General features: G+C 68.6%; 99 protein-coding genes, 2 tRNA genes, 1 pseudogene and 1 other annotated feature (2 of these 103 running past the window's edge). Of the genes and pseudogenes, 52 read left to right on the top strand and 50 right to left on the bottom strand.

The annotated features are described in order from the left end of the window. Positions 1-944, top strand: partial view of a mechanosensitive ion channel domain-containing protein gene (locus tag AC3A5Z_RS07710; RefSeq protein WP_487518788.1) — the 3' portion only. It extends 1,450 nt beyond the left edge of the window; 944 of the gene's 2,394 nt are visible here — the last part of the coding sequence; the start codon falls outside the window, past its left edge; it ends in the stop codon at positions 942-944. Positions 945-985: 41 nt separating this feature from the next. Here the strand turns inward: AC3A5Z_RS07710 and AC3A5Z_RS07705 are convergent, their stop codons facing one another. Continuing rightward, entirely contained in the window at positions 986-1,687 is a 702-nt protein-coding gene (locus AC3A5Z_RS07705) for a glutathione S-transferase (RefSeq protein ID WP_487518787.1), read from the bottom strand. A 199-nt stretch (positions 1,688-1,886) separates the two neighbouring features. Between AC3A5Z_RS07705 and AC3A5Z_RS07700 the strand changes: the two genes are divergently transcribed. Continuing rightward, complete coding sequence (locus tag AC3A5Z_RS07700) at positions 1,887-3,653, top strand: SLC13 family permease (protein ID WP_487518786.1); 1,767 nt, start codon at positions 1,887-1,889, stop codon at positions 3,651-3,653. A gap of 7 nt (positions 3,654-3,660) precedes the next feature. Here AC3A5Z_RS07700 and pdxR read toward each other — a convergent pair whose 3' ends face one another. Beyond that, complete coding sequence (gene pdxR, locus AC3A5Z_RS07695) at positions 3,661-5,088, bottom strand: MocR-like pyridoxine biosynthesis transcription factor PdxR (RefSeq protein ID WP_487518785.1); 1,428 nt, start codon at positions 5,086-5,088, stop codon at positions 3,661-3,663. A 38-nt stretch (positions 5,089-5,126) separates the two neighbouring features. Between pdxR and AC3A5Z_RS07690 the strand changes: the two genes are divergently transcribed. Beyond that, complete coding sequence (locus AC3A5Z_RS07690) at positions 5,127-5,855, top strand: pyridoxamine 5'-phosphate oxidase family protein (protein ID WP_487518784.1); 729 nt, start codon at positions 5,127-5,129, stop codon at positions 5,853-5,855. Here the strand turns inward: AC3A5Z_RS07690 and AC3A5Z_RS07685 are convergent. The 4 genes from AC3A5Z_RS07685 to AC3A5Z_RS07670 form a co-directional block, all read right to left on the bottom strand. Beyond that, positions 5,852-6,889 (bottom strand): HlyD family secretion protein, encoded by a 1,038-nt coding sequence (locus AC3A5Z_RS07685; protein ID WP_487518783.1) that lies wholly within the window; start codon positions 6,887-6,889, stop codon positions 5,852-5,854. The two genes, AC3A5Z_RS07690 and AC3A5Z_RS07685, sit on opposite strands and share 4 nt — an antisense overlap. Further along, positions 6,886-8,538 carry an efflux MFS transporter permease gene (locus AC3A5Z_RS07680; RefSeq protein WP_487518782.1) on the bottom strand — a complete coding sequence of 551 codons (1,653 nt, stop codon included), beginning with the start codon at positions 8,536-8,538 and terminating at the stop codon, positions 6,886-6,888. Before AC3A5Z_RS07680 ends, AC3A5Z_RS07685 begins: the two co-directional genes overlap by 4 nt. Continuing rightward, complete coding sequence (locus AC3A5Z_RS07675; RefSeq protein ID WP_487518781.1) at positions 8,535-8,963, bottom strand: MarR family winged helix-turn-helix transcriptional regulator; 429 nt, start codon at positions 8,961-8,963, stop codon at positions 8,535-8,537. The genes AC3A5Z_RS07680 and AC3A5Z_RS07675 overlap by 4 nt, the downstream gene beginning before the upstream one ends. Positions 8,964-9,200: 237 nt before the next feature. Next, the gene (locus tag AC3A5Z_RS07670; protein WP_487518780.1) at positions 9,201-10,109 is read right to left on the bottom strand and encodes a LysR family transcriptional regulator; all 909 of its coding nucleotides are present in this window, start codon (positions 10,107-10,109) and stop codon (positions 9,201-9,203) included. A gap of 212 nt (positions 10,110-10,321) precedes the next feature. Between AC3A5Z_RS07670 and AC3A5Z_RS07665 the strand changes: the two genes are divergently transcribed. The 7 genes from AC3A5Z_RS07665 (at position 10,322) to AC3A5Z_RS07635 (ending at position 18,412) form a co-directional block, all read left to right on the top strand. Continuing rightward, a complete protein-coding gene (locus tag AC3A5Z_RS07665; protein WP_487518779.1) occupies positions 10,322-11,506 on the top strand; it encodes an MFS transporter in 1,185 nt (394 codons plus the stop codon). Positions 11,507-11,797: 291 nt separating this feature from the next. Next, positions 11,798-12,571 carry a DeoR/GlpR family DNA-binding transcription regulator gene (locus tag AC3A5Z_RS07660; RefSeq protein ID WP_487518778.1) on the top strand — a complete coding sequence of 258 codons (774 nt, stop codon included), beginning with the start codon at positions 11,798-11,800 and terminating at the stop codon, positions 12,569-12,571. Then, positions 12,568-14,118, top strand: a complete 1,551-nt coding sequence (locus AC3A5Z_RS07655) for a sugar ABC transporter ATP-binding protein (RefSeq protein WP_487518777.1) — start codon at positions 12,568-12,570, stop codon at positions 14,116-14,118. The genes AC3A5Z_RS07660 and AC3A5Z_RS07655 overlap by 4 nt, the downstream gene beginning before the upstream one ends. A gap of 19 nt (positions 14,119-14,137) precedes the next feature. Further along, positions 14,138-15,121 carry an ABC transporter permease subunit gene (locus AC3A5Z_RS07650; RefSeq protein ID WP_136791260.1) on the top strand — a complete coding sequence of 328 codons (984 nt, stop codon included), beginning with the start codon at positions 14,138-14,140 and terminating at the stop codon, positions 15,119-15,121. A gap of 29 nt (positions 15,122-15,150) precedes the next feature. Further along, the gene (locus AC3A5Z_RS07645) at positions 15,151-16,089 is read left to right on the top strand and encodes an ABC transporter substrate-binding protein (protein ID WP_487518776.1); all 939 of its coding nucleotides are present in this window, start codon (positions 15,151-15,153) and stop codon (positions 16,087-16,089) included. Positions 16,090-16,142: 53 nt separating this feature from the next. Then, entirely contained in the window at positions 16,143-16,838 is a 696-nt protein-coding gene (gene araD, locus AC3A5Z_RS07640; RefSeq protein ID WP_487518775.1) for an L-ribulose-5-phosphate 4-epimerase AraD, read from the top strand. Beyond that, positions 16,835-18,412 carry a ribulokinase gene (locus tag AC3A5Z_RS07635; RefSeq protein WP_487518774.1) on the top strand — a complete coding sequence of 526 codons (1,578 nt, stop codon included), beginning with the start codon at positions 16,835-16,837 and terminating at the stop codon, positions 18,410-18,412. Before araD ends, AC3A5Z_RS07635 begins: the two co-directional genes overlap by 4 nt. Before the next feature lie 158 nt (positions 18,413-18,570). Here AC3A5Z_RS07635 and AC3A5Z_RS07630 read toward each other — a convergent pair whose 3' ends face one another. After that, positions 18,571-19,584 (bottom strand): LacI family DNA-binding transcriptional regulator, encoded by a 1,014-nt coding sequence (locus AC3A5Z_RS07630; protein ID WP_487518773.1) that lies wholly within the window; start codon positions 19,582-19,584, stop codon positions 18,571-18,573. Positions 19,585-19,719: 135 nt separating this feature from the next. On the opposite strand from AC3A5Z_RS07630, the gene AC3A5Z_RS07625 reads away from it, so the two are divergent. The 4 genes from AC3A5Z_RS07625 to AC3A5Z_RS07610 are packed head-to-tail and all read left to right on the top strand — an operon-like array spanning position 19,720 to position 23,386. Next, positions 19,720-20,826 carry an aryl-sulfate sulfotransferase gene (locus AC3A5Z_RS07625; protein WP_487518772.1) on the top strand — a complete coding sequence of 369 codons (1,107 nt, stop codon included), beginning with the start codon at positions 19,720-19,722 and terminating at the stop codon, positions 20,824-20,826. 11 nt (positions 20,827-20,837) lie between these two features. Beyond that, complete coding sequence (locus tag AC3A5Z_RS07620; RefSeq protein WP_487518771.1) at positions 20,838-21,653, top strand: ABC transporter permease; 816 nt, start codon at positions 20,838-20,840, stop codon at positions 21,651-21,653. A gap of 4 nt (positions 21,654-21,657) precedes the next feature. Next, on the top strand, positions 21,658-22,428 hold the full coding sequence (locus tag AC3A5Z_RS07615; RefSeq protein WP_487518770.1) for an ABC transporter ATP-binding protein: 771 nt from the start codon (positions 21,658-21,660) through the stop codon (positions 22,426-22,428). A 7-nt stretch (positions 22,429-22,435) separates the two neighbouring features. Further along, positions 22,436-23,386: an ABC transporter substrate-binding protein gene (locus AC3A5Z_RS07610; RefSeq protein ID WP_487518769.1), complete on the top strand. Its 951-nt coding sequence runs from the start codon at positions 22,436-22,438 to the stop codon at positions 23,384-23,386. Positions 23,387-23,509: 123 nt separating this feature from the next. Here AC3A5Z_RS07610 and AC3A5Z_RS07605 read toward each other — a convergent pair whose 3' ends face one another. The 16 genes from AC3A5Z_RS07605 to AC3A5Z_RS07530 form a co-directional block, all read right to left on the bottom strand. Beyond that, entirely contained in the window at positions 23,510-24,829 is a 1,320-nt protein-coding gene (locus AC3A5Z_RS07605) for a cation:proton antiporter (RefSeq protein WP_487518768.1), read from the bottom strand. A gap of 280 nt (positions 24,830-25,109) precedes the next feature. Continuing rightward, the gene (locus AC3A5Z_RS07600; protein WP_487518767.1) at positions 25,110-25,619 is read right to left on the bottom strand and encodes an N-acetyltransferase family protein; all 510 of its coding nucleotides are present in this window, start codon (positions 25,617-25,619) and stop codon (positions 25,110-25,112) included. A 161-nt stretch (positions 25,620-25,780) separates the two neighbouring features. Beyond that, a tRNA-Phe gene (locus tag AC3A5Z_RS07595) sits at positions 25,781-25,856 on the bottom strand. Between the two features lie 99 nt (positions 25,857-25,955). Next, a complete protein-coding gene (locus AC3A5Z_RS07590; protein ID WP_487518766.1) occupies positions 25,956-26,141 on the bottom strand; it encodes a DNA gyrase inhibitor YacG in 186 nt (61 codons plus the stop codon). Beyond that, positions 26,138-27,178 carry a ribonuclease E/G gene (locus tag AC3A5Z_RS07585; RefSeq protein ID WP_487518765.1) on the bottom strand — a complete coding sequence of 347 codons (1,041 nt, stop codon included), beginning with the start codon at positions 27,176-27,178 and terminating at the stop codon, positions 26,138-26,140. The genes AC3A5Z_RS07590 and AC3A5Z_RS07585 overlap by 4 nt, the downstream gene beginning before the upstream one ends. After that, on the bottom strand, positions 27,175-27,753 hold the full coding sequence (locus tag AC3A5Z_RS07580; RefSeq protein ID WP_487518764.1) for a Maf family protein: 579 nt from the start codon (positions 27,751-27,753) through the stop codon (positions 27,175-27,177). The genes AC3A5Z_RS07585 and AC3A5Z_RS07580 overlap by 4 nt, the downstream gene beginning before the upstream one ends. Beyond that, positions 27,754-27,972 (bottom strand): translation initiation factor IF-1, encoded by a 219-nt coding sequence (infA, locus tag AC3A5Z_RS07575; protein ID WP_107662932.1) that lies wholly within the window; start codon positions 27,970-27,972, stop codon positions 27,754-27,756. 92 nt (positions 27,973-28,064) lie between these two features. After that, complete coding sequence (locus AC3A5Z_RS07570) at positions 28,065-28,940, bottom strand: carbon-nitrogen hydrolase family protein (RefSeq protein WP_487518763.1); 876 nt, start codon at positions 28,938-28,940, stop codon at positions 28,065-28,067. A gap of 23 nt (positions 28,941-28,963) precedes the next feature. Next, entirely contained in the window at positions 28,964-29,551 is a 588-nt protein-coding gene (locus AC3A5Z_RS07565; protein ID WP_487518762.1) for a GNAT family N-acetyltransferase, read from the bottom strand. Further along, positions 29,548-29,946: a ketosteroid isomerase-related protein gene (locus tag AC3A5Z_RS07560; protein WP_107662929.1), complete on the bottom strand. Its 399-nt coding sequence runs from the start codon at positions 29,944-29,946 to the stop codon at positions 29,548-29,550. The genes AC3A5Z_RS07565 and AC3A5Z_RS07560 overlap by 4 nt, the downstream gene beginning before the upstream one ends. Then, on the bottom strand, positions 29,936-30,418 hold the full coding sequence (locus tag AC3A5Z_RS07555; RefSeq protein WP_107662928.1) for an arsenate-mycothiol transferase ArsC: 483 nt from the start codon (positions 30,416-30,418) through the stop codon (positions 29,936-29,938). The genes AC3A5Z_RS07560 and AC3A5Z_RS07555 overlap by 11 nt, the downstream gene beginning before the upstream one ends. Beyond that, positions 30,415-30,891: a UPF0262 family protein gene (locus AC3A5Z_RS07550; RefSeq protein ID WP_487518761.1), complete on the bottom strand. Its 477-nt coding sequence runs from the start codon at positions 30,889-30,891 to the stop codon at positions 30,415-30,417. The genes AC3A5Z_RS07555 and AC3A5Z_RS07550 overlap by 4 nt, the downstream gene beginning before the upstream one ends. Positions 30,892-31,348: 457 nt before the next feature. Continuing rightward, positions 31,349-32,653, bottom strand: coding sequence for a histidinol dehydrogenase (gene hisD / locus AC3A5Z_RS07545; RefSeq protein WP_487518760.1), 1,305 nt, complete (start codon positions 32,651-32,653; stop codon positions 31,349-31,351). Positions 32,654-32,835: 182 nt separating this feature from the next. Beyond that, positions 32,836-33,309 (bottom strand): DUF2948 family protein, encoded by a 474-nt coding sequence (locus tag AC3A5Z_RS07540; RefSeq protein WP_487518759.1) that lies wholly within the window; start codon positions 33,307-33,309, stop codon positions 32,836-32,838. After that, positions 33,309-34,577 (bottom strand): UDP-N-acetylglucosamine 1-carboxyvinyltransferase, encoded by a 1,269-nt coding sequence (gene murA, locus AC3A5Z_RS07535; protein WP_444666653.1) that lies wholly within the window; start codon positions 34,575-34,577, stop codon positions 33,309-33,311. The genes AC3A5Z_RS07540 and murA overlap by 1 nt, the downstream gene beginning before the upstream one ends. 7 nt (positions 34,578-34,584) lie before the next feature. Further along, positions 34,585-34,830: a hypothetical protein gene (locus AC3A5Z_RS07530; RefSeq protein ID WP_487518758.1), complete on the bottom strand. Its 246-nt coding sequence runs from the start codon at positions 34,828-34,830 to the stop codon at positions 34,585-34,587. A gap of 111 nt (positions 34,831-34,941) precedes the next feature. On the opposite strand from AC3A5Z_RS07530, the gene AC3A5Z_RS07525 reads away from it, so the two are divergent. From AC3A5Z_RS07525 to AC3A5Z_RS07515, 3 genes are all read left to right on the top strand, one after another. Beyond that, positions 34,942-35,016, top strand: a tRNA-Thr gene (locus AC3A5Z_RS07525). A 127-nt stretch (positions 35,017-35,143) separates the two neighbouring features. Continuing rightward, on the top strand, positions 35,144-36,184 hold the full coding sequence (locus AC3A5Z_RS07520) for a GlxA family transcriptional regulator (RefSeq protein WP_487518757.1): 1,041 nt from the start codon (positions 35,144-35,146) through the stop codon (positions 36,182-36,184). A 110-nt stretch (positions 36,185-36,294) separates the two neighbouring features. After that, the gene (locus AC3A5Z_RS07515; protein WP_487518756.1) at positions 36,295-37,383 is read left to right on the top strand and encodes a siderophore-interacting protein; all 1,089 of its coding nucleotides are present in this window, start codon (positions 36,295-36,297) and stop codon (positions 37,381-37,383) included. 27 nt (positions 37,384-37,410) lie between these two features. On the opposite strand, the gene AC3A5Z_RS07510 is transcribed toward AC3A5Z_RS07515, so the two are convergent. Further along, positions 37,411-37,974 carry a CHAP domain-containing protein gene (locus AC3A5Z_RS07510; protein WP_487518755.1) on the bottom strand — a complete coding sequence of 188 codons (564 nt, stop codon included), beginning with the start codon at positions 37,972-37,974 and terminating at the stop codon, positions 37,411-37,413. A 413-nt stretch (positions 37,975-38,387) separates the two neighbouring features. On the opposite strand from AC3A5Z_RS07510, the gene AC3A5Z_RS07505 reads away from it, so the two are divergent. Continuing rightward, the gene (locus tag AC3A5Z_RS07505; protein WP_487518754.1) at positions 38,388-38,582 is read left to right on the top strand and encodes a YqaE/Pmp3 family membrane protein; all 195 of its coding nucleotides are present in this window, start codon (positions 38,388-38,390) and stop codon (positions 38,580-38,582) included. Between the two features lie 142 nt (positions 38,583-38,724). Here AC3A5Z_RS07505 and AC3A5Z_RS07500 read toward each other — a convergent pair whose 3' ends face one another. After that, positions 38,725-39,678, bottom strand: coding sequence for a substrate-binding domain-containing protein (locus AC3A5Z_RS07500; RefSeq protein ID WP_487518753.1), 954 nt, complete (start codon positions 39,676-39,678; stop codon positions 38,725-38,727). 500 nt (positions 39,679-40,178) lie between these two features. On the opposite strand from AC3A5Z_RS07500, the gene AC3A5Z_RS07495 reads away from it, so the two are divergent. Genes AC3A5Z_RS07495 through AC3A5Z_RS07475 form a run of 5 tightly spaced genes read left to right on the top strand, consistent with a single transcriptional unit; the run spans position 40,179 to position 46,392 of the window. Beyond that, positions 40,179-41,723 carry an ABC transporter substrate-binding protein gene (locus AC3A5Z_RS07495; RefSeq protein ID WP_487518752.1) on the top strand — a complete coding sequence of 515 codons (1,545 nt, stop codon included), beginning with the start codon at positions 40,179-40,181 and terminating at the stop codon, positions 41,721-41,723. 7 nt (positions 41,724-41,730) lie between these two features. Next, complete coding sequence (locus AC3A5Z_RS07490) at positions 41,731-42,684, top strand: ABC transporter permease (RefSeq protein ID WP_107662919.1); 954 nt, start codon at positions 41,731-41,733, stop codon at positions 42,682-42,684. Then, positions 42,681-44,606: a dipeptide/oligopeptide/nickel ABC transporter permease/ATP-binding protein gene (locus tag AC3A5Z_RS07485; RefSeq protein WP_487518751.1), complete on the top strand. Its 1,926-nt coding sequence runs from the start codon at positions 42,681-42,683 to the stop codon at positions 44,604-44,606. Before AC3A5Z_RS07490 ends, AC3A5Z_RS07485 begins: the two co-directional genes overlap by 4 nt. Next, positions 44,603-45,574 (top strand): ABC transporter ATP-binding protein, encoded by a 972-nt coding sequence (locus tag AC3A5Z_RS07480; protein WP_487518750.1) that lies wholly within the window; start codon positions 44,603-44,605, stop codon positions 45,572-45,574. The genes AC3A5Z_RS07485 and AC3A5Z_RS07480 overlap by 4 nt, the downstream gene beginning before the upstream one ends. Before the next feature lie 5 nt (positions 45,575-45,579). Next, positions 45,580-46,392, top strand: a complete 813-nt coding sequence (locus AC3A5Z_RS07475; protein WP_107662916.1) for a creatininase family protein — start codon at positions 45,580-45,582, stop codon at positions 46,390-46,392. A gap of 38 nt (positions 46,393-46,430) precedes the next feature. On the opposite strand, the gene AC3A5Z_RS07470 is transcribed toward AC3A5Z_RS07475, so the two are convergent. Continuing rightward, complete coding sequence (locus AC3A5Z_RS07470) at positions 46,431-47,348, bottom strand: LysR family transcriptional regulator (protein WP_487518749.1); 918 nt, start codon at positions 47,346-47,348, stop codon at positions 46,431-46,433. A 173-nt stretch (positions 47,349-47,521) separates the two neighbouring features. Between AC3A5Z_RS07470 and AC3A5Z_RS07465 the strand changes: the two genes are divergently transcribed. The 7 genes from AC3A5Z_RS07465 (at position 47,522) to ggt (ending at position 55,079) form a co-directional block, all read left to right on the top strand. Continuing rightward, a complete protein-coding gene (locus AC3A5Z_RS07465; RefSeq protein ID WP_487518748.1) occupies positions 47,522-48,454 on the top strand; it encodes a 2-hydroxyacid dehydrogenase in 933 nt (310 codons plus the stop codon). 366 nt (positions 48,455-48,820) lie between these two features. Continuing rightward, positions 48,821-49,861 (top strand): ABC transporter substrate-binding protein, encoded by a 1,041-nt coding sequence (locus tag AC3A5Z_RS07460; RefSeq protein WP_487518747.1) that lies wholly within the window; start codon positions 48,821-48,823, stop codon positions 49,859-49,861. A 17-nt stretch (positions 49,862-49,878) separates the two neighbouring features. Further along, complete coding sequence (locus tag AC3A5Z_RS07455; RefSeq protein WP_487518746.1) at positions 49,879-50,967, top strand: ABC transporter ATP-binding protein; 1,089 nt, start codon at positions 49,879-49,881, stop codon at positions 50,965-50,967. After that, complete coding sequence (locus tag AC3A5Z_RS07450) at positions 50,964-51,833, top strand: ABC transporter permease (RefSeq protein ID WP_487518745.1); 870 nt, start codon at positions 50,964-50,966, stop codon at positions 51,831-51,833. Before AC3A5Z_RS07455 ends, AC3A5Z_RS07450 begins: the two co-directional genes overlap by 4 nt. A 2-nt stretch (positions 51,834-51,835) precedes the next feature. After that, entirely contained in the window at positions 51,836-52,627 is a 792-nt protein-coding gene (locus AC3A5Z_RS07445; protein ID WP_136791093.1) for an ABC transporter permease, read from the top strand. 29 nt (positions 52,628-52,656) lie between these two features. Then, a complete protein-coding gene (locus AC3A5Z_RS07440; protein ID WP_107664652.1) occupies positions 52,657-53,325 on the top strand; it encodes an RraA family protein in 669 nt (222 codons plus the stop codon). 59 nt (positions 53,326-53,384) lie between these two features. Then, complete coding sequence (gene ggt / locus AC3A5Z_RS07435; RefSeq protein ID WP_487518744.1) at positions 53,385-55,079, top strand: gamma-glutamyltransferase; 1,695 nt, start codon at positions 53,385-53,387, stop codon at positions 55,077-55,079. An 84-nt stretch (positions 55,080-55,163) separates the two neighbouring features. On the opposite strand, the gene AC3A5Z_RS07430 is transcribed toward ggt, so the two are convergent. From AC3A5Z_RS07430 to AC3A5Z_RS07420, 3 genes are read right to left on the bottom strand one after another with little or no spacing between them, the layout of a single operon-like run. Next, a complete protein-coding gene (locus AC3A5Z_RS07430) occupies positions 55,164-56,567 on the bottom strand; it encodes an FGGY family carbohydrate kinase (protein WP_487518743.1) in 1,404 nt (467 codons plus the stop codon). Next, positions 56,564-57,772 (bottom strand): NAD(P)/FAD-dependent oxidoreductase, encoded by a 1,209-nt coding sequence (locus tag AC3A5Z_RS07425; RefSeq protein ID WP_487518742.1) that lies wholly within the window; start codon positions 57,770-57,772, stop codon positions 56,564-56,566. The genes AC3A5Z_RS07430 and AC3A5Z_RS07425 overlap by 4 nt, the downstream gene beginning before the upstream one ends. Beyond that, entirely contained in the window at positions 57,765-59,159 is a 1,395-nt protein-coding gene (locus AC3A5Z_RS07420) for an NAD(P)/FAD-dependent oxidoreductase (protein WP_487518741.1), read from the bottom strand. The genes AC3A5Z_RS07425 and AC3A5Z_RS07420 overlap by 8 nt, the downstream gene beginning before the upstream one ends. A 171-nt stretch (positions 59,160-59,330) precedes the next feature. On the opposite strand from AC3A5Z_RS07420, the gene AC3A5Z_RS07415 reads away from it, so the two are divergent. Genes AC3A5Z_RS07415 through dctP form a run of 4 tightly spaced genes read left to right on the top strand, consistent with a single transcriptional unit; the run spans position 59,331 to position 63,091 of the window. Continuing rightward, entirely contained in the window at positions 59,331-60,086 is a 756-nt protein-coding gene (locus AC3A5Z_RS07415; RefSeq protein ID WP_136793821.1) for a DeoR/GlpR family DNA-binding transcription regulator, read from the top strand. Between the two features lie 39 nt (positions 60,087-60,125). Continuing rightward, positions 60,126-60,638, top strand: coding sequence for a TRAP transporter small permease subunit (locus AC3A5Z_RS07410; RefSeq protein WP_107664658.1), 513 nt, complete (start codon positions 60,126-60,128; stop codon positions 60,636-60,638). After that, a complete protein-coding gene (locus AC3A5Z_RS07405) occupies positions 60,635-61,966 on the top strand; it encodes a TRAP transporter large permease (protein WP_487518740.1) in 1,332 nt (443 codons plus the stop codon). The genes AC3A5Z_RS07410 and AC3A5Z_RS07405 overlap by 4 nt, the downstream gene beginning before the upstream one ends. 48 nt (positions 61,967-62,014) lie before the next feature. Continuing rightward, positions 62,015-63,091: a TRAP transporter substrate-binding protein DctP gene (dctP, locus tag AC3A5Z_RS07400; RefSeq protein WP_487518739.1), complete on the top strand. Its 1,077-nt coding sequence runs from the start codon at positions 62,015-62,017 to the stop codon at positions 63,089-63,091. A gap of 39 nt (positions 63,092-63,130) precedes the next feature. Here dctP and AC3A5Z_RS07395 read toward each other — a convergent pair whose 3' ends face one another. Genes AC3A5Z_RS07395 through AC3A5Z_RS07365 form a run of 7 tightly spaced genes read right to left on the bottom strand, consistent with a single transcriptional unit; the run spans position 63,131 to position 71,036 of the window. Beyond that, on the bottom strand, positions 63,131-64,900 hold the full coding sequence (locus AC3A5Z_RS07395) for an ABC transporter ATP-binding protein (protein ID WP_487518738.1): 1,770 nt from the start codon (positions 64,898-64,900) through the stop codon (positions 63,131-63,133). Then, the gene (locus tag AC3A5Z_RS07390; RefSeq protein ID WP_487518737.1) at positions 64,897-65,856 is read right to left on the bottom strand and encodes an acetamidase/formamidase family protein; all 960 of its coding nucleotides are present in this window, start codon (positions 65,854-65,856) and stop codon (positions 64,897-64,899) included. The genes AC3A5Z_RS07395 and AC3A5Z_RS07390 overlap by 4 nt, the downstream gene beginning before the upstream one ends. A 4-nt stretch (positions 65,857-65,860) precedes the next feature. After that, positions 65,861-67,483 (bottom strand): ABC transporter substrate-binding protein, encoded by a 1,623-nt coding sequence (locus AC3A5Z_RS07385; RefSeq protein WP_487518736.1) that lies wholly within the window; start codon positions 67,481-67,483, stop codon positions 65,861-65,863. 52 nt (positions 67,484-67,535) lie between these two features. Then, positions 67,536-68,456, bottom strand: coding sequence for an ABC transporter permease (locus AC3A5Z_RS07380; protein WP_136793843.1), 921 nt, complete (start codon positions 68,454-68,456; stop codon positions 67,536-67,538). Next, positions 68,456-69,343, bottom strand: coding sequence for an ABC transporter permease (locus AC3A5Z_RS07375; RefSeq protein ID WP_111467444.1), 888 nt, complete (start codon positions 69,341-69,343; stop codon positions 68,456-68,458). Before AC3A5Z_RS07375 ends, AC3A5Z_RS07380 begins: the two co-directional genes overlap by 1 nt. Continuing rightward, a complete protein-coding gene (locus tag AC3A5Z_RS07370; RefSeq protein ID WP_107665985.1) occupies positions 69,340-69,945 on the bottom strand; it encodes an ANTAR domain-containing response regulator in 606 nt (201 codons plus the stop codon). The genes AC3A5Z_RS07375 and AC3A5Z_RS07370 overlap by 4 nt, the downstream gene beginning before the upstream one ends. Beyond that, positions 69,942-71,036, bottom strand: a complete 1,095-nt coding sequence (locus AC3A5Z_RS07365; RefSeq protein WP_487518735.1) for a transporter substrate-binding protein — start codon at positions 71,034-71,036, stop codon at positions 69,942-69,944. The genes AC3A5Z_RS07370 and AC3A5Z_RS07365 overlap by 4 nt, the downstream gene beginning before the upstream one ends. Before the next feature lie 562 nt (positions 71,037-71,598). Here AC3A5Z_RS07365 and AC3A5Z_RS07360 point away from each other — a divergent pair. Beyond that, positions 71,599-71,949, top strand: coding sequence for a hypothetical protein (locus AC3A5Z_RS07360; protein ID WP_487518734.1), 351 nt, complete (start codon positions 71,599-71,601; stop codon positions 71,947-71,949). Positions 71,950-71,974: 25 nt separating this feature from the next. Here AC3A5Z_RS07360 and AC3A5Z_RS07355 read toward each other — a convergent pair whose 3' ends face one another. Together AC3A5Z_RS07355 and AC3A5Z_RS07350 are read right to left on the bottom strand one after the other, a co-directional pair. Beyond that, the gene (locus AC3A5Z_RS07355; RefSeq protein ID WP_487518733.1) at positions 71,975-72,769 is read right to left on the bottom strand and encodes a COG3904 family protein; all 795 of its coding nucleotides are present in this window, start codon (positions 72,767-72,769) and stop codon (positions 71,975-71,977) included. Then, positions 72,766-74,091, bottom strand: coding sequence for a hypothetical protein (locus tag AC3A5Z_RS07350; protein WP_487518732.1), 1,326 nt, complete (start codon positions 74,089-74,091; stop codon positions 72,766-72,768). The genes AC3A5Z_RS07355 and AC3A5Z_RS07350 overlap by 4 nt, the downstream gene beginning before the upstream one ends. 186 nt (positions 74,092-74,277) lie before the next feature. Here AC3A5Z_RS07350 and AC3A5Z_RS07345 point away from each other — a divergent pair, with 186 nt between their 5' ends. The 3 genes from AC3A5Z_RS07345 to AC3A5Z_RS07335 all read left to right on the top strand — a co-directional run bounded on the left by AC3A5Z_RS07345 (position 74,278) and on the right by AC3A5Z_RS07335 (position 77,632). Beyond that, the gene (locus AC3A5Z_RS07345) at positions 74,278-74,448 is read left to right on the top strand and encodes a hypothetical protein (RefSeq protein WP_487518731.1); all 171 of its coding nucleotides are present in this window, start codon (positions 74,278-74,280) and stop codon (positions 74,446-74,448) included. A gap of 113 nt (positions 74,449-74,561) precedes the next feature. Next, the gene (locus tag AC3A5Z_RS07340) at positions 74,562-75,107 is read left to right on the top strand and encodes a biliverdin-producing heme oxygenase (RefSeq protein WP_487518730.1); all 546 of its coding nucleotides are present in this window, start codon (positions 74,562-74,564) and stop codon (positions 75,105-75,107) included. Further along, on the top strand, positions 75,104-77,632 hold the full coding sequence (locus tag AC3A5Z_RS07335) for an HWE histidine kinase domain-containing protein (RefSeq protein ID WP_487518729.1): 2,529 nt from the start codon (positions 75,104-75,106) through the stop codon (positions 77,630-77,632). Before AC3A5Z_RS07340 ends, AC3A5Z_RS07335 begins: the two co-directional genes overlap by 4 nt. Positions 77,633-77,637: 5 nt before the next feature. Here the strand turns inward: AC3A5Z_RS07335 and AC3A5Z_RS07330 are convergent, their stop codons facing one another. The 3 genes and pseudogenes from AC3A5Z_RS07330 to hisD (AC3A5Z_RS07320) form a co-directional block, all read right to left on the bottom strand. Next, positions 77,638-79,578 (bottom strand): acyltransferase family protein, encoded by a 1,941-nt coding sequence (locus AC3A5Z_RS07330; RefSeq protein WP_487518728.1) that lies wholly within the window; start codon positions 79,576-79,578, stop codon positions 77,638-77,640. Between the two features lie 251 nt (positions 79,579-79,829). Beyond that, positions 79,830-79,885 (bottom strand) — a sequence feature (sul1 is cis-regulatory element that is thought to sense ions involved in sulfur or methionine metabolism; They are found in Alphaproteobacteria). A gap of 172 nt (positions 79,886-80,057) precedes the next feature. Further along, positions 80,058-80,812 (bottom strand): annotated as a pseudogene (locus AC3A5Z_RS07325) (SDR family NAD(P)-dependent oxidoreductase). Further along, positions 80,809-82,119: a histidinol dehydrogenase gene (gene hisD, locus AC3A5Z_RS07320; RefSeq protein ID WP_487518727.1), complete on the bottom strand. Its 1,311-nt coding sequence runs from the start codon at positions 82,117-82,119 to the stop codon at positions 80,809-80,811. Before hisD (AC3A5Z_RS07320) ends, AC3A5Z_RS07325 begins: the two are co-directional and overlap by 4 nt. A 158-nt stretch (positions 82,120-82,277) precedes the next feature. Here hisD (AC3A5Z_RS07320) and AC3A5Z_RS07315 point away from each other — a divergent pair, with 158 nt between their 5' ends. Both AC3A5Z_RS07315 and AC3A5Z_RS07310 read left to right on the top strand, forming a co-directional pair. Beyond that, complete coding sequence (locus AC3A5Z_RS07315) at positions 82,278-83,261, top strand: LacI family DNA-binding transcriptional regulator (RefSeq protein ID WP_487518726.1); 984 nt, start codon at positions 82,278-82,280, stop codon at positions 83,259-83,261. Positions 83,262-83,373: 112 nt separating this feature from the next. Next, positions 83,374-83,625 (top strand): DUF6894 family protein, encoded by a 252-nt coding sequence (locus AC3A5Z_RS07310; RefSeq protein ID WP_487518725.1) that lies wholly within the window; start codon positions 83,374-83,376, stop codon positions 83,623-83,625. A gap of 40 nt (positions 83,626-83,665) precedes the next feature. On the opposite strand, the gene AC3A5Z_RS07305 is transcribed toward AC3A5Z_RS07310, so the two are convergent. Continuing rightward, positions 83,666-84,328 (bottom strand): LuxR C-terminal-related transcriptional regulator, encoded by a 663-nt coding sequence (locus tag AC3A5Z_RS07305; protein ID WP_487518724.1) that lies wholly within the window; start codon positions 84,326-84,328, stop codon positions 83,666-83,668. 1,023 nt (positions 84,329-85,351) lie between these two features. Continuing rightward, on the bottom strand, positions 85,352-86,569 hold the full coding sequence (locus AC3A5Z_RS07300; protein ID WP_487518723.1) for a glycosyltransferase: 1,218 nt from the start codon (positions 86,567-86,569) through the stop codon (positions 85,352-85,354). A gap of 241 nt (positions 86,570-86,810) precedes the next feature. On the opposite strand from AC3A5Z_RS07300, the gene AC3A5Z_RS07295 reads away from it, so the two are divergent. Beyond that, a complete protein-coding gene (locus AC3A5Z_RS07295) occupies positions 86,811-88,061 on the top strand; it encodes a polysaccharide biosynthesis/export family protein (protein ID WP_487518722.1) in 1,251 nt (416 codons plus the stop codon). 111 nt (positions 88,062-88,172) lie between these two features. Here the strand turns inward: AC3A5Z_RS07295 and AC3A5Z_RS07290 are convergent, their stop codons facing one another. The 3 genes from AC3A5Z_RS07290 to AC3A5Z_RS07280 all read right to left on the bottom strand — a co-directional run bounded on the left by AC3A5Z_RS07290 (position 88,173) and on the right by AC3A5Z_RS07280 (position 92,264). Next, entirely contained in the window at positions 88,173-88,907 is a 735-nt protein-coding gene (locus AC3A5Z_RS07290) for a sugar transferase (protein WP_487518721.1), read from the bottom strand. 106 nt (positions 88,908-89,013) lie between these two features. Beyond that, positions 89,014-90,891 carry a P-loop NTPase family protein gene (locus AC3A5Z_RS07285; RefSeq protein ID WP_487518720.1) on the bottom strand — a complete coding sequence of 626 codons (1,878 nt, stop codon included), beginning with the start codon at positions 90,889-90,891 and terminating at the stop codon, positions 89,014-89,016. Between the two features lie 167 nt (positions 90,892-91,058). Further along, positions 91,059-92,264, bottom strand: a complete 1,206-nt coding sequence (locus tag AC3A5Z_RS07280) for a class I SAM-dependent methyltransferase (RefSeq protein WP_487518719.1) — start codon at positions 92,262-92,264, stop codon at positions 91,059-91,061. A 306-nt stretch (positions 92,265-92,570) separates the two neighbouring features. On the opposite strand from AC3A5Z_RS07280, the gene rfbF reads away from it, so the two are divergent. From rfbF to AC3A5Z_RS07245, 7 genes are read left to right on the top strand one after another with little or no spacing between them, the layout of a single operon-like run. Next, positions 92,571-93,392, top strand: coding sequence for a glucose-1-phosphate cytidylyltransferase (gene rfbF / locus AC3A5Z_RS07275; protein WP_487518718.1), 822 nt, complete (start codon positions 92,571-92,573; stop codon positions 93,390-93,392). After that, on the top strand, positions 93,356-95,647 hold the full coding sequence (locus AC3A5Z_RS07270; RefSeq protein WP_487518717.1) for an NAD-dependent epimerase/dehydratase family protein: 2,292 nt from the start codon (positions 93,356-93,358) through the stop codon (positions 95,645-95,647). Before rfbF ends, AC3A5Z_RS07270 begins: the two co-directional genes overlap by 37 nt. Further along, positions 95,647-96,873: a class I SAM-dependent methyltransferase gene (locus AC3A5Z_RS07265; RefSeq protein WP_487518716.1), complete on the top strand. Its 1,227-nt coding sequence runs from the start codon at positions 95,647-95,649 to the stop codon at positions 96,871-96,873. Before AC3A5Z_RS07270 ends, AC3A5Z_RS07265 begins: the two co-directional genes overlap by 1 nt. A gap of 3 nt (positions 96,874-96,876) precedes the next feature. Then, positions 96,877-97,833: a glycosyltransferase family 2 protein gene (locus AC3A5Z_RS07260; protein WP_487518715.1), complete on the top strand. Its 957-nt coding sequence runs from the start codon at positions 96,877-96,879 to the stop codon at positions 97,831-97,833. Then, positions 97,826-98,770: a hypothetical protein gene (locus AC3A5Z_RS07255; protein WP_487518714.1), complete on the top strand. Its 945-nt coding sequence runs from the start codon at positions 97,826-97,828 to the stop codon at positions 98,768-98,770. The genes AC3A5Z_RS07260 and AC3A5Z_RS07255 overlap by 8 nt, the downstream gene beginning before the upstream one ends. After that, positions 98,767-100,215, top strand: a complete 1,449-nt coding sequence (locus tag AC3A5Z_RS07250; protein WP_487518713.1) for a lipopolysaccharide biosynthesis protein — start codon at positions 98,767-98,769, stop codon at positions 100,213-100,215. Before AC3A5Z_RS07255 ends, AC3A5Z_RS07250 begins: the two co-directional genes overlap by 4 nt. Positions 100,216-100,218: 3 nt before the next feature. Continuing rightward, positions 100,219-101,526: a glycosyltransferase family 4 protein gene (locus tag AC3A5Z_RS07245; protein WP_487518712.1), complete on the top strand. Its 1,308-nt coding sequence runs from the start codon at positions 100,219-100,221 to the stop codon at positions 101,524-101,526. Here the strand turns inward: AC3A5Z_RS07245 and AC3A5Z_RS07240 are convergent. From AC3A5Z_RS07240 to AC3A5Z_RS07230, 3 genes are read right to left on the bottom strand one after another with little or no spacing between them, the layout of a single operon-like run. Then, positions 101,508-102,146: a methyltransferase domain-containing protein gene (locus AC3A5Z_RS07240; RefSeq protein WP_487518711.1), complete on the bottom strand. Its 639-nt coding sequence runs from the start codon at positions 102,144-102,146 to the stop codon at positions 101,508-101,510. The genes AC3A5Z_RS07245 and AC3A5Z_RS07240 overlap by 19 nt on opposite strands. A gap of 3 nt (positions 102,147-102,149) precedes the next feature. After that, positions 102,150-102,899 (bottom strand): FkbM family methyltransferase, encoded by a 750-nt coding sequence (locus AC3A5Z_RS07235; protein ID WP_487518710.1) that lies wholly within the window; start codon positions 102,897-102,899, stop codon positions 102,150-102,152. A 51-nt stretch (positions 102,900-102,950) separates the two neighbouring features. Then, positions 102,951-103,772: a PIG-L deacetylase family protein gene (locus AC3A5Z_RS07230; RefSeq protein WP_487518709.1), complete on the bottom strand. Its 822-nt coding sequence runs from the start codon at positions 103,770-103,772 to the stop codon at positions 102,951-102,953. Positions 103,773-103,905: 133 nt separating this feature from the next. On the opposite strand from AC3A5Z_RS07230, the gene AC3A5Z_RS07225 reads away from it, so the two are divergent. Both AC3A5Z_RS07225 and AC3A5Z_RS07220 read left to right on the top strand, forming a co-directional pair. Next, complete coding sequence (locus tag AC3A5Z_RS07225; protein WP_487518708.1) at positions 103,906-105,969, top strand: hypothetical protein; 2,064 nt, start codon at positions 103,906-103,908, stop codon at positions 105,967-105,969. Positions 105,970-106,083: 114 nt separating this feature from the next. After that, positions 106,084-108,162, top strand: coding sequence for a lectin-like protein (locus AC3A5Z_RS07220; RefSeq protein ID WP_487518707.1), 2,079 nt, complete (start codon positions 106,084-106,086; stop codon positions 108,160-108,162). Positions 108,163-108,197: 35 nt separating this feature from the next. On the opposite strand, the gene AC3A5Z_RS07215 is transcribed toward AC3A5Z_RS07220, so the two are convergent. After that, entirely contained in the window at positions 108,198-109,490 is a 1,293-nt protein-coding gene (locus AC3A5Z_RS07215; RefSeq protein ID WP_487518706.1) for a glycosyltransferase family 4 protein, read from the bottom strand. Positions 109,491-109,683: 193 nt separating this feature from the next. On the opposite strand from AC3A5Z_RS07215, the gene AC3A5Z_RS07210 reads away from it, so the two are divergent. Next, on the top strand, positions 109,684-110,562 hold the full coding sequence (locus AC3A5Z_RS07210; protein WP_487518705.1) for a glycoside hydrolase family 16 protein: 879 nt from the start codon (positions 109,684-109,686) through the stop codon (positions 110,560-110,562). Continuing rightward, positions 110,559-111,652 carry the 5' portion of a glycosyltransferase family 4 protein gene (locus AC3A5Z_RS07205; protein WP_487518704.1) on the top strand. Its footprint extends 4 nt past the window's final position, so the window shows 1,094 of its 1,098 coding nt (coding positions 1-1,094); the start codon lies at positions 110,559-110,561; its stop codon lies beyond the right edge, outside the window. The genes AC3A5Z_RS07210 and AC3A5Z_RS07205 overlap by 4 nt, the downstream gene beginning before the upstream one ends.

Genomic DNA, 111,652 nt, shown 5'->3' with positions numbered 1-111,652 from the left:
TTCTTGTGCTGCGGCTCCTGATCGTCGTCGTGGTGCTCCTGTTCACGCTGCACACGCTCGGGCTGATCGAGGTGAACACCTGGCTGCAGAGCCAGTTCGGCCGCCAGCTGATCGGCACCGTCATTGCCGTCTCGGCCATCCTCGCCGTGGCCTTCGCCATCTGGATCGCCCTGACCTCGTGGATCGACTACCGGCTGAACCCGGCCTTCGGCCATGTCGCCACCTCGCGCGAGCAGACGCTGCTCACGCTCCTGCGCAACGCTGCCACCATCGCGCTGGTGGTGGTGACGATGATGTTCTGCCTCTCGGAGATCGGGCTCAACATCGGCCCGCTCCTCGCCTCGGCCGGGGTGCTGGGTCTGGCCATCGGCTTCGGCGCGCAGAAGATGGTGCAGGACATCATCACCGGCATCTTCATCCAGTTCGAGAACGCAATCAACGTGGGCGACGTGGTGACCGTGGCCGGCATGTCCGGCGTGGTGGAGCGGCTGACCGTGCGCTCGGTCAGCCTGCGCGACGTCGAAGGGGTGTTCCACATCATTCCCTTCTCCTCGGTCGACATGGTGTCGAACTTCATGCGCGATTTCTCGTTCTTCCTCTGCGACATGGGCGTGGCCTACCGCGAGAACATCAACGAGGTGAAGGCGGCGATGTTCGACGCCTTCGACGAGCTGCGCCGCAACAAGGATCACGCGCCCTACCTGCTGGCCGATCTGGAATGGCTGGGGCTGAATGCCTTCGGCGACAGCGCCATCATCCTGCGCGCCCGGATCAAGACGGCGCCGGGCAAGCAATGGGGCGTGGGCCGGGCCTACAACGAAATCCTCAAGCGCATCTTCGACGAGCGCAACATCGAGATCCCGTTCCCGCACCAGACGATCTACTTCGGCGAGGCCAAGGACGGCACCACCCAGCCTCTGCGCGTGGCCAACGCGCCCGAGTGACGGACCGGCCGGGCGCTCATGGCAGCGCCCGGCTTGCCGTTTCAGGCCTTCAACACCTGCCGCAGCGAGGCCTCGATCTCGCCGCCGCACCAGCTGTCGCCATAGTCGCGCCGCGCCGTCTCGGCCAGCCGTGCGAGCGGCGGCAGGGCCGAGACGCGCGCCGACAGCGCCGCGGTCATCGGCGCCGCGTCCTTCAGGATGCGCCCCACTTCCGGAAACCGCTCCCCGACCGTGCTCCACAGGGTCGCCGTGACCACATCCGCCAGCCCCGGCGCCTCGCCACCCAGCAGGAAACCCGCACCCTCGGTCAGCCCGTGACGGCGGCCGGTGTCCTCCCAGAGTGACATCCACTTGCGCAGCCGCGGCTCGAACTCGACCCAGCGCTCTTGGGTCCACATCTGCCGCCCGCCGTCGAGCGTCATCTCGTCGATCACGTCATTGGCGTCATTGACCACCTTAAGGCCCAGCGCCCGCCCCGCCGCCGTGGCGGGCAGAAGGTCGAGCGTCTCGCCCAGATAGAGAAGGATCGCCGGCATCTGCGAGATCGCCACGTCGGTCCCCGTCTCCACCAGCACGGGCGGCCCCATGAAGGGCACCGGCATCTTCGCCACCGGCCCCTGCATCAGCCGCGAGATCTCGGCATCGCCCGCCTCGTCCCAGCTCTTGCCGGCGAAGGCCAGGGTGGCACGGACAAACTGGCCCCGGAAGGGCGCGGACCAGTAGTAGAGCGTGTAATCGGACATGGGATTGCCTTTATGGTTAGATTGCGGCTGTAAACCAACGCGGGGGCTCCATCGGGGTTTCGCCCCCGCGCCCCCGTCGGCCCGAACCCGCCTCTGCCCTCCCGGCCACAGCGGCGCAGCTTTGTCGGCGGGGCTGGAACTGGCGATGCTGCCCCGAGTTACCCACCCATCGCGCCACCGCGCCAGCGACGGAACCAGAATGACACCCCCACAGATTGCCGCCTTCGCCATCATCGCCGGGATGATGGCTCTCTTCATCTGGGGGCGGCTGCGATACGATGTCGTCGCCATGCTGGCCCTCGCCGCCTCGCTGATGGCGGGCACCGTCTCGCCGGAGGAGGCCTTCACCGGCTTCAGCGATGACATCGTCATCATCGTGGCCAGCGCCCTCATCGTCAGCGCCGCCGTATCGCGCTCGGCGATGATCGAGGCCGTGCTGCGCTGGCTGGTGCGGCGGCTGAACAACTTCCAGGGGCAGATGCTGGTGCTGGTCGGCTCGGTCACACTGCTGTCGGCGCTGATCAAGAACATCGGCGCGCTGGCGATGATGATGCCCGCCGCGATCAAGATGGCGAAGAAATCCCACAACTCGCCTTCGCTCTACCTGATGCCCATGGCCTTCGGCTCGCTCCTGGGCGGGCTGATCACCATGGTCGGCACCTCGCCCAACATCATCGTCTCGCAGGTGCGCGAGGATCTGACCGGCCAGCCCTTCCGCATGTTCGACTATGCGCCGGTCGGGCTCGGGCTATCGCTGGTGGGGCTGGTGTTCCTTCTGTTCAGCTACCGGCTGCTGCCCGCCGACCGGCGTGCCACGGCGACGCTGGGCGAGGCGGTGAACATCAGCAACTACAGCACCGAGGCCACCGTCACCGAAGGCTCCGCCGTCGTCGGCAAGACCATCGGCGAGTTCCTCAGCCTGTCCAACAGCGAGATCGCCATGACCGGGCTGATCCGCGACGACCGCCGCCGCCCGGTGACCATGCCCGACAGCGTCATCCGGGTGGGCGACGTGCTGCAGATGCGCGGCCAGCCCGACGAGCTGGAACGCGCCGCCGCGGCAGGCGGGCTGACGCTGGCGCGGCAGGAGAACAGCGAAGGAGCAAAGACCAAGATGGGGGTGATCGAGGCGGTGGTGCGCACCGGCTCGCCGATCATCGGCCACAGCGCCATGCGGCTCAGGCTTTTCGACCAGCACGGTGTCAACATCGTCGCCCTCGCCCGCGCCGGCAACCGCATGACCGAGCGGCTGGCCGAGACCGCGCTGGAGCCGGGCGACGTGATCCTTCTTCAGGGCCCGCTCGACGTGCTGCCCGACAGCATCCGCACGCTGGGCCTGCTGCCGCTGGCCGAGCGAGAGTTGCGGCTGGGGTCGGTCCGGCGCGACATCCTTCCGGTGGTGATCCTCGCCGTGGCGATGGGGCTGACCGCCTTCGGTCTGCTGCCCGTTGCCGTCGCCTTCTTCGGCGCTGCGCTCGCGATGATCGTCACCGGCGGCATCAGCCCGGAGGCGGCTTACGAGGCGATCGAATGGCCGATCCTCGTCATGCTGGGGGCGCTGATCCCGGTCAGCGAAGCGCTGCAGACCACGGGCGGCACCGACCTGATCGGCGGGCTCTTGTCGAACCTCGCCATGGGTCTGCCGGCTTGGGGGGCGCTCGCGCTGATCATGGTGGTGGCGATGGCGGTGACGCCTTTCCTCAACAATGCCGCCACCGTGCTGGTGATGGCACCGATCGCCGCGACCTTCGCCGGCAGCCTCGGCTACACGCCGGATGCCTTCCTCATGGCGGTGGCGGTCGGGGCGGGCTGCGATTTCCTGACGCCGATCGGGCACCAGTGCAACACGCTGGTCATGGGGCCGGGCGGCTACCGCTTCGGCGATTACGCGAGGCTGGGGGCGCCGCTGTCGCTCCTGGTGGTGCTGGTCGGCACGCCGCTGATCCTGTCGATCTGGCCGATCTGAGCCCCGCTCAGAGGGAGCGGGCAAAGCGGCGGGCGGCGCTCTCCAGCACGTCGGGGGCGAAGCCCGAAAAGCCCACCACCAGCCCCTGCCGCGCCGGGCCGAGGCACATCGACGACAGCGCCCGCACGCCAAGCCCCGCCTCTGCCGCGCGCGGGACCAGCGCCGTGTCTTCCATGCCCTCGGGCACGGCGATCAGGTGCAGCCCCTGATCCGGCGGCTCGACGGTCAAGGGCCCTGCGCGCAGCCCCGCAACCAGCGCATCCCGCGCCCCCTTCACCCGCCGCCGGGCGCGGCGCAGGTGGGCGGCGAAATGACCCGCGCGGAGGAAATCGGCCAGCGCCCCCTCGGCCAGCGTCGGCGGCGAGCGGTCGGTGCGGCTGCGCAGGCGCAGCACCGGCCCCAGCAGCGCCTCGGGCAGAACCGAGTAGCCGATGCGCAGCCCGGGAAACAACGCCTTGGAGAAGGTGCCGATGTAGATCACCCGCCCCGCCGCATCCATGCCCTGCATCGCGGCAAGCGGCGGTCCGGCATGGCGGAATTCGCTGTCGTAATCGTCCTCCAATATCCACGCCCCGGCCCGCCGCGCCCAGTCGATCAGCGCCAGCCTGCGCCGCATCGACAGGGTGACGCCCAAAGGGAATTGGTGCGAGGGCGTGACATAGGCGGCGCGCGCCCCGGGGGCGCGCTGCTCGCCCAGGGCGACCTCCAGCCCCTCGGCATCGACGGGCACGCCGACGAGCTGGAGCCCGGCCCCTTCCATCACCGCGCGGGCGCCGGGATAGCCGGGGTCTTCGATCCAGACCGGATCACCGGGGGCGAGCGTGGCGCGGATCACCAGATCCAGCGCCTGCTGCGTGCCCGAGGTCAGCAGGATCTGCCCCGCCTCGCAGCGCACCCCGCGCGCGCTGCGCAGGTAGGCGGCGATCTCGGCGCGCAGCCCGGCGTTGCCCTGCGGATCGCCATAGGAGAAATGCGCGGCCTCGGGCCGGGCGAGATGGCGGTGCAGGAGGCTGCGGAACTGCAGCATGGTGCGGTCGTCGGCGGTGGCAACACCCAGCGTGCCGGGCAGGACCGAGGCGGCCTTCGGCTTAGGTGCCACGGTGACGGGCGCGGGCGGCGCGCCGAGCCGCGGCACCTCTGCCGCGACATAGGTCCCCGCCCCGGTGCGCCCCACAGCGAAACCGTCGGCAACCAGCATCTCGAAGGCCGCCACCGCCGCGCCGCGCGCGAGGCCGAGCCGCGCCGCCAGATCGCGGGTGGGGGGCAGCTTGCTTCCCGGCGGCAGCGCGCCGGTCTCGATCAGCCGCCGCAGCGCCGCGTAAAGCGCCACGCGCCGCGCGCCCTCGGCGGGCAGCACCGGGATCAGCGCCGACCAGTCCGGCAGATTGGTCTGCGGACTTGCGGCCTGATTGGATCTGTTTCGGACCAATGCCATCGCCTATCGCTGGACGATCCCGACCCGAAAGGCAAGCCATGACAGCGACCTCCCCCTCCTCCGCCTATCCCGTCAGCCCGCGCAACCGGGTGAAGCGCGTGCACGAGCGCGGCAGCTACTACCGCGCTTCGGTGCATGCCATCCTCGATGCCGCAATGCTCTGCCATGTGTCCTATGTGCTGGACGGCCAGCCCTATTGCACGCCGACGCTGCACTGGCGCGAGGGTGAGACGCTCTACTGGCACGGCTCTTCGGCCAGCCGGATGCTGCGGCATCTGACGCAGGGGGTGGCGGCCTGCCTGACGGTTTCGCATCTCGACGGGCTGGTGCTGGCGCGCTCGGGCTTCAACCATTCGGCCAATTACCGTTCGGCGATGTGCTTCGGCACGGCGCGGATCATCGAGGACCCGGCGGAGAAGGCCGAGGCGCTGCGGGCGGTGGTGGACCGCTTCTACCCCGAGCGTTCCGCCAGCCTGCGGCCGATCACCCCGCAGGAGGCCAAGGCGACAACGGTCATCGGCATGCGGATCGAGGAAGCCTCGGCCAAGGTGCGGGCGAAGGGGGTGGCGGACGATCCGGAAGACATCGGCCATCCGGTCTGGGCCGGAGTGCTGCCGGTGCGCACCCTGATCGGCGCCGCCCAGCCCTGCCCGCATGTGCCCGAAGGCCTTGCGCGGCCGGAAACGCTTGCGGCCTATGCCGAGGGCCGCGCGCTGGACGAGGCGCTGCTGGAGACGCAGCGGCGCTACGAGGAGGCCGTCAGCTAGTCTTCGCCGGTATCGACCGAGACCACCACCGACAGACCCGGGGCAAGACGGTCGGCCCGCTCCTGCCCCGGGTCTATCGAGATGCGCACCGGCACGCGCTGCGGGATCTTGGTGAAGTTGCCGGTGGCATTGGTCCCGGCGATCAGGCTGAACTCCGAGGCGGTGGCGGGCGAGAAAGCGGCGACGCGGCCGGTGAAGCGGCGCCCGCCCATCGCATCGACGGTGAAGCTGACCGGCTGATCCAGCGCCAGCCCATGCAGGTTGGTCTCCTTGAAATTGGCGATCACCCAGAGATCCTGCCCGACATGCGACACCAGCGCCGTGCCGGCGGTCACATACTGCCCGACCCGCGCGCCGATCTGGCCAAGCTTGCCCGGCCCCGGCGCATGGATCACCGTGTTCGAGAGGTCGATCTGTGCCAGCTCCACCGCGGCGCTTGCCGTGTCGATCTGCGCCTGTGCCGTGGCGATCTGGGTCCGGGCCGAATTCACCTGCTCGCGCTGCACCTCGAGCTGCGCCTGAGCCTGCGCCAGACCCGCCGTCGCGTTCTGCAGCGCCAGTTCCACCTGCTCGCTGGCGGTGGCCGAGGTCACGCCGCGGGCACGCAGTTCCCTGCTGCGCTCGCTCTCGGAGGCCGCCGTGGCCAGCGCAGAGCGCGCCGCCTCCAGTGCCGCCTCACCCGATTTCACGTTGGCCTCCGCCGAATGCACCCCCTGCTCGGCCACCAGCCGCGCCGCCCGCGCCGAGGCCAGCGTCGCCGCCGCCTGCGCCAGCTTCTGCCGGTAGATCCGGTCGTCGATCCGCGCGACCACGTCGCCGGCCTCGACCGTCTGGAAATCGGTCACCTCCACCGCGCTGAGATAGCCCGAGAGCTGCGGCGCCACCGTGGTGACATTGCCGCGCAGATAGGCGTTCTCGGTGGTGGGCATGGCCGGCGCGAAGGGCGGCAGGTGCCAGGCGAAGAGCAACAGCAGCACCCCGGCGAGTCCGATGATGCCGGTGATGACGGTGGGGAGGATGAGGGAACGGTTCATTTCGCGGCTTCTTGCACAGGAGGTTCGGGTTCGGCCCCGGCGGACGCTGCAGGCGCCAGCCAGCGCGCCAGACGGTCGCGGAAGACATGCAGCAGCAAGAGCGCCATCGCGCCGAGGGCAGTGAGGAAGATCAGGAAATAGGCGTCGTTGTAGGCCATGACATAGGCCTGCACCGAGGCCTCCTGCATCATCTGCGCCACGGCCTGCGACCTGAGCACCGCGGCATCGGTGATCTGGCTCGCCAGCCCCGCCGCCCGGCTTGCGATGCTGGCCACCACGACGGGATCGGTGGCGGCCATCTGCTCGGTCAGGGTCTGCAGATGGAAGGTCTGGCGATGGTTGACCAGCGTGGTGAAGATGGCCGAGCCGATGACGCCTCCGAGGCTCTGCGTCGTCAGGAAGACGATGATGAAGGAGAGGATGTAGTTCGGCCCCTTCTGCAGCGCCGCCATCAGCCCGAGGATCAGCGAGGGCGGCAGGAACAGGATCGCGGCAAAGCCGATCAGCGCCTGACTGACGAACATCTGCGCCGGGCGGGTGTCGACGGTCGACTGCGAGTCGAGGAAGGCGCCGGCGGCGATCAGGGCGAGGGCGACGAAGTGGAACTGCGGCGCGCGGTCGGGCTTGATCCAGGCGACGCAGGCCAGCCCCCCCATGATCCCGGCGAGCACGATCACCGCGAAGAGCCCGGTCATCTGCGACGGCGCCAGCCCCAGCGCCTGGAACATGCGTGGCGCGCCGGTGCTCTGCTCGGACAGGATCAGCCGGAACAGGAACAGCGTCACCGCAAGATGCAGCATCGCCGGGCTCGCCAGCCAGCGGAAGTCGACGAGCGGCGTCTCGCGCGCCAGCTCCACCACCAGCGCCGCGGCCAGCGCCGCGACAGAGCCCGCCATCAGCAGGCCGATCCAACCGGCATCGGTCCACCAGTGGATCGGCCCCATGATCGCCGCCACCGTCAGCCCGCCGAAGCCGAAGGCCATCAGCGCGAAGGAGACGAAGTCCGTCGGCACGATCACCTTCTGATGCGGCACCGGGCGCAGCGGCAGCAGATAGACCAGCGCGATCGACAGGAGCGCCAACCCCAGCGTCGCCATATGCACGCCCCAGAGCCCGCCATCGCCGATCAGCCCGGGGCTGATGACCCGGGCCAGATTGGGCGCGCCCATCAGCACCGCCATCACCATCGGCATGCCGATGCGCATCTTGTTCTCGGGGCTCAGGGGCTCCAGCATGTAGAGAAAGCCGAGGGTCGAGAGCGGCGCCGAGGCGACGCCCGAGAGGAACTGCACGACGACCGCCGAGCGCAGATCCGTGATCCAGAGGCTGGCGAAGGCCACCAGCGCATAGATCACGATCCCCACCTCGGCAAAGCGGCGCAGCCCGAACTGGGTGCGGATCTTCACCAGCATCAGCGGCAGCGAGGCGCGCGGGATCATGTAAGCCGCCATCAGCCAGCTGGCATCGGTAACGGAGACGCCCAGATCCCCGGCGAATTGCGGGATATTGGCCGAGACGAACCCCTGTCCGAGCCCTTGCGACAGGCCGATCACCACGGCGGCGACGAAATAGGGCCAGCCCTGCCGGAGCGGCAAGGGCGGCGGCGGCGCCGGAGGCGTGACGGGGGTGGTTGACGTGGTGTCGGTCATGGGCGGCTCAGCCTTGCCGCATTGGCGGCGATGCGTTCGAGCGCGGCATGGACCCGGGGCAGATCCTCCTCCGCGACGCCCTCGAAGAGCTCCGAGCGCAGGGCGCGGACGAATTTGGTGATCCCGGCGGATTGCGCCTTGGCGGTGAGGAACAGCGCCCGCTTGCGCGCATCGCCGTCGATGCCGCGCCGCTCGAGAAAACCGTCGCGCTCCAGCGCCTCGACCTGCCGCTTCAGCGTCGGCGGCTCGATCCCCAGCGCCGCGGCGAGCTCGGCCTGCGTCGCGCCCTCCATCCCGGCCAGCGTGGTCAGCACGCGCGCCCGGGACAGGGTCAGCCCGACATCGGCGGCGCTGCGGTCATAGCCGCGCCGCAATTCGCGGATGACCCGCAGGAGGGTTTCGAGGGTGGCGCTGTGGCTGGGCATGGGAAGCATGTTAATTGGTTAGCATGCTATGTATATGCCGAAGCGCGACCCTCCGCAAGCCGGACCCACGGGACGCGGGCATGCAGACGACGCATGGAACCGGAAGGCGGTGGTAGCCTGCAGCCTGCTGATCCCCCTCCACGGCGGAATTCATCGTGCCAATCAAGAAGAGCGTGACCGGCGCCGGCGTCCCTGCCTGCGCCCCACGGCGACCTGCCCCAAAACCAGACGACGCCCTCAGGCCGCGTCGCGCAAGAAGGCCCGCAGCCGCGGCGCCATGAAGTCGAGGAAGACCCGCACGCGGTGCGGCAGGCGCTCGCCGCCGAAGAACAGCGCGTGGATGTCCTCGGTATCCGGCGGCACCGCGTCCCCCAGCACCTCGACCAGCGCACCGCTGCGCAGGTCCTCGCGGACGTGGAACTCGCCGATCCGCGCCAGCCCCATCCCGGCCAGCGCCATGCGACGCACCGTTTCGCCGTTGTTGGCCAGCAAGGGCCCGCGCACCGCGTGATCGACGACCCGGCTGCCCTCCTGCAGTGGCCAGATCGGGGTGGAGCGACGGAAGTTGAAGCCGAGGCACTGGTGCCGCGCCAGATCGGCGCCCGTCTGCGGCACGCCGTGGCGGGCCAGATAGTCTGGCGCGGCAACGATGCGACGCTGCGCCGAGCCGAGTTTCAGCGCGGTCAGCGTCGAGCTCGACAGCGCACCGACCCGGAAGGCGACATCGGTGCGGTCGAGATAGAGATCGACGATCTCGTCCGACAGCGACAGGTCCACCACGATGTTGGGATACTCGGCCCAGAAGGCTGGCAGCAAGGGCTCGACCGCCACCACGCCGAAACCGACCGAGGCCGTCACCCGCAGCGTTCCGCCGACACTGGCCGCCCCCCGCGACAGCTCGCGTTCCAGATCCTCGATCCCCGCCAGCAGCGTCTGGCTGCGCTCGTAGTAGATCCAGCCCTCCGCCGTCAGGGACAGGCGCCGGGTGGAGCGTTCCAGAAGCCGTGCGCCCAGCCGGGTCTCGATCCGGTCGATCAGCTTCGACAGGGTGGAGGGCGTCATCCGCATCTGCCGTGCGGCCTCGGAAAAGCTGCCGGTCTCGACCACCCGCAGGAAGGCCTGCATCTCGCCCGCCCGATTGTCCATGCGCCCACCTGTGAATTGCATTCAAAGATGAAACGCAGCCATAGGGAATTATCAAGCCCGTTCGACGCGCGTATCTGTCGCCGCAGCAACAAGAGCCGGCGATCCCCTCCCGGCGCAGGAACAGGACTGATGATGCCGCACCCGATCCCCCATCCCGCCGAGGACGCCCCGCGTCCCTCCCGCCAAAGCCCAGAGCAGTGAGGGACAGGACCATGACCTCCTCGACAGACAAACCCGGTTTCAACTGGCCGCTGCTGGCGCTGGCCGTCGGTGCCTTCGGCATCGGCGTCACCGAGTTCTCTCCCATGGGCATGCTGCCGGTGATTGCCGAGGGGGTGGATGTCTCCATTCCCTCCGCCGGCCTGCTGGTCAGCGCCTATGCCATCGGCGTCATGGTCGGCGCGCCGGTGATGACGCTGCTCTTCAGCCGCTGGGGCAAGCGCACGGCGCTGATGGCCCTGATGGCGATCTTCACCGTGGGCAACATCCTCTCCGCGCTCTCGCCGGATTACTGGACGCTGCTCCTCTCGCGCGTCGTGACCAGCCTGAACCATGGCGCCTTCTTCGGTCTCGGCTCGGTCGTCGCCGCCAGCCTCGTGCCGAGGGAGAAGCAGGCAAGTGCCGTCGCCACCATGTTCATGGGTCTGACCATCGCCAATGTCGGCGGCGTGCCGCTGGCGACATGGGTCGGTCAGCAGATTGGCTGGCGCGAGGCCTTCGGCGGCACGGCGCTGCTCGGTCTCGTCACCATCGCCGCGCTCTGGCTCGCCCTGCCGCGCGGTGTCGCCGGCAAGCCGCCGGAGGTGATGCGCGAGATCCGGGTGCTGTTGCGGCCGCAGGTGGTACTCGCGCTGCTGACGACGGTGCTCGGCGCCAGCGCGATGTTCACGCTCTACACCTATGTCGCCCCGCTGCTGGAAACCCTCACCGGCGCCTCGGGCGGGTTCGTGACGCTGGCGCTGGTGTTGATCGGGCTGGGCTTCACGCTTGGCAACTGGCTCGGCGGGCGCGTGGCCGACTGGTCGCTCGACGGGGCCACGGCGATCTTCCTCGCGGCGCTGGCGCTGATCATGCTGGTGATTCCCTTCGTGATCGGCAGCCCGGCCGGAGCCGCGATCGTGCTGCTTCTCTGGGGCGGAGCCGCCTTCGGGGTGGTGCCGCCGGTGCAGATGCGGGTGATGCAGGCGGCCTCCGAGGCGCCGGGTCTGGCCTCGTCGATCAACATCGGCGCCTTCAACCTCGGCAACGCCATCGGCGCCGCCGTGGGGGGCGCGGTGATCAGCGCAGGCCTCGGCTATGCGGCGGTGCCTGTGGCGGGCGGCCTCCTCGCCGCCACCGGGCTCGGGATCGTCTGGCTCGGCCACCGCTCCGCCCGCCGGCTCGCCTGCCCGGTCTGAGCCTGAGCCCAGGTCTTGGCCCCCGCGTCGGGGCCAAGGCCGCGCCGGGGGATCTCAGGCCGCGACCAGCCGGATGCCTGGTCGCCTGCTCAGTAATGTCCGACCAACGCTAACTGCATGGACCGGTTTCACGAATCCCTCACCCAGAGGAGCTGCACCGTCATTCCAGATGCCCTCGCGCAGCGTTGGATGACGCATTTCGATCATTGTTGAACAAATTACCTCAATAACGCAAACTTCCCTTGCGCAAATGATCCGACTCGCTCATGCTTGCGTTGGGAGGAGCAACAGGTGAGCGATCAGCAGCGCCAGCGGACGATTGTCCAGATTCTCGAGGAACGGCCCTTCGTGTCGGTCAAGGATCTGACCGCGGCTGTTGGCGTGTCCGCGGCCACCATCCGGCGCGACATCGAGAAGCTGAGCGGCGCGGGTCTGGCGCAGAAGGTGCATGGCGGCATCGCCGCGCTGACCAACGGCACGGGGCGGACCCCGGTGGCCCTGCCCTTCATCCTGAACCGCGACCTCGCCGTGGAAGCCAAGCAGAGCATCGCCCGCAAGGCCGGCGAACTGGTGCGCGACGGCAGCCTGATCATCATCCACGGCGGCTCGACCTGCTTCCACTTCGGCACCCATATCGCCAACCGCAACGTGCGGGTCTTCACCAACTCCATGCCGCTGGCCGCCTATCTGGCCGAGCATGGCACCTGCCAGCTGAAGGTCGGCGGCGGCGACCTGCACCGCGAGCCGGGCATCCTCTACGAGCCGCGGCGGGGCGACGACCCCTTCTACGCCTCGCAGTTCTTCGTCAGCGCCCTCGGCGTCAGTTCCGAGGGGCTTCTTGAATCGCACCCGCTGCTGGTGCGTTTCATCAACGACATGGTCGATCTCGCCAATGAGATCATCGTGCTGGTCGACAGCCGCAAGTTTTCCGAACGTCCCCCCACCGTCGCCCTGCCGCTGCACCGGGTCACCCGGCTGATCACCGATGACGGGCTCAGCGACAAGGATGCCCGGATGCTGGCGGACCGCGGCGTCGAAGTTCTCATCGCAAGGAGCGCTGCATGACGAAGCCAATGCTGGAGATGCGGTCGATCTCGAAGACCTTCGGAGCGATCCGGGCGCTGCGGGATGTCTCGCTGACGGTGATGCCCGGCGAGGTCCATGCGCTGATGGGCGAGAACGGCGCCGGGAAATCGACGCTGATGAAGATCCTCTCGGGCGCCTATGTGCCCGACGCGGGCGGCGAGATCCTGGTGGATGACCAGCCGATGCAGACCGGCCGCCCCAAGGAGGCCCGCGCCCGCGGCATCGCCGTGATCTATCAGGAACTGTCGCTCGCCCCCAACCTGACCGTGGCCGAAAACCTGTTTCTCGGGGAAGAACGCGCCAGGGCCGGCATCGTCAACCGCCGCCAGATGTTGCGCGAGACCGAGCCGATCCTGCAGCGGCTCGGCGTGACCTTCAGCCCCAGCACCCTTGTCGGCTCGCTGTCGATGGGCGAGCGCCAACTGGTCGAAGTGGCCCGCGCCCTTGGCGCGAAGGCCCGGGTCATCGTGATGGACGAGCCCACCACCTCGCTCTCCAGCCGAGAGACGGAGAAGCTGTTCGACGTGATCGCCGACCTCAAGGCGCAGGGCATCGCCATCGTCTACATCAGCCACCGGATGGAAGAGATCTACCGCCTCTCCGACCGCTGCTCGGTGCTGCGCGACGGGGCCTATGTCGGCACGCTGGAACGCGACGAACTGTCGGCCGCCAAGCTGGTGTCGATGATGGTGGGTCGCGATCTCAGCACCTTCTACAAGAAGGAACACAAGGCCGCCGCCACCGGCGAAAGCGTGCTGCGCGTGGAGAACATGAGCGACGGCCGCCTCGTGCGGGCCTGCAGCTTCGAGGTGCGGCGCGGCGAGGTGCTGGGCATATCGGGCCTCGTCGGCTCGGGCCGCACCGAGCTCGCGCGGCTGATCTACGGAGCGGACAAGGCGACGTCCGGCCGGGTGCTGCTCCAGGGCCGCGAGGTGACGCCGAAATCGCCGCGTGACGCGCTGAGCCACGGGATCGTCTACCTGACCGAGGACCGCAAGGGGCTCGGCCTGTTCCTCGACATGACGATCTCGGAGAACATCAACATCTGCGTCATGGAGCGCGACGCCTCTGGCGGGCTGACCAACTTCCGCCGGGCGGCGCAGCGGGCGCGTGACGCGATGGCATCGCTGGCGGTGAAGGCCCCTTCGTCGCAGCTGACCGTGGGCGCGCTGTCGGGCGGCAACCAGCAGAAGGTGCTGCTCGCCCGCCTCTTGGAGCTGGAGCCCAAGGTGATCATCCTCGACGAGCCGACGCGCGGCGTCGACGTGGGCGCGAAATCCGAGATCTACCGCCTGATCGACGCGCTGGCCGAACGCGGCATGGCGATCGTCATGATCTCCAGCGAGCTGCCGGAGATCATCGGCGTGGCCGACCGCGTCATCGTGATGCGCGAAGGCCGCATCTCGGGCGAGGTCACCGCCACCCCTGAGAAACCCATCACGCAGGAGGCGGTCATGGTGCTTTCGACAGGCGCCGCCCCAGAAAGATCGCCCGAAACATCCCCGGCCGCGGCCCGCGCAGAATGAATGGTGAGGAGAACGCCAGATGACCGACACGACCGACCAGACCGCGCTTGAACGGCGCGCCCGGATGCGCACCATGATCCGCGCGCTCGGCATGCTGCCGGTGCTGATCCTGCTCGCCATCGGCTTCGAGCTGATCAGCGGGCGTTTCATGTCCGCCAACAACCTGTCGATCGTGATGCAGCAAGCCTCGATCAACATCGTGCTGGCGGCAGGCATGACCTATGTGATCCTCACCGGGGGCATCGACCTCTCGGTCGGCTCGATCCTGTCCGCGGCGGCGATGGCGGCGCTGATCGTATCGCTCTCGCCGGAATGGGGCATGGCGGGCATCCCCGCCGGCCTGCTGGTCGGGCTGCTGTTCGGCCTGTTCAACGGCGGGCTCATCGCCTTCGTCGGCTTGCCACCCTTCATCGTGACGCTCGGATCGCTGACGGCGGTCCGAGGGGTCGCGCGCCTGATGGGCGCCGACACCACCGTGTTCAACGCCGACCTGCCCTTCGCCGCCATGGGCAACGCCACGCTCTTCGGCATCCCGTGGCTGGCGATCATCGCGCTCATGGTCATCGTCGCCTCCTGGTTCATCCTGCGCCGCACCGTGCTCGGCACCTGGATCTACGCGGTGGGCGGCAACCACGAGGCGGCGCGCCTGACCGGCATCAAGGTCTGGCTGGTGCTGCTCTTCGTCTATGCCATGTCGGGCTTCCTCGCCGGTCTCGGCGGCGTCATGTCGGCCTCGCGGCTCTACGCCGCCAACGGGCTGCAGCTGGGTCAGGCTTACGAGCTCGACGCCATCGCTGCCGTGATCCTCGGTGGCACCAGCTTCGTCGGCGGCGTCGGCTCGATCTGGGGCACGCTGATCGGCGCGCTCATCATCGCCGTGCTGTCGAACGGGCTGATCCTCAGCGGCGTCTCCGACATCTGGCAGTTCATCATCAAGGGCCTCGTCATCATCGTCGCCGTGTCGCTCGACCGGCTGCGGCTGCAGGGCGGCGCCCGCACCTGATCACCATCGCATCAACCGGGAGGAATACCATGCGAACCACCTCGAAACTTCTCTGCACCGCCGCGGCCATGCTGGCCATGAGCGGCGCCGCCAGCGCCCAGGAGCTCCAGCGCATCGGCATCTCGGTCGGCCTTCTGGGCAACCCGTTCTTCGTCGCCACCATCAAGGGCATCGAGGACCGCGCCAAGGAGATCAACCCGAACGTCGAAGTGACCTCGGTCTCGGCCGACTACGATCTGAACAAGCAGTCGTCGCAGATCGACAGCTTCATCGCCGCCGGCATGGACATCATCATGCTGAACGCGGTTGACGCCGAAGCCATCGCCCCCGCCGTGGCCCGCGCCAAGGCCGCCGGCGTCACCGTCGCCGCCTTCGACGTGTCGGCCCCCGGCGCCGATGTCACCGTGATGACCGACAACGTCGACGCCGGCCGCAAGGCCTGCCAGTACATCGTCGACGCGCTCGACGGCACCGGCGACGTGATCATCATCAACGGCCCGCAATCCTCGTCGATCCGCGACCGCGTCCAGGGCTGCCAGGAAGTGTTCAGCGCCAACGAGGGCATCAACGTGCTCTCCGACGACCAGAACGGCCAGGGCTCGCGCGATGGCGGCCTGAACGTGATGCAGAGCCTCCTGACCCGCTTCGACAAGATCGACGGCGTCTTCGCGATCAACGATCCGACGGCGATCGGCGCCCAGCTCGCCGCGCGCCAGCTCGGCCGCAGCGAGTTCATCATCACCGGCGTCGACGGCGCCCCGGACATCGAGGAAGCGCTGAAGGACACGAACGCGCTGATCAAGGCCTCGGCCTCGCAGGATCCCTATGTCATGGCCGGTCAGGCGCTGCAGATGGGCTACGAGATGTTCCAGGGAAAGACGCCGGAAAATCCCACCGTCCTGCTCGAGCCGCAGCTGATCACCGCCGACACCCTGGGTGATTACCAGGGCTGGACCGCGGTCCGCTAAAGAAGCCGGGGTGGCGCGATACATCGCGCCGCCCCTTCCGCAAAGGGAATGACATGTCGCTGGATGACTTGAAACAGGCGGTGCTCGAGGCCAACCTCGCCACCGTGCGCAACGGGCTGGTGATCGCCACCTTCGGCAATGCGAGCGCCATCGACCGCGCCTCCGGCCAGGTCGTGATCAAGCCCAGCGGTGTGCCCTATGACCGGATGACCGCCGACTGCATGGTGGTGAGCGATCTCGACGGCCGCGTCCTCGACAACCGGATGCGTCCCTCCTCCGATCTCGACACCCATCTCGTGCTCTACCGCGCCTTTCCCGGCGTCGGTGCGGTGATCCACACCCATTCGACCTTTGCCACCATCCTCGCGCAATGCCTCTGCCCGATCCCGCCGATGGGCACGACCCATGCCGACTATTTCCACGGCACCATCCCGGTGACCCGCCACCTGACGCCGGAGGAGATCGCCTCCGACTACGTCCGCGCCACCGGCGAGGTGATCGTGGAGACCTTCCGCGATCTCGACCCCGACACGATTCCGGCGGTGCTGGTCGCGGGCCACGGCCCCTTCGTCTGGGGCCGGACCCCGGAAGAGGCGGTGATGAACGCCACTATCCTCGAAGAGGTCGCCAAATTCGCCTGGCACGGCATGATGCTGCGCCCCGGCGCGCCGCAGATCCCGTCGGCGCTGCTTGACCGGCATTTCCTGCGCAAGCACGGGGCGGGCGCTACCTACGGACAACCGACATGACCCTTGTTGCCGGCGCCGACTTCGGCACGCTCAGCGTGCGCGTCACCATCATGGACACCGAGGACGGCCGCACCCTCGGCTCCGCGGCGGCCCCCTACCCGCTGAAGCGCAGCGCTGAAGACCCGCTTCTGGGCCAGCAGGCCCATGCCGACCACATGCGCGCCCTCACCGAAGCGATGCGCGCGGCCATCGCGGCGGCAGGCATCGACGGGAAGGACATCGCGGCCTTCGCCGCCGACACCACCGGCTCCAGCGTCGTGGTGGTGGACGCGGCGCTGCAGCCGCTCGATGACTATTACCTCTGGTGCGACCATCGCGCCCATGGCGAGGCGGCGGAGATCACCGCCCTTGCCCGGTCCGAGGGGCTGGAGGCGATCGACTGGTGCGGCGGGGTCTATTCGCATGAATGGGGCTATGCCAAGCTGCTGCATTTCCTGCGCCACAACCCCGACAAGCGCGACCGCGTCGCCACGGCGCTCGAACATTGCGACATGGTGGCGGCGACGCTCTGCGGCATCACCGAGATCAAGGCCCTGCCGCGCAGCGTCTGCGCCATGGGCCACAAGTGGATGTGGTCGCCGCTCTGGGGCGGGCTGCCGCCGCAGGACTTCCTCAGCCGGGTCGATCCGCTGCTGGACGGCATCAACGACAAGCTCGCCGGGCGCTTCGGCGACTCGACCGAGATCGCCGGGCATCTGTCGGCGGATTGGGCCGAGCGCATGGGGCTGCGGGCCGGCATTCCGATCCCCTTCGGCGCCTTCGACGCCCATTGGGACGCCATCGGCAGCGGCTGCCGCATCGGCGACGTGGTGAACGTGGTCGGCACCTCGACCTGCATCATCGCCGTGGGCGACCCGGCGACAACCCCCGTCCCGGGCATCTGCGGCGCCGTGCCAAGCAGCGTCATCCCCGGCGCCATGGGGATCGAGGCGGGCCAATCCGCCACCGGCGACATCTTCGAGGCCATCGCACGCCGCGCCGGTTCCGACGTGGCCAGCCTCAGCCGCGAGATCGTGGGCCACGGCCCGGGCTCCACCGGGCTCTTGCGGCTGGTCTGGGACAATGGCGACCGCACCGTGCTGGTCCGCTCCGATCTCGGGGGCGTCACGCTGGGCTGGGATCTGGCGCATACCGCCGCCGACGAGCTGCACGCCGCCATCGAGGGCATGGCGATGCATGTCCGGCTGATCATCGAGCGGATGGGCGAAGGTGGGCTGTCCTTCCAGCGGGTCATCAATGCCGGCGGCATCCCGCAGAAGAACCGGGTGCTGAACCAGGTCTATGCCGACGTGATGGGGGTCGAGGTCCACGTGCCCGCCTCCTCCCCCGTCGGCGTCGGCGCCTGCATCTTCGCCGCCATCGCCGCCGGCGCCTTCCCGGACATCGCGAGCGCGCAGTCACGCCTCTGCCCACAGACCGAGGCGTTCCGCCCCGATCCGGCGGCCCATGCCCTCTACGAACGGCTCTACGGACTGTTCACCAAGGTCTACCACGGCCTCGGCGAGGGCGGCAGCTGCGAACTCGGCACGGTGCTGCCCGAACTGCGCCGCTTCCGGCTGGGGCGGATGCGCTGATCGGCCCGGTGGCTCGTCGGGCTTTCGTCCGACGGGCTGCAAGGGTCAGATGTTCATGTTGAAGAGCATGCCCCGCTGTCGCAACTGACCGATGTCTCGCAGTCAGCGAGGCCCGTGGCGGGACAGAGCGCGTCATCCATTCCCCCTATGCCGCGCCGTCAGGCGCTCGATCCGCGCGGCACCAGCACCGGCAGCGGCCCCTCCACCCGCAGCGGGGCCGGCCGGCCGGCGAGCAGGTCCATCAGCCGGTCGATGGCGAGACCGGCGACGGCATCAAGGTGCAGGTTGGTCGCGGTGAGGGCGGGCCGCTCCTCGCGCGCCCGCAGCCCGTCATAGCGCGTGGCCACCCGCACCTGCTGCGGGACCGCCCGCCCCGCGTCGCGCAGGGCGCACATGACGCCGGTGGCGAAGGCATCGACCGAGGCGAAGACCGCATCGAGGTCGGGCAGCTCGCGGATCAACGCGTGCATCGCCTGCCGGGCGCCCTCCTCGCCCGCCGCCTCGGGGATGCGGATGACGTGACACGGCAGGCCGGCCGCCGCCATCCGCACCCGATAGACCGCCTCGGCCTCGGCGTGGGAGGCGCGGGCCGAGGCGCCGATCAGCAGCGGCATGCAGCGCGTCGGCTGTTGCAACAGGTGCCCGATCAGCAGGTCGGCGGTCTGGCGGTAGTGCATGTCGATCCAAGGCAGGTCGTCGCGCGGCGGCTGGCCGATGACCACCACCGGCACCCCGCGCCGGGTCAAGAGGTCGAGGAAGGGGTCGGATTGCGCTGGCTCGATCAGGATCGCCCCGTCCATCACGACATTGCGCAGCGCCGTCTCGGGATCGGCGATCGGCGGCACCAGAACGAGGGTGGCGTTGTGCTCCAGCGCCGAAATTGCCGCCGAGGCCGCGACCTCCATCAGGAAGCCGAGCTTGGAAGAGCCCGCGGAGACGGCGGGCGGCATGGAGGTCATCACCGCGAGCGTGTTCGAGAGCCCGGTGCGGAAGTGCCGGGCGGCGAGATTGGGCACATAGCCCAGTTCCGCAACCGCCGCCTCGACCCGCTGCCTTGTCTCGCGATCCACCGCCCGCGCGCCGGACAGCGCGTTGGAGACCGTGCCGGGCGACACCCCGGCCAGCCGAGCCACATCCTTGACCGTCGCCCTGCGGGTCCGGAAATCGTTCATGTCCTGCCCATTTGCCAAGCACCCCGCCGAAACTTCGCCCAACTGACACCTGCCGACAAATCTCGCTCATTAAATCGTTTTACTCAACGCCGATTCGGGGGCATCAACCATTAAATCGTTTTACTGAGGCTCAAGATGACCAGCGTTGACCAGACCACGATCCGCCGCCGCCAGACCGGACTGACCGCGCTCGACCGCGCGGCGACGGCGGGCGGCTACACGCTCTACGCTCCGCAGACCGGCAATGGGCAGGTGCTGCTGGTGGATATCGAGGGCGAACGCGCGCATTCCTGGCAGATGCCGGTGCGGCCCGGGCGCGACGCGGTCATCCTCGCCAACGGCAATCTCGGCTACAACGGCAGCCACGCCACCTCGGCCGCGCTCTATCCCGCCTGGGATCTCTGGCATGGCGGCGATTTCTACGAGGCGACGCCGGAAGGCGAGATCGTCTGGCGCCACGAGGACATCTTCCAGCACCACGATGCGCAATGGCTCGAGAATGGCAACCTGCTCTACACCGTTGCCGCGCCGCTGCCGGCCGACAAGGCCGCACGGGTGACGGGGGGCGATCCGCGCAAGGATGGCGCCGACGGCATCATCCAGTCCGACATCATCCGCGAGGTGAACCGCGCCGGCGAGACGGTGTGGGAATGGCGGATCTGGGATCATCTCGACCCCGCCGATTTCCCGATCCACCCGAATTTCGACCGCCGCCACTGGCCGATGGTCAACGGCCTCTCGGTCACCCGTGACGGGCTGGTGCTGATGAGCCTGCGCACCACCTCCGGCGTCATCGCCGTCAAGCGCGACACCGGCGCGGTGGTCTGGCATGTCGGGCCCGATGTCGTGGCGCAGCAGCACACCCCGATCGAGACCGAGAGCGGCGCGATCCTCGTCTTCGACAATGGCAACCTGCGCACCGGCTCCACCTCGCCCTTCTCGCGCGCGCTGGAGTTCGACCCGTCCGGCAAGGTGGTCTGGTCCTACACCGACACGCTGCCGATGGCCTTCTTCTCGCCCTACATGGGCGGTTGCCAGCGGCTGTGGAACGGCAACACCCTGATCTGCGAGAGCGCCTTCGGCCGGCTCTTCGAGGTGACGCCCGAGGGCAAGGTCGTCTGGGAGTTCGTGATCCCGGAGTTCGGCGAATACCCCGCCCCGCTGAACAGCTTCATCACCGGCATGCACAACAGCTGCTTCCGCGCGCATCGCTACGCCAAGACCGCCCTGCCCTGGCTCTGAGGAGGCAAAGAATGTCGGACGCCCGCGAGACCGACCGCGCCGCGACGGGAGCCTCCGGCCTCGCCGCGGGCCTGACCGGCGCCGCCCATCTGGCCAAGCCGCTCTTGTCCTTCGGCTTCATCCTCGCGATCTGGGTCGGGGTGACCGCCGCGGGGCTGGTGCCCGAGCAGATCTTCCCGTCGCCGGTCTCGGTCTGGCAGGCGACGATGGAGATGGCGGCAAACGGCACGCTCGCCACCGATCTCGCCGTGTCGCTGCGCCGCGCCGCCACCGGCTTTGCCATCGGCACCACGCTGGGCATCGCGCTGGGGCTGCTGACAGGACGGGTCGCGCTGATCCGCACCCTGCTCAACCCGTTCCTGACGCTGCTGCGGCCGATCCCTGCCATCGCGCTTGTGCCGGTGGCGATCGTCTGGTTCGGGATCGGCGAGGGATCGAAGTATTTCGTCATCTCCTACACGGTCTTCCTCACCGTCTGGTTCAACACCCATCACGGCATGGAATACATCCCCGACATCTACCTGCGCGCCTCGCGCTCGCTCGGGGCCTCGCGGATGCGGGAGTTCGTGCAGGTCGTCATCCCCGCCGCGGCGCCGCACATCTTTGCCGGCATCCGGCTCGGGGTCGCCCTCGCCTTCCTGAGCCTCGTCGCGGCGGAACTGTCGGGGGCCTCCTCCGGGCTCGGCTACCGCCTGCAGGAGGCGCGGCAATACATCCGCACCGACCGGATGTTCGCCCTTCTCATCATCCTGGGCGCGCTCGGCGCCGTGGTCGATCTGGTCGTCCACTGGCTCGGCAAGAAGCTCGTCCACTGGCAGCAAGGATAGCGCCATGTCCCAGGGCCACGTCCGCGTCGACGACATCTCGATCCGCTTCAAGGGCAAGCAGGGGCCGGTCACCGCCCTCGCCCCCACCACGCTGCATCTCGCGCCAGGCAGTTTCACCGCCCTCATCGGCCCCTCCGGCTGCGGCAAGTCCACGCTGATGAACGCGATCGCCGGCTTCGTCCGGCCCGCCTCCGGCGCCATCATCCTCGACGGGCGCGAGATCACCGGCCCCAGCGCCGATGTCGGCGTCATCTTCCAGCAATATGCGCTGTTTCCGTGGTTCACCGCGGTCGGCAATGTCACCTTCGGTCTGAAGCGCCTCGGCCTGCCCAAGGCGGAGCTGCACGAGCGGGCAATGGCGGCGCTGGCCGAAGTCGGCCTCGCGCAGCACGCCAGGAAATATCCGCAGGAGCTGTCCGGCGGCATGAAGCAGCGCGTCGCCATCGCCCGCACCTTCGCCTTCGGCCCCAAGGTGATGATGATGGACGAGCCCTTCGGCGCGCTCGATGCCCAGACCCGGGTGGTGATGCACGACCTGCTGATCGACATCTGGCAAAAGCATCGCGCCACCGTGCTCTTCGTCACCCATGACGTGGACGAGGCGCTGCTGCTGGCCGACCGCATCTGCGTGATGAGCCAGGCGCCCGGCAGGATCATCCGCGACTACAGGCTCGACCTGCCCCGGCCGCGCTCGCTCCGCGCGCAGGCCGAGGTGCTGCTGCCGATCCGCGAGGAGATCATCTCCCTGCTTCATCCCTCCCACTCCAAGCCCTGAGGACATCATGAAACACACGCTCTTCGCCCTTGCCCTGCTGCCCTCCGCGGCCCTCGCCGACCCGATCAGCTTCGCCTGGACCCCGAACCCGCAGACGCCGCAGGTCGACGTGGCGCTGGCGAAAGGGTATTTCACCGAGGCCGGCCTCGACGTGCAGCTCGTCACCTTCGCCTCGGGCCGCGAGGCTTTCGAGGCGCTCCTGGGCGGGCAGGTCGACGTGGCCTTCATGGCAGAATTCCCGGCCGCCACCGGCGCCCTCACCAAGCAGGACTTCGCCATCGTCGCCGACCTGTCGCGCTACACCGGCAGCCGGATCATCGGCAACACCGAGCAGGGCGCCCTCGCCGCCCCCGCCGATCTGGCAGGCAAGCGCATCGGCACGACGCTGGGCACCAATGTCGATTACTTCCTGTCGGAAGTGCTCAGCACCGCCGGCGTCGAGGCCGAGGTCATCAATGCCGCGCCGGGCGATCTGGTGCCGGCGCTGCTGCGCGGCGATGTCGACGCCATCGTGCCCTTCCCGACCTTCTACGCAGGGGCCGCCGAGGCGCTCGGCGACAAGTATCAGGAACTGCGTCCCGGCGGCTATGCGCCGCATTACGTGCTCGCGGCGACCACCGCGATGACGGGCGAGCGGGGCGCGGATCTGACGGCCTTCCTCGGGGCGCTGGTCAAGGCCGACGCCGATGTTTCCGCCGACGCCGCCGCCGCGGCCGAGGCCGTCTCCGCCTCGATGGGCGGCGCCGTGGCCCCGGCCGAGTTGCAAAAGATGTGGGCCGACGTCGACCTCGGCACCACCCTTTCGACCGATCTCTTGGACCTCCTGCTCAGCGAGGCCAGCTGGATCGCCGCCAAGGGCGTGGTGAAGGCCGACGCGCCGACCGCCGCCACCATCGCACCCTATCTCGACGCCACCGCCCTCAGCGCCGTGGCCCCCGAGGCCGTGACCCTTGACTGACCCGCGCCCCCGCCGGCCCCGCACCGGGGCCGGCCCATCCTTCCGGCTCCGCAGGTGTCCCAGGTCCGGATCGGAGAGTTCCTCGCAGAACAAGCCGTCTCCTGCCCAGACCTCGGCGGCCCCTCAGGGGTTGCCGGACGCCGGCCCCTGGAAGCCGGGCGGTGGCACCGCGTCTTCGGCGTCGGGGTCCCGCCCCTGGGCGCGGTCGAGCTTGCGCATGATCGGCGTGACCGACAGCCCGTGCATGAAGATCGACAGGAGCACGACGAGCCCGACGATCGCCCAGAGCCGCGGCGCGAGCGTCGCGTCCTCGATATGGTTCAGCCCGTAGGCGAGATAGTAGAACGACCCGATGCCCCGGATGCCGAAGAACGAGATCGTCAGCCGTTCATGCCATGGCGCCCCGGTCCCTGCGAGGCCGATGAGGCCGGTGAGCGGGCGGATCACCAGAAGGATGACGCCAGCCGCGACGACATCGGCAAGCTGGAGCGGCGCGAGGAGACCGTGCATCAGCGCGCCACCGAAGAGGAGCAGGAGCACCATCATCGAGATCCGCTCGATCTGCTCGGTCAGGTCGTGCATCGACTTGTGGAAGTCGTGGCTGTGGCTGGCCCGGCGGAAAGTCAGCGCCGTGACGAAGACCGAGAGGAAGCCGTAGGAGTGGATCGTCTCGGTCACCCCGTAGGACACGAAGGTCGCCGACAGCGCGATGAGCCCGTCGCCGGTCTTGGCGAGCTTGGTCTCCGCCGGAATGCGGAAGGTGATCCATCCGAACAGCCGACCGACCAGGTATCCGCCGAGGATGCCCGCGCCGATCTCCCAGAAGACGTTGTAGGTCAGCCACTCGCCGAGCCAGGGCTCTCCCGTCATCGACGAGGCCGCCAGGGCGATGGCCAGGTGCACGAAGGGAAACGCCGCACCGTCGTTGACCCCGGCCTCGGAGGTCAGGGCGAAGCGCACCTCGTCTTCCTCGCCGGTCTTCGGCGGACCGACCTGCACATCCGAGGCGAGCACCGGGTCCGTGGGCGCCAGAACCGCCCCGAGCAGCAGCGCGAAGGCCCAGGGCAGCGCCAGCCAAGTCCCGGCGAGCAGCGCGATCAGGGCGATGCCCAGCGGCAGGGTCAGGAAAATCAGCCGCCACGTCGTCATCCAGGACCGGAGGCCGAAGGCCCTGTCGATCTTCAGCCCCGCCCCCATCAGGGCGATGATGACCACGAACTCGGCGAAACGCTCGGTGAACTCGGGATGGTCGAGCGGCGAGGGCGCGAAGTCGACCCAGGGGATGGCCCCCAGGGTCACCCCAAGCCCGATGCAGACGATCGGCAGCGACAGGGGAAGACGCCGCAGCGCCAGGGGCAGCCACGCGACCAGCGCGATCAGCACGCCGAGGCCAATGAGCACGAGGATATAGGGATCCGGCGCCTCGGTCAGATTGTCGAACATGGATAGGAACTTTCGGCGCCGCGCCGGGCGACTTCAAGGGAACGGATGGGATGGGAAGCACGGGACAGGCTGCCCGTTTCAACATCCATATTCCCCCTTGGTTCCTGCGCCCGGAGCCGCCTGCTAATCGGCCTCCCCCGCCGCAGCGCCATGTGTCGCGCCAAGCTGCAACAGATCGATGAGCACAAACCGCCTGCTGTCCACGAAGACCAGCAGCAAGCGCCAGATCCCGGCGCACAGCTCCGCAGGACGGAGCGGGTGCCTGCGGAATCGCTGTCCGTCAGGACAGGCGGCGAGAATAGACGTTGTTCAGGTACCTTTCCCCGCCGATGCGGAAGTGGGTCTCCCCGAAAGGCTCGAAACCTTTCCGCAGATAGAAAGCGATCGCGGGAGAGTTTTCCGCGTTGGTTGTCAGCCAGACCGACTCAGCACGCATCCTGCGACAGTGCCCGAGGGCTGCGTCGAGCAGGCGCGTCCCGATGCCGCTCCCCTGGTGACGCGGCTGAACGTAGAATGTCGCGATCTCAAGGTCGGAACATCCTTCCACCGGAGCCGTGCTCCCAGCGGAAACGCGTATGAATCCGTCGATCCCCTCAGCGTTCTGCGACACAAGGATATGCTGGGAGGGATCGGCTATGAGCTTCTCGGTGTTTGCTGCCGTAAAGGTGCTCAGGACATAGTCGGCAAAGAAGGCGCTGACGCCGCGCTTCATATAGGCGCCGAGCCACACCTCGATGGAAACGGCGGCGATACTCGAAGCATCTGAGGCTTGGGCCAATCTGAGGGTCATGGCCTTTTACATGCCCGTTGTCGCAGAAGAGGTAAACGCCGAGCATAGATGGAGGCGGGCACTCTTCTTCCGGATCCCGCCCCCGAGTCCCCGACGCAGAAGCGCAGGCTGCGGCCCAAGATAGCAACGGGATCAAAAGAATAAACTTTGTGGATTTGATATGGTGCCCAGAGACGGAATTGAACCGCCGACACGCGGATTTTCAATCCGCTGCTCTACCAACTGAGCTATCTGGGCCCCGACGAACGACGCTGCCGTTCGGAGTGGCGTGGTATTAGAACAGGGCGCGGGGGGTGTCCAGAGGGATTTGGCGATTTTTTTGCCCCGCGCGCCGCTTCAGTGCCGGGGCGGGTCGTCGCCCTCGCCCGCAGCCTCGGCGCCGCCGTCCGGCAGATCCTCATCCTCGACCGGAACCCGGTAGGAGCCGGTGAGCCAGCGCCCCAGATCGACGTCGGCGCAGCGACGCGAGCAGAAGGGGCGGTATTTCGGATCGGTCTCGCGGGCACAGATCGGGCAGGTCATCTCAGAAGCTCGGACAAGGGGGCGCGGTCGCGCTTTCTCACCAATTCGTAGAGCCCGAGCGGGGTCCAGCCGGCGAGGCTGGTTTCCGCCGACTCGCCGCGGAAGGCGGCGCGCAGCACCTGTTCCAGCGTCGCCCGGTCGCGCTTGGGCATCGGCGCGAAATCCACCACCACCTGCCCGCCCAAGCCGCGCAGCCGAAGCTGGCGCGGCAGGTCGCGGGCGGCGGCGACATTGGCCTTCATCCCGGCGGCGGGCGAGGTATCGGCGCCGGTGTTCACATCGACCGCCACCAGCGCGCGGGTCGGCTCGATCACCATATGGCCGCCGCCGGGCAGCGGCACCTCGAAATCCAGCACCCCGTCGATCATCTCTTCCACGCCATGCGCGGCAAAGCTGCCCTCGGCCTCGGCCACCTCGTCGGGCGCCGGGTCGGACCAGTCGCGCCAGGCCAGATCATGCGCGCCGGGCGCATCGACCAGAAGCTCCGGCCCGCCCTTGGTATCCACCAGCACCGCCTCGGCCAGATCGCGCATGGCGCGCAGGTCGGTGGCGATCTCCTCGGCCTCGGCGCTCTCGCAGGCCGAGCGCAGGATTGCGCCGAGATCGGGGGCCGCCCCCTGCATCGCCTCGGCGGCGAGCGCCGTCAGCTCCTCGCGCAAATCCTCGTCGCGGATGCGGCGCGAGATGTTCAGCCCCGGCGCGCCGGGGGTCAGGATGCAGAGCCGGCTCTTGAACAGGAGCCGCGTCGTCACCGGCACGGCCTTGCCCGGCTCGGCGGCGCCGGTCACCTGCACCAGCACCGACTGGCCCGGAGCAAGGCCAGAGACCTGCCGCAAAAATCCCGTGGCGCCGGGCAGCTTCACGAAGACGCCGCCCTGCCCCTTCATCTGCCGGTCCACCACGGCGCGGTAGATCGCCTCGGGAGCGGGGGCCTCCTCCTCGCCGTCGATCAGCAGGTCTTCCAGCTGACCGTCCACCACCAGCGCCGCCGCGGCACGGCCGCGCAGGCTGTCGAGCACGACGACACGACCCTTCATTGGTCTCTCCGATACAAAGGGTAGCCCGCGGTCGCCAGCATCGCCGCGGTCTCTGCCAGGGGCAGGCCGACGATGCCGGTGAAGGAGCCGGAAATCCAGGGGATGAAGGCCGAGGCGAGGCCCTGGATGCCGTAGCCCCCGGCCTTGCCCTGCCATTCGTTGCTGTCGAGATAGGCGTTCAGTTCAACGTCCGACAGCCGCTTCATCTTGACCGCCGAGACGACCTCGCGGGTCCAGAGCCGCTCGCCGCGCCGCACCGCCACGGCGGTGATCACCTGATGCCGGCGACCGCCAAGGGCCAGCAGGAAGGCCGCAGCCTCGCCCGCGTCGGCGGGCTTGCCCATGATCCGGCGGCCCAGCGCCACCGTGGTGTCGGCGCAGAGCACGATATCCTCGGGCCCCGCCTGCACCGCCGCCGCCTTCTCCGAGGCGATCCGGGCGCAATAGGGCCGAGGCAGTTCGCCGCGGCGCGGCTCCTCGTCGATGTCGGGGGGAAGGATGGCGTCGGGAAGGACGCCAAGCTGCGCCAGCAACTCGCGCCTGCGCGGGCTGGCCGAGCCGAGAATCAGCCGCACTTACTTGAAGCGGTAGTTGATGCGACCCTTGGACAGGTCGTAGGGGGTCATTTCCACCTGCACCTTGTCGCCTGCCAGAACACGGATGCGGTTCTTGCGCATCTTGCCTGCCATCACCGCGATCAATTCATGGCCATTGTCGAGCTCGACCTTGAATGTCGCGTTGGGCAGGAGTTCCTTCACGACACCGGGGAATTCGAGCGTATCTTCCTTGGCCATGGTCTCTCCAATGAGGTATTGCCCGCGTCGAACGCAGGCACGAGGCGTTAAATGCGCCCGGATCACGAGATTTTCAAGAGGTAAATTGCCGCTCAGGCCGAAGTGACGCCCTGCGCCAGACGCAAGGCTTGTTCGTCCCAGTGCAGATGGTTCAGCACCCCGCCATCCTTGCGCACTTCGGCGATGGCATCAAGACTGATCTCGGCCATGGCCCAGCCCGGCCGGTTCAGCGCGGTCTCGGCCAGAATCCCGGTCTCTGGCCAACCCCGGTCGGGGGGGCCGTAGATCGCGGCGCGACCCACGTTCTCGTCCACCGCCGGGCAGAAATCGCAAAGCCCGACCGTCGGCGCATGCACCACAACGCATTGATTTTCCAAGGCCCGCGCCATCGAGCCGACCCGGACGCGGGTGAAGCCCGCGAAGCTGTCGGTGCAGGAGGGCGCGAGCAGGATCTCCGCCCCTGCCTCCACCATCGCCCGCGCCAGCAGGGGAAACTCGCTGTCATAGCAGATGACGATGCCGATCTTCCCCAGCGCCGTATCGAACACCCGCGCCTCCGCCCCGGGCTCGACGAACCAGGTCTCGCGCTCGAAGCGGGTCATGATCAGCTTGTCCTGATGGCCGATGGTCCCCTCGGGCCCGTAGAGCGTCGCCCGGTTCACCGGGCGGTCACCGAGGAACACCGGCCCCGAGCCGCCGAGGATATGCACCCCATGCGCCGCGGCGAGTCGCAGATGCAGCGCGTCCATCGCCGGGCGGTGCCGCGCCACCTCGTGCAGCGCCGCCTCCAGATCGGCGGCGACCTCCCGCCCGCCCAGCGAGGCCAGCTCCATCGCGCCATATTCCGGGAAGACCAGCAGCTCCGCCCCCTGCCCCGCCGCCTCCGCGACCCAGGCCGTCAGCTTGGCCTCGACGGCGTCGAGACTGTCGAACCAGTCCAGCGGATAGGCGGCGGCGGCGATCTTCACGAAGGCGTCCTTTCGATGGCGAGTCAGAGCTCGCGTATCCAGAATTGCAGCGGCTTCTTCGACGGCTCCGCCTCCCCCACGTCGGTCCAGGTGAACTCCGCCACCACCCCCGGCATCGGCGCATAGCCGCGCTTGCGCCAGAAGTCCTCGTTGCTGCGGGCCCGCGCCGGGCGCAGCGGATGATCCTCGGGCCGCAGCACCGAGCAGAAGGCCGACCAGCCCCGCCCCAGCGACCGGGCATGCTCCTCGCGCAGATCGAAGAAGCGATGCCCCATCCCCCGCCCGCGCCAGGCGGGCAGCAGCACCGACTCGGCGCAATAGAAGATGTCGGTCAGCGCCATCCCCGTCCCGGCGAAGGCGCTGGCGAAATCGTCCGAATGCCCTTCCATCGGCGTGCCGGTGGCGGCGCCCACCAGCTGCTCGCCCTCGAAGGCGCCGACCAGCAGCGCTCCCGGAGCGTCGCGGTACCAGCTCAGGTAGCTGCGCTCGTAGTCCATCGTGCCTTCGTAGAGATAGGGCCACTCGCGGAACACCGCCATGCGCAGCGCCGCCACCTCGTCCAGCCGCGCCTCCAGCGCCGCGCCCTGCAGCGCGCGGGCCTCCAGCGTCATGCCGAGACCTGCCGCACCCAGTCGTTCAGGTTGTAGAAGGTCGTCACCCGGGCGATCCTGCCGTCGCGCAGGTCGAAGAATGCCCCGGCGGGCAGCACATAGCGTTGCCCCTTGGCCTCCGGCAGTCCCGGATCGGTCTGCAGATATTCGCCATGCACCACGAATTCCGCCGCCCCGCGCGTGCCCTCGTCATTGGCGAAGATCACCATGTCGCGCAGTTCCTCGCGGTAGCTCACCCCCATATGCGAGCAGAACTCGGCGAACTTCTCCTTGCCGTGGCGGATCTCGCCCTCGTTCACCCGGTGCTCGATGTCGTCGGTGACGCAGTCCAGCATCCCGGCCGCATCGCCCGCGTTGAAGGCCGCGTAATAGCGCCCGATCACCTCATGCCCCATCGGTCTTCTCCCTTGCTTCCGGCGGGCCGAAGCGCGCCACCATCCTGTCCCTGATCTGGTCGCGCACCTGACGATAGACCTGCAGCTTCGCCTCGCGCCCCTCTCCCAGACCCGTCGGGTCCATGATCGGCCAGTATTCCACATCAAGATGATAATAACGGGTGAGTTCAAGCGCCATCCGCTGACTGGCCGGAGACAGCGCCACGATCAGATCGAAGCCCGACAGATCGTCGCCCCAGTCCATCATCTCCTCGAAGCTGCGCGAGCGGTGCCGCTCCAGCTCGATCCCCAGCTCCTTGCAGACGGCCACGGTGAAGCCGTCCACCTCCATGTCGTTCTTCACCCCGGCCGATTGCACATAGGCCTGCTGGCCGTAGAGCTTCTTCATCAGCCCCTCCGCCATCGGCGAGCGCACCGCGTTGTGATCGCAGCAGAACAGCACCGAGGCCGGAGGTTTGCCCGCCACGCTCACCCCCAATGCAGCACGCAGATCAGGGTGAAGAGCCGCCGGGCCGTGTCGATATCCACCGCGGCCTTGCCCTCCAGCCGCTCCTGCAGCACCCGCGCGCCCTCGTTGTGAATGCCGCGCCGCGCCATGTCGATCGCCTCGATCTGGCTCGGCGGCAGGCGCTTGACCGCGTCGAAATAGCTCTCGCAGATCTGGAAGTAATCCTTCACCACCTGCCGGAACGGCCCGAGGCTCAGGTGGAACTCGCCCACCTTCTCGGTCGCCTCGGTCTGGATGTCGAAGACCAGTCGCCCCTCGCGGATCGCCAGCGCCAGCCGGAACGGCCCCTCCGGCGCCAGACGCCCGTCACGGGCCGGCAGGGCAAAGCTGTTGTCCTCCAGCAGGTCGAAGATAGCGACCTGCCGCTCCTGCTCGATTTCCGGCGTGGGCAGCGCCAGCCCCTGATGGTCGATCTCGATATGGCAGATGCGATTCATAGCTTCACCCTCTCGGCGGCACGATTGGGACAAGGCAATGCGGGGCCACCTCCACTCTTCCTCCCGCGGCCTTTCTGAGGCCAGCGGTTGGCAAGGGCGGATTAACATCCACAATGTTTTCTACCTCATAGAACATAGTCCAGGCGCCATCGGTATCGGTACTTTCGGGTCTCAACTCAGGGCGCAAGGGCCGGCCCCGCGGATCAGCCATGGCAGCACCCACGATCAGCCCTCTAAAGAGTACCTTCCCAATGTCGACGCCTCTCACCCCACCCGCTGGAACATAGCCAGTGGACGCAGCGATCCACACGGTCGCGGGATTCCTCTCACTCAAATTAAGCGCGCTCAAGAGATCAAACTGATTTGAACCCAGAGCGACACGACCATGGATGTCATAAGTTTTTTTGAGTGCAACAATATGTACCGCAGGAACTGGGGCGAGATAGTGCTTCAATTGTCAGCCCTCGTTCAGACGGTCGAGCCGGGCACGGACCGACAGGCCATGCGCCTCGAGGCTCTCGGAGATCGCCAGCCGCTCCGCCGCAGGGCCGATCGCCCGCAGCGCGGCGGGCGTCATCTTGGCGATCGTGGTGCGCTTCAGGAAATCCATCACCGACAGCCCGCTGGAGAACCGCGCCGAGCGTGCCGTGGGCAGCACATGGTTCGGCCCCCCCACATAATCGCCGATCGCCTCCGGCGTCCATGCCCCGAGGAAGATCGCCCCTGCATGGGTGATCCGTTCCGCCAGCGCCTCTGGATCGGCGACGCAAAGCTCCAGATGCTCCGGCGCCACCCGGTTCGAGAGCGCCGCCGCCTCCTCCAGATCGCGCACCACGATCACCGCGCCGAAGTCGCGCCAGCTCGCCCCGGCGATGCCGCGCCGCTCCAGCGTCTCGAGCCGCCTGTCAACCGCCGCCGCCACCGCCTGCCCAAAGGACGCATCCGGCGTCACGAGGATCGCCTGCGCGCTCTCGTCATGCTCGGCCTGGCTCAACAGGTCGAGCGCGATCCAGTCCGGATCGGTCTCGCCATCCGTGATCACCAGGATCTCCGACGGCCCGGCGATCATGTCGATCCCGACCTTGCCGAAGACCCGGCGCTTGGCCGCCGCGACAAAGGCATTGCCCGGCCCGGTGATCTTGTCGACCGCCGCGATGGTCTCGGTGCCATAGGCCAGCGCCGCCACCGCCTGCGCCCCGCCGATCCGGTAGACAAGATCCACCCCGGCGATGCGTGCCGCCAAGAGCACCAGCGGGTTCACCACCCCGCCCGGCGTCGGGCAGACGACGACCAGCCGCTCCACCCCCGCCACCTTGGCCGGGATCGCGTTCATCAGCACCGAGGACGGGTAGGAGGCAAGCCCCCCCGGCACATAGAGCCCCGCGCTCGAGATCGGCCCCCAGCGCCAGCCGAGCGTGGCGCCCGCCGCATCCTCCCAGCGCGCATCCTCCGGCATCTGCCGCGCGTGATAGGCGCGGATACGCTCTGCCGCCAGCTCCAGCGCCGCCCGGTCCTCGTCCGAGACCCTGGCGCATTCCGCCTCGATCTCGGCCTCGGAAAAGGCCAGCCCGTCGGCCGCCAGCTCCAGCCGGTCGAACTTCGCCGTCAGCTCGATCACCGCCGCATCGCCGCGCGCCCGCACATCGGCGATGATCCCTGCCACCACCGCATCCACATCGGGCGAATCCTCGCGCTTCATGCCGAGGAGGGCAGAGAAGGCGGCCTCGAAACCGGCATCGCGGGTGTTCAGGAAAAGCGGCATGGCGGACACTCCAAAGGACAGCCCCCCTTACCGCGCCCGCCCCCCCGCCTCAAGCGCCGCGCTGCCGCAACGGGCCGAGGAGGCGAAGTCCCTCCCCTCATTTTCTGTCCGAAAATATCCTCGGGGGGGCCGGGGGGGCAGACAGCCCCCCGGCGCTGGCCCCGGACGCAACCGAAGAAGCCTCAGCCGTGTCCCGGCACGCGCCCCGACGGCGCCATGTAGGACCGCGTCACATCCTTCAGCGTCACCTCCAGCGCCTCGACCTCCAGCGCCACCACGCCGTCGCCCGCCAGCACCAGCATGACCCGCCCCGCGCCATCCTCGCCCGGCTCGAAGTCCAGCGACAGGATCGACAGCACCAGATCCTTCTCGGCCCGGGTGATGCCCTGCGAGCGCACCGAAAGCACGCCGTCCACCGCCAGCACCGCCTGCACCCGCTCGTAGCCGCGCCCGGCGGCCTCGGCCGCGGCGCGGTCTTCCCAGCGGAAGCGGTTCAGGAGGATGGCGAAGCGGCGCTGGCGGCGCTGGAAGGCCATCTCGGTGATCGGGAACACCGCGTCCTGCACCAGCGCCGAGATCACCGCCAGATCCTCCGGCGTCTCCGCCCCCAGATAGAGCGGCGCCTCGTCGGCGTCCTCGAAGCGCGCGTCTGCCATCAGCCGGAAATCCTTTCGATCTGTGCGCCGCAAGCCCGCAGCTTTTCCTCGACCCGTTCATAGCCGCGGTCGAGGTGATAGACCCGGCTCACCACCGTCTCGCCCTCCGCCGCCAGTCCGGCGAGGATCAGGCTGACGCTGGCGCGCAGGTCGGTCGCCATCACCGGCGCGCCGCGCAGGCGGTCGACCCCGGTGACGGTGGCCGTGCCGCCATGCACATCGATACGCGCACCCATGCGGATCAGTTCCGGCGCATGCATGAATCGGTTCTCGAAAATCTTCTCTTCCAGCACCGAAGTGCCCTCGGCGGTGCACAGCAGCGCCATCATCTGCGCCTGCAGATCGGTCGGAAAGCCCGGGAAAGGCTCGGTCGTCACATCGACCGCCGTCACCCGCCCGTTCCTGCGCGAGACCTTCAGTCCGCGCTCCGTCTCGCTGACCGAGATCCCCGCCGCGTCCAGCTTCTCGCAGAAGGCGCCGACCAGCTCGATCCGCCCGCCCAAAAGCTCCACCTCGCCGCCGCAGATCGCCGGGGCCAGCATGTAGGTGCCGAGCTCGATCCGGTCGGTGACCACCGGATGCGTCGCCCCGCCCAGCCGGTCCACGCCCTGGATGGTGAGGATCGACGTGCCCTCGCCCTCTATCTGCGCCCCCATCCGCCGCAGGCAGCGCGCCAGATCGACGATCTCGGGCTCGCGCGCGGCGTTCTCCAGCACCGTGGTGCCCTTGGCCAGCGTCGCCGCCATCAGCGCGTTCTCGGTCGCCCCGACCGAGACGATGGGAAAGACGATCCGCGCGCCGCGCAGGCCGCCGCTCGGCGCCTTGGCATGGATATAGCCGTCGCGCAGGTCGAGTTCGGCGCCCATCGCCTCCAGCGCCTTAAGATGCAGGTCGACAGGACGCGCCCCGATGGCGCAGCCGCCGGGCAGCGAGACCACCGCATGGCCGTCGCGCGCCAGCATCGGCCCCAGCACGAGGATCGAGGCGCGCATCTTGCGCACGATGTCGTAATCGGCGGTGTGGTTCGAGATGGCATGCGACGACAGCGCCAGCACCTGCCCACCCTGCAGGCTCGCCACCTCGGCGCCGAGCGATTGCAGCAGCTGCGTCATGGTGCGGATATCCGACAGCCGCGGCGCATTGGTCAGCGTCAGCGGCTCGTCGCTGAGCAGCGTCGCCGGCATCAGCGTCAGGCAGGCGTTCTTGGCCCCCGCGATCGGGATCTGCCCGCGGAGCTCGCCATTGCCGCGCACCAGTATCGAATCCATGCTGCCCTCATTCCTCGGTCTGATTGTGGTCGGTGGGGTCTTCCCCATCCGTCTCTGGCCCATCCGCATCCGGCCCATCCGCCGCGGCGCCCTCGCGCCGCACCCGGGCCTGAGCCTTGCGCCGGGCCATATTGGCCTTCAGCGCCGCCTTCAACCGCTCTTCGCGCAAGGCCGCCTCCTGCGCCCTGCGCGACGGCGAACCTCCGCCGCCACCGTTTCCGGCCGGCCCCTCGTCGCGTCTGTCCCTGCTCATGCACCCTCTGTAGCCCAGCCGCAAAAAACCGTCCAGTTAGCCCTTGCACGGCCCGAAATTTGAGTCTAATCAGCCGCCACGATCCAAGGGCAACGCCCGAAGACGCAGGCGGCTGTGGTAGCTCAGTGGTAGAGCACACCCTTGGTAAGGGTGAGGTCGAGAGTTCAATCCTCTCTCACAGCACCATTTTTCCACGCGAAACACCATGGCTTGACCTTGCGCGGCCGCATCCGCAAAGTGATGTCTCCGGCGGTCCGGCCAGCCTTTCCGTCCCGGCCGTCGCCGTCCCTGAACCCACCTGCGGGAGGCCCGGATGTCCGGTGATTTCGTGCCGAAGGGCGTGGCCCATGTGCCGGTCGCGGCGGGCCAGCAGCCGGAGCGGATCACCTTCGTGCTCCTGCGGGATTTCTCGCTGATCGCCTTTTCCTCGGCCATCGAGCCCCTGCGCATCGCCAACCAGCTCGCGGGCCGCGCGCTCTTCGAATGGCAGGTGCTCTCCGAGACGGGCGAGCCGGTGCGCTGTTCCAACGGGCTGCCCGTCGTGCCCGATGCGGCGCTCAGCGGGGCGAATCCCCGGGCGATGATCTTCGTCTGCGCCGGGGTGCAGCCCGAACGCTCCACCTCGCCGCGCGTGGCCGACTGGCTGCGTCACCAGTGGCGCAGCGGGCGCACCGTGGGCGGGCTCTGCTCGGGCGCCTATGCGCTGGCCAAGGCCGGCATCCTCGAAGGCCGCAAATTCACCTTGCATTGGGAGAACCTGCCGCCCTTCGCCGAAACCTTCCCGCATCTGAAGCCGCTCGACCAGCTCTACTGCATCGACGGGCGGATCATGACCTGTGCCGGAGGCGCCGCCGCCACCGACCTCTTCATCGAGATCGTCGCCCGCAACCACGGCCCGCAACTGGCCGATGCCGTGCTGCGGATGTGCCTGCACGGGCCGCAGCGCCCCGCCGATCTGCGCCAGCGCATGTCGGTCTCCTCGACCCTCGGCGCGCGCAACCCGCTGCTGGTCTCGGTCATCGAGATCTTCGAGAAGAGCATCGACCAGCCCGTCGATCTCGCCGCCGTCGCCGCCGATCTCGGCGTCTCGCTGCGCCAGATCCAGCGGCTGTTCAAGCTGCATGTCGGCAAGTCACCCAAGAGCTACCTCCTCAGCCTCCGGCTCGAACGCGCGCGCGGGCTTCTGACCGAGACCGACATGACCCTCGCCGACATCAGCTTCAGCTGCGGCTTCGAGGCGACCAATACCTTCTCCAAGGCCTTCCGGCGGGTCTATGGCGTCTCGCCCAGCGGCCTGTCGAAAAGCGCGGGCCCCCGCGACCGCGGCGCCGCCGCACCCCGCCGCCCCGCCTGAGGCTTTCCGTCGGAAATCCGCCCCCGCCTCTGGACAGCCCCTCCCCCGCGCTTTAACCGAGGGAAAGCGTCGGGTATTTGCCCGGCCCGGCTGACGGAGGGACAGGCAAGATGACGATGCTGCAGGCGATAACCCGGCTCACCCACACGCGCGGCGCCCATGCCATGGGCCGCTTCGCCGCCGACCATCCCGAATATGTCACCGGCGGCGCCTCCGGCCCCTGGCGGATGGACCTTCAGGCCTGCGGTCTGGCGGTGAACCCCGAGGGCGACCGCCTGGAGGTCTCGGCCTATGGCGCGACCCAGACCGGGCTCAGCTACATGAAGCTCGTCTTCATCGACCACATCCGCGAATATCTCGACGAGCAGGTCGAGGTGGACTGGGCGGGCGACGGCCTGTCGCACGGCCTGCCGCCCTTCTTCCGCGAGGCCCGCGTCACCGAAAGCCGCCGCGTCACCCCGACCATGCAGCGCCTGCGCTTCGCCGTCCCCAACCTTGCCAGCCTGTCGGTCGACGAGATCCACGTGCGCCTGCTGCTGCCGCCCGAGGATCGCCCCGCCGATCTGCCGCCGGTCTGGCCGGTGCTGACCCCGAGCGGCGCGCTCAGCTGGCCGCAGGGGCCCGAGGCGCTGCTGGTGCGGATCTACACGCTCAGCAGCGTCGATCTGGCCCGCGGCGAGGTGGAGATCGACTTCGTCCTGCACAGCCACGCGCCCGCCAAGGGCCGCTCCGCCGCGCAGTGGGCCGAGACCTGCCGCCCCGGCGCGATCGTCGGCCTGCTCGGCCCCGGCGGCGGCCATCTGCCGCCGACGCGCCGCATGCTGCTGGTGGGTGACGAGACCGCCCTGCCCGCCATCGCCCGCATCCAGCAGAGCCTGCCCGAAGACACCGGCTGCGAGACGCTGATCGAGGTAGACGGCCCGGAGAGCGAACAGCCGATGCCGCGCCCGGTGCGCTGGCTGCACCGCAACGGCGCGCCCGCAGGCAGCACCCGGCTGCTGATCGACGCCATGGCCGAGCTCACGCCCTCGGAGGACCTCTATCTCTGGGCGGGCTGCGAATTCAACGCCTTCCGCGAGATCCGCCGTCAGGCGCGCGCGGTCTGGAAGCTGCCGCGCGAGCGCCACATGGTCACCGCCTACTGGCGGCGCGGCGTGGCCGGCGTGGTGGAGGAGGAACCGCACCACACCTCGGCCTGAGCGCCGAGGAGCGCGCCGGGCGTCGGGTCAGCTGGCTTCCAGCGGCCGGTAGATGAAGCCATAGGTCGGATAGACCTTGCCGAAGCTGTTGGACTGGTTGCCGACCCGCACCGCCGACCAGTCGTTCGCCTCGGAGATGTCGATCACCACCGTATCCACCGTGATCCGGTTGGTTACCCAGTTGGCCTGATCGACCCGGATCTGCCGCGGCGACAGCACTTCGGACACCACCGCCACATGGCCCCGCGGCATCCCGCCGGTGGAGCGGAAGGTGAGCACCGAGCCCGCCACCGGCACCTGCCCCTTGGGATAGGCGCTTCCGGCCTTCTTCCACCAGGTCGCCGCATCGCCGCGGATCTGGATGCCCGACACCGCCCGCGCGAAGGGCACGCACCAGATCCGACCCGGCTTGGCGGCGCGGATGCGCTCCGCCTCGGCCAGGACCGCCTTGCGCACCGCGTCGCGGCTGACCTCGGCCACCCGCACCACCTGCTGCTCCACCGTCCGCGGCGAGCCCGCCGCCAGCGTCGCACCGGGCAGGCCGGCGAGAGTTGCGGAAAGCAGCAAAGCGCAAAGACGGCTGGTGATCATGCCGGAGTATCCCTGTTCTGGTCGAAGCTCCGGGCGCTGACGGCTTTTGCCGCAGCTCCCCTCCCGGTCGCCCCGCGCGCCTGCCCCGTGCAGCCGCCCTCGCGCCAGCCCTTCCCCCAGCCCCGCCCCGAGCTCAACCCGAAGCCGAGCGCTGCGGCGAATTTTCGCCAAATAAAGCATTTTCCCCGGAACTTTTCGGCGCCTGCCCGCCGAGGCCCGGCGAAAGCCTCTGGCGCCGGGGAAAGGCACCCCGCCAAACGGGGCAAAACCGCGGCGAATCGTGCCTGCCTCCTGCGGTTTACGCGCGCGACCCCCGGCAACAGCGGAAAGCCGCAGATCGCGGCCCTCGCTCTCTTCCCGCCGCGCGCATCGCTTCCTACATAGACCGGGCCGACATCAAGGGATCACCGCTCATGCGCCTTCTGCTTGCCATCCTGCTGCCCTGGTTGCAGTTCTTCACCATCGGTCGTCCCTTCGCCGGGATCATCTGCCTGCTGCTGCAGCTGACGCTGATCGGCTGGCTCCCCGCCGCCGTCTGGTCGGTCTATGCGCTTAGCCAGTACAGCACCGACCGCAAGATCGAGAAGGCCCTCGGCGAGCGCCGCTGACCCGACGCCACCAGCCGGGAGAGCCACGCTTGGGGGCATCGAGCCCCCGCGCGCGGCGCTGCCGCGGAAGATCGCGTACCGTGGCTTCAGGCCCTGCCGCCAGATGCCGCCAGCGCGAGGGCGAGGAGACAAGGGCGTGGGGTCAGGCTTCCCCGGTCGGGAAAAGCTCCACCAGCTCCGGCCTGCGCGAGATGAGACCCTGCGCCTCGGCCAGACCGAGGAAATCCCGGATCATCGGCGCATTGGCCTCAATGCCGTTGGCCGCCCAGTCCTCGCCCAGGTCCCGGTCCATCGTCGCGATGTCCTGCAGGATCCAGGGCGTCGTCTCGGCGTATTTCCGGCGCTTGGCCAGCCACAGCGCCAGCGACCGGTCGAAGAGCGCGGTGAGTGCTGCGGCAAGCCAGGGATGCGCCGCGACCAGCTCAGGCTTCAGCGCGAGGATATGCATCCCCGGCACATAGCCCGTCCGCCGGAAATACCCGATCTCGGCGCTGCGGAAATCCTCCAGCACATGCCGGAAGGGCGAGCCCCTGCGGAAGAAGCCCTCCGGCATGAAGGGGGTGAAGACCGCGTCGAGCCGCCCCGCTTCCAGCGCCTGCATCATCGGCTCCTCCCCCGGCATCGCCTCGATCCGGCCCGGGCGGGCGAAACGCCCCAGCCGGTCCACCACCGGATGCGCCGCGGTCAGCCGCCCGGCGAACCATGTGGCATCCTCCACCCCCACCCCCGCCTCGGCCAGTACCGCCCGCGTCCAGGTGTTGCCGCTGTCCTGCCAGCCGGTGACGCCGATCCGTGCGCCCGCCAGATCTTTGAGCCGCGTCGGGCCGGAGCGGGTGGTGAGGATGCAGCGGTGCCGGAAGCCGCGCATGAGAAAGCAGGGCACCCCGACGACGCCCGGGGCGCCGCCCGCCACCGCCTGCACATGGCGGCTGAACGAGATCTCGGCCCCGTCATGCGCGGCATCCTTCGCCAGATCCTCCACCAGCGTGCCGACCCGGTCGATCCTGAGCTCGATCCGCGGGTCGGCGACATCGCCCAGAAGCAGCGGCGTCAGGTAATCCCAGTCGCGCAGGGCGAGGCGGACGGTGAGGCGCATGGCAGGTCTCCGGCAGGCGCCCGGCAGCGGCGCCGGGCGGTGGAGATCACCCCGGAGAGGCCGCCCGCGTCCAATCGAAAATCTTGAGCCGCGGCTTAGATTTTTTTGATGGGGCGGCGCGGGGCAATTTTTCGGCAGGCTGAAAACGGCACCGGCGGCGCTGCCTGCAGTGCGCAGAGTGCGCGACCAGCGCGCAAACCATCGCCGCCGTATTGCCGGCAGAGCTGCTGCACCCTCCTCATGATCTTCATGTTCCGCAACAACAGAGAGACGCACAGGCTTATTTTTCATGACAAAAAAAGCATAAACTGCCGTGCCCTCTCCCCACCATCCGCTCTTCAGCCCTTGCCCGCCCGTCACCCCCATCCAAAGAAATCTATCTCGCATAGAAACTTTTTTGATTGGACAGCTGCCGCCGCTGCCGCGTTCGATCGGGCGAGGATGCGGCTCAGCCCATCGCGCCTTCCGGCATGAAACCCAGCGAGAACTCCGAGGATCCCATGACAGACCATTTTCCGACGATGACCCCGACGCGCCGCACCGTTCTTCTGAGCCTTGGCGCAGGTCTCGCCGCGATGGCCCTGCCGCGCGGCGGCTGGGCGCAGGGCAGCGATCAGGTGCTGCGCTTCGGCCTCTCGACCTTTCCGCCGACCATCAAGCCCTTCGACAATACCGGCGGCGCCGCCAATACCGTGAAGCTGATGCTCTGGCGCGGGCTGATGGGCTATGACGCCTCGGCCAAGCTGCAGCCGGAACTGGCCGAAAGCGTGGACTGGACCGACCCGCAGACCGCCGTCTTCAAGCTGCGCGCCAATGCCGTCTTCCACAACGGCAAGCCGGTGACCGCCGCCGACGTGGTCTACTCGCTGAACGAGATCACCAAGGAAGGCTCGACCGCCTATCTGAAAAGCGACCTCAGCATCCTCACGGCCGTCGAGGCGATGGACGACAAGACGGTGAAGATCTCGCTTTCCGCCCCTTCCGCCGTCCTGCTCGACCTGCTGGCCAGCTACTGCTGCCCGATCATCTCGGCCGAAAGCAGCGAAGACGCGCCGATCGGCGCCGGCCCCTTCACCATGAAGGGCTCCGAAAAGGGCGTCTACATCGAGGTCGAACGCTTCCCCGACTTCTACATGGAGGGCGAGCCGAATGTCGGCGGCATCCGCTTCATCGCCTATGCCGACGAGAACCTGCGCTACGCCGCGCTCGAGGCGGGCGACGTCGACCTGATCGAATACCTGCCCTGGCAGCAGTTCGACGCAGTCGATGCCTCCGACACGCTGGAGATGAAGAGCACCCTCGGCCCCTACATGTTCCTCCTCTTCAACGTGACCGAAGGCCCCTTCGCCGACCCCAAGGTGCGGCAGGCAGTGGGCTATGCGATCGAGCGGCAGGATGTGGTCGATGCCGCCTTCGCCGGGCGCGGCACGCCGCTCTTCGGCCTGCCCAACCCGCAGGGCTCGCCCTTCGATCTGGCCGATCCGGCGGTGGAATGGACCTACGACCCCGAGAAGGCCAAGGCGCTGCTGGCCGAAGCGGGCTATCCGAACGGCTTCGACTGCCGCCTCCTGGCCACCGCGACCTACGGCATGCATCAGGACACGGCCTCGGTGGTGCAAGCCTATCTCGCGATGATCGGCATCAACGCCACGCTCGATCTGCCCGACTGGGGCAGCCGGGTGACTTCGGGCAAGGAGGGTCGCTACGACATCGCCGTGCACGGCACCTCCGGCACCTACAACGACCCGGATTCGCTCTGGCCGCTGCTCTACTCCGGCAACCCCTCCTACCTGCAGTCCTTCGGTTTCAAGTCCGAACGGATCGATGGGCTGCTGGAAAAGGGCCGCACCACCACCGATCAGGCCGAGCGCGAGGCGATCTACAGGGATCTGGCGAAAGCCTATTTCGAGGAAGTGCCGCAGGTGCCGCTCAACTGGCGCATCCAGGCCTATGCCATGCGCAGCAATGTGACGGGCTTCGAGTCGCTGCCGGGCTTCCTCAACGGCTCCTCGGCCTACGCGCTCGACGATACGAAACTGGGCTGAGGCGCGCATGCTGGCTTTCCTCCTCCGTCGCGTGGCGACAGCGCTCGCCATGCTGCTCGTCGTCGGCACGATCATCTTTTCCATGCTGGCCATCGTGCCCGGCGATCCTGCGGAACTGCTGCTCTCCACCGGCGGCGGCAGTGCCTCGGAGGAGGCGATCCGGAACCTGCGGCTGGAGATGGGGCTCGACCGGCCCCTGCTCCAGCAATACCTGACCTTCCTCGGCGACAGCCTGCGCTTCGATTTCGGCACCTCCATCGTCGACGGCTCCTCCATCGCCGAGGCCATCGCCCTCCGCCTGCCCCGCACGCTGGAGATCATCGCGGCGGGCGCGGTGCTGGCGCTGCTGCTGTCGATCCCGGCGGGCACGCTGGCGGGCTTGCGCGCCGGCGGGCGGTTCGACGGGATCACCTCGGGGCTCAACGCGCTCCTGACCTCGATCCCCGGCTTCGTGCTGGGCACGCTCTTCATCTATGTCTTCGCGCAGGTGCTGGGCGTGCTGCCCGCGGGCGGCTACGTCGCCTTCGCAGAAGACCCGGCACAGCATCTGCAGATGCTCATCCTGCCCGCCGTCACCGTGGCGCTGCATCTCTCGACCATCATCTTCCGCATGACCCGCGCCTCGGTGCTCGAGATGCGCGGCCATGACTGGGTGCGCACCGCCACCGCCAAGGGCCTCAGCCGCGGCCTCGTGGTGCGCCGCCACATCCTGCGCAACGCGCTCGGCCCGGTCATCACCGTGGTCGGCCTGCAGCTCGGCATCCTGCTCGGCTCCACAGTGCTCGTCGAGTTCGTCTACAACTGGCCCGGGCTCAGCGGCCTCCTGGTAACGGCGGTGGAGCAGCGCGACTATCCCACCGTGCGCGCCATCATCCTGACGGTCGCCGCCATCTTCATCGGCATCAATCTGGTGATCGATATCCTCTACTCCCTCCTCGACCCGAGGATCGCCCTGCAATGACCGCCCTTCCCCTCGCCGCCCGCCGCAGCCGTCGCCTGCCGAAGCTGCCGAAGCGGATGATCCTGCCCGCCGTGCTTCTGGCGCTGCTGATCTTCACCCCCTTCGCCGCCCCGCTCCTCACCCCCTACGACCCGGTGCAGATCTCGGTCCGCGACCGCCTCGCCGCCCCGAGCTGGGAGCATTGGCTGGGACAGGACGAGTTCGGCCGCGACCGCTTGGCCCGCGTGCTCTACGGCGGGCAGGTCTCGCTGACCGTGGCCTTCGTCGCCACCTCCATCGCCTGCGTCATCGGCACGCTCTTCGGCCTGATCGGCGCCTATTTCCGCGGACCCTTCGAGTTCGTCACCACCCGCCTTGCCGATGTGGTGCTCTGCTTCCCGCCGATCCTGCTGGCGCTGCTGGTGGTGACGCTGTTCGGCCCCGGAGCCGACACGCTGGTGGCGGTGCTGTCGATCCTCTACTTCCCCGCCTTCGCCCGCATCGCCTTCTCCGAAGCCCTGCGCGTCTCGGCGCTGGATTTCGTCGAGGCCTCCCGCGCCTTGGGCACCCCCTCGCACCGCATCGTGCTCAAGACCATCCTCCCGAACATCGCGGGCCCGGTCTCGGTGCAGTATTCCCTGACCGCCGCCGCCGCGATCACCATCGAAAGCGGGCTGTCCTTCCTCGGCCTCGGCGTCGTGCCGCCCGCGCCCTCCTGGGGCCAGATGATCCGCGGCGCCCGCGCCTTCATGAACCAGGACCCGCTCGGCATCCTCATCCCCTGCGTCGCCCTCACCCTGACGATCTATGCCATCAACTTCTTCTGCGACCGCCTGCGCGACACGCTCGACCCCAAGGGCAATGCGGGCGGCAAGGATGTGACCTCCGTCCCCGCGCCGGGCCGCGCCCCGGTGCAGGAGGAGGCCGATGTCATCGCCTCGGTCCGCGACCTGCGGCTGGAGCTGCGCCACCCGAAAGGCGCCGTGGACGTGATCGAGGATGTCTCGCTCACCCTGCGCGCCAATCAATGCACTGCCCTCGTGGGCGAGAGCGGCTCGGGCAAGTCCCTGACCTCGCTCGCCATCATGGGCCTGCTGCCCGGCGCGATCCGGCAGGCCGACGGCGCGCTGCGCCTGCGCCGCAAGCAGGGCGGCATGGTCGACCTCGGCGCGCTCGGGCCCAAGGCGCTGGAGGACGTGCGCGGCAACGATGTCGCCATGATCTTCCAGGAACCGATGACCTCGCTGAACCCGATCCACAAGGTCGGCGCCCAGATGGTCGAGGCGATCCTGTCGCACCGCAAGATGCCGCGCGCCGAGGCCCGCAGCCGCGCCATCGCCCTGCTGGAGCTGGTCGGCATCAACGAGGCCGCCCGTCGTTTCGACGGCTACCCGCACGAGATGTCGGGCGGCATGCGCCAGCGGGTGATGATCGCCATGGCGCTGACCTGCGAGCCGCGCCTGCTCATCGCTGACGAGCCCACCACCGCGCTCGACGTGACCATCCAGGCCGAGATCATCGAACTGCTGCAGAAGCTTCGCCAGGACTATGCCGACGGGTTGAGCCTCCTCTTCATCAGCCACAACCTCGGCATCGTCTCCGAAATCGCCGACCGCGTCGTGGTGATGTATTCCGGTCAGGTGGTCGAGGAAGGCCCGGCCCAGCAGGTGCTCACCGACCCGCACCACCCCTACACCCGCGCGCTGATGGAAAGCATGCCCTCGGCCCATGCCGATCTGCATTCCGCCCGCGGCGACCGGCTGCAGGCGATCAGCGGCACCCCGCCTCTGCCCGATGCCCGCCCCTCCGGCTGCAGCTTCCGCGACCGCTGCCCGCTGGCCCTGCCCGCCTGTGCCGAGGCCCGCCCGCCGCTCTTTGCCAGCGCCGACGGCAGCCGCGCCGCCCGCTGCATCCGCGCCCCCGAAGCACAGGAGGCCGCATGACCCCGCTCCTCGAAGCCCGTGGCCTGAACAAGAGCTATCCCGCCGGTCGCAAGGGCCTCTTCGGCAAGCGCATGATGCAGGTGCTGCGCGACGTGAGCCTCACCGTCCAGCCCGGCGAGGTGCTGGGGCTGGTGGGCGAAAGCGGCTCGGGCAAGAGCACCATCGGCAAGGCCATCCTGCGGCTGATCCCCTCCTCATCGCAGGCGATGCGCTTCGACGGGCAGGATCTGAACACCCTGCCGGCGTCCGAGCTGCGCCGCCTGCGCAAGGACATGCAGATCATCTTCCAGGACCCCTACGCCAGTCTCGACCCGCGCAAGACCGTGCGGGCCGTGCTGTCCGAGGCGCTCGACACCCACGACCTGCACAGGGGCGCGGCCCGCCAGCCCCGCCTCACCGCGCTGATGGAGATGGTCGGCCTCAACCCGATCTTCCTCGACCGCCGCCCGCATGAATTCTCCGGCGGCCAGCGCCAGCGCATCGGCATCGCCCGGGCGCTGGCCGTGGAGCCGAAGTTCATCGTCTGCGACGAGGCGGTCTCGGCGCTCGACGTCTCGATCCAGGCGCAGGTGCTGAACCTGCTGGCCGATCTGCGGGCGAAAACCGGCATCTCGCTCCTCTTCATCAGCCATGACCTCTCGGTGGTGCGCTACATCTCCGACCGGGTGATGGTGCTCTATCTCGGCCGGGTGATGGAGGTGGGCGGCGCCGATCAGGTGCATTTCGCCCCCCGCCATCCCTATACCGCCGCGCTGATCTCGGCCGAGCCGAGCCTCGGCCATGCGCCCGACCGCATCCGCCTGACGGGCGAGATCCCCTCGCCCCTCACCCCGCCCTCCGGCTGCGTCTTCCGCAGCCGCTGCCCCTATGCCCTGCCCGCCTGCGCCGAAACGGTGCCTGAGCTCCGCCCGGCAGGAGAAGGCCGCCTCAAGGCCTGCATCCGCGACGACATCCTGCAAGGAACCTGAAGAAGATGATGACCGAGAAACTGAAGATCGCCGAACTGACCAGCGAAGAGGCGCGGCAATACCTGACCGACGAGGCGGTGATCCTGCTGCCGATGGGCTCGCTCGAGGATCAGGGCACCCATGCGCCGATGGGCGACTATCTCGCCGCCGAGGCCGTGGCGCTCGACATCGCCCGCGCCGCCCGCGCCGAGGGCGTGCCGACCTTCATCGCCCCGGTGATCCCCTTCGGCGGCGCCGACTACTTCGGCTCCTCGCATGGCGGCATCGCCATCAGCCAGTCGACCCTCGTGGCCCTGCTGGACGACATGTTCGCCAGCCTCGCCCGCCACGGCCTGACCAAGGTGCTGGTCATCAACGGCCACGGCGGCAATGTCGGCCCGATCAACGAGGTCGCGCTGAAGTGGCGCCAGAAGAACGGCATGTTCGTCGCCTCGATGTATCTCTGGCAGATCAGCTACGAACTCCTGAAGGACATCCTCGGCCCGGAAGCGGCGGCGAAATCCTCCGGCCACGGCGGCGACCCGCTGACCTCCATCGGCCTGCACTACTACCCCGAGATCCTGCGCATGGATCTGAAGCAGGCCCCGCCCGTCGGGCAGAAGGCGCTCGGCGTCGATGTGGCGGGCTTTGCCGCGCTCAAATACGACGGCGCCCGGCTGCAGGCCCCGATCGAGGCGATCGAGACCGCGCCGCATGGTGTCTGGGGCGGCGACCCGAAACACTGCTCCGCCGAAACCGGCAAGGCGCTGAGCGAGCGTCTGGTGCGCATCGGCGCGGGCTTCATCCGCGACCACGTCGCCACCGGCTTCAAGGGCTGATGCGCCCGACGGCGGCGGCCCTCGGTCGCCGCCGCTGCTCAGGCGGGGCGGAAGGCCACGTAGCGCGGATGCGCCGTGGCCCATTCCTCCGCCGCCTGCCGCGCCAGCGCGAAGATCTCCTCGGTCTGCGCCTTGCGCGCCTTGTTCAGATGCACGCAGCGCACGTCGAGCGGCGCCAGCTGCACCGTCGTCGGCAGCTCCACCAGCATCCCCGTGGAAATCTCCTGCTCCAGCGCCGCCAGCGGCACCGCCGAGGCGCCATAGCCCAGCCGCACCAGATCGCAGATCGTGCCCAGCGAATTGCCGGTATGGCGCGCATTGGGTCGCCGCTTGGTCTCCTCCACCAGATCGGCCACCGGCCCGAACAGCGGCGAGCTGTGCGGATAGAGGATCAGCGGCAGCTCGCGCAGCTCATCCGGCGTCAGCGGGCGGGTGATCTCGCCCACCACATCGGGCCGCGCCACCCAGCCGATGCGGTAGAGCACCGAGAAACTGTTCTGGATCTGCGGCAACCCCGCCTCGCCGGTGACGAAGGCCATGTCGAGCGCCCCCGACCGCACCTGCTGGCGCAGATCGACGTTGGAGCCGGAATGGAAATCCACCAGCGGCCCCTCGGGCATCTGCGAGATCTTCCGCCGCAGCGTGACGCCCCATGTCTTCGTCACCATGCCCACGGCGCCGATGGTATAACGCTTCTTTTGTTCGGTCCTCAGGCGACTGGTCAGCGCCTCGCTCAGGTTGAGGAAGGTCTCGGCATATTCGGCAACCTCGTGCCCCTGTTCGGTCAGGGTGAACTCCGCCTGCGTCCGGTCCATCAGCGGCACGCCGAAGCTGGCCTCCAGCCCCGAAATCCGCGCCGATACCGCAGGTTGCGTCAGGCCGATGTGATCCGCGACGCGCTGGTAGCTCTTGAGACGGGTGAGCCAGTAGAAGGCTTCCAACTGCTTGAAGTTCATGGCGGCACTCTAGCTCAGCCGGGGCCCGGCGGCACATAAAAATCTTCTATGGCCCGCACCAGAATTATTGCTTTGACCCCACGCGCCCTCCTGCGGTGAATGGACCCAAAGCCACCCAGCGCCACAGCGGCCCCCAGCGCGGGCCCGACCGCAGAGTTTTGAGGATTTCCACCATGAGCATCGTCGTCTCCCTCCCCGCCGCCGACAAGACCGACTGGTGGTGCCAGATGCTGCGCGACCTCATGCCCGACTGGAACATCTATCCGCTCGGCAAGGAGCCCGACCCCGAGGCGATCCAGTATTCCGTCGTCTGGCGCCCCGCGACCGGCGCCATGACGCCCTACCGCAACCTCAAGGCCATCGTCTCGCTCGGCGCGGGCATCGACCATGTGCTCGCCGACGAGAAGCTGCCCGAGGACGTGCCGATCATCCGCACCGTCGGCACCGATCTCACGCAGCGCATGAAGGAATACATCGCGCTCCACGTCCTGCGCCACCACCGCCAGCTGCCGAAGATCCAGGCCAACCAGACCGCCCACAAATGGGAGCAGATCGTCGTCCCCCCCGCCACCGAGCGGCGCGTCGGCATCATGGGCCTCGGCAATCTCGGCGGCGCGGCGGCCGAGCTGCTGGCGTCCATCGGCTTCCAGGTCGTCGGCTGGTCCCGCTCTCCCAAGGAGCTCCCCGGCATCCGCACCTATGCCGGCGCCTCGGACTTCGGCGCCTTCCTCGAAGGCACCGAGATCCTCGTCTGCCTCCTTCCCCTCACCGAAAGCACCCGCGGCATCCTCAACGCCGACACCTTCAACCGGCTGAAGCGCGGCGCCGCCGTGATCAACGCCGCCCGCGGCCAGCACCTCGTCGACAGCGACCTGATCGACGCCCTCGCCTCCGGCCAGATCGAAGCCGCGACGCTCGACGTGTTCCACACCGAACCGCTGCCGAAGGACCATCCCTTCTGGGATCACCCGGCGATCACCGTCACCCCGCATGTCGCCTCGCTGATCGACGCGCCCACCGGCAGCAAGATCGTGGCGAAGAACATCCGCACCTTCCACGAGACTGGCACCGTCGCCGACATAGCCGACGCCAAACGCGGCTACTGACGCCTCCGACCCCCGTCCCGCCCGCCAGATCCGGCCGCCTCGCAGCGGCCGGTTTCCGCATTTCCGCGTCCTGCCAATGACTTTCTGAAACAGTGGCTTGTCAGACCTACTTCATCCACTGCCTCAACTCCCAGACCAAATTTTCTCGATGCAGAGATAAAGAAAATTCGATTGGACTTGCCGCCCCACAACCCGTTGCATCGGAAGGGCAGAACGGGCCGCACGAAGCCCGTCAGCCGACTTCCTCCCCGCCTCCGGGCCGGGCTGCAGCCCTCCTCCGATCCGTTCCTCCCACGGATGCCCGCGCAAGCGGCGGCGGTCGGCTGCGCTCCCCCGCCGCGCGCCCCGATCCAACAGGAGTTCCCGATGAAGACCCCCCTCAGCCTCGCCGCCTCGGCCCTCTTCCTCGCCACCGCCGCCCACGCCCAGTCCGAAATCTCGGGCGAGATCACGCTGGCCGCCTATTCCGGCATCTTTCAGGACAAATACACGCAGGCCGTCATCGCCCCCTTCGAGGCGAAATACCCCGGCGTGAAGGTGAACTACTTCTCCAACACCGCCTCTTCCGCCATCCTCGGCGCCCTGCGCTCGCAGGCCGGCGACCCGCAGACCGATGTGGCGATCTTTGATGTCTCCACCGCCCTGATCGGCAACAAGGAGGGCCTGCTCTCGCCGCTCAGCCTCGAGGAGATCCCCAACCTCGCCGATCTCGTGCCGCAGGCCACCGTGCAGGAGGGCTACGGCCCCGCCGTCACCTTCGACAACCTCGTGCTCATCTACAACACCGAGATGGTGCCCGAGAAACCGACCTCGCTCAACGTGCTCTGGGATGCCGCCTACGCCGGCAAGATCGCCGTCACCTCCATGCCCTCGATCCTCGGCTCGGGCCTCATGGTGATGACCTCGGCCATGCTGGGCGAAGACTACACCCAGTCCGTCGAGCAGGCCGCGGCCAAGCTGGCCGAACTCGCCCCCGCCGTGCAGACCTTCGACCCGAAGCCCGATTCCTACACGCTGGTCATCAACGGCACCGATGCGCTGGCCACCGGCTGGAACGCCCGCGCCCAGTATTACGCCGACGAATCCGGCGGCAAGCTCGGCGTGGCGCTGCCGGAGGAGGGCAGCATCCTGCAGATCAACACCATCAACCTGATCGAGGGCGCCAAGAACGAACCCGCCGCCAAGGCCTTCATCGATTACGCCCTCTCGCCCGAGGCGCAGGCCGCCTTCACCGAGGCCATGTTCTACGCCCCGGTGAACGCCAAGGCCGAGGTCAGCCCCGAGGCCACCGCCCGCACCGTCTCGGGCCAGCTCGACAAGATGCTGCCGCTCGACTGGGCATGGGCCGCGACCAAGACCGACCAGTGGAACCAGATCTGGAAACGCCAGATCATCTCGGCCAACTGAACAGGACGGGACCGAGCATGACCGACGCCCAAACCTCCGCCCCGCCGCCGCATATCAGCATCCGTGAGCTGACCTTCGACTATGGCGGCAAGCGCCCGGCGGTGGATGCGCTGTCCTTCGACATCGCCAAGGGCGAGTTCATCGGCCTGCTCGGTCCCTCCGGCTGCGGCAAGTCCACCACGCTCAGGCTCTTCGCCGGGCTGATGGCCCCCACCTCGGGCCAGATCACCATCGGCGGGCAGGACATCGTCTCCCGCCCGCCGTGGGAGCGCAATCTGGGGCTGGTGTTCCAGTCCTACGCGCTGTTTCCGCACATGACCGTGACGCAGAACGTGGCCTTCGGGCTGAAGCTGCGGAAGATCGGCAAGGAGGAAACCGCCGCCCGCGTGGCCGAGGCCCTGCGCGCGGTTCGGCTCGACGGCTTCGGCCACCGCCGCCCGTCGGAACTGTCCGGCGGCCAGCAGCAGCGCGTCGCCATCGCCCGCGCCATCGTCATCGAGCCCGAGATCCTGCTTCTCGACGAGCCGCTCTCCAACCTCGACGCGCGCCTCCGCGACGAGATGCGCTTCGAGATCCGCGACATCCAGAACCGCACCGGCATCACCACGCTGTTCGTGACGCATGACCAGCAGGAAGCCCTGACCATGTGCGACCGCATCGCGGTGATGAACGCAGGGCGGCTGGAGCAGATCGGCACCCCGACCGAGGTCTTCGACCGCGCCGCCACCCCCTTCGTTGCCAATTTCATCGGTCGCGCCAACACGCTGCGCTCCACGCTCGACCGCAACGGCCCCTCGCTCCTCTGCGACGGCCAGCCCCTGCCCGCGCCGCCCGCCAGCGAACTGCCCGCCAGCGGCAGCGACGTCTCGGTGATGGTGCGCCCGCACGCCATCCGCCTGCGGCCCGCGGGCAGCGGCGGCGTCGCCGCCACGGTCGCCCGCCGCGTCTTCGTCGGCAACATGATCGAGGTGGAGCTGACCCTGCAGGGCGGCCAGACCGTCGCCGTTGAGCTTCAGCCCAACGATCCCGCCGTGCCACTCGCCATCCCCGGCACCGCCGTCGATCTCGACTGGAACCGCGACGACATGCGGATCTTCGCCGCATGACCGGCTTCGCCCCGCCCGGCACGGGACACCGCCTGACCCCCTTCCTGCTGCTGGCCCCGGTGCTGGCGGTGCTGTCGATCTCCTTCGTCGCGCCGATCCTCTGGCTGTTCCGCATGTCGCTGAACGAGTCCGACTACGGCGCGATCATCGAGGCGCTCAGCCTCGGCACCTATATCCGCATCCTGAACGACGGCTATTACCTCGACCTCCTTGGCCGCACGCTGCAACTCTCCGTCACCTGCTCTCTGGTGGCGCTGGCGCTGGCCTATCCGATGGCGCTCTACCTCTCGCGCATGACCTCGCGCTGGCGCACGCCGCTCACCGTGCTCGCCGCCTCGCCGCTTCTGGTCTCGGCGGTGGTGCGCTCCTTCGGCTGGCTGGTGACGCTGGGCGACGCGGGGCTGGTGAACCACCTGCTGCAATCCTGGGGGCTGATCGAGCAGCCGCTGCGCATGGTGAACAACTACTTCGGCGTGGTGATCGGCCTGTCGGAAAGCATCATGCCCTTCATGTTCCTCACCATCTCCGCCGGTCTCGGCCGCCTCGACCGCCGGCTCGACGATGCCGCCATGTCGCTCGGCGCGCCGCCGCACACCGTCTTCTTCCGCGTCACCCTGCCGCTCAGCCTGCCCGCGATCATCGCCGGGCTGACCATCGGCTTCGTGCTCTCGGTCTCCTCCTTCATCACCCCCTCGCTGCTCGGTGGCGGCCGCGTCTTCCTGCTCGCAACCGAGGTCTACGACCTCGCCCTCGTCTCGCTCGACTGGCCCACCGCCGCGGCGCTGTCCTTCCTCATGCTGGCGCTCTTCCTCGCCGCCATGATCGTCACCACCCTCCTCCTCCGCCTGCTGACAAGGAGCCGCTGAGAATGGCCAGGCTCATCAGTCTCCTCGCCCGCGCCTATGTCATGGCGGTCTTCGCATTCATCTTCATCCCGCTGCTGATCATCGTGGTGATCTCCTTCAGCGCCGACAGCTACCTCTCCTTCCCGCCCTCGGGCTGGAGCCTGAAATGGTATGGCGAGGTGCTGTCGAACGAGGGCTTCATGCAGGGCCTGAAGAACAGCGCGATCATCGCCGCCATCGTCGCCCTCCTCAGCCTCGGCTTCGGCCTGCCCGCCGCCTATGCGCTGGAACGGCTCGACTTCCCCGGCCGCACCCTGATCCGCAACCTGATCCTCGCGCCGCTGATCCTGCCCGCGATGATGCTCGGTCTCGGCATCCTCATGGTCTTCACCCCCGCCGGTCTGGTCGCCACCTATCCTGGCCTCGTCCTCGCCCATCTGGTGATGACGCTGCCCTTCTCGGTGCGCATCCTGCAGACGACGCTCTCCAACCTCGGCACCGATGTCGAGGAGGCGGCGATGACCCTCGGCGCCCGCCCGCTGCAGACCTTCCTCAGGATCACCCTGCCGCGCCTCATGCCCGGCGTCGTAGCCTCCAGCGCCATCGCCGCCATCCTCTCCTTCGACGAGATCGTGCTCTCGCTCTTCATCGTCGGCCCCCGCCTCACCACCCTGCCCGTCGCCATCTACCGCTATGTCGACGAGCGCACCGACCCGATGGTCGCCGTCCTCGCCGTGCTGCTGATCGCCATCTCGCTCGCCATCGTCCTCGTCGTCGAGCGCAGCGTCGGCTTCGCCAAGGCCTTCGGCCGCTGATTTCCCCTTCCCAAGAACGGACCTGCCAGATGACCTACAAGATCAACCCGATGCCCGCCCAGATCGCCGCGGCCGACCTCAAGCTCCTGTCGCAGGTCGAGACCGCCACCCTGGGCCACTGGCGCCAGTTCGGCTTTCTCAGCCGCCAGATCCAGCCGCTGATCCCGCGCCGCCGCGTCGTCGGCACCGCCGTGACCATCGCCATCCCCGGCCCCGACTCCACCCTGCTGCACCACCTCCTCAGCCTGCTGCGCCCCGGGGACTTCGTCATCGTCGACCGGCTGCACGACGACCGCTACGCCTGCTGGGGCGGCGGCGTCACCGTGGGGGCCAAGGCGGCGGGCGCGGTGGGCGCCGTGGTCGACGGCCCCTGCACCGACCTCGAGGAGATTGAGCAATCCGATTTCCCGATGTGGTGCCGCGGCATCTCGCCGATCACCACCCGGCTCTACGATCTGGGCGGCGCGATCAACGTGCCCGTCTCCTGCGGCAATACGGTGGTCATGCCGGGCGACGCGGTGCTGGCCGATGAAAGCGGCGTCATCGTGCTGCCGCCCGAGGAGGTCGCCTCCGAGGCGCAGAAGGCCATCGACACCCAGACCCGCGGCAAGGCGCGCGAGGCCTCGGTCCGCACCGAGGGCGTGAAGCTCGGCGATCTTTCCGGCGCCACCGCCAAGGTTCTGGCCAAGCTCGCCTGACCGATACAGACTGCCGCGGGGCCAGCCGGCCCCGCCCTCCTTATGACCGAGAGTGCGCCATGACAGCCCCGACCCTGCCCTTCACCTGCGAAAAAGCCCCGGCCAGCGGCGCGGGCGGGGTTGTCGTCACCAACCATCCGCTCGGCTCGGCGGCGGGGGCCGAGATGCTCTCGGCGGGCGGCAATGCCGTCGATGCCGCCGTGGCCAGCCTTCTGGCGCTGACCGTGGTCGAGCCGATGATGGTCGGCATCGCCGGCGGCGGTCTCTCGCATCTGCGCATGGCGGGCGGCCCGCATCTGGTGATCGACGCGCTCTCCACCGCCGCCGCGACCATGCACCCCGAGATCTACGAGCCCGTCTCCGAAGACCCGGCGCTCTACATGGATGCGAAAGACCGCCGCAACCTCGTCGGCGCCTCCGCCGTCGCCGTGCCCGGCAACCTCGCCGGCTGGTGCGACATGCACGCCCGCTTCGGCAAGCTGCCCTTCGCCGATGTGATCGAGCCCGCGATCCGCCTCGCCGCGCGCGGCTTTGCCGTCACCCATTACCTCTCCGGCGCCATCGCCGAACATGCCGGGGATCTGCTGGCCGATCCCGCCATGGCCAAGGTGCTGCTGCCCGAAGGCCGCGCGCCCCGCCCGGGCGAGCGGCTGGTGATGGGCGATTACGCCGCCAGCCTGCGGCTGATCCAGACCAAAGGCGCCGCGGCCCTGCATGGCGGCGCGCTCGGCGCGGCCTTGGCCGAACGGATGCGCACCGACGGCCCGGACGCGGGCTATGTCACGCTCGACGATCTCCGGGCCTATCGCCCGATGGACCGCACGCCGATCACCGGCAGCTATCGCGGCTTCCGGATCGCCGGCCCGCCGCCTCCCGCCTCTTCCGGCGTGCATGTCACGCAGATGCTGAACCTGCTCGAAGGCTACGACCTGCGCGCCATGGGCTTCGGCTCCACCGACAGCCTGCACCTTCTGGCCGAGGTGATGCGTCTCGCCTTTGCCGACCGCCGCGCCCATTCCGGCGATCCGGCCTTCGTCGATGTCCCGGTGGAGCGGCTGACCTCCAAGGCCTATGCCGAGGCGACCCGCCCGCAGATCCGCCCCTTCGGCGCTTCCGGCCCAGCGCAGCCGGGGCACGAGAGCCGCGACACCACCCATATCACCGTGGCCGACCGCGACGGCAACATCGTCACCGCGACCCACACGATCAACGGCCTCTTCGGCGCGCGCTTCATCGTGCCGGGGACCGGGATCATCCCGAACAACTACATGAGCAACTTCGACCCGCATGCCGGTCGCGCCCTCTCGGTGGTGCCGGGCAAGCGGGTGCCGACCTCGATGGCGCCGATGCTGGTCTTGAAGGATGAAAAGCCGGCCTATGCCCTCGGCCTGCCCGGCGGGCTGCGCATCTTCCCCTCGACGCTGCAGGCCATCGTCAACCTGATCGACCACGACATGACGCTGCAACAGGCGGTCGAGGCCCCGCGCATCTGGACCCAGGGGCAGGAGGTGGAGCTGGAAGACGGCCTCGCCGCGCAAAAGCCCGGGCTGGAGGCGCTCGGCCATCAGGTCAAGCTCGTGCCGCATATCGGCGGCGGGATGAACGCGATCTCCTTCGGCGAGACGATGACCGGCGCCGCCTGCTGGCGCGCCGACGGCACGGTGCTGGCGCTCGGCGGCGGCCTCGCCCGCCCCGGCGTCCGCTTCTGGCCCGACAAGGCGCCCGAGGCGGAGGAGGAGCCAGCCCCCGACTGATCCCGCCGGACCCGCGGCCAAGGGGTTAACAAAACCCTAACGCGTTTCGGAAAATCTTGCCAAGTCAATCGCTTGGCAGGAGTTTCACGCGTGAAACGCCCCGAACCCCTGCACCGCCTGCCGCGCTGCCGCGAAGCGCGCCGCCCATTCCTCCGGCTGCGGCGCGGGCTGCAAGATCCGCCCCCGCACCGGCACGTCCAGCCTTCCCCCGGCCCCCGAGGCCGCCAGCTGCGCCACCCCCAGGGCCGTCAGTTCCGGCTCTTCCGAAACCCTGATCGGCCGCCCCAGAACATCGGCGAGAAACTGGCAGAACCAGGGGTTCGCGCTCATCCCCCCGTCGATGCTCACCACCCCCCGGACCGGCCCCATCTCCCGCACCACCTCCGCCGTCCGGAAGGCGACCCCCTCCAGCACCGCCTGAACCATGTCCCGGCCCGAGGTCTCCAACCCCAGCCCCAGCCAGGCCCCCCGCGCCCGCCGATCCCAATGCGGGCAGGCAAGCCCCGCCAGCGCCGGCACGAAGGCCAGCCCGCGCGAGATCGCCGGGGGGGCGTCGAAACCGTTGATCTCCTCCCACGCCCCGAACAGCCCCAGCCCCCGCGCCCAGTTCACCGCCGAGGAGGCGGCATAGACGCCCCCCTCCAGAGCCCGAACCGGCGCCTCGCCCGCTCGTTGCCAGGCAATGGTCGGCACCGCTCCCGTCCCCACCCCGCCCCCGCTCAGGGCCAGCGCGAAGGCCCCGGTCCCGAAGGTGATCTTGGCATCCCCCGGCGCGCGGCAGCCATGCCCGAAAAGCGCCGCCTGCTGGTCCACCACGCTCGCCGTCAGCGCCAGACCCGCCATCCACCCCAGATCGCCTGTACTGGCCGTGATCGCGGGCAGCGCCTCCCGTGGCACGCCGAAGAGGGCGCAGAGATCGTCGTCCCACTCGCAGGTCTCGAGGTTCATCAGCGAGGTCCGCGAGGCCGTGGTCACATCGGTCTCGAACCGCCCCGTCAGCCGGTCGCGGAAGAAGGCGTCGGTGGTCCCCAGCCGCAGCCGCCCCGCCGCCGCCAGCTCCCGCGCCCGGGGGATCTCTCGGAGGATCCACCCCAGCTTCGCCGCCGAGAAATACGGATCGAGCGGCAGCCCCGCCCGCGCCGTCACCAGAGCCTCGGCCCCCCCGGCCTTCAGCCGGTCGGTCGCGTCGCGGGTGCGGTCGTCCTGCCAGACGATCACCGGGCTCACCGGCTCGCCGGTCCGCGCATCCCAGCCGAGGCAGCTTTCGCCCTGATTGGCGAGGCCCACGGCCCCCACCCCCTCGGTCGTCGCCGCCGCCGCCAGACAGGTGCCGAGATTGGCGAGCAGTTCTTCGGCATCATGTTCCACCCAGCCAGGGCGCGGGTAGTGCTGGCGGTGGGCGAGGCTGAGGAGTGGGGTGATGCCCTCGGGCGTGACGAGCAGCGCCCGGGTGCTGGTGGTGCCTTGATCGATGGCAAGGATCTTCATCGCCCCTCCTCCAGAACGATCTCCACCGGACCCTGCGCAGCCGGCAGGTCCAGCGATATCCGCCGCTCCGGCAGCGCGGTCAGCCGGCGGCTTGCCACCTCGCGCCCGTCCACCCGGACCGAGAGCCGACCCGACACCGCGCGGCTGACCCGAAGCTGCAGCCCCAGCGCCGCCCCGCCCCGCCGCTGCGGCATGACCCAGGCGAGGCCCTCGCCGCCGAGGCTGATCCGGTCGGCTCCGGGCGGCGGAAGGGCGTCGGCCAGCGCCTCGGCCATCGCGGCGCCGATCCGGCAGCCCTCGGACCAGCTGACGCCCGCGGTCTCTACCGGGCGCAGCAGGTTTCCGGCCGCGAAATAGGTCGGATCGGAGCAGCGGCCATAGCCGTCCACCTCCGGCCCCCCGGTCCCCGGATCGAGAGCGAGGTGGCTCGAGCGGACCAGCGTCGCCTCGGGGCGGAAGCGGCCGGTGACCACCACCCCGTCGCAGGCCACCCGCCGCTCGCCCTTGGGGCCGCGCAGGACGGCGCCGGTGACGCGGTCGCGCCCCTCGATCGCCAGAAGCTCGGTCCCGAGCCAGAGCGGCACGCCCAGAAGCCGGGGCAGCAGCGCGCTGGGGAAGCGTGCGGTGGGGCGCGGCCCCGGCTCCACCATGCCGACGGGCCGGGCGCCGGCGTGGCGACAGGTGAGCAGGGCCGAGAAGGAGACGAGCTCGGTGCCGAGGATCAGGGGCGCGCGGAACGGGCGCAGCCCGTCGAGATAGACCAGCCCCTGCAGCGCGCCGGTGTTCATCACCCCGCCCGGCTTGCTGCCGCCGATCAGCCGCCCGGCGCGCGAGGTCTCGCGCACCCCGGTCGCCAGCAGCACCCGCCGCGCCGCGATGCGCCGAACCCCGGCGTTGGAGCTGATCTCGACGACCGGCCCGGGCAGGAGCGACATGACGCTGATGCCGCAGCGGATCTCCACCCCCGCCGCGACGGCCTCCTCGGCCAGTCGTTCGGCATAGGCGGGGCCCGTCATCGGGCGGCGGAACTCGCGCAGACCGTAGGGCGAGTGGCCGCAGTGGCGCGGGATGCCGCCGGGCGCGGGCTCGCGGTCGAGCACCAGAACCAGCCCGACGCCGCGGCGGCGCAGTTCGGTCGCCGCCGCCAGACCGGCGGGGCCGGCGCCGACGATCAGCACGTCGACCTCGCGCGGCATGTCAGTCATGGCCGAGCATCGGCTGCGCCAGCCGCCCCTCGGTCAGCCGCGCGAGCTCTGCCGAGCAGTAGAAGCCCTGACAGCGGCCCATCGTCACGCGCGTCCGCCGCTTCAGCCCGGCCAGCGTCTGCGCCTTGAGCGGGCCGTCGAGCGCCGCGAGGATCTCGCGCCGGGTCACGCTTTCGCAATGGCAGACGATCCCGCCATTGCCGGGCTGCTGCCAGTCGCGCCGGGCGAAGGCGCTGATGGCGGGAACCTCGGGCCAGACCGGATCGACGGGCGGTTGTGTGGCATGGTCCATCGCCTCGGCCAGCCGGAAGACATGCCGCGCCGTGCCGAGCGCCGAGCTGAGCCCGGTGGAGCGGATGCCACCGACGGTGATCATGCGCTGCGCGTCATGGGCGGTGATGCGGTAGTCCTTGGCCTCGGTCGCGGGCCGCAGCCCGGCATAGAGGGCGGTGACCTCCTCGGCCTTCAGCCCCGGCAGGATCTCCTCGCCGCGCCGCCGCAGCGCCTCCAGCGTCTCGGGCACGAGGGCGGCGGTCTCGCGTTCGTCCTGCTCCTCGGCGGTGGGACCGACAAGGAGGTTGCCGAAGGCGGTGCGGCAGACGACGATGCCTTTCGTCACCTTGTTCGGCACCGGCAGCAGGATATGGCTGGCGAGGCTGGCTGCGGGCTTGTCGTAGACGATGAACTGGCCCTTGCGCGGGCGGATGGTGAAATCCTTTTTCCCCAGAAGCCGTTCGTCCAGCACATCGCCGTAGAGCCCCGCCGCGTTGACAACGATCCGCCCCGTCACCGGGCCGCGCGTTGTCTGCAATGTCCAGTCGCCGTCGAGCTGCCCGCCCGTCACTTCCGCGCCGCGCAAGAGTTCTGCGCCATTGGCGATGGCCTGCGCGAGATAGGCGAGCGGAGCGGACCAGGGATCGACGAGATATTCGCGCGGCACCCGGAAGGCGGCCTGAAGACCGGCGCCGAGTCCCGGCTCCAGCTTGCGCGTCTCTGCCTCGGTCAGCGGCTCGACATCGGTCACGCCATTGGCCTCGGCCTGCGCGATCAGCTCAGGCAGCAGCGCGGCCTCGGCCTCGGTCCAGGCGATGACCAGCGCGCCGCAGCGGATCAGCGGCAGGTTCATCCGGGCGTGGATCTCCTCGTATTCGGCATAGCCCGCCGCGACGCAGGCCTGCTCCAGCGAGCCCACCGGCGCGTCGAAGCCGGTGTGCAGGATGGCGCTGTTGGCCTTGGAGGCGCCGTCGAGGATGTCGTCGGCCTTCTCGATCACCGCCACCCTTGCCCCCTCGAGGGCAAAGCGGCGCGCGATGGCGCAGCCGATGACGCCGGCGCCGATCACCACCACGTCGAAAGTTCCCGACAGATTGTGGGCCTCTGTGGGCATGGGCATCCTTTTGTGGCGGGTTTGCGGGAAATATGACCGATCCCTCTCACGCATCGCCCGTTCAGTCAATATTTGCCGGATCGGCGCCGAAGACCTCGGCAATCTCCCGCACAAAACCGTTGACTCGGTCATTGGTGGCACGCTTAACTTTTGTGTGAAGCCGGAGACAGCGTGAAACCGAAGCAGCGCCAGTCAAAGATCATCGACCTGATGGCCCGCGATGGCGAGGCCACGGTCGAGGCCTTGGCGGCGGCCTTCGACGTTTCCGCCGAGACCATCCGCCGCGATCTGGCGCAGCTGGCTGCCGATGGCGCGCTGCAGAAGGTGCATGGCGGGGCGCGGCGGCTGAGGCTGCATGCCGAGGGCAGCTTTCAGGAGCGGATGAACGAGGATGCCGAGGCCAAGGCCGCCATCGGCCGCAAGCTCGCGGCGGTGATCGAGCCGGGCGACACGCTGTTCATCGACACCGGCACCACCACGCTCGCCTGCGCGGCGGAGCTGGCGCGGGTCGGCGGGCTGACCGTCATCACCAATTCGCTGCGCATCGCGCGGGTGCTGGGCGAGGGCGAGGGCCGCGCGCGGGTCTTCCTGCTGGGGGGCAGCTTCAGCGCCGACAATGCGCAGACCGTGGGGCCGCTGGTGCTGGAGCAGATCGCCCGGTTTCAGGCCGATCATGCGGTGCTCGCGGTGGCGGCGCTGGATGCTGCCGCCGGAGCGCTCGACGCGGATTTCGACGAGGCGCAGGTCGCGCGGGCGATGAGCGACCGGGCGGGCAACACGATCGTGGTGGCGCAGGCGGCCAAGCTGGGGCGCAAGGCCGCGTTCCGGGTCTGCCAGCTCGAGGCTATCGACATGCTCATCTGCGAGTCCCTGCCGGACGCGGGCTTCCGCGCGGCGCTGGAGACCGCGAGGGTGGAGATCAGATAAACCGCCGGTCAACGGCGGGAACAACAGGGAAGGCGTTTCATGCCATATGGGATAAGGGTCTACGTCCGCCTCATGGACCGGCTGGCCGATTGGGTCGGGCTGGTCGCGATGTATCTGATCTTCGTGATGATTGGCGTCCTTCTGACCGATGTCGTCTCGGACAAGATCTTCAGCCTGCCGCTGCACTGGTGCGTCGAGGTCGCGCAGTTCACGCTGGCGGCCTATTATTTCATGGGCGGCGCCAAGACCCTGAAGGACAATGACCACGTCCGCATGGACCTGTTCTACGCCACGCTTTCGGAACGCAATCAGGCGCGGATGGATGCGGTGACGGTGTTTTGCCTGATCTTCTATCTCTGCGTCATGCTCTGGGGCTCGCTGTCGTCGCTGTCCTATTCCTGGGCCACCGACCAGCGGCTGCCCTCGATCTGGAATCCGTCGCTGGTGCCGATCAAGGTGCTGATGGTGGGCTGCCTGATCCTGATGCTGCTGCAGAGCTTTTCCCTCCTGTTCAAATATGTCGCGGCTTCCCGCGGGGAGCAGCTTGCATGAACTACGAAATGATCGCGCTGCTGATGTTCGGCAGCATGATGGGCCTCATGCTGACCGGACAGCGGGTCTTTGCCGCCGTGGGTTTCGTCGCGGCGGGCACGGCGCTTCTGCTCTACGGCACGGGCGGGATCGAGATGCCGTTCAACGCCACCTTCAAGCTGTTCAGCTGGAACGCCATCCTGACGCTGCCGCTGTTCATCTACATGGGCTACATGCTGTCGGAGTCGGGGATCGCGGAAGATCTCTACGAGATGCTGCATGTCTGGTTCGGGCGGATGGCGGGCGGGCTCGCCATCGGGACGATCCTCCTGATGGTCATCATCTCGGCGATGAACGGGCTGTCGGTGGCAGGCATGGCCATCGGCTCGGCCATCGCCCTGCCCGAAATGCTGCGGCGCGGCTATGACAAGGTGCTGATCTCGGGCGTGGTGCAGGGCGGCTCGTCACTGGGCATCCTGATCCCGCCCTCGGTGGTGATGGTGCTCTATTCGGTGATCGCGCGCGAGCCGGTCAGCCATCTGTGGCTGGCGGGCGTCGGGCCGGGGCTCTTGATGGCGACGATCTTCTGCATCTACATCTACATCCGGGTGAAGCTGAACCCGTCGCTGGCCCCTGCCCTGACCGAGGCCGAGCTCGCCATGCCGCTGCGCGAGAAGCTCCTGCTGCTGCGCGCGGGCATCATTCCCGTGGTGATCTTCGTGCTGATGCTGGGGCTCTTCATCCGCGGCGTCACCAGCCTGGTGGAAAGCGCCGCCGTGGGCGCGGTGGCGGCGACGGCGGCCGCGGCGCTGAAGGGGCGGCTCAGCCGCCGGCTGATCCACGAGACGGCGAGGAAGACGCTGGCGATCTCGTCGATGTTCCTCTGGCTGATCCTCGCGGCGCTGGCCTTCTCCGCCGTCTTCGACGGGATCGGCGCGGTGCGGGCGATCGAGAGCATCTTCATCACCAACTGGGAGCTGACGCCCTGGCAGGCGGTGATCCTGATGCAGGTCAGCTTCATCATCATGGGGATGTTTCTCGACGACACGGCGATGCTCGTCATCGTCGCCCCGCTCTACGTACCGCTGGTGGACCGGCTGGATCTGGGGATCGACGGGCAGATGGTCTGGTTCGGGGTGCTCTACACCATGACCTGCCAGATCGCCTACATCACCCCGCCCTTCGGCTACAACCTGTTCCTGATGCGCGGCCTCGCCCCCAAGGAGATCACGCTGATCGACATCTACAAGTCGATCTGGCCCTTCGTCATCATGATGGTCACGACCCTCGTGCTGGTGATGGTCTTCCCGCAGATCGCGATGTGGCTGCCGCAGTACGTCTACAGATAACCCCGTCGGCGGATCAACCGCCGCATTCCCTGCAACAAGGAGACCTAGATGACCACCCCCAAGACACCGCAATCGCCTTCCGAGAAAATTCTCGCCAGCCGGCGCAAGTTCATGATGGGCACCGCCGTGGGCTCGGCCTCGCTGCTGGCCGCGCCCTATGTCAATGCGCAGAGCGGGCCGATCCGCTGGCGGCTGCAGACCTATTCCGGCGCGCCGCTGGGGGCGCATGTGATCAAGCCGCAGATCGACGCCTTCAACGCCGCCGCCAATGGTGAGATGGAGATCGAGCTCTACTACGCCGACCAGCTGGTGCCGACCTCGGAGCTGTTCCGCGCGCTGCAGAGCGGCACGCTCGACGCGGTGCAGTCGGACGAGGCGACGATGGCGAGCCCGGTCGATATCTCGGTGTTCGGCGGCTACTTCCCCTTCGCCACCCGCTACAGCCTAGATGTGCCGGCGCTGTTCACCTATTACGGGCTGAAGGAGATCTGGGAAGAGGCCTATTCCGAGGTCGAGAACGTCACCTGGCTTTCCGCCGGCGCCTGGGATCCGCTGCACATCTTCACCAAGGATCCGATCCGGTCCCTGGCCGACATGAACGGCAAGCGGGTGTTCGGCGTGCCGACGGCGGGCAAGTTCCTGTCGAAATACGGCATGATCCCGGTGACGGTGCCGTGGGACGATGTGGAAGTGGCGCTGCAGACCGGCGATCTGGACGGCGTGGCCTGGTGCGGCTTCACCGAGGCCTATGAGGTGGGCTGGGCCGACGTCTGCAACTATGCGCTGTCGAACTCGATCACCGGGGCCTGGTTCGGATCGTATTTCGCCAATACCGCATCCTGGGACAAGGTGCCGCCGCATCTGCAGCAGCTGTTCCGCAGCACCATCGACCAGTCGCACTACTATCGCAACGTCTGGTACTGGGGCGGCGAGGCCAAGCTGCGCGTCGAGGGCGAGAAGATGGAGCTGACCTCGCTGCCCGCCGAGGAATGGGCGCAGGTGCTGCAGGACGCCAACGGCTTCTGGGACAGCGTGGCGGCCGAAAGCCCGCGCGCGGGCCGGGTGGTCGAGGCGTTCAAGACCTACGCCGCGACCATGGAGAAGGCGGGCTACCCCTACCGCTGAGACGAAGGGGGGAGCCCGTCGCGGCTCCCCCCTGCTGCGTCAGGCGGCGACCAGATGGCCGTCGCCGAGATCAAGGAAGGTGACCCGCTCCGGCCCCTGCCCTACGGCATGGATCGGGCTCGGCACCTCGCCCGAGAGCCGCAGGCCCGCGGGGCGGACGAAGGCGGGGTCGGGCACCGGCACCGCGTCGATCAGGCGGCGGGTGTAGGGGTGCTGCGGATTGCCGAAGACCTGCTCGCGCGTGCCGGTCTCGACGATCTGGCCCAGATACATCACCGCCACCCGGTCGGCGATATTCTCCACCACCGCCATGTCATGACTGATGAACAGATAGGCCACGCCGAACTCGCGTTTCAGCGAGGCCAGAAGCTCCAGCACCCGCGCCTGCACCGAGACGTCGAGCGCCGAGACGCTTTCGTCGCAGATGATCAGCTTGGGGTTCAGCGCCAGCGCCCGTGCGATGCAGATCCGCTGGCGCTGGCCGCCGGAGAATTCGTGCGGGTAGCGGTCGAGCGCCTCGCGCGGCAGGCCGACGCGGGCGAAGAGATCCTCGGCCCGGGCGCGGCGTTCGGCCGGGGTGCCGATGCCGTGGATCAAGAGCGGCTCGGCCACAAGATCGCCGACGGTCATGCGCGGATCGAGCGCCGCCATGGGGTCCTGGAACACCATCTGCACGTCGCGGCAGATCGCGCGGCGGCTGGCGCTGTCGAGGCCGGAGAGGCCGCGGCCCGCCACCTCCAGATGGCCTGCGTGCGGCACGAGGCCGACCAGCGCCTTGGCGATGGTGGATTTGCCGCAGCCGGATTCGCCCACCAGCGCGAAGGTCTCGCCGGGGCGAATCTCGAAGCTGACATGCTCGACGGCATGGACGCGGTGGGTGGTGCGACCCAGAAGTCCGCCGTGGATGTCGAAGCCGACCGAGACGTCGAGAAGCCGCGCCACCGGCGCCGCACGGACGGGAGCGGCGGTCTCGCGCGGCTCGCCCTTGCCCATGCGCGGCACGGCGGCGAGGAGCGCGCGGGTATAGTCGGCGGCGGGATCGGTGAAGATGCGGGCGACGGGGCCTTCCTCGACCATGCGGCCACCGTTCATCACGATGACCCGGTCGGCCATCTCGGCCACCACGCCCATGTCATGCGTGATGAGCACGATCGCCGTCCCCGTCTCGCGCTGCAGGTCGCGCAGGAGGTCCAGCACCTCGCGCTGCACGGTCACGTCGAGCGCGGTGGTCGGCTCGTCGGCGATCAGCACGTCGGGCTTCAGCGCCAGCGCCATGGCGATCATCACCCGCTGGCGCATGCCGCCGGAAAGCTCGTGCGGATATTGCGTCAGCCGCCGCTCTGGCTGCGAGATGCGCACCGAGGTCAGCGCGGCGAGCGCCTTGGCCTGCGCCGCGCGGCGCGACAGCGGCTCATGCGCGCGGAGCGCCTCGACGAGCTGGGCGCCGATGGTCATCACCGGGTTCAGCGAGGTCATCGGCTCCTGGAAGATCATGGCGATGCGGTCGCCGCGGATGGCGCGCATCCGGGCCTCGGGCAGCGCCAGCAAGTCGGTGCCATCGAGGAGAACCCGCCCCGCCGAGGCGCGCACGGCGGGCGGCGGCAGGAGGCCCATGATGGCGAGCGAGGTGATCGACTTGCCCGAGCCGCTCTCGCCGGCAATGGCCAGCGTCTCGCCGCGCCGCAGGGTGAAGGAGAGCCCCTCCACCAGCGGACGCTCCACCCCACCGGCGCGGACCGAGACCGTCAGCCCCTCGACAGAGAGCACGGGGGCGGCGGCCGCCCCCGTTTCTGGTGCGATCCCGCTCATTCGAAGACGCAGCGCGGGAAGTAGAAGCTGACGACCCAGTTCGGCATGTCGACGATCTCGGAGATCCGGAGGTCGCCGCAGGTCGAGACCAGCATGTAGGCCTCCACTGCCGCCATGCCGCGCGTGGCGCAGAGATGGTCGACCATATTGGCGACCGCCTCGCGCGAAGCCTGCATCAGGTCGGGACCGATGCCGGTGGTCACCTCGTAGCCCTTGGCGTCGAGATGCCGTGTCACCGGGCCGGAGGTCTGGAAGCGCGGCGTCTTGAGGTTCGCGCCCTTCACCAGATCCAGCGTCAGCACCACATCCATCGGGCTTTCGATCGCGGTGCCGCAGACCTCGCCATCGCCCTGCGCCGCATGGGTGTCGCCCACGCTGAACAGCGCCCCCGCCACCTCGACCGGCAGCCAGAGCGTGCTGCCCGCCGAAAGGTCACGGATGTCGAGATTGCCGCCGACCCGGCGCGGCGGCACGACCGAATGCAGCCCGGGCTCGGCCAGCGCGTTGCCGATGGTGCCGGTGAAGGGTTTCAGCGGCACCCGGCCTTCCTTGGACCAGAGCGCGGGCGCCATGCTGGAGGGATCGAAGCTCCAGTTGATCAGCGCCGCTTCGGTGAACTGGTCGGCGAGCAGGCCGAAGCCCGGGATGTTCGCCGTCCAGCCCCAGCCCTTGCCGCCCTGCGCCTGCGGCGCGAAGCTTTCCAGCGTCACCTTCACCGCATCGCCCGGCTCGGCGCCTTCAATGTAGATCGGACCCGAGACCGGGTTGATCTTGCCGAAGTCGAGGGCTGCCACATCGGCGACGGTCGACTGCGGGCCAAGCTGGCCCGCAGAGGAATCGTGGCAGTGGAACAGGATCGTCGATCCCGGCTCCACCCGCTCGGCAGGCGTCAGGCTGTTGTCCCAGCCGAAGTGGTGCTGCGCGCCGTGGATGGTGTAGTTGCAGGCCTTGCACATGGGATCACTCGGTCACGTAGACGTAGTCGTAGTTCACCGGGATCGACACCGGATCGACATAGAGCGCATCCGCCCCGCCCATTCGCGCCGATTTCATGGTGTAGCGCTGCTCGTTGAACACCGGCACCCAGGGCGCCTGCTCCATGACGCCCATGTATACATCGGACCAGAGCTTCATGCGGTCGGCGACCATAGCCGGATCGGCAATGCTGTCGGCCTCGACGGCCTTGGCATCGAGCGCCGCGTCGCAGAACTTCGACCAGTTCCAGCCGCCTTCCTCGGCGCCCGAGCAGCCGAGGATCGGGCCGTAGAAGTTGGAGGGATCGGGGAAGTCGGCGATCCAGGCCATGCCACCTGACCAGATCATCGGCGCGGTGCCCGCGCCGCCCGCCTCGATGACATTGGCCTGGGCGAGGCTCTGGATCGAGGCCTTAATGCCGATGGCCGCCAGATCCTGCTGGATCGCCTGGGCGATGCGCGGGTTCGGGTCGGTGTTCATCACGAAGAGCTCGGTCTCGAAGCCCTCTGCCACGCCCGCCTCGGCTAGGAGCGCCTTGGCACCTTCGACGTCATAGGCATAGCCCTCGTAGCCTTCGGTATAGCCCGGCATCGAGGGCGGCAGCGGCTGGGTCGCGGGCTTGGCGCGGCCATTGATGATCTGGGTGATCCGCTCCTTGTTGATCGCCATGTTGACGGCCTTGCGGACCTCGAGCTTGTCGAAGGGCGGCTGGGTCACGTTCAGCGTGATGTAGCCGGTGTGGAGCTGCCCGCCCTCGATCACCCGCGCGGACTGCTCGGGATCAGCCATCACCTCCTGGAACTTCGCCGGGGGGATGCCGTCGCCGGGCACGTCGACCTCGCCCTGCTGCAGGCGCAAGAGCGCCACGATCGGCTCCTGACCGACCTCGAAGACCACGCTGTCGAGATAGGGGACACCGTCGCGCCAGTAATCGGCGTTCTTCTCGAAGACCAGCCGCTGGCCGATGGTCCATTCCGCCAGCTTGTAGGCCCCGGTGCCGACCGGCAGCTTGCCGAAATCGGCGCCCGCTTCCTCGACGGCTTCCTTCGGCACGATGGAGGCGAAGTTCAGCGCCATGACATGCAGGAAAGTCGCGTCGGGCCGCGACAGGGTGATGTCCACCGTCAGCGGGCCGGTCACCTTCACGCCGGCAAGCTCGGTCGCGCCGCCGGTGGCCATGGCGTCATAGCCGGCGATCGAGCCGAAGAAGCCCGCGCCGGGCGATTGGGTCGCCGGGTTGGTCACGCGGTCGAGCGAGTATTTCACGTCTTCCGCGGTCATCTCGCGGCCGTTGTGGAACGTGACGCCGGGGCGCAGGGTGAAGCTGTAGGTCAGCCCGTCCTCGGAAAGCGTGTAGCTTTCCGCCAGACCCGGGCGCAGCTCGGTGGTGCCGGGGACATAGTCCATCAGCCCGTCGAACAGCGACTTGATCATCGACCAGTTCTGCCAGTCATAGCCGATCGCCGGATCGAGCGTCGCCACATCGTCCTTGTAGGTGACGGTGATCGAGCCCCCCGCCTTGGCGTTCGGATCGGGCTGATACTCCTGCGCCAGCGCCGGGGTTGCGAGGCAGAGGGCGAGGGCCGTGCTGGTGAGCCAGTGCTTCATGTAGTCCTCCTGTTGGATCGCCCTTTGCGGGCTTCTGGTTGAACGGGTGCGCTCAGCGAAGGCGGATGCGCGGGTCGATGAAGGGGGCCACCAGATCGGCGATCAGGTTGCCGATGACGATGGCGGTGGCGGAAACGAGGGTGACGCCCATGATGATCGGGATGTCGACGCGCTGGATCGCCTGCCAGGCCAGCTGGCCGATGCCGGGCCAGCCGAAGACGCTTTCCACAACGACGATGCCGCCCATGAACACGCCGATGTCGATGCCGATCATGGCGATGATCGGCAGGATGGCATTCGGCAAAGCGTGGCGCAGGATGACGCGGCCGCGGGTCAGGCCCTTGGCGCGGGCGGTGCGGATGTAATCGGCGCGCAGCACCTCGACCATGGAGGAGCGCATCATCCGGCTGTACCAGCCCGAGCCGAGGATGCCGAGCGTCATCGCCGGCAGCACCAGATGCGCCGCCGTGCCGTAGCCGCCGATCGGGAACCAGCCGAGCTTCACGGCGAAGACGTAGAGGAGCAGCAGCCCGACCACGAATTGCGGGGCGGAGACGGCGACGAAGCTGCCGACCATCAGCCCTTGATCCAGCGCCCGCCCCCGCCACAGCGCCGCGATGACGCCGAGCGTGAGGCCGATGACCAGCTCGCAGAGGATGCCGCCCGCCATGAGCAGCAGCGAGGCCGGCAGGCGCGACCAGATCAGCGTCGCGACCTCGGTCTTCTGCAGGTAGCTGCGGCCCATGTCGCCCTGCACCAGCCCGGCGAGGTAGCGGCCGTATTGCACGAGGAAGGGCTGGTCGAGCCCGAGCTGGGCGCGGATGTTGGCCACGGTCTGCGGCGTGGCCGAGCGTCCGGCGATCTGGCGCACCGGATCGGCGGGCAGGACGTAGAGCAGGAAGAAGGTGATCAGCGAGACCCCGAGCAGGATCAGCACCGACTGGATCAGCCTGCGGGCAAGATAGACCGGCATCACTCGCGTCCCCGCTGGGTCGGGTCGAGCACGTCGCGCAGCGCGTCTCCGACGAGGTTGAAGGCCAGCGCGAGCAGGAGGATCGCGGCGCCGGGGATGAAGACCAGCCAGGGCGCGGCCTGGAAATAGGTCTGGTTCTCGAAGATGATGTTGCCCCAGCTCGGCGTCGGCGGCTGCACGCCCACGCCGAGATAGCTCAGCGTCGCCTCGAGAAGCACGGTGGTCGAGATGCCGAGCGTGCCCCAGACGATGATCGTCGGCACCAGATGCGGCAGGATGTGGCGGAAGAGGATGCGCCCCGTCCCCGCCCCCAGCGTGCGCTCGGCGGCGATGAACTCGCGTTCGGCGAGGGCGGTGGTCTCGGTATAGATCACCCGCGCCGTCTGCACCCAGTTCACCAGCGCGATCACCATGGCGACGATCCAGAGCGAGGGGGTGAAAATCGCGGCGAGGCAGATCGCCAGCAGGAGCGCCGGGAAGGCCATCATCAGGTCGGTGAAGCGCATCAGGATGCTGCCGAGCCACCCGCGGAAGAAGCCCGCGGTGATCCCGACCAGCGTGCCGATCAAGAGCGCCGCGCCATTGGCCACCACGCCGATGATCAGCGAGGTCTGCGCGCCGTAGAGCAGGCGGCTGAAGAGGTCGCGGCCCAGAAGGTCGGTGCCCATCAGGAAGGCCCCGCCCGGCGGCATCGGCGCGCCCTCGATGGTGAGCCCGTCGAACATCTGTTCTTGCGGTGCGTAGGGGGCGATCCAGGGCGCGAAGACCGCGCCCGCGGTAACGATCAGGATCAGCGCGAGCCCGAGCATCGCCGCCTTGCGGCGGGCGAGGCGGCGCAGCGCGCCGGCGGGGGCCTGCGCGGCTGGGGTGGTGGTCAGGTCGGTCATCGCGCGCCTCCGGGCTTGGCGGGAGAGGGGCTGCGCTGGCCGGCGACGATGCGCTCGGCCGCCGCCTCGAAGCTGATGCGCCAGGCCATCGCCATGCCGCGCAGCTGGGCATAGGCCTCGTCCTCGGTCTTGCCGAGGCTCATCAACAACGTGACGGCGCGCACCACGGTCTGGCGCTGGTCGAGCCGCTGGCGCAGGTCGGCGACCTCGGCGGACAGCGACTGGCGTGCATCGAAGGCGGCCCGCGCGGTGAGCAGCGCCGAGAAGGCCCCGCCGTCGCCCACGGGCTTAAGAAGCTGCGCATCGGCGCCGGCGTTCAGCGCCCATTCGATGCGGCCCGGCGCCTCGGAGCCGATCAGCGCCACCATCGGCATCGGCGGCTCGCCCGGCTGCCAGGGGAATTGCGCGTCATGGCCGAGATCGGCGTCGAAGAAGATGAAATCCGCGGCCAGCGCCGAGGGCGGCAGGTCGGGCCAGCATTGCTCGACCTGCAGTCCGATGGCCGCGAGCTGCCGCGTCAGCGCCTGCACCGTGGGATGCGGGCGGTGCAGCACGATGGCGCGCGCCCCGCCGAGATTCTGCGCCCGGACCCGCCGCTTCATTGCACAACCCTCAGCCGCGGCGCGGGCAGCGCGAGATCGCGCCCGCGCGCAAGATAGGGGTCGCCCGCGACCAGACCGAAATCCTGCACCACCTCGAAGCGCCCGGCGCGGACCTGCGCAATCAGCGCGGGAAGCCGGGTGTGGTGGGTCTGGGCGTCGATGCCGCTGCGCGCCGCGGCGGGCGAGGCCAGAAGCGCCGAGAGCGGCGCGGCCTCGGCCCCGGGGCGGCCATTCAGCAGATCGGCCAGCATGCGGACGGCGGCATGGGCGGCGGCCTCGTGCGAGGAGCCGAAGTTGCCCGGCCGCGCCCAGCCCGTAGCGCCGCGGAAATAGGGGCCGGCGGCGATCAGCCCCTCGGCGGCGGCGCCGATGGCGGGAAGCTCGCATTCGGTCAGGTTGCAGGACAGGATCGGGCAGGTCTCGGGGCGGAAGTGCGGGTCTTGCCGGCCGAGCTCGGCATAGGCGGCGAGGAAGGCGTATTGCGACGGGCCGATCAGCGAGTTCAGCACGAAGTCGGGTCGGGTCACCCGGATCTCCTCGATGATCCGTGCCACCTCGACCGAGCCCATCGGCAGGTAGCGCTCGCCGAGCGTCTCGCCCCCTGCCCCCATGATGGTCTCGCGGGCCAGCCGGTTCATCTCCCAGCCCCAGATGTAGTTCGAGCCGGTCAGGTAGCCGCGCCGCCCGAAGCTGGCGAAGGTCCAAGCCATCAGCGGCAGGAGGTGCTGGTTCGGGCAGGCATGGGTGTAGACCACATGGTCGGAGGCCTCAAAACCCTCGTAGGGCACCGGATACCAGAGCGTGCCGCCGGCGCGTTCCAGCGTCGGGATGACCTCCTTGCGGCTCCAGGAGGTAACGCAGCCCACCACATGCCGCGCCGCGCTCTGGCGCAGGATCTCGTCGCAGAGCGGGCCGTAGAGGTCGATGTTGCCGCCGGGATCACGCTCCACCGGCACGAAGCTGAGATCGAAGGCGGGATCGGCATTGACCTCGGCGATGGCGCCAAGCGCCCCGGTCCGGCAGGCCTCGGAGATCAGCGAGTAGCTGCCCGAGCGCGAGTAGAGAAGGCCGAGATCGATGCGCCGCCGCATGGGGTTCCTTAATACAAAAAGCCCCGCCTCCACAGCACGCCGAAAGGGCGGGGCGCTGCGGAGGGCGGGGCTCGGATGCCGATATGTCGCAGTCAACCTGGGCCGACAGGGGCGCAGGCGTCAAGACGAATATGTGACAGCGAGGGGTGCAGGGACGGATGATGAGTACTTAGGCACTTGCGGGCGGGCTTGCTTGAAGGATGGGCGGCGAGGCGGCGGGGGATGGCATGTGGCGGCGGCGGGGGACGGGGCGTTGCTCTGCCGCATTCCGGGCGAGTCTGGGCGGGGCGCGAAGCGCCTGAGGCATGATGTCCCGGCTCCGCCGCCTCCTCTCCACCGGAGGACAACACGCACCTCGGCAGCAGGGCCGAAGCCGTGGATAAATCATCACATTCCGGCCATGCCTTTGCATGCCATGGCATGCCGTTGCCGGAGCGTCCCGCCCTGCGCATGGCGCTGCGGCAGTGTCGTGCGTGGACAATGCTGCGGCGCGGCAATATTTTCGGACCGAAGCGGGCCTCAGAAATTTCCGGCCTGATCCTCTACCGAATGGGACAAAGCCATGAACACCCTCCTGCTCTCCGCCGTAGCCTCGCTCACCCTCGCCTCTGCCGCGCTGGCCGAGGACGTGGCGCTGACCAAGCCGTTCCAGGCGGGCAGCCTGCACACCGGGCAGCTCGACATGGTGGCCTATCGCACCGACCTGTCGGACGGCGCCTATGAGGTGACCGCCACCTTCCGCGCCCGCACGCCCTCGGCCGAGCCGCAGCGCATCGTCATGCGTCTGGCCGATGCCGACAAGGTGCATTTCTCGATGCCCTCCGAGCCGCGCACGATCTATACCTTCGCCCGCGCCGAAGAGGCGGTCTCGATCTCGGCTCAGGCGCTGCCGATCGAGCTGGCGACCCAGTAAGCGACAGGCGGGCGAAGCTGCCCGCCTAGTCCACCACCTCGGTGGCCATGGCGTAATCGGTCAGTTCCTCCTCGACAAGGATGTAGATGTTGTCGGGCGGCGTGATCAAAGCCTTCGACATCAGCCTGAGGTCGATGCCCATCTCGTCGAGATAGTCCAAGACCTCGCCCTGCCCGCGCTGGATGCTTTCCACTGCAACGAAGGCAGGCAGCAGGGTGTTTTCGCCAAAATAGTGCTGATGCACCCCGACCATCGCCCGGCGGCTCACCTGCCGCGCGACGCCGGAGGCGAGGATGTAGGGGCAGGCCGAGAAGCAGGCCGCCCCCGGCTGCATCACGGTATCCCAGCCCGCCTCGCGGATCGTCCGCCCGATGGCCAGAGCATCCCCGACCGAGCCGCCGGGGCTGTGCAGCGCGATGAGCGCCGGTGCGCTGTCGCGGCTGGCGAGATAGTCGGCGAAGCGCTCGCCGTCGCCGGGGGCGATGGACCCCTCCAGAAGCACGGCATTCTCCACCTCGCCGATCTGCGTCGCGGTGAAGCTGAGCCGGGCCGGCACCTGATCGCTGCGCGGAAACTCGGGCCCGGCGGGCTGTTCCTGCGGCAGGTCGCGCGGGCTGAAGCGGCGGGTCTGGTCGCCCGGGCGCACCGGCACCTCGGCGGGCGGCGCGCGGTCGGGGCCGTTCCAGAGACCGGGGGCGATCCGCTGGAAATCGCCGAAGACGATCAGCCCGGCGAGGCCGATCTGCAGCGCCAACATCGCCTGCAGCACCCGCCCCGAACGCGAGACGCGGGGCCGCCTCTGCTGAGCCTCGTCGCTCACCGACGCGCGCCGAAGATCTGCGATGGCGGTTCCGCCTCGGGTTCGGGTTCGGCAGGCGGAGAAGTAGCGGGCGCGGCAGGGGCGGCCTGCGAGACGAGCGGCGTCTCGCCGTGACGGTCCATCTCGCGCAGCGCGGCGAGGGCGGCGCGGATCTCGCCCAGCGTCATCGTCTCTTCCGGCGCAGTGGTGCCCCGATCCTGCCGGATGGCGGCCTGCGCCACCATCATGATCAGCACCAGCACGGCGGGCAGAAGGTCGATGGCAATGGCCCCGGCCCAGGAGGGGATGAAATCGCGGGCGTAGCGCAGCACCGCATCGGCGGTGGAGATCGGCGTGTAGGTGATGTCGTCGGGCGTGGGCATCGCCAGCACATCCTCGGCGGCCTCCTCCAGCGTGCGGGCGCGCTGGCCGAGCAGCGTCAGGACAGAGTCGATGGTCGACTGCTGACCGCTGCGGATCAACGCGGTCGAGCCGTCGAGCTCCGGCAGCACGACCGAGGCCGACAGATCCTGCGCCGCCCGGGCCACCAGCGGCGCCACCGACAGTTGCCGCAGTCGGGCAATGAGACCGGCGAGCCGCACCGACTCCTCGGCGAATTCGACCGAGCGCTGCTCGACATCGCCGCTGGAGGCGGTCAGGGTGCGCATCCGGCTGAGGATCTCGTTGCCCTCGGAGAAGGCCTCCTCGACCAAGGGTCCCTGCCCCGCGATCTGCGCTTCGAGCACCGCAAGCTCGTCGGCCTTCTGGGTCAGCACCCGGAAGACAGCGCCGCGCCCCGCCGTGCCCGACAGATCGCCCGTGGCCTCCTGCGCCGAAAGGTCCTGAAAGCTCTGCCGTGCCCGCGCCACGTCAAGCCCGAGCCCCTGCGCGGCCACGGCGACGCGGTTGGCCTGCTCCAGCCCGTTCTGGTAATCCTGCACCGTCAGCGCCAGATGCTGCTCCACCGCCGCCGAGCCAGCCAGCGCCGCCGCGTTGAGCCAGCTCGACATTGCGACGATGGCGAGCGAGCCGAGCGCCATCGACAGGAACAGCCCGAGCCGCGCCGAGGCGGTGCGCATCGCGGGCAACAGCCGGATCAGGTAGCTCCAGAACACGAAGATCGCGACCGAGACCGCCAGCGAATAGGCGACGGCCGCGAAGAAGGACATGGCACCCTCGTCGCTCAGGAGCGAGGAAACCCCGAGATAGGTGTAGATCCCCGAGGCGACGGAAAGCACGCCGAGCGCCATGGGCGTGAAGATGTCGAGCGCCTTCAGATGGCCCTCGATCTCGCGCGCGGATTGCAGGCCCCGGGCTTCTGCCTGCGTCGGTCTGTTGGTCATGCGATGGATGCTCCCGGAGCGCTGCCGGACGTCGGCGGGGCTGATCCGGCGAAGATAAGGGCGCATCCGCAAGACACCAAATGCCAAACCCGTGAAGCGGAACCGAAAATGGACTGTCCCGCCGTTGGTTGGAGGAACCGGCGGCGTCTTTGGGGCGTTGCGGGAGACAAGACAGGGGAGGTCTCGATGGATGTTGCTCTGAACCTTATCCAACCTGCCGCGGTGTTCATCGTCTTCGGCATCCTGCTGCTCGTCTGCATCTACGGTTGGTTCACCTCGACCCTCCGCTACATGAGCCGCCCGACGACCTTCTGCTGGACGCCGGAGGCACCGACCGAGGGCGACCGCCCGTCCTGAATGCACGGGACGGGTTGGCTTTCGGGGGAAAATCCGCATTTTGGCGGAACCTTTTGCGTGCCTGCACGTTGGAACACGCTGCCGATCCCTCTGCGCGACGATGCGAGACCCTTTTGATACGAAAACACCTTCAGGCCGCCACGCGCGATCTGCATGACCTCCTCGACGACCATGTCGGAGATTTCCGCAACGAAGCCGCCTACCGCGCCTATCTGGTTGGCACCTACCGCTTTCGCGCCGCGCTCGACCCCGCCCTCCGCCGCCTGCGCGGGCAGAGCTGGCGCATCGTGCCGCTGGGCATCCATCTGCAGGCCGATCTGGCCGATCTGGAGATGGCCTGCCCCGCCCACGCCCGCTTTCCCAGCCTCGCCACGCCTTCCGCCGTCGCAGGGGCGCTCTACGTGATCGAAGGCTCAGGTCTCGGGGCGCGGGTGCTGGCGCGGCGGGCGGCGCTGCTCGGCTTCGACGGCGGCTTTGCGGCGCGGCATCTGGCGCGGCAGTCGGACGATGCCGAACGCTGGCGGCGCTTCCTGCTCTGGCTCGAGGCGGCGGAGCTGGATGCCGAAGCGTCCGAGGCCGCGGCGCGCGAGGTCTTCGCGCTGGCAGTCACCTCCTATGGCGCACGGGCCGTGGCGACGGCGGATGCGAGCTACGCATGACGCCGGCCACCCCAACCACCGACCTCACGAATTGCGATATCGAACCGATCCACATCCCCGGATCGATCCAGCCGCACGGCTGTCTTCTCGCCTGCGATGCCGCGGCGCGGCTGGTGCTGCGCCATTCGGCCAATGCCCCCGCCGTGCTCGGCCTGCAGGGCGATCCGAACGAACGCCCGCTGGCCGAGGTGCTGGATCACGAGGCGGCGCATCGGATCGCCAACGCGCTGTCGATGACGCCCGAAGGCCAGCGTCCCGGGCTCGTCTTCGGGCTGGAACTGCCGGGAGGGTGCTTCGATCTGACGGTGCACCGCTATCTTGGCCACACGATGCTGGAGTTCGAGCCGAGCACCAGCAACCCGGGCAGCACGCTCAGCACGGCACGCGCAATCATCGACCGGCTGCGGATGCTGCCCACCGCCGAGAAGCTGGTGCAGCGGGCGGCGGGGCTGATCCAGGCCCAGCTCGGCTACGACCGGGTGATGATCTACGAACTGGGATCGGACGGCGCGGGCAAGGTGGTGAGCGAGGCCAAGACCTCGATGCTGGAGAGCTTCCGCGGTCAGTATTTCCCGGCGAGCGACATTCCGAAACAGGCGCGCACACTCTATCTCAAGAACCCGATCCGGATGATCGGCGATGCGAGCTACAGGCCGATCCCGATCCTGCCGGTGCTCGACGGCTCGGGCGAGCCGCTCGATCTGTCGCATGCGCATCTGCGCAGCGTCTCGCCGATCCATTGCGAGTATCTGCGCAACATGGGGGTGGCCGCCTCGCTGTCGATCTCGATCATCATCGACGGCCAGCTCTGGGGGCTGATCGCCTGTCACCACTACACGCCCCGGGTGCTGCCGATGGCCGACCGGGCCGCCGCCGAGATGGTGGGCGAGTTCTTCTCGCTGCATCTCGACTCGCTGCGCCGCAGGCAGGCGCTGGAAGCGGCACAGGTGGCGCGGCGGTCGCTCGACGACCTGCTGGTCGATGCCAGCCGCAACGAGGATATAGGCACCGCCCTGCGCAACCGCCTGCCCCGGCTGGCCGAACTGGTGCCGTCGGATGGGGTGGCCCTGTCTTTCAACGGCGCATGGTCGGGCTACGGCCTGACCCCGCCCGAGGAACAGGCCGGGCCGCTTCTGCGGCTGGCGCTGACCTCGCCTGAAGGGCAGATCCGCGCGACGCATCACCTTTCGGCGCTGCTGCCGCAGGCCGAGGAGCTGACCGCCGAGATTGCCGGGGCTCTGATCATTCCGCTGTCGCAGCGGCCGCGCGACTTCCTCATCTACCTGCGCCGCGAGGCGGTGCAGACGCTGGACTGGGCGGGCGACCCGAACAAGACCTACGAGAGCGGCCCTCTGGGCGACCGGCTGACCCCGCGCAAGAGCTTCGCCATCTGGAAGGAGATGGTTCAGGGCAAATCGGCGCCCTGGTCCGAGAGCGACCGGCAGTTCGCCGAGGAGATCCGCCGCGCCGTGGTCGAGGTGCTGCTGACCAACAGCGAGCTTCTGGCCGACGAGCGCGAACGCGCCGCCGTGCGGCAGCGGGTGCTGAACGAGGAGCTGAACCACCGGGTCAAGAACATCCTCGCCATCATCCGCTCGCTGGTGAACCAGCAGCCGCAGCAGGGCGAGACGCTGGACAGCTATGCCGAGACCCTGCGCGGACGGATTCAGGCGCTGGCGCTGGCGCATGATCAGGTGGTGCGCAGCGATGGCGGCGGCAGTCTGGCCGATCTGATGATGGCCGAGCTCGGACCCTATGCCGGGCAGGACGGGCGGGTGCGGCTCGACGGGCCGGCGCTGACGCTGGATGCGCGGGCCTATTCGGTCATGGCGCTGGTGCTGCACGAGTTGGCGACGAATGCGGTGAAATACGGCGCGCTCTCGACCGAGGGCCGGCTCGACGTGCGCTGGGAACTGGCGCCGGGGGGCGCCTGCGTGATCCGCTGGCAGGAAAGCGGCGGGCCGCCAGTGCGGGTGCCGACCCGGCTCGGCTTCGGCACGGCGCTGATCGACCGCTCGATCCCCTTCGATCTGGGCGGGCAGGTGAAGGTTGACTACGCCATCTCGGGGCTGCGCGCGGAGCTGACCCTGCCGCCGCGCTTCATACAGCTCACCCGCGCGGCTGCGGCCGAACCCTCGCGCCCCGCGCTCGAGACGCAGCGGGGCGATCCGATCCTGGGCAAAAGGGTCTTGCTGGTCGAGGATCAGCTGCTGATCGCCATGTCGCTCGAGGCCGATCTGCAGGATCAGGGGCTCGAGGTGGTGGGCATCGCGCCGAATGCCACGGTGGCCCTCGCGCTGATCGAGCGGACGAAGCCCGACCTCGCGGTGCTCGACGTGAACCTCGGCGACGACGAGACCTCCTTCGTGGTGGCCGAGGCGCTCAACTCGCGGCAGATCCGCTTCGTCTTCGCCACCGGCTACGGCACCAGCTTCAGCCTGCCCGAGACGCTCTCGCATGTGCCGGTGGTCAGCAAGCCCTATGACGTGGCCGAGGTGATGGCCCGGCTGCGGCGCCAGACCTGACCCCTTCAGGAGCGGCCCTCTCCCGCCAGCGAGGCTGCGAACCACCGCTGCACCTCGGGCAGCGCCACCACGCGATGCGCGCCGTGGTGGGTGAAATGCTGGAAGTCCGACAGGATGAGCCGCCCGCCCTCGACGAAGTAGCAGCGCCCGTCGCGGCACATCGCCCGATGCGCCTCGACCTGCGTCAGCCCCGTCAGCCTGACACGGCGCAGCACGTCGAAGGCCACGGCATTGGCCTCGGCGAAGTCCGCGTGGCTGACGGAATAGTCGCGGATCGGCTGGCGGGTCTGGTTGTAGTAGCGCCCCGAAGCCTCGAGGATGCGCTTGCCGGCATGGGGATGCGGCATCAGCATCAGCACCGGCGCGCGCAGGCCGGCAAGCGTCGTCGCGATGTCGGTCGCGATGGCGTCGCGTTGCGCCTCGGTCAGTTCGGGGATCGGCGCACCGTCGTAATGCGTCTCGCGCCCGAAATCCGGCCAGGAGGCGGCGGTGACCACCAGATCGACGCCGATCTCGCGCAGGTGCTGCGTCGCCCGCTGCATGTAGTCGGCACAGGCGGCGGCGACATGGGTATCGGGGATGGTGCGGACCGCCGGAAGGCACATGCCGTGGGTCAGCTGGTGGATTTCGACATCCTGCCCGCCCAGGCTCTCGATGATGGCGGGCGCGAGGCTTGCCGCGATGGAGTCGCCGAGGATGGCCACCTTGGTGCTGCCCTTGCCGAAGACGCAGCCCTCGGTGGGAAAGCTGACCGGGCCGTCCGTGACCTGAAAGAGGCAGCGATGGCTCCAGCCGCCCTCGGCGAACTGGCGCTGCACCTCGCCCGGCAACCGCTGCGGCAAGCCGCCCGACCCGGTGAGCAGCACTCCTGTCCCGGCCAGCCCCAGCGAGCAGGCTACCGCCCCCGCCAACATCGCCTTCGGATGGCGAAAGGCGATGCCGCCCTTGCGGCGGAACGGCAGCTCCACGAAGCGCCAGCTCAGCCAACCCAGAAGCAGCGCCGCCAGCGAGAGGGCGAGGAAGACCGGCTGGCCCGGCTCCTCGAAGCTCTGCAGCCGGGCAAAGGCGAAGAGCGGCTGATGCCAGAGATAGGCGCTGTAGCTGATGAGGCCGATCCCGACCAACGGCCGCAGCGCCAGAAGCCGCCCGACCAGCGTCTCGCGCGTGGCGAAGAGCACGATCAGCACCGCGCCGCCCACCGGCAGCAGGGCATAGATGCTGGGCATCGGCGTCCATTGGTGGAACTTGGCCACCGCGACGCCGATCATCGCCAGCCCCAGAAGCGCCAGCGCCCCATTGCCGCGCGGCGTGCGACCGAGCAGCAGCAGGGCGCAGATCGATCCGGCCAGCAGCTCCCAGACCCGGGCCGGCGTCAGGTAGTAGCTGACCGGCGGCCCGAGCCAGCGCTGCCCCTCGGCGAGCGCGAGGCTCACAGCCGCCAGCGCCGTGACCAGCCAGAAAAGCCGCGGCATCCCGAGCCGCCAGGCGAAGATCATCAGCAGGGGGAAGACCAGATAGAACTGCTCCTCCACCGCAAGGCTCCATGTGTGCAGCAGCGGCTTCATCGATGAGTCGGTCTCGAAATAACCGCCCTCGATCCAGAGCTGGATATTCGAAACGAACAGCAGCACCGCGACGACGTTCTTGCCGAAATCGGCCAATTGCGCCGGCAGCATCAGGAGTGAGGCCACCGGAATGCAGAGGAGCAGGAGGGCAAAGAGCGCGGGCAATATGCGGCGGGCGCGGCGGATATAGAAATCGGCGAGGGAAAAGCGGCCTTGCGCCAATTCGGTCGCGATGATCGTGGTGATCAGATAGCCCGAAATGACGAAGAAGATGTCCACGCCGACATAGCCGCCGCTGAGCCAGGAGATATTGGCGTGATAGAGAATGACCGGCAGCACCGCCACGGCACGCAGGCCATCGATTTCCGGCCTGTAGAACATGGAAATACCTCAACAGAACGGGGGCTTGCGCCTCCCGGTCCGTAAAATGACGAGGAACGCGCCAGAATGGCGCGCAAATGGATTTCAGCGGCCGAAGGGCCGTCGCAAATGGAATGGCGGAAGCAACACTTGGCGCTTGTTGCGCCGTGTCGTCCTCAACAGACCTGTTTGAGCGTCATCATGCTTTGCCCATACTCTCTCCGATCCACGCGTTGCGATCATCGGAATGTTTTCGACCTGGGGCGTCGAAAAGTTGTCCGGCGGATCGGCGGCCGGAAGAGCCACCCGGAATTTCACCGGGTCCTGATGAATATAAAGATGGTATCAAGCGTGGGATATCTGGCAATCGAATTGACTTCAAGAAGACGTGACGGTCGCCATGCGTGTTTGAAAGCGGAAATTTCGCTTTTTGCGTGTGGAGCACACGACGGTTCGAGCGCTGAAGGGAGGAAGCTGCGGCCCCCTCCCCCGCGTGACCCTCAGTCCGCCGTCCAGCCGCCGTCCAGCATCAGCGCCGACCCGGTCATCAGGGCCGAGGCGTCGGAGGCGAGGAAGACCGCCGCGCCGGCCACGTCCTCGATCTGGCCGAGGCGTCCGAGCTTGATCTTGCCCAGCACCTCGGCGCGGAAGGCCTCGTTCTCGAAGAAGGGGCGGGTCATCGGCGTCTCGATGAAGGTGGGGCAGATCGTGTCACCCGGATGTTCTGCGGCCCGAGCTCGACCGCCAGCGCCTTGGTGAAGCCCTCCAGCGCCCATTTCGACGCGCAGTAGAGCGTGCGGTTGGCTGCCCCGACATGGCCCATCTGCGAGGACATGTTGATGATGGACCCGCCCTTGCCGGCGCGGCTCATGCCCCGGGCCACGCTCTGCGCGGTGAAGACCGCGGCGCGCAGGTTCAGGCCGATCACCGCGTCGAAATCCTCCTCGCTGACCTCGGCGAGCGGTTTGGGGCGGTTGGTGCCCGCGTTGTTGACGAGGATGTCGAAGGCGGGCTGCTCGTCCATGGCGGCGGCGAAGCCCGCGCGGTCGGTGACGTCGAGGGCGAGCCAGTCGGCCCGGCCCCCTGCCGCCTTGATCACCTCGGCCGCCTCAGCGAGCTCGGCGCCCGAGCGGGCGCAGAGCGTGACTGCGGCCCCGGCGGAGGCCAGCGCCTCCGCCACGCCGCGCCCGATCCCGCGCCCGGCGCCGGTGACGAGCGCGCGCTTGCCCGTGAGGTCGAAGCGCGCGGCGATCACGTCGCCGCCTCGCCGTAGGGCACGTTCACCCCGCCATAGCGCCGCACCCGGACATTGGCCTGTTCGGCATGGCCGACGAAGCCCTCGAGGATGCAAAGCCGCGAGCAGTAGCTGCCGATCTCGGCGGCGGCGGCATCGGTGGTGATGCGCTGGTAGCTGTGCGTCTTGAGGAACTTGCCGACCCAAAGCCCGCCGGTATAGCGCCCGGCCTTCTTGGTCGGCAGGGTGTGGTTGGTGCCGATCACCTTGTCGCCATTGGCGACGTTGGTGCGCGCCCCGAGGAACAGCGCGCCATAGCTGGTCATCTTCTCCAGAAACCAGTCGTCCCGGTCGGTCATCACCTGCACATGCTCCGAGGCGATGTCGTTGGCCACCGCCAGCATCTCGTCATAGCTGTCGCAGAGGATCACCTCGCCATAGTCGCGCCAGCTGACCGAGGCGGTGTCCGCGGTGGGCAGGATCTTCAGCAGGCGCTCGATCTCGGCCATGGTGCCTTCGGCCAGCTTGCGCGAATTGGTCACCAGCACGGCAGGGCTGTTGTAGCCATGCTCGGCCTGCCCGAGCAGGTCGGTGGCGCAGAGCTCGGCATCGACGGTCTCGTCGGCGATCACCATGGTCTCTGTCGGCCCGGCGAAGAGGTCGATGCCGACCCGGCCATAGAGCTGACGCTTGGCCTCGGCGACGAAGGCATTGCCCGGGCCCACCAGCATATGCACCGGCTCGATCGTGTCGGTGCCCAGAGCCATGGCGCCGATGGCCTGAATGCCGCCGAGAACGTAGATCTCATGCGCCCCGCCCAGATGCATGGCGGCGATCACCGCCGGATTGGGCTCGCCCTTGAAGGGCGGGGTGCAGGCCACGATGCGCGGCACGCCTGCCACCGCCGCCGTCGCCACCGACATATGCGCCGAGGCCACCATGGGGAACTTGCCGCCCGGGACGTAGCAGCCGACCGATTGGACCGGGATGTTCTTGTGGCCGAGGATGACGCCCGGCAGGGTCTCCACCTCGATGTCGAGCATGGAGTCTCGCTGCGCCTGCGCGAAGTTGCGCACCTGCTGCTGGGCGAACTTGATGTCCTCCAGCTCGCGCGGCGTGAGCTTGGCGATCAACGCGTCGATCTGATCCTGCGTCAGGCGGAACTGCTCGGGGGTATAGCCGTCGAACTTGGCGCTGAGCTCGCGGACGGCGGCATCGCCGCGCTCCTCGATCTCCTTCAGCGTCGCCTCGACGACGGCGCGAGTCTGGGCGTTGTCCTGGCTCTTCTCGGCCTCCGACTTGCCGCTCTTCAGATGGGTGATGGTCATGCAAGATCCTCCAAATCCTGCGGGTGACGATTTGCCAGGAGGGCCAGTTTGCGCAAGTCCCGCGACAGGCGTTGAAATATTTTCAAGATCTGCATCGCTCTCGGGTGCACTCGCCGCGAAAGCCCGTTAGCTTCGGCGGATGGCGCTGGGGAGGGGGCATGGCAAAGATCACCGCACGGCATCTCGCAGCCCATACCGGCGTCTCGCTGGCGGCGGTGTCGCGTGCCTTCCAGCCGGGCAGCTCGCTTTCCGACGAGAAGCGCAAGCGGGTGCTCGAGGCGGCGGCGAAGCTCGGCTACAAGACTCCCTCGGGCCGCACGCTGAGCCGGATCGCCACCGGCACGATCAGCCTCGTGGCCGGTGATCTGACCAACCCCTTCTACCCCGTGGTGCTGGAGGAGCTGTCGCAGCGCCTGCACGAACGCCGCCGGAAGCTGGTGCTGCATGCCATCCCGCCCGGAGGCTCCATCGATCTGGTGATGCAGCAGGTGATCGACTACCGCGCCGATGCCGCCATCGTCACCTCGGCGACCATGACCTCGCAACTGGCCAGCGCCTGCCGGCGGCAGAACCTGCCGGTGGTGCTGTTCAACCGGGTGCAGCCGGATGCGAGGATCACCGCCGTCACCTGCGACAACTACGGCGGCGGCCGGATGGTGGCGCAGCATTTCCTTGCCACGGGGCGGCAGCGGATCGGCTATGTCAGCGGGCTGCGCAATACCTCGACCCATCTGGAACGGGCGCGCGGCTTTCTTGACGTGCTGGAGCAGCATGGCCGGCAGCCGTTCTGCGCGGCCTCGGGCGAGTTCTCCTACATCCAGGCCCGCGATGCGGTCCGCCCGCTGCTGCAGGCGGAAATCCCGCCGGATGCGCTGTTCTGCGAGAATGACGTGATGGCGCTGGCGGTGATCGACACGGCACGCGAGATCGGGCTGCGCATTCCCGAGGATCTGGCGGTGATCGGGTTCGACGACATCCCGCAGGCCGACTGGGCGGGCTATCGGCTCACCACGGTGCAGCAACCGCTGCGCCGCATGGTGAACGAGACGCTGGACCTCATCGACCTCATCCTCTCCGGCCAGGGCAGCGACGGCACCATCCGCATCTTGCCCGTCAGCCTGATCGAACGCGGCAGCGCATAGCGTCGATCAGCCAGCGGCCATGGACGAGATGAGGCCGTCCTACCCATTTTTCCGGAGGCTGCCGCACAAAAGCCTGCTAGGGTCCGGGGCGGCAGTATCGGCAGTGATAGTCATGGTCACACGGTATTTCTTCCACCTCGTTGACAGCCAGAACGTCATTCGTGACGACCGTGGGGCCCTTGCGACGGATCTGGCCGATGCCCACCGTGTCGCGGCGGAAATCATCCGGGAATTCCGGATCGAGCAGGCAACACGCTTCGATGACTGGAAGGACTGGCGGCTGGTGGTGATGGATGAATCCGAGAACTTCGCCCTGATCATCCCGCTCGCGCCCAATGCACAGACCCCGTCCTCCTTTCATTGAGGCCGGGGTCCGGCGCCCCCTCGGGCGCGAGCAATGACCGTCAGTTGGGCAGCATGCAGTCGAGATCGGCAGTTTCGGAAGAGAAGAGATAGGCGACCTCGGTCCGGTTGCGGGCCTTGAGTTTCTTCATGATCGCCCGGACATGAACCTTCACCGTGCTCTCGCACATGTTCAGCTCATAGGCGATGATCTTGTTCGGCTTGCCCTGCCGGATCGCCTCGACCACCTGCAGCTGGCGCCCGGTCAGGAAGCCCTGCCCCTCCGAGGCCTTGTGCGCATTGTCGGGCAGCGAGGACAGGAAGCTCGCCGGAACGAAGGTGCCGCCTGCGCAGACGAGGTGCAGTGCCTGCACCGCGATTCCGGTCGAGACGCTGGTCGGGATGAAGCCCTGAATGCCGACCTTCAGCAGGTCGAGGATCTGATGCCCCGGCCGCTCGTTCGACTGCACGACGATGGGAACGGCGGCGAGCGGATCGCTGGCCGGGATCGCCAGCTCCGACAGGCTGCCCGGCAGCCGCGCGCCATCGGGCACCGAGAGCAGGATCACGTCAGGCAGCACCCCCTGCCCCGTCCGCAGCCAGTCCCTCAGGCTCGGAGTGGAGACCACCCGCATATGCGCACTCGTCTCGACGAAGCCTTCGAGCAGGTGACGCAGCATCGGGCGGGGATCGACCACCAGGACCAGCGGCGCCTCCGCATCCATCGCATTCTGCAATCCTTCAGTTTCAATTTCGGAAAACGGTGCAATTCGAGAAGATGTCATCGAAAAAATCCCCCAGATATAGGCCTTCCTGATAAAACCCTAGTCCCGTGCGGCTTGTCAGATCAAGCCCACAGGCGTAATGCTTACTGCGTAGGGGGGTAAGGTCGCACGCGCCCCCTTCGTGATACCGCACCACGCCAGACGGCAATCCTAACGGACATGCGTCTTTCGGCGGCGCGGCATCTGCGTGACGCAGCCGCCGAAATTGATCATTTTGATCGGATGCGGGGAATTGTCCGGTGGATCGGGCCAGCATCGCGTGGTCTTCGCAAGGTATGTCCGCGCGGCGGTGACGCTCGTCGGCAGCCGTTGCGGGGACAGGATCAGCTGGCCCCCATCTGGCACCATTTTGTTACTGCCATTGCAGGACGCTCTGCCGCGCGGGACGGTTTCATGTGCAGCGGCAGGAGCGCGGGAACAGCAATAAAAAAAGGCGCTATACTCACGGATTCCGTGCCCGTGCTTCGATGATCCCCGGGCGGGGACGGGGCACGAAATTTGTGTCCGACGGCAGCGCGGAGAGTTTTCTCCAAGGCAAAGCCTGGGGTCCATCTCCGCGATCTCGGGCCTGGAGAGGGGCATCAGGGTCTCCATCAAGACCTTGCGGAACAAGCAGATTGCCCAAGTCTTGCGCAGCCGCATCTGCGCTGCACTATCAACATGACCATCAGCGATATTAAACCTGTATACGATATGTTTAATTTTATCTTGATTTTAACCGCGGTTTTTTTGGCTCTAAAACTAGACGAGATGCAAAAATTCAAGCGCAGGTTTAATGGCAAGGAAACAATTCAATTCGCGCTCACAGCCTATTAAACTGGCAGAGGAAAATGTCAGCGACAATCCAGAGACAATCCACAGCGACCATCGCAGAACACTGGACAACGCGCGGCGGACTGAGTCTGCGCGCAGAGCGTCGCCCCGATGCACACCCGCACCATCACGCTCCGGGGGCACCAGACCTCAATGCACGAAGTCCGGCGCGTCGCAGGCGGTGATCGCACGGGAGATGGCGGCGAGGATCTCGCTGTCGAAGCGCTCTGCCGAGAACCGTTGGGCGTTGGCGCGGCAGGCCGCCGGGTCGATGGCATCGCCGCTCTGCTCGAAGGCTTCGACCGCCGCCTGCACCGAGGCGACAGACTGCTCGGAGAACAGCACCCCCGTCGGCCGCGCTGCCCCCAGAGGGCGCACGATGTCGCGCACCCCGCCCCGACCGAGCGCGATGACCGGCGTGCCGCAGGCCTGCGCCTCGGCCAGCGCGATGCCGAAATCCTCGCAGCCGGCGAAGATCATCGCCTTGGCGTTGCGCAGGGTGTCGATGTAGTCGCTGCGCTCCAGATAGCCGGTGAAGCGGATGTTCGGCGCCGCCAGCGCCCGCAGCGCCTCGGATTGCTGGCCGCCGCCCACCACCAGCAGCTTGCGCTCCGGCATCTCGCGGAAGGCACGCAGCACCAGATCGGTGCGCTTGTAGGGCGCGAGAAAACTCGCCGCGACGTAGTAGTCGGATTTCTTCGGCGTGAAGGGCATTTCCTCGATCTCCACCGGCGGGTGGATCACCGAGGCATCGCGGCCGTAGATATGGCGAATGCGCGCCCGGACAAATTCGGAATTGGCGACCATCAGATCGGGCCCATGCGCCGTGCGCGCATCCCAAATCCGCAGCCGGTGCAGCATGTGGCGGAACAGCAGCCCCTTCGGCCCGAAGCCGAGACCGGCCTGATCCATGTAGGTGAACTGCTCGTCCCAGGCATAACGCGGCGGGCTGTGGACATAGCACAGATGCGGCTGGTCCGGCCGGGTCAGCACCCCGCGGGCGAAGGCTGCCGAAGAGGACAGCACGAGATCGAAGCCCGTCACGTCGAACTGTTCGACGAACATCGGACAGAGCGGGAAGAGCGAGCGGTAGTAGCGCCGCACCCCGGGCCAGCGGTTCATCGGCGAGGTGTGGAACACCGTGCCGGGGAAATGGCGCGCCTTGATCTCGGGATCGAGGAAATCGAACAGAGTGAACACTTCTGCCCGCGGGAAGAGCCGGCAGAACCGGGCCAGCACCCGCTCGCCGCCGCGGAAATCCGGGCACCAGTCATGGACGATGGCGACCTTGAGATCCGGCAGGGTCGTCGTGGCCGGAATCGCAACGGGTTCCCCGTCGGCCCCCGGCGCCGTGAGCAGTTGCAGCATCCGCCTGTCCCCCTGTCTTCCTGTGCGGTGCACCCGTGGTCTCGGAGCATGGGCGCGCCTCCCTCCCGGTGGACCCGCGACTGCGGTCGCGTGCCATCCTCCCTTCGGCGGGCCTACCTCCCCCGATGACGGAGTCCTCCTCCCTCCGGCAGAGCGGCGGCACCAATGGACGGTCGCGCGCCTGCGTCCTCCGGCGCCAGACTGGCGGCGGGCGTGGGCGGGCAACGAGAAGAGGCGCGGGATGGCAGCTGCTGTGCGGAAACGAGCGAGGTCTCCCGCGGTTGGGCTTGCGGCTCTGGCGCTGGCTGCCCTGCTGCCCACGGGGCCCCTCGCGGCACAGGAGGCCTATCGGCTCGGGCCGGAGGACCGGATCCGGCTGAAGGTCTTCGAATGGCGTGCCTCGCGGGACGAGACCTTCAGCTGGGAGGCGCTCAACGACGAATACGCGCTCGGCAGCGCGGGCGAGTTGTCCCTGCCGCTGGTCGGTCAGATCGAGGCCGCCGGGGCCACCCGCGACGAGCTTGCCGCGCGGATCAGCGCCCAGCTGTCGGAGCGGCTCGGCCTCGGTCGTCAGCCGAGCGTCGCCGTCGAGATCGTCGAATACCGCCCCTTCTACATCCTGGGCCCAGTCGCCGAGCCCGGTGCCTACCCCTATCGCCCCGGGCTGACCGTGCTACGCGCCGTCAGCCTTGCCGGCGGCCTCGGCACCCGCTCTGAAGACCAGGAGCGCGAGGTCATCGCTGGCGAGGGCGAGCTGGAGATCCTGCAGCTCGACCGCGACGCGGCACAGGCCCGGATCGCGCGGCTGGCGGCGGAGCTTACTGCCGCCGAGACCTTCACGCCGCCGCCGGAGCTCGCCGTGCGGATCGGCGAGCCCGCGGTGAGCCAGCTGATCGCTCAGGAACAGGCGATCTTCGCCGCCCGGCGCGAGGCCTATCGCACCAAGCTTGCGGCGCTGGAACAGCTGCGGGTCGACCTGCAGACCGAGGTCCCGGCGCAGCGCGCCATGCTCGAGAATGTCGAGATGCAGGTGCGTTCGCTGCGCGAGGATCTCGACACGGTAAGCGAGGTGGTGGCCACGATGCAGGCCCGCAGCATGGAGCGCGAGATTGCCAAGCTCGACGGTGAGCGCCTGCGGGTGGAGACGAGCCTGTTGCGCGCCCAGCAGGAGGTCAGCCGGGCTCAGTTGTCGATCATCGACCTCCAGACCCAGCGCACGCTGGATCTCGCGGAGGAGTTGCGCGAGGCCCATGCGCTGCTCGAACAGACGGAGCGGCGGATCGGCACCACGGCGGAGCTGATCGATCAGGCCGAGATGAGCGATCCGACGTCTCTCGCGACATCGAACCCGCGGCTGACCACGGTCTATTCGATCGTGCGGGAGGAGGCGGAGGGCGCGCAGGAGCTCGCCGCCGATGCCACGACCCCGGTCGCACCGGGCGATGTGATCAAGGTGGAGCTGCAGCGGGTGAGCCCGGCGGGCGAAATGTAAGATCCAAGGCCGGGCTTTCTGCGAAAGCCCGGAAGGACGATCTTTCTGCGAAAGATCAGGCCCGGCGTTTTCGCAGAAAACGCGCCTTGAAGGATCTTGGCAGAAGATCCTTCAGGCCGCGTCGTCCAGCCTCGCGACGACCACCACCGTCCGCAGCAGGATCTTCAGATCGCGCCGCAGCGACCAGCCCCGCACGTAGTCCTCGTCCAGCGCCACGCGCCGGTCGTAGCCGACCGAGCTGCGGCCACTGACCTGCCAGAGCCCCGTCATCCCCGGACGCGCCGAGAGATAGCGCGGCGCCCGCTCGCCGTAGCGGTCGAGTTCCTCCGCCGTGACCGGCCGCGGCCCGACGCAGCTCATCTCGCCGCGCAGCACGTTCAGCAGCTGGGGCAATTCGTCCATGCTGGATTTCCGCAGCGCGCGACCGACGAAGGTGATGCGCGGATCGTCCCGCAGCTTGCGGGTTTCATTCCACTCCCGCTCGGCCTCGGGATCGGCGTCGAAATGGCGGCGCAGAGCCGCGTCGGGGTTGTTGATCATCGAGCGGAACTTCAGGCAACCGAAGCGCCGGTGACGAAAGCCGATCCGCTCATGCGCATAGAAGACCGGGCGGCCCATGGTGACGAGGATCAGGAGCGCGATCATCAGCATCAGCGGCGTCAGCGTCACCAGCGCGACAATGGCGATCAGCAGATCGGCGACGCGCTTGACGGCGCCGCCGACCGGCCGGACCCCGGCCTCATCGTGATCGGAGCCGTGCAGCCGCACCGCCTCGAGGAACTCGTCGAAGCCGCGCGCCGCCCCTTGCGACGCGCTCTCCGAGAGGGGGGAAGGGAAATCAGTCATGGAGGCTCCAGATCTGCTGTCGTTCCGGGCCGCGCCAAGCGGCCCACCCGCGCCCATCCTGTGACGGCGCCGGGGGACGCCGGGCGTCAAAAAAGATGTAGAGGGCTTATCGGATTGGGTGGTCCGCCGCCTTTTTATCGGCGGAGCGGCCCGGCCGCGCCCTCGACCGCGGCGTCCCGGTCAGCACGACCCCAAGCAGCGGCGCCCCAAGCGCGCCCGAGATCCGCACCGCCTCGCCCACGGCTTCCAGCGGGGTCTCGCCCCAGGCTGCGAGGATCATCACGAAGTCGAGGCCGGGAGCGCCGGGCAGAGCGTCGATGGCCCGCTCGATCGGCGGCAGATCGACGATCACCACATCATAGGGCTGCTCGAGGCTCTTCCAGCCGCGCTCCGTCATCCCCGCCTGCCCGGCCGGCATCAGGTCGAACCAGCCGTCATGCCGCAGTGGCTTGCCCGTCTCGCCCTCCTGCCCCGCCGAGAGATGCGGATAGGCGGCGCTGAGGCTTGCGGGATGCGGATCGCAATCGACGACCAGCGTCCGGTAGCCCGCCTGCACGCAGGCAAGCCCGAGCCCCAGCGCGGTGACACTCTTGCCCTCGCCACGCAGTGCCGAGGTCAGGCCCACCGCCACCGGCCCGCCTCCCCGGGCATTGACCCGCACGGCGGTCTTCAGCCGCGTCAGCGCCGCCACGAAGCGCGATCCGGGGTCGAGCTCGCCGGCGGCGAGCAGGCGGCGCTCCCGGCTCCAGCCCGACATGCGCGGGATCTCGGCGATGCAATCCACCCCCAGATCGGCGCGGATCTGCCGGGGCGAGCGGATCGAGCTGTCGAGGCTTTCGCGCGCGAAGGCCGCGCCGAGCCCGAGCAGCAGCCCCACCAGACCGCCGAAGGCGAGGCTGATCTTGGTATTGGGGCGGCTCTTCTCGAAGGGCTCCGCCGCCGGGGTGATCACCCGTATCGCGGAATAGGGGAAGGACTGATACTGCACCGAGGCGGTATAGGCCTCCAGCACGCTGCCATAGAGCTTGCGGTAGGTGTCGGCTGTCGCCTCCAGCTCCTCCAGCGTGGCTTCCTCCTTCACCTCGCCGCCCGCGGGATCGAGCGAGGTGATGGTGGCGACATCCGCCGGGGCCGCCTCGGGGATGCCGAAGTCGTGGTGCGCCCGGAAGGTCTGCGCCGCCTGGGTCGCCATGTTCAGCTTGCGCCTGAGCTCGTTCAGCCGTTCCTCGAGCCAGGCGTTGCCCTGCTGGATCGCCGCGATCTTCGACAGCACCTGTTCGCGCAGATAGGCGTCGGCGGTCGCATTGGCGATCTGCGCCGCGCGCGCGCTGTCGCGCGAGCTGAAGGCGATCTCGATGACATAGGAGACGCTGACGCGGCTGACGCCGAGCTTGCTCTGGAAGATCGCCAGCGCCAGACGGCGTGGATCGATAGGGGTTTCGGCGGCGCCGACGATGGGGGTCGCCTTGTCCTGGGGTTCCGCCTCGGCGCGGCGCAGGTTGCGGTCGCGCCAGTTGTAGACCTGCGAGGGATCGACGAGCCCGGATTTCAGCAGGAGCTCGGCCACCGAATTCACCAGCATGTCGAGCCGCGAGGGTTTCTGGCCCTGGAACTCCGGATCGTTGGTCAGGTCGAGCGCGTCGATCACCATGGTCGCGATCAGCTCGGAGCGCAGCAGGGTGGTCTGGCTTTCCACCTCGGCGGTGTCGAGCGAGGTTTCGACCGAGCGGCCTTCCGTGTTCAGGACCTCCGGCGTCCGCGGGTCGATCAGGATCTGGGCGCGCGCGGTGAAGGTCGGCTCCTGCGAGGCGACGTTGAGCCAGGAGAGCAGGAGGCTCGCCAGCATGCAGCCGAAGATCACCCAGGCATGACGGCGCGCGAAAGCGAAAAGCTCGCCGCGGCTGACGCCACCATCGTCTGCGGCGACGGCCAGACGCTCCTGGCGCAGGTCGGGTCGGATCAGGTTGGATTTGCGCTCAAGCACGGGTCGACCTCACTCGCGCATCGCCCGGCAGAAGCGAGCGCCTCTTTCGAGATGTGCGGTCCGCGGCCCGCCCCCTCGCCCGGATGGTACACTGCGCTCCGCACCCCCCGTGCACCGCAAAAAGCGGTAGGCTCCTCCCCCTCGCCCCTTCTGCCGCGCGTTCGGGCTCATGCGGTGACGAGCACCGGCGAGAGGCCGAGTTCGGCCAGCCGCGCCGCCACCTCGTCGCGGTAGACCCCGTTCATCAGGATCACGCGGTCCGGTCGGTAAGTGGTCAGGAACTCGGGCGAGACGACCTCGGCGCCGCTGCCCGGCAGGAAGCGCCCGACCTTGCGGGGGTTGAGATCGACGGCATAGGCGATCGGACAGGGCTGCTGCGCGTCGAGAAAGCTCACCCCCTTGGACCCTGCACCCCAGATAACCACCCGCTCGCCCGCCGCGGCCCAGCCCGCCACTGCCTGCTGCCACCCACCGCGCATCGCGGCAAAGCGTGTGGCGAAGGGCTCCGCCCCCGCCGCTTTGCCTCGCGCAAGGGCAGGCAGCACCCCGGCGGGCGCAGGACGCGCCTCGATCCCGAGGTACTGGCCAGAGAACAGCCCGTAGGTGGCGATGACCTCGAAGCCGCAGCGGCGGAACAGCGTGGTCAGCGAGTCGCTGCCGAAGTAGGAGCAGTGCTCATAGATCAGATCCCAGATGCCCTCGCCCTCGAAGCTGTGCGCGGCATTCGGCACCTCGAAGAACAGCCGCGTGTCGGCGGTGACGGCGGGCGAGCGGCGGATCTCCTCGAGGAAGTCCACCGGATCGGCGATATGCTCCAGCACCTGCCGGCAGATCAGGAAGTCGATCGGCGGCAGGTCCAGCCGGTGCGAGAAGAACTCGGGCACGAGGGTGACGTCGGCACCCGCGGCAGAGGCGGGCGGGCGCGGCGGGCAGCTGCGGTCGTAGCCGAGGCCCCGGTTGCCGCCAAGCCTGCAGATCAGCGCGAGGAAATCGCCGAGCCCGCAGCCCACATCGACCACGAGCTTGCCGTGCAGGTCGTAGCGGGCGACGAGCCGCGCGGCGAGCTCCCCGGCATAGGCGCTGAAATGCGCTGAATGGTGCAGCGAATTCTCATAATCCGGGGTGTAGTCGAGCGCGGCGGGGTCGAAGGCCGTGTTGCAGACATGGCCGCAGGCCCCGCAGGCCGCCAGCGCGAGGAGGCCCCGCGCGGCGCCAATGGCCGCAACCCGGTCGGGCCGCAGCACGTTGCAGTAGAGCGGCGCGGAGAAGGGCGGCAGGATCTCTTCCAAAGCCTCGCCCCCGCAGACCGGGCAGGCCCCGAGCGCAAGCGGCACGGCTTCTGCCGCGACCGAAACGGGCTGTCGTCTCTGCATTGCCTCACTCCTCCTGGGCCGCGGCGAACGGGAAAAGGCTAGGTCGCTTGCGAGCCTGCGTGCCACTACGCCTTTCGAGACGTGCTGCCCCCGACCCGGTCAGGGCTGCGCGCCTCCAGTCGCACCGCCTGAGGGGCATACGCCCAATTTGCCGCATCCTCTCACGCAAGGACTACGCCCCCCGCCGAATGTCCGCCTCATCGCCCGGACCCCGCCGCCCATTATCGGGCCAAGGCGGTCGGCGCTGGCCGGTCGTCGTTTGGCCACGCCCGGCGGGATCGGGCACGTGCGTTCTGGAGGACGGAAATGAAGGTTGCGATCCTTGCGGGAGGTCATGGCACGAGGCTTGCCGAGGAAACCCAGGTGCGCCCGAAGCCCATGGTGGAGATCGGCGGACGGCCGATCCTGTGGCACATCATGATGCATTACTCGCGCTACAACCTGAACGAATTCGTCGTCGCGCTCGGTTACAAGGGCGAGTACATCAAACGCTATTTCGCGGATTACTGCTCGCTGAACGGCGATCTCACGGTGCGGATGGACGGGCGCAACGGCGCCACCGTGCAGACCCACGAGGCGCCGCATCCGCCATGGACCATCGACCTGGTCGAGACCGGCGCCGAGACCCTGACCGGCGGGCGGGTCAAGCGGCTCGCGCACCGGCTGCACGGCAGCACCTTCATGCTGACCTGGGGCGACGGGGTGTCGAACGTCGACCTCGACGAGCTGCTGGCCTTTCATCGCAGCCACGGCAAGCTCGCCACGGTCACCGCCGTGCGCCCGCCCGCCCGCTATGGCCACATGGTCTTCGACGGCGCCTGCGTGACGCGGTTTTCCGAAAAGCCGCAGGCCGCCGAGGGCTGGATCAACGGCGCCTTCTTCGTGCTGGAGAAGAAGGTCCTCGAATACATCCGCGACGACCAGACCATGTTCGAGCACGAGCCGCTCGAACGTCTCGCACGCGACGGCCAGCTGATGGCCTATCACCACCACGGCTTCTGGGCCTGCATGGACACTCTTCGCGACAAGACCAAGCTCGAAGAGATGTGGGCTGCCGGCAATCGCCCTTGGGCAACTTGGGAAAGGGATCCATGCGTATTCTCGTCACCGGCAATCGCGGTTACATAGGCGTCGTCCTCACGCGGCTTCTCGTCGAGGCCGGTCATCAGGTGACCGGATGCGACACCGATCTCTACAGCCGCTGCAGCTTCGCCCCTGGCGGTCCGCTGCCCGACATCCCGACCCTGACCAAGGACATCCGCGACCTCGACCTCGCCGATGTCGCGGGCTTCGACGGCATCGCCCATCTGGCGGGCCTCTCGAACGATCCGCTGGGCGATCTCGACCCCGAGGTCACCTACGCGATCAACCAGCACGCGGCAGTGCGGCTGGCGACGCTGGCCAAGCAGGCCGGGGTGCCGCGCTTTGCCTTCGCCTCCTCCTGCTCGATCTATGGCGCCGCCGGGGACGACTTCATCGACGAGAGCGCCGAGATGCGCCCGGTGACGCCCTACGGCCGCTCGAAGGCGCTGGCGGAGCGGGATATTTCCGCCCTGGCCGATGCCAGCTTCTGCCCGACCTTCCTGCGCCCGGCCACGGCCTACGGGCTCTCGCCGCGCATCCGCTTCGATCTGGTGCTGAACAACCTCGCGGCCTGGGCCACGACGACGGGCAGGATCTTGATGAAGTCCGACGGCACGCCCTGGCGGCCCATCGCCCATATCGAGGATATCTCGCGCGCCTTCCTCGCCGTTCTGGAGGCCGATCCGGCTCTGGTCTGGAATGAGGCCTTCAACGTCGGCATCACCGACCAGAATTACCGCATCCGCGAGCTGGCCGAGATCATCGCCGCCGCAGCGCCCCGGTGCCGGATCGACTATGCCGAGGGCGCCGGCCCAGACCCGCGCTGCTACCGGGTGAACTTCGACAAGATCCGCTCCGCCCTGCCCGCCTTCCAGCCCATCTGGAATGCCGAGAAGGGCGCGCGGCAGCTGCTCGACGCCTATGGCTCGGCCGGGCTCACGCTGGAGGAGTTCGAAGGCCCGCGCTACCAGCGCGTCGCCCATGTGCGCAAGCTGATCGACCTCGGCGCCATCGACCGCACCCTGCGCCCGACCGCGCCGGCGCCAGCCGACCCCGAAATCGCCGCCTTCGCCAAGGCCTGTGCCGAAGCGCACTGCCATTCCTGCGATGCGCAGGGCGTGCTGCCGGTGCTGGATCTGGGCGCGATGCCGAAATCCGACGGGTTGGTGAGCGACGGACGGCGCGGCGGCGAGCCGCGCTATCCGCTGCGGCTGGCCTATTGCCCGGCCTGTGCACTGGTGCAGCTCCTGGAGACGCCGCCGCCGGAAGAGATGTTCGGCAAGGATTACCTCTACTTCTCCTCCTTCTCGCCCGCGCTTCTCGATCATGCCCGCCGCAACGCCGAGGAGCTGATCGCCCGGCTCGATCTTGGCCCCGACAGTCTGGTGGTCGAACCGGCGAGCAATGACGGCTATCTGCTGAGCAACTTCGCCAAGGTCGGCATCCCGGTGCTCGGCGTCGAGCCGGCGCCACGGCAGGCCAAGGCGGCGCGGCAGGCGAATGTGCCGACGCGCTCGGCCTTCTTCACCGCCGCCTTCGCGCGCTCTGTGCGCGAGGAGGGGCTGGCCGCCGATCTGCTGATCGCCAACAACGTGCTTGCCCATGTCGCGGATCAGAACGATTTCGTGGCGGGCGTCCGGACCATCCTGAAGGACAGCGGCACGGCGGTCTTCGAGTTTCCCTATCTGCGCGACCTGATCGAGCATGTGGAGTTCGACACGATCTACCACGAGCACCAGTGCTACTTCTCGGTCACCAGCGCCGATGCGCTGTTCCGCAGGAACGGGCTCTACGTCAACGACGTGCGCCGCCTGCCGATCCACGGCGGATCGCTGCGGCTCTTCGTCGGCAAGACGGAAGCCCGCTCGCCCGCGGTGGAGAGCATCCTTGCGGAGGAACGCGCCTTGGGGATGGACAGCTACGCCTTCTACACCGATTTCGCCCAGCGCGTCGCCGACTTCCGCCGACGGGCCCGCGCCCTGATCGCCGGGCTCAAGGCCGACGGCAAGCGCATCGCGGCCTACGGGGCGGCGGCCAAGGGCACGATCATGCTCAACTATCTGGGGCTGAACGAGCGGACGATCGACTATGTGGTCGACAAGAACGTGCACAAGCATGGCAAATACATGCCCGGCGTCGGGCTCGAGGTCTGCGACCCGGCACGGCTGACCGCCGATCACCCGGATTACGTGGTGATCCTGCCGTGGAACTTCCGGCAGGAGATCATCGCCGAGCAGACACCCTATCGCGAGCGCGGCGGCCAGTTCATCGTGCCGATCCCCAATCTGGAGATCGTCTGATGGATACGCTTGCCCTCCCGGCCCGGGCCGAGGGCCGGACGGCCACCGCCTGCCCCTCCTGCGGCGGTGGCCTGCTCGAGCCGCTCTATCAGGTGTCATCGGTGCCGCTGCACAGCTGCATCCTGCTCGACACTCCCGAGGCGGCACGCAATTTCCCGCGGCGGGATATCGAGCTTCTGCTCTGTCAGGACTGCGGCTTTGCCTTCAACGCGATCTTTGACGAGCCGGCCATGGCCTATGCGTCGAACTTCGAGGAGTCGCAGCATTTCTCCGACACGTTCAACAGCTTCGCCCGCGATCTTGCCGACGAGATCGTGCGGACCTGCGAAGCACCCGGCAAGCAGATCGTCGAGATCGGCTGCGGCAAGGGCGAGTTTCTCGACCGGCTCTGCCATGCTGCCGGTGCGACCGGTGTGGGGATCGACCCGGCCTACCGTGCCGACCCCGGGCGCACCTCTGCCGAGAACGGGGTGCGCTTCCTGCCGGAGTGGTTCGGCCCGCAGCACCACACGCTGCCCGCCGATCTGGTGGTCTGCCGCCACACGCTCGAACATATCGCCCCGGTCGGCGCCTTCGTCGGCACCATCGCCCGGATGATCGGCGGGCGCGAGGATGTCTGGGTGGTGTTCGAGACACCCGACTTCGCGCGGGTGCTGGAGGAAGGCGCCTTCTGGGACATCTACTACGAGCATTGCTCCTACTTCACCGCCGCGACCCATGCCGACCTCTTCGAGCGCGAGGGGCTGGCGGTCGAAAGGCTGGAGCTGCTCTACGGCGGGCAATACATCGTGCAATACGCCCGCCCGACCGCCGGAGGGGCGCGCCGGGCCGAACCCGATCCCGGGGCGGTTGCCGAGATGCGGCGGCTGGCGAGCGGCTTTCCCGCCCGGGTCCGCGAGAGCCAGGCCTACTGGCGCGACCGGCTCCGTCAGGCGCATGCGGCGGGGCGGCGGGTGGTGCTCTGGGGGGGAGGGTCGAAGGCGGTGTCCCTGGTGACGACGCTCGGCCTCGGCGAGGAGATTGCCGCGGTGGTGGACATCAACCCCTACAAGCAGGGCAAGTTTCTGCCCGGCAGCGGCCATGCCGTGATCGCACCCGAGGCGCTCGCCGCCCATGCGCCCGATCTGGTGGTGGTGATGAACCCGCTCTATCGCGCCGAGGTGGCAGAGCAGCTGGACCGTCTCGGCATCCCGGCCGAGGTGACGGCCCTCACCGGCATCGGCTGAGCAATGGCCCCGCTGGTGACCCTCGCCATCCCGGTGCGCAACGGTGAGGCCTATCTCGCGCAGACCCTCGCCTCGATCCGGGCGCAGAGCTTTGGCGATTACGAGCTGCTGATCGTTGACAATGCCTCGACCGACGCCACCCCCGCCATCGCCCGGCATGCGGTGCGCGAGGATGCCCGCATCCGCTATGTCCGCAACGAAACCGATCTGGGCGCGGGGGGCAACTTCAACCGCTGCGTCGAGCTGGCGCGCGGGGAGCTCTTCAAGTGGTGCGCCCATGACGACCTGATCGGCCCGGCCTATCTGGAGCTCTGCGTCGCCGCCCTCGCCGCCCGGCCCGAGGCCGTCCTGGCCTATGGCCCGCTGATCGGCATCGATGCGCAGGGTGCGCGCACCGGCTATGTCGAGGCCCCACTGGCCCTGCCCGAAGGCGCCTCGGCGGCGCTGCGCTTCAAGCTGCTGACCTATCGCCAAGGCCTCGACGCGGCGATCTTCGGACTGCACCGGCGGGCGGCGCTCTTGGAAAGCTCGCTGCACCGGCCCTATTACGGCTCTGATTGCGCCTTGCTGTCGGAGCTCGGCCTGATGGGCGCCTTCGCCTATGTGCCCGGCGCGCCGCTTTACAACCGCGACCACCCCAGCCGTTCGGTGAACCTTGCGAGCACGGACCGTCTCGCCTGGCAGGCCCCCGGCGCGCGGCAGGCCAACCCGCGCGAGTTCACCAGCCGCCTGCGCCATCTGCTGGCCATCGCCTTCCGACACCGCGACCGCGCGCCGCTCCGCGCCACCCTGCCGGCCCTGCTGATCTGGGCCGCGCATCCTCTGCGCTTCGGCCGCCTCGCGCTGGAGGCGGTCGGCAGCGTCTCGCCCCGGCTGCGCTTCCGGCTGCGGGCGGCCGCTTTGTCGGTATTGCGGCTTGTCAACGGCCCGCCGAAGAAGCGGGGCCGGCAGGATGCCTGAACCGCGCCGCCTTCCCGCCACGCTCGGGCGCTCACGCAATCTGGTGGTGGTCCGGGCGGGGCGCAATTCGCTGCACCCGGGCTGGCGCGATCCGCAGAGGCGGGCGGGCTTCGATCTCCTCGTCGCGCGCTACGAGCCGGGGCCGTCGCTGCCCGCGCGTCCCGGCGTGGCCGAGGTTGCCAGCCCCGGCACCAAGGTCGCTGGCTATGCGAGCCTCTTCCGCCGCTATCCGGCGCTGCTCGACCGCTACGATTTCATCGCGCTCTTCGACGACGACCTGCAGATGCGGCAGGCCGACATCGACCGGCTGTTCCGCATCGGCACCCGCTACGGGCTCGACCTGTTCCAGCCGGCGCTGTCCTGGGACAGCCATTTCACCTATGCAGCCCTCCTGCAGAACCCCCATTTCCTGCTGCGCTACACCAATATGGTCGAGATGATGTGCCCGGTCTTCCGCGCCGCGCACCTGCGCCGGGCCCTGCCGCTGTTCGATCTGTCCTTCGAAACCGGCATCGACCTCGTCTGGTGCCGCCTGACCGAGGCCAGCCGCCCGCGCTGTGCGATCGTCGATGCCGTCTCGGTCACCCATACCCGGCCCGTCGGCACCACCAAGAACCGGCAGGGCTTCGCGCCGGACGAGACCTATGACCGGCAGATAAAGGCGCTGCTCGACCGGTTCGACATCAGCTTCCGCGGGACGGTGACCTATGCCGCCGTCGGCCGCGACGGGCGGCATGTCTCGTCTCGGCTGCTCATCGCGGCCCGTTCGCTGACGCTCTGGCGGGCGATCAGGGTCACACCCCTGACCACCCGGCACTTCCTGCGCTTCCTCACCGACTACCTGCGCCACTCGCTGCTGCGCCCGCTCAACCTTTCCCCCGTGGATCTGCGCCAGCCGGCCCCTCCCGAAACCCTCGGCTTGGAGGTGCCGCAATGACCGCGGCCATCGGATCTCGCATTGTCCGGGGTGCGGCATGGAGCGCCGCGGAATCCTGGGGGCGGCATCTCTTCACCTTCGTCATCGTCGTGGTGCTCGCCCGCCAACTCGGTGCCGAGGAGTTCGGTCTTGGGGCGCTGGCATTGGTCGCGCCGACCATCCTCGCGGTGCTGGTGACAAGCGGCCTGCCCGAGGCGCTGGTGCAGCGCCCGCATCTGGAGCCGATCCACCTCGACTCCGCCTTCTGGCTGCTGGTCGCGGTCGGCTGCACGCTCACCGGCCTGATCTGGCTTTCGGCGGAGCCCTTCGCCGGGGCGCTCGACGAGCCGCAGTTGGCGGGGCTCGTCCGCTGGGCCAGCATCATCGTCGCGCTGCAATCGCTGGGCTCGGTCCCCGCGGCCGTGCTGCGGCGGGCACTCGACTTCCGGCTCTTCGCCACGCGCACCGCCATAGGCACCATTGTCGGCGGCACGCTGGGCATCGCCCTCGCCGTCTCGGGCTACGGAGTCTGGAGCCTTGTCCTGATGCAGATCGCCAAGGTCACCGTCGAGTCCGCCGTGCTGCTCGGCTTCGGCCACTGGCGACCCCGGCTGCGCTTTTCCCTGCTGCGCTGCCGCGATCTCTTCGGCTTTGCCGGGCCGCTCGTGCTGCAGTCGCTGTGGAACTTCATCAACGACGAGCTGCCCAAGCTGATCCTCGGCTTTTCCATCGGCACGCAGGCCGTCGGGCTCTTTGCCTTCGCGCGCAGACCTTTGGAATTCCTGACCCAATGCTTCCTCGGCCCGGTGAATGCCGTGACCATGCCCGCCGTCTCGCGCATGCAGGCCGAGCCGGAGCGGATCGGCGCCTTCTTCGCCCGCGCCGTGCGGCTGGCGGCGCTGGTCGGCTTTCCGGTCTTCATCGGCTTTGCCGCCGTCGCCCCCGAGGCCGTGCCGCTGGTGTTCGGCGCGCATTGGGCAGAGGCGGTGCCTGCGGTGCAGCTCCTGATGCTGCTCGGGCTGGTGCGGGTGGTGGACAGCACCTCGGGCCTGTCGCTGCTGGCGCTCGGCCATTCGCGGCTGCTGCTGAAGATGAACATGCTCTACTCGGTCTTCGTCCTCATCGCCCTGCCCATCGCCGCGAAATTCGGCACCGTCGCTGCGGTGGCGGGCATCGTGCTCTGCAATCTGGCGCTGCTGCCGTTCTTCTTCCGCCTGGCCTGGAAGGTCGGCGGCATCGACATCCGACCGGCGCTGGCGACTTTCCCGCGGCTCGCGCTTTGCGCGGCGCTCATGGTCGGGGCGATCGAGCTGTTCCGCAGCCTGGCCCCGAACACGTTGAGCCCCGCGCTGCGGCTCGTGGGCGAGATCGGGATCGGCGGGGTCGGTTTCACCCTCGCCGTGGCGATCCTGCTGCCGGGCGAGCTGCGCTCGCTGACCGACGTGCTCAACCGGCTGCGGCGCTGAGCCATGAAGGTCGCCATCCTCAGCCAGCCCTTCGATCTGGTGCTGCCGCCCGAACAGACCTCCATCGGGCTCTGGAGCTACGAGGTCGCGAGACGTTTCGCAGGAGACTGCGATCTGACGATCCTCGCCCGGAGCAGCTTGACGGCGCCCTCGAAGCAGGTGGGAGACTGGGGGCGGCTGGAGCTTGTGCCCACCGTCCCGCTCCGCCTCTGGTCGCAGGCCTCGCGCATCTGGGCCAAGGCCTGCCCCCCGGCCCATGCGCTGTTCGGCCAGCCGGTCTATGCCTGCGACTACCTGCTCGGCGCGCTGCGCCGCCTGCGCCGGATCGACCCCGACGTGATCCATATCCAGAACTTCGCGCAATTCGCTCCGCCGCTGCGCCGGGCCTTTCCGCGCGCCGCCATCGTGTTGCACATGCATTGCGACTGGCTGGCCGAGCTACCGCAGCGCCCCACCGCCCGGCGTCTGGCAGCGGTCGATACCGTCATCGGCTGCTCTGCCCATGTAGCGGAGGCGGCAGCGAGGCGCTTCGGCCCTCAGGGCCCCCGCTTCACCGTGGTGCCCAACGGCGCACCACCGCCGCCGGCGCCCCGCCCGGGCAGGGAGCGTCAGGGCAAGCGGGTGGTCTTCGTCGGTCGGGTCTCGCCCGAGAAGGGCATCCACACCCTGCTTTCGGCCTGGAGCCGGGTGATCAAGGCGCATCCTTCGGCGCATCTCGACATCATCGGGCCGATGGCAGTGACGCCACGCGAATTTCTGGTGGATCTCAGCACCGACGTCGAGGTGCGCGGCCTCGCCCGCTTCTACCCGCCCGGCGTTTCCGCCGCCGACGCCTATCGCGCAGCGCTGCAGGCGCTGATCCCGCCCCCGCTCGCCCGGAGCGTCAGCTTCATCGGCCACGAGCCGCATCCGCAGGTCATCGATCGGATCGCCCGGGCCTCGGTGCTCACCAACCCCTCGCTGAGCGAAGCCTTCGGCATGAGCCTCGTCGAGGCGCTCTCGGTCGGCACACCGGTCGTCGCCACTCGCGTCGGTGGCATGACCGACATCCTGCAGGCGACCGAAGGCGGACTGCTGATCAGCAAGAACGACCCCGAGGCGCTGGCACAGGCGCTGATCGCCCTCCTTTCCGATCCCTTGAAGGCCGAGGCCTTCGGGCGGCGCGGGGCGGAACGGGTCGGCACGCTCTACGGTTGGGAGCGCATCGCGGGGCTGACGCGCGAGGTCTACCACGAGGCGTGGGCCCGCCGCGACGCGCGGCAAGCCGTCGGAACTGTGCCGCCCGGACTGGCTCAGCCGGGGCGGCGGTAGAAGCTGTAGGTGTGGCGGTATTCGGTGGGCGTCAGCACCTCATGCGCGCCGATCCCGGGAAAGGCTTTGGGCACGAAGCGCTGCAAGGTCGGGCTTTCCGACGGCGGATAGGGCCGCAGCGCCTCGGTATCATTCCAGCCGAGCACGAACCAGCCGCCCGGTTTCAGGCAGGTGAAACAGGCCTCGAAGGACGGCTCCGCCTCCTCGAAAGTCTCGATGGCCGTGCGCATGAAGACGCCGTTGCAGACGATGGCATCAAAATGCTCGGCCGGGGCATGGGTGCCCAGATTGCGCAGCCTGTCGGTCAGATGGTGCGCTCCGCCGAAGCGGCGTTTCTCCGGGTCGATATCGAGCGTCCAGTAGTCCTTGGCGCGGAACAGCCGCCGATAGGGCTGGGTATACCAGTCGCAGCCGACGAAGAGGATGCGCCGGATCTGCGGATCGCCCGCCAGCTCGGCGAGGATCACCGTTTCCAGCAGCCGTCGATCCGGCTGGCGGTGGAAATCGGAGATGGCGCGCGACAGCCCCGGCGCGTGCTGCTGCACGAGCCGCCGCAGCGCCGTCGTAGCCCCGAGCCGTTTGGCCGGACGGGCGAGACGCCTGAGATCAAGAGTGACCATCGCTCAACCCCTCGGCTGGGCGAGGAAATGCGCCACCGACCAACCCGCTCCGGGATACGAAGGCGCCAGCGCCGCCAGCCCGTAGTCGAGCCCGTCGAGCAAGGCCGCCAGTGCCCGCGTCTTCGCGGCCAGACCCTGCTCGGTCGCGTCATCCAGCTCGACGATCAGCAGCGGTGCCTGTGTTCTCAGCGTGTCGGTCATGCCGCGCAGCACCTCGAGCTCGGCGCCTTCCACGTCGATCTTGATCAGCGACGGCGGCCGCAGCCGCCGCTCGTCGATGAAATTGTCCAGCGCCACCACCTCCACCTCCACCGAGCCGCTGCGGTCGGGTGGCGCGCCGACGGAGGCCAGCATCGCCCCGCCGATATGCCGCGCCAGAAGCAGCTCCGACGACCCGGTCGAGGCGCCGACCGCCTTTTCGAAGACGGTCACCCGCTCGAAGCCGTTCAGCAGCGCGGCCCGCTCGATGGCTGCCGCGTTGCGCGCCACCGGCTCGAAGGCATAGACCTGCCCCGCCTGTGCGACCCGACGCGCGGCGAGCATGGTGAAATAGCCGATGTTGGCGCCCACGTCATAGACCACCCCGCCCGGCCCCACGTTGTCGCTGAGTGCCTGCTGCACCGGCAGCTCGTAGGTGCCCAGGGCGATTTCGCGGTCGCCCTTCAGCGGGACGATCTTCAGCCCTGCGCCCTGCCCGCCCCTGATCTCGCGCACGTCCGAGAACAGGCCCGTCAACCCGCCGTAACCCAGCATCGCTGCCTCCTGAAATGCGCCCGCGCGTGGCGGGCAAAGGGGGATCGCCGCTCAGACATTGGCCCTGGAGCGGCGGAAGGTCTCGTGATCGCCGGTGAGACGGGCGAGGAAGGCACCGCGGCCGAGATCGGCCAGCACCGGCCAGTCGGGCCGACCCTCCGGTCGCTCGGTCTGCGAGCGATGCGCGCAAAGCGCCCGGCGCTTCACCTCGGCCACGTCCGAGACATCGGCCATCACGTTGAGCTGCGAGAAGGCGCGCAGCCCGGCCCATGTGCGCAGCGTCTGGCGGAGGTTCCGCCGCCACATCCCGGGGCTGTCGCCGCCCAGCGCGATCCACGGCCAGTGATACCAATACCAGACCGGATATTCGAAGACGGTCACCGGCTGCCCGTAGCTCCGGATCGCCTCGGTCACGGCGGCAAAGACGGCGCGGTGGTCGGCGGGCGGGTCGCCGCCATGCACCACGAAGACCGCCTCCGGCGCCCAGAGCCGCAGCAGCGCAGCGAGCCTAACGGCGATTTCCGCTTCGTGCTCCCCCGCCCGGCCATCCGGCATGTCAAGAAACGTCACCCGCTCCGCCGCCACACCGAGGCAGCGCGCCGCCTGCAGCGCTTCCGCCGCGCGCTGGCGGCCCAGAGCCTCGGGGCCTGCCGCGAAGCGGTGCGAGGCCGCGCCATTGGTCACGAAGACGAAGCGGACCTCGGCGCCCGCCGCGATCTTCTTGCAGATCACCCCACCGCAGCCGAGTGTCTCGTCATCGGGATGCGGGGCCACGACCACCGCCGAGGCGGCCCAGTCCTCGCGGGCGAACCCCGCGAGCCGCCGTCGCAGCGCCCGGTCGAGCCCCCTGCACATCGCCTGCCTGAGCGTCATTCCCGACCCCGCTTGCCCCTCGGCTGCCAGCTTAGCCGTGGTCGCAGGCCCGCTTCATCTCATCCTCTTGATCCGCCCGGCTACCCCCTATTGCCGATGGGCCACGCCCCGGACACGCGCCTAGAAGGGCCGCATGCGTGATCTTCCGTATCAGCCCAGCCTCCATGCCACCCGGCCCGCGCCGCTGGTGGACGATACCTTTGCCGACGACCGCCCCGCCGGGACGGTGATCGGCTCGCAGGCGCCGGGCGGTCCTCGGCGCCTCGGCATTGACCGCGAGCGGCAGATCGCCATCGATCACGGCGCGCTGCGCTTCCAGCCGCTGCTGACCCCGGGCTGGGGGCGGCAGGGCATCGCCTACGGCCCCTTCCGGCGCCAGCCGGGACTCGCGCTCGCGGTTTCGATCACCAACGGCCACAACACCTCGCAGGGCTCCGCCCTGCCCGATGGGCTGGCGCGCAGGCTCTGGCGCTGGCTGCGCGGCCCCGGCGCCGACCCGGTGCCGCAGCGGCTGCGCGCCCTCGCCCTCGGCCCCCGCAGGCACGGTCTGATCCGCCGCCTCAGGGGCTGGCTGATGGCATCGCCCCCTTTCTACCGGGGCCCCGACATCGATGAAAACCTGGCCCTCGGCTGGTTCGCGAGCCCCGCGCCAGCCGATCCGACAGCCGAGGGCTCGGGCTTCGTCGTCCACGCGGCGTTGGGGGACAATGGCGAGGTCTGGGTGCGCAGCGGCGACCGCTGCCTCCCGGCCTTCCGCGGGCTGAAGAACGTCCGCGTCTGCTACATCGTGGTGCTGCGCAAGACGGGCGCCGTCTACTACGCCGCGAGCGGGCCGGATGGAGCCACCCTGCCCGCCACCCCGATGATGCGCCCCATCGCCGTCGATCCCTTCGACCGCCAGCCACAGCTCTTCGCCGGGGTGCATCAGGCGGCGCTGGGGCAGATCGGCTTCCGCGTCGACACCCGGCTGCACGGCCTGCGGGTCGCGCTTGTCCCCGAGCTTGCAGAGGCCGGCGAGGCCAGCGACAGGCTGACCGGGCAAGGCCCGCTGCAGGACGATCCACGCTGGCGGGTGCTGCAGGGGCGCATCCGGCGGACGGAACACGGGGCGGTCAGCGAGGGCGAGGCGCTGGCGCTTTTCGGCACGCCCGCGTCCATAGGGCTCATTCACCTCCTGCTGGAGGTCACCGGGCCGGAGGGTGCGGCAGGTATCGTCTGGCGCCACCGTGACGAAAGCGACTTCTGGGCGCTGGAACTCGATCGCCGCGAAGCACGTCTGATTCAAGTTGCGGGCGACCGCCGTGTAATGGCGACGGCGCCCCTGCGCCTAACGGCGCAACACTCGCTGCAACTGCTCGACACCTCGGGCCGGATCGCCTGCTACCTCGACGGCGCGCAGCTCTTTGGCGGCTGGATCGAGGCAGGGGCGCCGCCGCACCCCACCCGCGCCGGTCTCTGGTTCGGTTCTGGCGGCATCGTGCTGCGCGACTTCGAGTGCCACGCGCCCGAAGTCCCGATCCCGCCCGAGCTGCGCTTCGAGACACCGTGGCGCCGCTCCAACACCCGGACTCTTCTGGAGGACCGTTTCGCCGGCGCCCCCGCCCCTCTCGACGGCCGCCTGCCTGAGACCGGTCTCGACCCTTGGACGCGCCTTGTCGGCCATGGCTCGGTCGAGACCACCGGCGGGGGCGCGCGGGTCGTGGCGAGCGTCGCCGCCCCGAACCCCGGCCGCACCTTTCACGCCCTCCCCTGGCCGCAGCCCGATTTCGCCGATGTCACGGTAGTGATCGAGCCGCCCGGTCAGGGCCGCGGCGAAAGGGAGCATTGCCGCTCCGGCCTGCTCTTCTGGCAGGACGAGGACAACTACCTCAGCTTTTCGGTCTATCTCGCCGACGAATACCAAGGCGCCTCCATCGCGCTCTTCACCAAGCGGCACGGTTTCGAGGAGCTCTACGACGCGATCTGGACCATGGTCGGCGACGCGATCACCTGGGGCCAGCCCTTCGAGCTCCGCGTCACTTTCGACGGCAACCGCTTCGTGGTCTTCATCGGCGCCGAGGCGGTGATGGAACGGGCGCTCACCGACCTCTACCCCGACGACCCGCCGCTGCGCATCGCCGCCGTCGGCCTCGCGACCAACTGGGAATGGGGCGACGATACCGGCTCCACCTTCCGCCGCTTCTCCGCCCGCGCCTGAGGTGGTAGGCGCTGCCTACGCCGCAAGATCCGCTTCCCTGCCCGAATAACCTGGCGGGCCGCGCGCGCCTTCGGGCTCTGCTGGGCCAGATCTTGACGCAGAAAGGGTGACGCGATGGCGGACACGGACAGCCAGCCCGGCGGAGCGCCGCCCGCGGGCTTTGTGGAGTTCAATGGCAACTATTACCGCTATGTGAAGGGCCTTTTCACCTTCTACGAGGCACAGGCCGCTGCCGAGGCCGCGGGCGGGCATCTCGCCACCATCGGCTCCGCCGCCGAGAACGCCTTCCTCGCCAGCCTGATCGCCGGGCAGGATCTCGGCGCCTGGCTCGGCGGCAGCGATGCCGGCAGCGAGGGCGTCTGGCAATGGACCGAAGGCCCCGAGGACGGCGAGGTGTTCTGGACCGGTCTCAGTGACGGCAGCGCCACGCCCGGGACCTACACCAACTGGAGCATCGGTGAGCCGAACGGAGTGTGGAACGGGATCGAGGAAGACCACTTCCACATGATGGCCAACAGCGACAAGTGGAACGACGCCTCGGGCCAATGGGTGACCATGGGCTATTTCATCGAGATCGAAGGCACCGGCAACCCGCCACCGCCTCCGATGAACGGACCGCCGGTCATCAGCTCGAACGGTGGCGGCGCTACGGCATCGCTCCTTCTTGCGGAAAACGGTTTCACTGTGACGACCATGACCGCCACCGACCCGGAAGGCGACACCCCGAGCTTCGCCATCGCGGGCGGCGCCGACGCCTTCCTCTTCACCATCGACGCCACCACCGGCACGCTCTCGTTCAAGGCGGCGCCGGATTTCGAGGCGCCCGGCGACGCGGGGGGCAACAATGTCTACGACGTCACCGTCCGCGCCAGCGCCAACGGTGGCGAGGACACCCAGGCCCTTGCCATCACCGTGACAGATCTGAGCGAACCCCCTGCCGTCAGTGGCCCGCCCACGGGCTTCGTCGAACTCAACGGCCATTACTACCGCTATGTGAAGGGCCTTTTCACCTTCTACGAGGCACAGGCCGCAGCCGAGGCCGCGGGCGGGCATCTCGCCACCATCGGCTCCGCCGCCGAGAACGCCTTCCTCGCCAACCTGATTGCCGGGCAGGATCTCGGCGCCTGGCTGGGCGGCAGCGATGCGGCCAGCGAGGGCGTCTGGAAATGGACCGAAGGCCCGGAAGACGGGCAGGTGTTCTGGACCGGGCTCAGCGGCGGCAGCGCAACGCCGGGTGCCTATACCAACTGGAGCATCGGTGAGCCAAACGGCATCTGGAACGGGATCGAGGAAGACCACTTCCACATGATGGCCAACAGCGACAAGTGGAACGACACTTCCGGCCAATGGGTGACCATGGGCTACTTCATCGAAATCGAAGGCACCGGCAACCCGCCACCGCCTCCGGTGAACGGGCCGCCGGTCATCACCTCGAACGGCGGCGGCGCTACGGCATCGATCCTGGCTGCGGAAAACGGTTTCACTGTCACCACAGTCACCGCTGCCGACCCGGAAGGCGACACCCCGAGCTTCGCCATCGCGGGCGGCGCGGATGCCTTCCTCTTCTCAATCGACAGCGCGACCGGCGCACTGGCGTTCAAGGCAGCGCCGGATTTCGAGGCGCCGGGCGACGCGGGCGGCAACAATGTGTATGACGTCATCGTCCGGGCCAGCGCCAATGGCGGCGAGGATACCCAAGCCCTTGCCATCGCCGTGACCGACGTGAACGAGACGCCCGGCGGCCAGCCGCCTGCAGGCTTCACCGCCTTCAACGGCCATTTCTACCGCTATGTGAAAGGCGATTTCACCCATAGCCAGGCCTCCGCTCTCGCGCAGGCCGAGGGCGGGCATCTGGCGACGATCACCTCCGCCGCCGAGAACGCTTTCCTTGCCGATCTGATGGCGCAGGCGAACCCTTGGGGCTATGGCGGCTGGCTCGGCGGCAGCGATGCGGCGAGCGAGGGCGTCTGGCGCTGGACCGAAGGCCCGGAGAGTGGAGAGGTGTTCTGGAACGGCCTCAGCGGCGGCAGCGCCCCGGCCGGCCAGTTCACCCGCTGGCTCCCGGGCGAGCCAAGCCAATATCAGGGGACGGAGGAAGATCATCTGCACATGCTGACCGGCACTGACCAGTGGAACGACATCCCGAACCAGTTCTGGTTCACCATGGGTTATTTCGTCGAGATCAGCGCCTGAGGCGCGGCCAGCCCCGGGCGACCCCGGGGCTGGGTTCACAGCCGCTCGGGCATCGGGTTTCCCGGAAGCGTCGGCCCGAAGGGCTGCGCCGCGCCACGCGGGGCTTTGGCCTGCGAACGGTCGAGGATGTCGTCGTAGATCTCCACCAGCTGCGCCCCCCACTCGCGTTCCGAGAGCGCCATTCCCGATGCCGCCGCGAAGCCGTGCCGGCTCATCGTCTCGACGGCGCCGTCATCCTGCAGAAGCCGCGCCAGCTGCGCCGCCAGCAGCTCCGGCGCATCCGGCGGGCAGGCCACGCCGGCCCCGGTGGCCACCAGCTGATCGGCGATCAGGGCCGAGCGCGAGCAGACGACCGGAAGGCCCGACATCGCCGCCTCCAGCGCCACGAGGCCGAAGGTCTCGCGCACCCGGGTCGGCACCACGGCGATCCGCGCCCCCCGCGCCACCGCCCCGATCGCCTCGGGCGGCAGACGGCCCAAGAGTTTTGCTGTCGGGCAGAGCCGCTGCAGCCTGTCGCGCAACGGCCCGTCGCCCACCACCACCAGCCGTGCCCCGATGCGCTCCGCTGCGACGGCCAGCGTATCGACACCCTTGTCGAGCTCGAGCCGCCCGACGTAGAGCAGCGTCCGGTTCCGCTCCGCCTCCACCCGCTCCCTCAGCCAGGGCGTCACCGGGTTGCGCAGCACCCGGATCGCGCGCCCGGGGATGCCACCGCGTTCCAGCAGCGGCACCATGCCTTCATGCACCGCCAGCACCGTCGCAGCACCAAGATCGAACAGCCATTCGCGCGTCAGATGGCGGGCGACGCGCCACACCTTGTGGCCGAAGTGGCGCTTGTCGCATTGCGCAACGAGGCAGCCGGGCGACAGCGGCATCCGCTCGCAGACCGTGCGCTGGCGGAAGTCGAAATAGCCGCCGCTCGGGCAGACTAGGAAGAAATCATGCGCCGTCAGAACCAGCCGCTCCGCCACGGGCCGCAGCGCGGCAAGGCAGGCGGGAGAGAGGGCCTTGTGCCAGTTGTGCAGGTGATAGATCGTGCCGGGCGTGTCGTGCTCTCTAATCCAGGCCGCCAGCGCGGCCCGCACCCGTGCATCGTAAAGCCCGCGCAGCGCCGCCTTGGCGCGCGGCCCGTCGAGCAGGTTGCTCCCTCCGAGCATCACCGGAGCGTCCCCCGCCAGCACCGGCGACACCTCGCCGCCGAGCAGCACGGTGACGGGGATGCCCTGCGCCCGCATCTGCCGGATCGAAGCCAGCGCGATGGCCGCGGCACCGCCTCCGGGCGCGAGGTCGTCGCTGATCACCACAACCCGATCAATCCCTGCAGCCATCGGTGCCTCCCGGCGTGAAACGTCGCGCGATGATAGCCGTGGCGGGGGCGACAACCACCGGCACCCTTGCGCCAGGGCCTCCTCCGATAGCGTCGCCCTGCCCCAAGGTGGTAGGCCCGTCCCCCTTCCGAGAGAGCCGCCGCGTGAAAACCCTGCCTATCCTGCCCGAGGCATTTGCACTCGGATGAGGCCCATGCAGCGACCGACACCCCGCGTTGAAAATCCGCTGTTCCGGGCAACCCGGCCCTTCTCGGCCCGGCTGATTGCCGGGGCATTGCTGCTCGTCGCCGCGGGCGGGGCGGGGCTGGCCTATGTCGCCGGCATCGACGAGAGCGCCGCCAGCGAGACGGCGCTCGATCTGGGCCGATACGAGCTGGTCTTCGATGAGCCCTTCGACACGCTCGACGTCTCGGCCTATGGCCCCGGCACGCGCTGGATCGCCCATACCCCGTGGGGCGGCGATTTCGGCGATGCGCTCTTCGTCGATCCCGAGCCCGGTTTCCCCTTCACCGTCGATTACGGCATCCTGCGGATCGAGGCACGCAAGGGCGAGGACGGGCTCTGGCGCTCGGGCATCCTCGCCTCAAGCGATACCAAGGGCGAAGGCTTCCATCTGCAATACGGCTATTTCGAGATGCGCGCCAAGCTGCCGCCGGGGCCGGGCGTCTGGCCCGCCTTCTGGCTGATCTACAACGCCGGACCCGAGACCTCGCTGGAGATCGACGCGCTGGAATATTACGGCCACGCGCCCGACATCTACCACTCCGCCGTCGCTGTCTGGCCCAAGAAGGAGGGCATCGAGCGGCAGGTGAACGGCATCCAGTATGAGGTGCCCTACGGCCATCTGACCGATGCCTTCCGCGACTACGGTGTGCTGGTCGGCGAGGAGGAGATCGTCTTCTATCTCGACCGTGAGGAGATGGGGCGCCTCCCGACGCCGAAGGATCACATCGGCCCGCTGTTCATCCTTCTGAACCTCGCCCTCGGCTCAGGCTGGCCCATCGTCGATACGCCGAACCCGTCCTTCATGTATGTCGATCACGTCCGCGCCTATCGCCCGGTCGCAGAATGAGCCTGTCGGTCCTGCATCTGGCCAATCACTGCGACCGGGGCGGCAATGTGCATCTTGCGGTGGATCTCGCCTGCGCGCAGGCGGCGGCGGGGGATGCGGTGATCTTCGCCAGCGCGGGCGGGCGCCTCGCGGCGTTGCTGGAACGTAATGGGGTGCGGCACCTAGCCATCCGGCAGTCGCTGCGCGCGCCCCTGCCGGCGGCGCGCGATGCGCTGAGGCTCCTGTCGCAGTGCCGCGCCCTGCGTCCCGACGTGATCCACGCGCATATGATGTCGGGCGCCGTGCTCGGCAAAGCCCTGTCGCGGCTGATCGGCACGCCGCTGGTCACCACCGTCCACAATTCCTTCGACCGTCACTCAGGGCTCATGAAGCTCGGCGACATGGTGATCGCCATCAGCCAGACCGAGCGCGCCCTGCTCTTGAGCCGGGGCTTTGCCGAAGCCCGGCTCCGCGTCATCCTCAACGGCACCCTTGGCTCGCCGCGCAGCACCGAGCGCACCGACCCGGTGCCCCTGCCCCGGCCCTGCGTGACGACGCTCTGCGGGCTGGAGCGGCGCAAGGGCGTGCATGATGTGATCGAGGCCTTCGCCCGCGTTGCGGATCGGGTGCCGGATTGGCGGCTGGTCATAGCCGGTGACGGGCCCGAGCGGCAGGCGCTGGAGCGGCAGGCCACCGCCACGGGCTGCGCGACGCGGATCGCCTTCATCGGCCATGTCGAGACGCCGATGGGCCTGCTGCGGCAGAGCGAGATCTTCGTGCAGGCCTCCTATGCCGAGCCCTTCTGCCTCAGCATCCTCGAGGCGCGGGCGGCGGGCTGCGCTGTCATCGGCACCCGCGTCGGCGGCATCGCCGAGCAGCTGGGCCCCGACCGCTACGGCAAGACCGTGCCCCCCGGCTGCCCCGACCTGCTCGCCGAGGCGCTTGCCGGTCTGATGACCGACCCTGCCGCCCTGGCGGAGGCCCGGCACCGCGCGCGCGAAGACCTCGACCTCTACCGTGTCGAGCGCATGGCGCGCGACCATGCCGAAGCCTATCACGCCCTTCTGCAGCAACGGCAGGCAGCGGCGCGCAACAGTCTCGGCAACCCCAC

Source organism: Cereibacter sp. Soil_C_27, from assembly GCF_057657095.1.
This window is presented reverse-complemented; position numbering and strand designations above follow the sequence as displayed.

Bases quoted from the DNA above. Each gene is read 5' to 3' on its own strand.
- AC3A5Z_RS07705 (WP_487518787.1), bottom strand. From the start codon at position 1,687: ATGTCCGATTACACGCTCTACTACTGGTCCGCGCCCTTCCGGGGCCAG.
- AC3A5Z_RS07700 (WP_487518786.1), top strand. From the start codon at position 1,887: ATGACACCCCCACAGATTGCCGCCTTCGCCATCATCGCCGGGATGATG.
- pdxR (WP_487518785.1), bottom strand. From the start codon at position 5,088: ATGGCATTGGTCCGAAACAGATCCAATCAGGCCGCAAGTCCGCAGACC.
- AC3A5Z_RS07690 (WP_487518784.1), top strand. From the start codon at position 5,127: ATGACAGCGACCTCCCCCTCCTCCGCCTATCCCGTCAGCCCGCGCAAC.
- AC3A5Z_RS07685 (WP_487518783.1), bottom strand. From the start codon at position 6,889: ATGAACCGTTCCCTCATCCTCCCCACCGTCATCACCGGCATCATCGGA.
- AC3A5Z_RS07680 (WP_487518782.1), bottom strand. From the start codon at position 8,538: ATGACCGACACCACGTCAACCACCCCCGTCACGCCTCCGGCGCCGCCG.
- AC3A5Z_RS07675 (WP_487518781.1), bottom strand. From the start codon at position 8,963: ATGCCCAGCCACAGCGCCACCCTCGAAACCCTCCTGCGGGTCATCCGC.
- AC3A5Z_RS07670 (WP_487518780.1), bottom strand. From the start codon at position 10,109: ATGGACAATCGGGCGGGCGAGATGCAGGCCTTCCTGCGGGTGGTCGAG.
- AC3A5Z_RS07665 (WP_487518779.1), top strand. From the start codon at position 10,322: ATGACCTCCTCGACAGACAAACCCGGTTTCAACTGGCCGCTGCTGGCG.
- AC3A5Z_RS07655 (WP_487518777.1), top strand. From the start codon at position 12,568: ATGACGAAGCCAATGCTGGAGATGCGGTCGATCTCGAAGACCTTCGGA.
- AC3A5Z_RS07650 (WP_136791260.1), top strand. From the start codon at position 14,138: ATGACCGACACGACCGACCAGACCGCGCTTGAACGGCGCGCCCGGATG.
- AC3A5Z_RS07645 (WP_487518776.1), top strand. From the start codon at position 15,151: ATGCGAACCACCTCGAAACTTCTCTGCACCGCCGCGGCCATGCTGGCC.
- araD (WP_487518775.1), top strand. From the start codon at position 16,143: ATGTCGCTGGATGACTTGAAACAGGCGGTGCTCGAGGCCAACCTCGCC.
- AC3A5Z_RS07635 (WP_487518774.1), top strand. From the start codon at position 16,835: ATGACCCTTGTTGCCGGCGCCGACTTCGGCACGCTCAGCGTGCGCGTC.
- AC3A5Z_RS07630 (WP_487518773.1), bottom strand. From the start codon at position 19,584: ATGAACGATTTCCGGACCCGCAGGGCGACGGTCAAGGATGTGGCTCGG.
- AC3A5Z_RS07625 (WP_487518772.1), top strand. From the start codon at position 19,720: ATGACCAGCGTTGACCAGACCACGATCCGCCGCCGCCAGACCGGACTG.
- AC3A5Z_RS07620 (WP_487518771.1), top strand. From the start codon at position 20,838: ATGTCGGACGCCCGCGAGACCGACCGCGCCGCGACGGGAGCCTCCGGC.
- AC3A5Z_RS07615 (WP_487518770.1), top strand. From the start codon at position 21,658: ATGTCCCAGGGCCACGTCCGCGTCGACGACATCTCGATCCGCTTCAAG.
- AC3A5Z_RS07610 (WP_487518769.1), top strand. From the start codon at position 22,436: ATGAAACACACGCTCTTCGCCCTTGCCCTGCTGCCCTCCGCGGCCCTC.
- AC3A5Z_RS07605 (WP_487518768.1), bottom strand. From the start codon at position 24,829: ATGTTCGACAATCTGACCGAGGCGCCGGATCCCTATATCCTCGTGCTC.
- AC3A5Z_RS07600 (WP_487518767.1), bottom strand. From the start codon at position 25,619: ATGACCCTCAGATTGGCCCAAGCCTCAGATGCTTCGAGTATCGCCGCC.
- AC3A5Z_RS07590 (WP_487518766.1), bottom strand. From the start codon at position 26,141: ATGACCTGCCCGATCTGTGCCCGCGAGACCGATCCGAAATACCGCCCC.
- AC3A5Z_RS07585 (WP_487518765.1), bottom strand. From the start codon at position 27,178: ATGAAGGGTCGTGTCGTCGTGCTCGACAGCCTGCGCGGCCGTGCCGCG.
- infA (WP_107662932.1), bottom strand. From the start codon at position 27,972: ATGGCCAAGGAAGATACGCTCGAATTCCCCGGTGTCGTGAAGGAACTC.
- AC3A5Z_RS07565 (WP_487518762.1), bottom strand. From the start codon at position 29,551: ATGACGCTGGAGGCCCGCGCGCTGCAGGGCGCGGCGCTGGAGGCGCGG.
- AC3A5Z_RS07560 (WP_107662929.1), bottom strand. From the start codon at position 29,946: ATGGGGCATGAGGTGATCGGGCGCTATTACGCGGCCTTCAACGCGGGC.
- AC3A5Z_RS07550 (WP_487518761.1), bottom strand. From the start codon at position 30,891: ATGAATCGCATCTGCCATATCGAGATCGACCATCAGGGGCTGGCGCTG.
- hisD (WP_487518760.1), bottom strand. From the start codon at position 32,653: ATGCCGCTTTTCCTGAACACCCGCGATGCCGGTTTCGAGGCCGCCTTC.
- AC3A5Z_RS07540 (WP_487518759.1), bottom strand. From the start codon at position 33,309: ATGGCAGACGCGCGCTTCGAGGACGCCGACGAGGCGCCGCTCTATCTG.
- murA (WP_444666653.1), bottom strand. From the start codon at position 34,577: ATGGATTCGATACTGGTGCGCGGCAATGGCGAGCTCCGCGGGCAGATC.
- AC3A5Z_RS07530 (WP_487518758.1), bottom strand. From the start codon at position 34,830: ATGAGCAGGGACAGACGCGACGAGGGGCCGGCCGGAAACGGTGGCGGC.
- AC3A5Z_RS07520 (WP_487518757.1), top strand. From the start codon at position 35,144: ATGTCCGGTGATTTCGTGCCGAAGGGCGTGGCCCATGTGCCGGTCGCG.
- AC3A5Z_RS07515 (WP_487518756.1), top strand. From the start codon at position 36,295: ATGACGATGCTGCAGGCGATAACCCGGCTCACCCACACGCGCGGCGCC.
- AC3A5Z_RS07510 (WP_487518755.1), bottom strand. From the start codon at position 37,974: ATGATCACCAGCCGTCTTTGCGCTTTGCTGCTTTCCGCAACTCTCGCC.
- AC3A5Z_RS07505 (WP_487518754.1), top strand. From the start codon at position 38,388: ATGCGCCTTCTGCTTGCCATCCTGCTGCCCTGGTTGCAGTTCTTCACC.
- AC3A5Z_RS07500 (WP_487518753.1), bottom strand. From the start codon at position 39,678: ATGCGCCTCACCGTCCGCCTCGCCCTGCGCGACTGGGATTACCTGACG.
- AC3A5Z_RS07495 (WP_487518752.1), top strand. From the start codon at position 40,179: ATGACAGACCATTTTCCGACGATGACCCCGACGCGCCGCACCGTTCTT.
- AC3A5Z_RS07490 (WP_107662919.1), top strand. From the start codon at position 41,731: ATGCTGGCTTTCCTCCTCCGTCGCGTGGCGACAGCGCTCGCCATGCTG.
- AC3A5Z_RS07485 (WP_487518751.1), top strand. From the start codon at position 42,681: ATGACCGCCCTTCCCCTCGCCGCCCGCCGCAGCCGTCGCCTGCCGAAG.
- AC3A5Z_RS07480 (WP_487518750.1), top strand. From the start codon at position 44,603: ATGACCCCGCTCCTCGAAGCCCGTGGCCTGAACAAGAGCTATCCCGCC.
- AC3A5Z_RS07475 (WP_107662916.1), top strand. From the start codon at position 45,580: ATGATGACCGAGAAACTGAAGATCGCCGAACTGACCAGCGAAGAGGCG.
- AC3A5Z_RS07470 (WP_487518749.1), bottom strand. From the start codon at position 47,348: ATGAACTTCAAGCAGTTGGAAGCCTTCTACTGGCTCACCCGTCTCAAG.
- AC3A5Z_RS07465 (WP_487518748.1), top strand. From the start codon at position 47,522: ATGAGCATCGTCGTCTCCCTCCCCGCCGCCGACAAGACCGACTGGTGG.
- AC3A5Z_RS07460 (WP_487518747.1), top strand. From the start codon at position 48,821: ATGAAGACCCCCCTCAGCCTCGCCGCCTCGGCCCTCTTCCTCGCCACC.
- AC3A5Z_RS07455 (WP_487518746.1), top strand. From the start codon at position 49,879: ATGACCGACGCCCAAACCTCCGCCCCGCCGCCGCATATCAGCATCCGT.
- AC3A5Z_RS07450 (WP_487518745.1), top strand. From the start codon at position 50,964: ATGACCGGCTTCGCCCCGCCCGGCACGGGACACCGCCTGACCCCCTTC.
- AC3A5Z_RS07445 (WP_136791093.1), top strand. From the start codon at position 51,836: ATGGCCAGGCTCATCAGTCTCCTCGCCCGCGCCTATGTCATGGCGGTC.
- AC3A5Z_RS07440 (WP_107664652.1), top strand. From the start codon at position 52,657: ATGACCTACAAGATCAACCCGATGCCCGCCCAGATCGCCGCGGCCGAC.
- ggt (WP_487518744.1), top strand. From the start codon at position 53,385: ATGACAGCCCCGACCCTGCCCTTCACCTGCGAAAAAGCCCCGGCCAGC.
- AC3A5Z_RS07430 (WP_487518743.1), bottom strand. From the start codon at position 56,567: ATGAAGATCCTTGCCATCGATCAAGGCACCACCAGCACCCGGGCGCTG.
- AC3A5Z_RS07425 (WP_487518742.1), bottom strand. From the start codon at position 57,772: ATGACTGACATGCCGCGCGAGGTCGACGTGCTGATCGTCGGCGCCGGC.
- AC3A5Z_RS07420 (WP_487518741.1), bottom strand. From the start codon at position 59,159: ATGCCCACAGAGGCCCACAATCTGTCGGGAACTTTCGACGTGGTGGTG.
- AC3A5Z_RS07410 (WP_107664658.1), top strand. From the start codon at position 60,126: ATGCCATATGGGATAAGGGTCTACGTCCGCCTCATGGACCGGCTGGCC.
- AC3A5Z_RS07405 (WP_487518740.1), top strand. From the start codon at position 60,635: ATGAACTACGAAATGATCGCGCTGCTGATGTTCGGCAGCATGATGGGC.
- dctP (WP_487518739.1), top strand. From the start codon at position 62,015: ATGACCACCCCCAAGACACCGCAATCGCCTTCCGAGAAAATTCTCGCC.
- AC3A5Z_RS07395 (WP_487518738.1), bottom strand. From the start codon at position 64,900: ATGAGCGGGATCGCACCAGAAACGGGGGCGGCCGCCGCCCCCGTGCTC.
- AC3A5Z_RS07390 (WP_487518737.1), bottom strand. From the start codon at position 65,856: ATGTGCAAGGCCTGCAACTACACCATCCACGGCGCGCAGCACCACTTC.
- AC3A5Z_RS07385 (WP_487518736.1), bottom strand. From the start codon at position 67,483: ATGAAGCACTGGCTCACCAGCACGGCCCTCGCCCTCTGCCTCGCAACC.
- AC3A5Z_RS07380 (WP_136793843.1), bottom strand. From the start codon at position 68,456: ATGCCGGTCTATCTTGCCCGCAGGCTGATCCAGTCGGTGCTGATCCTG.
- AC3A5Z_RS07375 (WP_111467444.1), bottom strand. From the start codon at position 69,343: ATGACCGACCTGACCACCACCCCAGCCGCGCAGGCCCCCGCCGGCGCG.
- AC3A5Z_RS07370 (WP_107665985.1), bottom strand. From the start codon at position 69,945: ATGAAGCGGCGGGTCCGGGCGCAGAATCTCGGCGGGGCGCGCGCCATC.
- AC3A5Z_RS07365 (WP_487518735.1), bottom strand. From the start codon at position 71,036: ATGCGGCGGCGCATCGATCTCGGCCTTCTCTACTCGCGCTCGGGCAGC.
- AC3A5Z_RS07360 (WP_487518734.1), top strand. From the start codon at position 71,599: ATGAACACCCTCCTGCTCTCCGCCGTAGCCTCGCTCACCCTCGCCTCT.
- AC3A5Z_RS07350 (WP_487518732.1), bottom strand. From the start codon at position 74,091: ATGACCAACAGACCGACGCAGGCAGAAGCCCGGGGCCTGCAATCCGCG.
- AC3A5Z_RS07345 (WP_487518731.1), top strand. From the start codon at position 74,278: ATGGATGTTGCTCTGAACCTTATCCAACCTGCCGCGGTGTTCATCGTC.
- AC3A5Z_RS07335 (WP_487518729.1), top strand. From the start codon at position 75,104: ATGACGCCGGCCACCCCAACCACCGACCTCACGAATTGCGATATCGAA.
- AC3A5Z_RS07330 (WP_487518728.1), bottom strand. From the start codon at position 79,578: ATGTTCTACAGGCCGGAAATCGATGGCCTGCGTGCCGTGGCGGTGCTG.
- hisD (WP_487518727.1), bottom strand. From the start codon at position 82,119: ATGACCATCACCCATCTGAAGAGCGGCAAGTCGGAGGCCGAGAAGAGC.
- AC3A5Z_RS07315 (WP_487518726.1), top strand. From the start codon at position 82,278: ATGGCAAAGATCACCGCACGGCATCTCGCAGCCCATACCGGCGTCTCG.
- AC3A5Z_RS07310 (WP_487518725.1), top strand. From the start codon at position 83,374: ATGGTCACACGGTATTTCTTCCACCTCGTTGACAGCCAGAACGTCATT.
- AC3A5Z_RS07305 (WP_487518724.1), bottom strand. From the start codon at position 84,328: ATGGATGCGGAGGCGCCGCTGGTCCTGGTGGTCGATCCCCGCCCGATG.
- AC3A5Z_RS07300 (WP_487518723.1), bottom strand. From the start codon at position 86,569: ATGCTGCAACTGCTCACGGCGCCGGGGGCCGACGGGGAACCCGTTGCG.
- AC3A5Z_RS07295 (WP_487518722.1), top strand. From the start codon at position 86,811: ATGGCAGCTGCTGTGCGGAAACGAGCGAGGTCTCCCGCGGTTGGGCTT.
- AC3A5Z_RS07290 (WP_487518721.1), bottom strand. From the start codon at position 88,907: ATGACTGATTTCCCTTCCCCCCTCTCGGAGAGCGCGTCGCAAGGGGCG.
- AC3A5Z_RS07280 (WP_487518719.1), bottom strand. From the start codon at position 92,264: ATGCAGAGACGACAGCCCGTTTCGGTCGCGGCAGAAGCCGTGCCGCTT.
- rfbF (WP_487518718.1), top strand. From the start codon at position 92,571: ATGAAGGTTGCGATCCTTGCGGGAGGTCATGGCACGAGGCTTGCCGAG.
- AC3A5Z_RS07270 (WP_487518717.1), top strand. From the start codon at position 93,356: ATGCGTATTCTCGTCACCGGCAATCGCGGTTACATAGGCGTCGTCCTC.
- AC3A5Z_RS07265 (WP_487518716.1), top strand. From the start codon at position 95,647: ATGGATACGCTTGCCCTCCCGGCCCGGGCCGAGGGCCGGACGGCCACC.
- AC3A5Z_RS07260 (WP_487518715.1), top strand. From the start codon at position 96,877: ATGGCCCCGCTGGTGACCCTCGCCATCCCGGTGCGCAACGGTGAGGCC.
- AC3A5Z_RS07255 (WP_487518714.1), top strand. From the start codon at position 97,826: ATGCCTGAACCGCGCCGCCTTCCCGCCACGCTCGGGCGCTCACGCAAT.
- AC3A5Z_RS07250 (WP_487518713.1), top strand. From the start codon at position 98,767: ATGACCGCGGCCATCGGATCTCGCATTGTCCGGGGTGCGGCATGGAGC.
- AC3A5Z_RS07245 (WP_487518712.1), top strand. From the start codon at position 100,219: ATGAAGGTCGCCATCCTCAGCCAGCCCTTCGATCTGGTGCTGCCGCCC.
- AC3A5Z_RS07240 (WP_487518711.1), bottom strand. From the start codon at position 102,146: ATGGTCACTCTTGATCTCAGGCGTCTCGCCCGTCCGGCCAAACGGCTC.
- AC3A5Z_RS07235 (WP_487518710.1), bottom strand. From the start codon at position 102,899: ATGCTGGGTTACGGCGGGTTGACGGGCCTGTTCTCGGACGTGCGCGAG.
- AC3A5Z_RS07230 (WP_487518709.1), bottom strand. From the start codon at position 103,772: ATGACGCTCAGGCAGGCGATGTGCAGGGGGCTCGACCGGGCGCTGCGA.
- AC3A5Z_RS07225 (WP_487518708.1), top strand. From the start codon at position 103,906: ATGCGTGATCTTCCGTATCAGCCCAGCCTCCATGCCACCCGGCCCGCG.
- AC3A5Z_RS07220 (WP_487518707.1), top strand. From the start codon at position 106,084: ATGGCGGACACGGACAGCCAGCCCGGCGGAGCGCCGCCCGCGGGCTTT.
- AC3A5Z_RS07215 (WP_487518706.1), bottom strand. From the start codon at position 109,490: ATGGCTGCAGGGATTGATCGGGTTGTGGTGATCAGCGACGACCTCGCG.
- AC3A5Z_RS07210 (WP_487518705.1), top strand. From the start codon at position 109,684: ATGCAGCGACCGACACCCCGCGTTGAAAATCCGCTGTTCCGGGCAACC.